The sequence below is a fragment of the Acinetobacter sp. TUM15071 genome, assembly GCF_008980925.1.
Classification (GTDB): Bacteria; Pseudomonadota; Gammaproteobacteria; order Pseudomonadales; family Moraxellaceae; genus Acinetobacter; species Acinetobacter dispersus.
Window position 1 is genome coordinate 230687 of the sequence record NZ_BKGB01000001.1, and the last position, 115343, is coordinate 346029.

95 protein-coding genes and 1 pseudogene (1 of these 96 cut by a window edge) are annotated in these 115343 nt (G+C 42.3%); 38 read left to right on the top strand and 58 right to left on the bottom strand.

Annotated features, from left to right (window positions below; translation table 11 throughout):
- The 5 genes in view from tgnC to GBI66_RS01080 are tightly spaced (at most 24 nt apart) and all read right to left on the bottom strand, a layout consistent with a single transcriptional unit that may run on beyond the window.
- A protein-coding gene (gene tgnC / locus GBI66_RS01060; protein WP_151714841.1) for a (Z)-2-((N-methylformamido)methylene)-5-hydroxybutyrolactone dehydrogenase crosses the window boundary here: on the bottom strand, positions 1-412 show its start. The gene continues 1058 nt to the left of window position 1, outside the view; 412 of the gene's 1470 nt are visible here — the first part of the coding sequence; its start codon is at positions 410-412; the stop codon falls past the left edge of the window.
- Between the two features lie 11 nt (positions 413-423).
- Positions 424-1461 (bottom strand): flavin-dependent trigonelline monooxygenase oxygenase component, encoded by a 1038-nt coding sequence (gene tgnB, locus GBI66_RS01065; RefSeq protein WP_151714842.1) that lies wholly within the window; start codon positions 1459-1461, stop codon positions 424-426.
- A 2-nt stretch (positions 1462-1463) separates the two neighbouring features.
- Entirely contained in the window at positions 1464-2396 is a 933-nt protein-coding gene (tgnA, locus tag GBI66_RS01070) for a flavin-dependent trigonelline monooxygenase reductase component (RefSeq protein WP_151714843.1), read from the bottom strand.
- A gap of 24 nt (positions 2397-2420) precedes the next feature.
- Positions 2421-3212 (bottom strand): alpha/beta fold hydrolase, encoded by a 792-nt coding sequence (locus tag GBI66_RS01075; protein ID WP_151714844.1) that lies wholly within the window; start codon positions 3210-3212, stop codon positions 2421-2423.
- Positions 3181-3783 (bottom strand): amino acid synthesis family protein, encoded by a 603-nt coding sequence (locus tag GBI66_RS01080; RefSeq protein WP_004771151.1) that lies wholly within the window; start codon positions 3781-3783, stop codon positions 3181-3183. Before GBI66_RS01080 ends, GBI66_RS01075 begins: the two co-directional genes overlap by 32 nt.
- A gap of 152 nt (positions 3784-3935) precedes the next feature.
- Between GBI66_RS01080 and GBI66_RS01085 the strand changes: the two genes are divergently transcribed.
- Positions 3936-4598, top strand: coding sequence for a GntR family transcriptional regulator (locus tag GBI66_RS01085; RefSeq protein WP_151714845.1), 663 nt, complete (start codon positions 3936-3938; stop codon positions 4596-4598).
- A gap of 56 nt (positions 4599-4654) precedes the next feature.
- A complete protein-coding gene (locus GBI66_RS01090) occupies positions 4655-4942 on the top strand; it encodes a DUF1330 domain-containing protein (RefSeq protein ID WP_151714846.1) in 288 nt (95 codons plus the stop codon).
- Between the two features lie 114 nt (positions 4943-5056).
- Here GBI66_RS01090 and GBI66_RS01095 read toward each other — a convergent pair whose 3' ends face one another.
- On the bottom strand, positions 5057-5899 hold the full coding sequence (locus tag GBI66_RS01095; RefSeq protein WP_151714847.1) for an SDR family oxidoreductase: 843 nt from the start codon (positions 5897-5899) through the stop codon (positions 5057-5059).
- Between the two features lies 1 nt (position 5900).
- Positions 5901-6977: an amidohydrolase gene (locus GBI66_RS01100; protein WP_151714848.1), complete on the bottom strand. Its 1077-nt coding sequence runs from the start codon at positions 6975-6977 to the stop codon at positions 5901-5903.
- Between the two features lie 448 nt (positions 6978-7425).
- On the opposite strand from GBI66_RS01100, the gene GBI66_RS01105 reads away from it, so the two are divergent.
- Both GBI66_RS01105 and GBI66_RS01110 read left to right on the top strand, forming a co-directional pair.
- Complete coding sequence (locus GBI66_RS01105) at positions 7426-9597, top strand: TonB-dependent siderophore receptor (protein ID WP_151714849.1); 2172 nt, start codon at positions 7426-7428, stop codon at positions 9595-9597.
- A gap of 46 nt (positions 9598-9643) precedes the next feature.
- Entirely contained in the window at positions 9644-10321 is a 678-nt protein-coding gene (locus tag GBI66_RS01110; protein ID WP_151714850.1) for a hypothetical protein, read from the top strand.
- An 82-nt stretch (positions 10322-10403) separates the two neighbouring features.
- Here GBI66_RS01110 and GBI66_RS01115 read toward each other — a convergent pair whose 3' ends face one another.
- Positions 10404-11288, bottom strand: a complete 885-nt coding sequence (locus GBI66_RS01115) for an AraC family transcriptional regulator (RefSeq protein WP_151714851.1) — start codon at positions 11286-11288, stop codon at positions 10404-10406.
- 202 nt (positions 11289-11490) lie between these two features.
- On the opposite strand from GBI66_RS01115, the gene GBI66_RS01120 reads away from it, so the two are divergent.
- Positions 11491-12186 carry an alpha/beta hydrolase gene (locus GBI66_RS01120; RefSeq protein WP_151714852.1) on the top strand — a complete coding sequence of 232 codons (696 nt, stop codon included), beginning with the start codon at positions 11491-11493 and terminating at the stop codon, positions 12184-12186.
- Between the two features lie 85 nt (positions 12187-12271).
- Here GBI66_RS01120 and GBI66_RS19395 read toward each other — a convergent pair whose 3' ends face one another.
- From GBI66_RS19395 to GBI66_RS01145, 6 genes are all read right to left on the bottom strand, one after another.
- Entirely contained in the window at positions 12272-12382 is a 111-nt protein-coding gene (locus GBI66_RS19395) for a hypothetical protein (protein ID WP_085942822.1), read from the bottom strand.
- Between the two features lie 215 nt (positions 12383-12597).
- The gene (locus GBI66_RS01125) at positions 12598-15063 is read right to left on the bottom strand and encodes an acyl-CoA dehydrogenase (RefSeq protein ID WP_151714853.1); all 2466 of its coding nucleotides are present in this window, start codon (positions 15061-15063) and stop codon (positions 12598-12600) included.
- A 393-nt stretch (positions 15064-15456) separates the two neighbouring features.
- Complete coding sequence (locus tag GBI66_RS01130; RefSeq protein WP_151714854.1) at positions 15457-16860, bottom strand: efflux transporter outer membrane subunit; 1404 nt, start codon at positions 16858-16860, stop codon at positions 15457-15459.
- Between the two features lie 9 nt (positions 16861-16869).
- Entirely contained in the window at positions 16870-19977 is a 3108-nt protein-coding gene (locus GBI66_RS01135; RefSeq protein ID WP_151714855.1) for an efflux RND transporter permease subunit, read from the bottom strand.
- On the bottom strand, positions 19974-23063 hold the full coding sequence (locus GBI66_RS01140; RefSeq protein ID WP_151714856.1) for a multidrug efflux RND transporter permease subunit: 3090 nt from the start codon (positions 23061-23063) through the stop codon (positions 19974-19976). The genes GBI66_RS01135 and GBI66_RS01140 overlap by 4 nt, the downstream gene beginning before the upstream one ends.
- A 4-nt stretch (positions 23064-23067) precedes the next feature.
- Positions 23068-24279, bottom strand: coding sequence for an efflux RND transporter periplasmic adaptor subunit (locus GBI66_RS01145; protein ID WP_151714857.1), 1212 nt, complete (start codon positions 24277-24279; stop codon positions 23068-23070).
- Between the two features lie 234 nt (positions 24280-24513).
- Between GBI66_RS01145 and GBI66_RS01150 the strand changes: the two genes are divergently transcribed.
- The 3 genes from GBI66_RS01150 to GBI66_RS01160 all read left to right on the top strand — a co-directional run bounded on the left by GBI66_RS01150 (position 24514) and on the right by GBI66_RS01160 (position 28567).
- Positions 24514-25029 carry a sigma-70 family RNA polymerase sigma factor gene (locus GBI66_RS01150; RefSeq protein WP_151714858.1) on the top strand — a complete coding sequence of 172 codons (516 nt, stop codon included), beginning with the start codon at positions 24514-24516 and terminating at the stop codon, positions 25027-25029.
- Between the two features lie 22 nt (positions 25030-25051).
- A complete protein-coding gene (locus tag GBI66_RS01155) occupies positions 25052-26008 on the top strand; it encodes a FecR family protein (protein WP_151714859.1) in 957 nt (318 codons plus the stop codon).
- Positions 26009-26074: 66 nt separating this feature from the next.
- Entirely contained in the window at positions 26075-28567 is a 2493-nt protein-coding gene (locus GBI66_RS01160) for a TonB-dependent receptor (RefSeq protein ID WP_151714860.1), read from the top strand.
- Between the two features lie 83 nt (positions 28568-28650).
- Here the strand turns inward: GBI66_RS01160 and GBI66_RS01165 are convergent, their stop codons facing one another.
- The 5 genes from GBI66_RS01165 to catM all read right to left on the bottom strand — a co-directional run bounded on the left by GBI66_RS01165 (position 28651) and on the right by catM (position 34011).
- Positions 28651-28986: a DUF3325 domain-containing protein gene (locus tag GBI66_RS01165; RefSeq protein WP_151714861.1), complete on the bottom strand. Its 336-nt coding sequence runs from the start codon at positions 28984-28986 to the stop codon at positions 28651-28653.
- The gene (locus GBI66_RS01170; protein ID WP_151714862.1) at positions 28986-30683 is read right to left on the bottom strand and encodes a PepSY domain-containing protein; all 1698 of its coding nucleotides are present in this window, start codon (positions 30681-30683) and stop codon (positions 28986-28988) included. The genes GBI66_RS01165 and GBI66_RS01170 overlap by 1 nt, the downstream gene beginning before the upstream one ends.
- A 4-nt stretch (positions 30684-30687) precedes the next feature.
- Positions 30688-31035, bottom strand: coding sequence for a DUF3649 domain-containing protein (locus GBI66_RS01175; protein WP_151714863.1), 348 nt, complete (start codon positions 31033-31035; stop codon positions 30688-30690).
- 502 nt (positions 31036-31537) lie between these two features.
- On the bottom strand, positions 31538-32803 hold the full coding sequence (locus GBI66_RS01180) for an OprD family outer membrane porin (protein ID WP_151714864.1): 1266 nt from the start codon (positions 32801-32803) through the stop codon (positions 31538-31540).
- 290 nt (positions 32804-33093) lie between these two features.
- Positions 33094-34011: a cis,cis-muconate-binding transcription regulator CatM gene (gene catM / locus GBI66_RS01185; RefSeq protein WP_151714865.1), complete on the bottom strand. Its 918-nt coding sequence runs from the start codon at positions 34009-34011 to the stop codon at positions 33094-33096.
- Between the two features lie 104 nt (positions 34012-34115).
- On the opposite strand from catM, the gene GBI66_RS01190 reads away from it, so the two are divergent.
- The 9 genes from GBI66_RS01190 (at position 34116) to GBI66_RS01230 (ending at position 45760) form a co-directional block, all read left to right on the top strand.
- Complete coding sequence (locus GBI66_RS01190; protein ID WP_151714866.1) at positions 34116-35225, top strand: muconate/chloromuconate family cycloisomerase; 1110 nt, start codon at positions 34116-34118, stop codon at positions 35223-35225.
- 14 nt (positions 35226-35239) lie between these two features.
- Positions 35240-35530, top strand: coding sequence for a muconolactone Delta-isomerase (gene catC / locus GBI66_RS01195; protein ID WP_004654828.1), 291 nt, complete (start codon positions 35240-35242; stop codon positions 35528-35530).
- A 119-nt stretch (positions 35531-35649) separates the two neighbouring features.
- Positions 35650-36570 carry a catechol 1,2-dioxygenase gene (gene catA, locus GBI66_RS01200; RefSeq protein WP_151714867.1) on the top strand — a complete coding sequence of 307 codons (921 nt, stop codon included), beginning with the start codon at positions 35650-35652 and terminating at the stop codon, positions 36568-36570.
- 119 nt (positions 36571-36689) lie between these two features.
- Positions 36690-37373, top strand: coding sequence for a 3-oxoacid CoA-transferase subunit A (locus GBI66_RS01205; RefSeq protein ID WP_151714868.1), 684 nt, complete (start codon positions 36690-36692; stop codon positions 37371-37373).
- Positions 37374-37375: 2 nt separating this feature from the next.
- Positions 37376-38029 carry a 3-oxoacid CoA-transferase subunit B gene (locus GBI66_RS01210; RefSeq protein WP_151714869.1) on the top strand — a complete coding sequence of 218 codons (654 nt, stop codon included), beginning with the start codon at positions 37376-37378 and terminating at the stop codon, positions 38027-38029.
- Between the two features lie 479 nt (positions 38030-38508).
- The gene (gene pcaF / locus GBI66_RS01215) at positions 38509-39717 is read left to right on the top strand and encodes a 3-oxoadipyl-CoA thiolase (protein ID WP_151714870.1); all 1209 of its coding nucleotides are present in this window, start codon (positions 38509-38511) and stop codon (positions 39715-39717) included.
- Positions 39718-39733: 16 nt separating this feature from the next.
- Positions 39734-40513 carry a 3-oxoadipate enol-lactonase gene (pcaD, locus tag GBI66_RS01220; protein WP_151714871.1) on the top strand — a complete coding sequence of 260 codons (780 nt, stop codon included), beginning with the start codon at positions 39734-39736 and terminating at the stop codon, positions 40511-40513.
- 300 nt (positions 40514-40813) lie between these two features.
- The gene (locus GBI66_RS01225; RefSeq protein WP_151714872.1) at positions 40814-43015 is read left to right on the top strand and encodes a TonB-dependent siderophore receptor; all 2202 of its coding nucleotides are present in this window, start codon (positions 40814-40816) and stop codon (positions 43013-43015) included.
- 279 nt (positions 43016-43294) lie between these two features.
- A complete protein-coding gene (locus tag GBI66_RS01230) occupies positions 43295-45760 on the top strand; it encodes a penicillin acylase family protein (RefSeq protein ID WP_151714873.1) in 2466 nt (821 codons plus the stop codon).
- 68 nt (positions 45761-45828) lie between these two features.
- On the opposite strand, the gene GBI66_RS01235 is transcribed toward GBI66_RS01230, so the two are convergent.
- The 12 genes from GBI66_RS01235 to GBI66_RS01290 form a co-directional block, all read right to left on the bottom strand.
- Positions 45829-47316, bottom strand: a complete 1488-nt coding sequence (locus GBI66_RS01235; protein WP_151714874.1) for an NAD-dependent phenylacetaldehyde dehydrogenase — start codon at positions 47314-47316, stop codon at positions 45829-45831.
- A 30-nt stretch (positions 47317-47346) separates the two neighbouring features.
- On the bottom strand, positions 47347-48564 hold the full coding sequence (locus tag GBI66_RS01240) for a hypothetical protein (RefSeq protein WP_151715000.1): 1218 nt from the start codon (positions 48562-48564) through the stop codon (positions 47347-47349).
- Between the two features lie 142 nt (positions 48565-48706).
- Complete coding sequence (gene tynA / locus GBI66_RS01245; RefSeq protein WP_171494246.1) at positions 48707-51013, bottom strand: primary-amine oxidase; 2307 nt, start codon at positions 51011-51013, stop codon at positions 48707-48709.
- A 203-nt stretch (positions 51014-51216) separates the two neighbouring features.
- A complete protein-coding gene (gene feaR, locus GBI66_RS01250; protein ID WP_004805411.1) occupies positions 51217-52134 on the bottom strand; it encodes a transcriptional regulator FeaR in 918 nt (305 codons plus the stop codon).
- A 199-nt stretch (positions 52135-52333) separates the two neighbouring features.
- The gene (locus GBI66_RS01255; RefSeq protein WP_171494247.1) at positions 52334-53293 is read right to left on the bottom strand and encodes a p-hydroxyphenylacetate 3-hydroxylase reductase component; all 960 of its coding nucleotides are present in this window, start codon (positions 53291-53293) and stop codon (positions 52334-52336) included.
- A gap of 53 nt (positions 53294-53346) precedes the next feature.
- The gene (locus GBI66_RS01260; protein WP_151714877.1) at positions 53347-54300 is read right to left on the bottom strand and encodes a PDR/VanB family oxidoreductase; all 954 of its coding nucleotides are present in this window, start codon (positions 54298-54300) and stop codon (positions 53347-53349) included.
- Between the two features lie 34 nt (positions 54301-54334).
- Entirely contained in the window at positions 54335-55072 is a 738-nt protein-coding gene (locus GBI66_RS01265) for an SDR family NAD(P)-dependent oxidoreductase (protein ID WP_151714878.1), read from the bottom strand.
- A 10-nt stretch (positions 55073-55082) separates the two neighbouring features.
- On the bottom strand, positions 55083-55568 hold the full coding sequence (locus tag GBI66_RS01270; protein ID WP_005190574.1) for an aromatic-ring-hydroxylating dioxygenase subunit beta: 486 nt from the start codon (positions 55566-55568) through the stop codon (positions 55083-55085).
- A gap of 10 nt (positions 55569-55578) precedes the next feature.
- A complete protein-coding gene (locus GBI66_RS01275; RefSeq protein WP_151714879.1) occupies positions 55579-56856 on the bottom strand; it encodes a Rieske 2Fe-2S domain-containing protein in 1278 nt (425 codons plus the stop codon).
- A gap of 30 nt (positions 56857-56886) precedes the next feature.
- Complete coding sequence (locus GBI66_RS01280) at positions 56887-57414, bottom strand: nuclear transport factor 2 family protein (protein WP_151714880.1); 528 nt, start codon at positions 57412-57414, stop codon at positions 56887-56889.
- 41 nt (positions 57415-57455) lie between these two features.
- Positions 57456-58622, bottom strand: coding sequence for an acyl-CoA dehydrogenase family protein (locus tag GBI66_RS01285; RefSeq protein ID WP_151714881.1), 1167 nt, complete (start codon positions 58620-58622; stop codon positions 57456-57458).
- Between the two features lie 18 nt (positions 58623-58640).
- Positions 58641-59753 (bottom strand): amidase, encoded by a 1113-nt coding sequence (locus tag GBI66_RS01290; protein WP_151714882.1) that lies wholly within the window; start codon positions 59751-59753, stop codon positions 58641-58643.
- A 148-nt stretch (positions 59754-59901) separates the two neighbouring features.
- On the opposite strand from GBI66_RS01290, the gene GBI66_RS01295 reads away from it, so the two are divergent.
- Complete coding sequence (locus GBI66_RS01295; RefSeq protein ID WP_032811936.1) at positions 59902-60369, top strand: MarR family winged helix-turn-helix transcriptional regulator; 468 nt, start codon at positions 59902-59904, stop codon at positions 60367-60369.
- 48 nt (positions 60370-60417) lie between these two features.
- On the opposite strand, the gene GBI66_RS01300 is transcribed toward GBI66_RS01295, so the two are convergent.
- From GBI66_RS01300 to GBI66_RS01315, 4 genes are all read right to left on the bottom strand, one after another.
- Positions 60418-61407, bottom strand: a complete 990-nt coding sequence (locus GBI66_RS01300) for a 3-hydroxybutyryl-CoA dehydrogenase (RefSeq protein ID WP_151714883.1) — start codon at positions 61405-61407, stop codon at positions 60418-60420.
- A 1-nt stretch (position 61408) separates the two neighbouring features.
- Positions 61409-62515: an NAD/NADP-dependent octopine/nopaline dehydrogenase family protein gene (locus tag GBI66_RS01305; protein WP_151714884.1), complete on the bottom strand. Its 1107-nt coding sequence runs from the start codon at positions 62513-62515 to the stop codon at positions 61409-61411.
- A gap of 84 nt (positions 62516-62599) precedes the next feature.
- Positions 62600-63610 (bottom strand): AraC family transcriptional regulator, encoded by a 1011-nt coding sequence (locus GBI66_RS01310; RefSeq protein ID WP_151714885.1) that lies wholly within the window; start codon positions 63608-63610, stop codon positions 62600-62602.
- Positions 63611-63697: 87 nt separating this feature from the next.
- Positions 63698-65041 carry an MFS transporter gene (locus tag GBI66_RS01315; protein ID WP_151714886.1) on the bottom strand — a complete coding sequence of 448 codons (1344 nt, stop codon included), beginning with the start codon at positions 65039-65041 and terminating at the stop codon, positions 63698-63700.
- 381 nt (positions 65042-65422) lie between these two features.
- Here GBI66_RS01315 and GBI66_RS01320 point away from each other — a divergent pair, with 381 nt between their 5' ends.
- Together GBI66_RS01320 and GBI66_RS01325 are read left to right on the top strand one after the other, a co-directional pair.
- Positions 65423-65815 carry a DUF4440 domain-containing protein gene (locus GBI66_RS01320; protein WP_151714887.1) on the top strand — a complete coding sequence of 131 codons (393 nt, stop codon included), beginning with the start codon at positions 65423-65425 and terminating at the stop codon, positions 65813-65815.
- A 367-nt stretch (positions 65816-66182) separates the two neighbouring features.
- Positions 66183-66542: a hypothetical protein gene (locus GBI66_RS01325; protein ID WP_005190609.1), complete on the top strand. Its 360-nt coding sequence runs from the start codon at positions 66183-66185 to the stop codon at positions 66540-66542.
- Between the two features lie 353 nt (positions 66543-66895).
- On the opposite strand, the gene GBI66_RS01330 is transcribed toward GBI66_RS01325, so the two are convergent.
- A complete protein-coding gene (locus tag GBI66_RS01330) occupies positions 66896-68242 on the bottom strand; it encodes a sorbosone dehydrogenase family protein (protein ID WP_151714888.1) in 1347 nt (448 codons plus the stop codon).
- 160 nt (positions 68243-68402) lie between these two features.
- Here GBI66_RS01330 and GBI66_RS01335 point away from each other — a divergent pair, with 160 nt between their 5' ends.
- Positions 68403-68927 (top strand): GNAT family N-acetyltransferase, encoded by a 525-nt coding sequence (locus GBI66_RS01335; protein ID WP_151714889.1) that lies wholly within the window; start codon positions 68403-68405, stop codon positions 68925-68927.
- Positions 68928-68979: 52 nt separating this feature from the next.
- Here GBI66_RS01335 and GBI66_RS01340 read toward each other — a convergent pair whose 3' ends face one another.
- Entirely contained in the window at positions 68980-70011 is a 1032-nt protein-coding gene (locus tag GBI66_RS01340) for a LysR family transcriptional regulator (RefSeq protein WP_005190617.1), read from the bottom strand.
- A gap of 195 nt (positions 70012-70206) precedes the next feature.
- Here GBI66_RS01340 and GBI66_RS01345 point away from each other — a divergent pair, with 195 nt between their 5' ends.
- From GBI66_RS01345 to GBI66_RS01355, 3 genes are read left to right on the top strand one after another with little or no spacing between them, the layout of a single operon-like run.
- Positions 70207-71430 (top strand): efflux RND transporter periplasmic adaptor subunit, encoded by a 1224-nt coding sequence (locus GBI66_RS01345; protein ID WP_151714890.1) that lies wholly within the window; start codon positions 70207-70209, stop codon positions 71428-71430.
- A 5-nt stretch (positions 71431-71435) separates the two neighbouring features.
- A complete protein-coding gene (adeG, locus tag GBI66_RS01350) occupies positions 71436-74615 on the top strand; it encodes a multidrug efflux RND transporter permease subunit AdeG (protein WP_151714891.1) in 3180 nt (1059 codons plus the stop codon).
- A gap of 10 nt (positions 74616-74625) precedes the next feature.
- On the top strand, positions 74626-76098 hold the full coding sequence (locus GBI66_RS01355; protein WP_151714892.1) for an efflux transporter outer membrane subunit: 1473 nt from the start codon (positions 74626-74628) through the stop codon (positions 76096-76098).
- A 92-nt stretch (positions 76099-76190) separates the two neighbouring features.
- Here GBI66_RS01355 and GBI66_RS01360 read toward each other — a convergent pair whose 3' ends face one another.
- From GBI66_RS01360 to GBI66_RS01395, 8 genes are all read right to left on the bottom strand, one after another.
- Positions 76191-77081: a hypothetical protein gene (locus tag GBI66_RS01360; protein WP_151714893.1), complete on the bottom strand. Its 891-nt coding sequence runs from the start codon at positions 77079-77081 to the stop codon at positions 76191-76193.
- Complete coding sequence (locus tag GBI66_RS01365) at positions 77065-78210, bottom strand: DUF2515 family protein (RefSeq protein ID WP_151714894.1); 1146 nt, start codon at positions 78208-78210, stop codon at positions 77065-77067. The genes GBI66_RS01360 and GBI66_RS01365 overlap by 17 nt, the downstream gene beginning before the upstream one ends.
- A 3-nt stretch (positions 78211-78213) precedes the next feature.
- Positions 78214-80991 (bottom strand): type VI secretion system Vgr family protein, encoded by a 2778-nt coding sequence (locus tag GBI66_RS01370; protein ID WP_151714895.1) that lies wholly within the window; start codon positions 80989-80991, stop codon positions 78214-78216.
- 367 nt (positions 80992-81358) lie between these two features.
- Positions 81359-83599 carry a TonB-dependent siderophore receptor gene (locus GBI66_RS01375; protein WP_151714896.1) on the bottom strand — a complete coding sequence of 747 codons (2241 nt, stop codon included), beginning with the start codon at positions 83597-83599 and terminating at the stop codon, positions 81359-81361.
- A gap of 280 nt (positions 83600-83879) precedes the next feature.
- A complete protein-coding gene (soxR, locus tag GBI66_RS01380) occupies positions 83880-84362 on the bottom strand; it encodes a redox-sensitive transcriptional activator SoxR (protein ID WP_151714897.1) in 483 nt (160 codons plus the stop codon).
- Positions 84363-84722: 360 nt separating this feature from the next.
- Positions 84723-85652 (bottom strand): alpha/beta hydrolase, encoded by a 930-nt coding sequence (locus GBI66_RS01385; protein WP_151715001.1) that lies wholly within the window; start codon positions 85650-85652, stop codon positions 84723-84725.
- Positions 85653-85688: 36 nt separating this feature from the next.
- Positions 85689-87176 (bottom strand): NAD(P)/FAD-dependent oxidoreductase, encoded by a 1488-nt coding sequence (locus tag GBI66_RS01390; protein WP_151714898.1) that lies wholly within the window; start codon positions 87174-87176, stop codon positions 85689-85691.
- Positions 87177-87188: 12 nt separating this feature from the next.
- Positions 87189-88028, bottom strand: a complete 840-nt coding sequence (locus tag GBI66_RS01395; RefSeq protein ID WP_151714899.1) for an SDR family oxidoreductase — start codon at positions 88026-88028, stop codon at positions 87189-87191.
- A 127-nt stretch (positions 88029-88155) separates the two neighbouring features.
- On the opposite strand from GBI66_RS01395, the gene GBI66_RS01400 reads away from it, so the two are divergent.
- Positions 88156-88782: a TetR/AcrR family transcriptional regulator gene (locus tag GBI66_RS01400; protein WP_151714900.1), complete on the top strand. Its 627-nt coding sequence runs from the start codon at positions 88156-88158 to the stop codon at positions 88780-88782.
- Positions 88783-88803: 21 nt separating this feature from the next.
- Here GBI66_RS01400 and GBI66_RS01405 read toward each other — a convergent pair whose 3' ends face one another.
- The 5 genes from GBI66_RS01405 to GBI66_RS01425 form a co-directional block, all read right to left on the bottom strand.
- Entirely contained in the window at positions 88804-89679 is an 876-nt protein-coding gene (locus GBI66_RS01405; protein WP_151714901.1) for a metal-dependent hydrolase, read from the bottom strand.
- Between the two features lie 32 nt (positions 89680-89711).
- A complete protein-coding gene (locus GBI66_RS01410; protein WP_151714902.1) occupies positions 89712-90941 on the bottom strand; it encodes an NADH:flavin oxidoreductase/NADH oxidase family protein in 1230 nt (409 codons plus the stop codon).
- A 74-nt stretch (positions 90942-91015) separates the two neighbouring features.
- A complete protein-coding gene (locus GBI66_RS01415; RefSeq protein ID WP_005211172.1) occupies positions 91016-91876 on the bottom strand; it encodes a metal-dependent hydrolase in 861 nt (286 codons plus the stop codon).
- A 13-nt stretch (positions 91877-91889) separates the two neighbouring features.
- The gene (locus tag GBI66_RS01420) at positions 91890-92636 is read right to left on the bottom strand and encodes an acetoacetate decarboxylase family protein (RefSeq protein ID WP_151714903.1); all 747 of its coding nucleotides are present in this window, start codon (positions 92634-92636) and stop codon (positions 91890-91892) included.
- Positions 92633-93436 carry an SDR family oxidoreductase gene (locus tag GBI66_RS01425; protein WP_151714904.1) on the bottom strand — a complete coding sequence of 268 codons (804 nt, stop codon included), beginning with the start codon at positions 93434-93436 and terminating at the stop codon, positions 92633-92635. The genes GBI66_RS01420 and GBI66_RS01425 overlap by 4 nt, the downstream gene beginning before the upstream one ends.
- 110 nt (positions 93437-93546) lie before the next feature.
- Between GBI66_RS01425 and GBI66_RS01430 the strand changes: the two genes are divergently transcribed.
- On the top strand, positions 93547-94596 hold the full coding sequence (locus tag GBI66_RS01430; protein WP_151714905.1) for an AraC family transcriptional regulator: 1050 nt from the start codon (positions 93547-93549) through the stop codon (positions 94594-94596).
- Between the two features lie 55 nt (positions 94597-94651).
- Here the strand turns inward: GBI66_RS01430 and GBI66_RS01435 are convergent, their stop codons facing one another.
- On the bottom strand, positions 94652-95533 hold the full coding sequence (locus tag GBI66_RS01435) for a dihydrodipicolinate synthase family protein (RefSeq protein WP_151714906.1): 882 nt from the start codon (positions 95531-95533) through the stop codon (positions 94652-94654).
- Between the two features lie 5 nt (positions 95534-95538).
- A complete protein-coding gene (locus tag GBI66_RS01440) occupies positions 95539-96318 on the bottom strand; it encodes an aldolase (RefSeq protein ID WP_151714907.1) in 780 nt (259 codons plus the stop codon).
- 38 nt (positions 96319-96356) lie between these two features.
- Between GBI66_RS01440 and GBI66_RS01445 the strand changes: the two genes are divergently transcribed.
- The gene (locus tag GBI66_RS01445) at positions 96357-97862 is read left to right on the top strand and encodes a PLP-dependent aminotransferase family protein (RefSeq protein WP_151714908.1); all 1506 of its coding nucleotides are present in this window, start codon (positions 96357-96359) and stop codon (positions 97860-97862) included.
- Positions 97863-97874: 12 nt separating this feature from the next.
- On the opposite strand, the gene GBI66_RS01450 is transcribed toward GBI66_RS01445, so the two are convergent.
- The 4 genes from GBI66_RS01450 to GBI66_RS01465 form a co-directional block, all read right to left on the bottom strand.
- Positions 97875-98558: an SDR family NAD(P)-dependent oxidoreductase gene (locus GBI66_RS01450; RefSeq protein ID WP_151714909.1), complete on the bottom strand. Its 684-nt coding sequence runs from the start codon at positions 98556-98558 to the stop codon at positions 97875-97877.
- 1 nt (position 98559) lies between these two features.
- The gene (locus GBI66_RS01455; protein WP_151714910.1) at positions 98560-99327 is read right to left on the bottom strand and encodes an SDR family NAD(P)-dependent oxidoreductase; all 768 of its coding nucleotides are present in this window, start codon (positions 99325-99327) and stop codon (positions 98560-98562) included.
- On the bottom strand, positions 99324-100004 hold the full coding sequence (locus tag GBI66_RS01460) for a glutathione S-transferase family protein (RefSeq protein ID WP_151714911.1): 681 nt from the start codon (positions 100002-100004) through the stop codon (positions 99324-99326). The genes GBI66_RS01455 and GBI66_RS01460 overlap by 4 nt, the downstream gene beginning before the upstream one ends.
- A 129-nt stretch (positions 100005-100133) precedes the next feature.
- Positions 100134-101000: a metal-dependent hydrolase gene (locus GBI66_RS01465; protein ID WP_005211154.1), complete on the bottom strand. Its 867-nt coding sequence runs from the start codon at positions 100998-101000 to the stop codon at positions 100134-100136.
- A 163-nt stretch (positions 101001-101163) separates the two neighbouring features.
- On the opposite strand from GBI66_RS01465, the gene GBI66_RS01470 reads away from it, so the two are divergent.
- The 3 genes from GBI66_RS01470 (at position 101164) to chrA (ending at position 104955) form a co-directional block, all read left to right on the top strand.
- Entirely contained in the window at positions 101164-101625 is a 462-nt protein-coding gene (locus tag GBI66_RS01470) for a helix-turn-helix domain-containing protein (RefSeq protein ID WP_151714912.1), read from the top strand.
- A 1054-nt stretch (positions 101626-102679) separates the two neighbouring features.
- Positions 102680-103600 (top strand): chromate resistance protein ChrB domain-containing protein, encoded by a 921-nt coding sequence (locus tag GBI66_RS01475; protein WP_151714913.1) that lies wholly within the window; start codon positions 102680-102682, stop codon positions 103598-103600.
- Between the two features lie 2 nt (positions 103601-103602).
- Positions 103603-104955 (top strand): chromate efflux transporter, encoded by a 1353-nt coding sequence (chrA, locus tag GBI66_RS01480; protein WP_151714914.1) that lies wholly within the window; start codon positions 103603-103605, stop codon positions 104953-104955.
- A gap of 56 nt (positions 104956-105011) precedes the next feature.
- On the opposite strand, the pseudogene GBI66_RS19835 reads toward chrA, so the two are convergent.
- Positions 105012-105138, bottom strand: a pseudogene (locus tag GBI66_RS19835) (YHYH domain-containing protein).
- A gap of 1 nt (position 105139) precedes the next feature.
- The gene (locus tag GBI66_RS01490; protein WP_151714915.1) at positions 105140-105709 is read right to left on the bottom strand and encodes a TetR/AcrR family transcriptional regulator; all 570 of its coding nucleotides are present in this window, start codon (positions 105707-105709) and stop codon (positions 105140-105142) included.
- A gap of 106 nt (positions 105710-105815) precedes the next feature.
- Between GBI66_RS01490 and GBI66_RS01495 the strand changes: the two genes are divergently transcribed.
- The 8 genes from GBI66_RS01495 (at position 105816) to tcuB (ending at position 115039) form a co-directional block, all read left to right on the top strand.
- Positions 105816-106601: an SDR family oxidoreductase gene (locus GBI66_RS01495; protein WP_151715003.1), complete on the top strand. Its 786-nt coding sequence runs from the start codon at positions 105816-105818 to the stop codon at positions 106599-106601.
- Positions 106602-106630: 29 nt separating this feature from the next.
- Positions 106631-107236, top strand: a complete 606-nt coding sequence (locus GBI66_RS01500; protein WP_004805232.1) for a nitroreductase family protein — start codon at positions 106631-106633, stop codon at positions 107234-107236.
- A gap of 713 nt (positions 107237-107949) precedes the next feature.
- Positions 107950-108879: a LysR family transcriptional regulator gene (locus GBI66_RS01505; protein WP_151714916.1), complete on the top strand. Its 930-nt coding sequence runs from the start codon at positions 107950-107952 to the stop codon at positions 108877-108879.
- 278 nt (positions 108880-109157) lie between these two features.
- On the top strand, positions 109158-110468 hold the full coding sequence (locus GBI66_RS01510) for an MFS transporter (protein WP_070076330.1): 1311 nt from the start codon (positions 109158-109160) through the stop codon (positions 110466-110468).
- Positions 110469-110556: 88 nt separating this feature from the next.
- On the top strand, positions 110557-111351 hold the full coding sequence (locus tag GBI66_RS01515; protein WP_215901022.1) for a substrate-binding domain-containing protein: 795 nt from the start codon (positions 110557-110559) through the stop codon (positions 111349-111351).
- Between the two features lie 131 nt (positions 111352-111482).
- Positions 111483-112412, top strand: a complete 930-nt coding sequence (locus GBI66_RS01520) for a LysR family transcriptional regulator (RefSeq protein WP_151714917.1) — start codon at positions 111483-111485, stop codon at positions 112410-112412.
- A gap of 103 nt (positions 112413-112515) precedes the next feature.
- Positions 112516-113928 carry an FAD-dependent tricarballylate dehydrogenase TcuA gene (gene tcuA, locus GBI66_RS01525; protein ID WP_151714918.1) on the top strand — a complete coding sequence of 471 codons (1413 nt, stop codon included), beginning with the start codon at positions 112516-112518 and terminating at the stop codon, positions 113926-113928.
- Entirely contained in the window at positions 113912-115039 is a 1128-nt protein-coding gene (gene tcuB / locus GBI66_RS01530) for a tricarballylate utilization 4Fe-4S protein TcuB (RefSeq protein ID WP_151714919.1), read from the top strand. The genes tcuA and tcuB overlap by 17 nt, the downstream gene beginning before the upstream one ends.
- The last annotated feature ends 304 nt before the right edge of the window (positions 115040-115343 follow it).

A 115343-nucleotide genomic window follows, 5' to 3' on the forward strand; every position in this document is an offset into this window, starting at 1 on the left:
GGATCGTCCATGCCTGCATATCCTGCTTATCAATCGGTAAATAACTGCCTTCAAGCTTGTCGGCTATCCCTGCGTAATAACGATAATATTCAGCTACATAGGCAATCTGACTTGAAGTTTCGCGAATGATTTTTCCTGTATCGCTGGTTTCATATTGAGCCAGTTGTGGTGCCGCTTGTTCAATCAGCTCTGCCAGTTTATAAAGCAGTTTACCTCGTTGAGAAGCCGTTAACCCCACCCAGGCACTATCCTGTAAAGCATGGGTGGCGGCTGCCACAGCACGGTTCACTTCATCACGGCGTGCTTCCGGCATTTTTGCCCAAACTTGTCCTGTTGCAGGATTAATACTGTCGAATTGAGCAGCACCATCCTCAAACTGACCATTGATGTACAACTGAAATTGAGAAGTCATCGTCTTCTCTCCTATGCAAATGCAGGCATCACGTCATTGATCATACGCAGTAACGAGGCTTTTTTACGTTCAAAGTTCATTCCAGTATCAATCCAGAATGAATACTCGTTATATCCCATCGCCTCATAGGCTTTTAAACGGTCAATCACTTCTTGTGCTTGACCAATCACGTTATTTTGACGCATTGCTTCTGGGGTGTAGAAAGGATGTTGGGCCATTTCTTCTTTACTGATTGGTGCGATGAGACCTTGATTAATTTCACGCTCATTTTTAAACCATGCACCAAAATAATTATAGAAGGCATTAATTTCTTCTGCTGCAACTTGTGCATCAACCTCACTCTCTGCCACATAAGTATGGCGGAGTAACATAATTTCTGGACGTGGAATATCAGCAAACTTTTCACAAGCGGCATTGAAATGTCCCATCAGTTTCTCAACTTCATCATCCCCAAAATGCAACGGTGTGACCTGTACATTACAACCATTTTGTACTGCAAATTCATGGCTATTTGGATCACGTGCCGCCACCCAGATTGGAGGGAATGGCTGTTGTAAAGGCTGTGGTGCGGAGGTGGTTTTTGGGAACTGCCAAAATTCTCCCTTATGTTCGTAGTCACCTTTCCAGAGATTTTTGATGGCAGGAATCATTTCACGCAGACGTTGCCCTGCACTCCATGCATCCATCCCAGGGACCATCCGCTCATATTCAAATGAGTAAGCGCCTCGTGCAATCCCGATATCTAAACGACCATTGGTAATAATATCAGTCATGGCCGCTTCACCTGCCAACTTGATCGGATGCCAGAAAGGAGCAACTACTGTGCCTGTACCCAAGCGCACATTTTTGGTCTTATTGGCCAAATCAGCCAAATTAATAAACGGATTCGGTGCAATGGTAAAATTCATGGCGTGATGCTCACCCGTCCAGATCGCATGCATGCCTCCCTGATCCGCAATCTGGCACAGTTCAATCATCTCATCATAAAGCTGTTTCTGCGTTTGCTGATCAGAAACACGTTCCATGTGTACAAATAATGAAAAACGCATAGTTAAACTTCCTCTTTAACAATTTGACGAACTGTACCACTGGTTTGATTACCGTAATAAACACCATAGGTTTTGAGATGATTTTCTTTACGGTAGCGCATCAACATACTTTGCAAAGCACTATCTACAAAACTAAGTTGATCTAAATCATTCAAATCAACAAACTGACCTTTGGTCGCATTGGCGGTGGGGGTATTACATAAAAATGAGATGTACTGTTGCTGATTCTCTATATTTTCATAAACTGAATAGATAAAGCTGGCAGAAGCATCTGGTTGATAAGCAGCAAAGATTTTTTCAAGTGCTTTATCTGCACCATCCTTCTCAACCAAGAGATGAGGAATCGTCCATTTTTGATCGGCCGTTTGTTCCAATAAAATTTTATTTTCATGTCCAATAATGGAACTAATTACAACTTTTGGCCCTGAAATAACTTCTGCCGAAAGTTTTGCTGGTGTGAAATAACCACCACGGTAATACCCCAAACCTGCAAAACCTGCCGAAGCAAAGTTTTCCACTTTACCAATTAGAATTGCATGATCACCAGCATCAACGATTTGATAGGTGGTGCAATCAAACCAAGCGCTGACATGATCAATCAAAGGGTTTTGGAAAGCACTTTTGCTCCATGCCAAATTAGCAAAACGGTCATCACTTGGACGAGCAAATGTATTTGAAACATCCTTTTGCTCTTCTGCCAAAATATTGATCGCGAAGTGTGAAGCATCTGCAAAGTTATGATAATTGCTCGATGTCTTGGCAATGCTAACGAGCAGCAAAGCTGGGTCCAAAGACACCGAAGCAAAAGAGTTTGCTGTAAAGCCCAATGGAGTTCCATCTGCTTTACAAGTGGTGACTACTGTTACGCCTGTCATAAATGACCCAAAGGCATCACGTAGTTCACGTATTTTATTTATCGTATCCATTTCACTCATTGCCCTATTCCTTTATCAAGCAACTTAGATGCTGGTTTCCAACCATGCTTGCATTGCATTATTTACTTTATCTGGTGCGGTCAAATTCACCATATGTCGTTCATTTTCAATTACGATGGCTTTGCCATTTTGTGCTTGGCTAGCCATTTGTACTGCCATTTCGGCAGTAGAGTTGGGATCACCAGTACCTGTTAAAATCAAGACTGGACACCTAATGTTGGGCCATTGATCCGCATAAACTGCATCACCTCGTGCAAAAGCAGCATAAGCAGTGGCATAACCCGACATATCCACTTCCTGTAACCAGGATTTCACTTTTGAGGCAGCCTGACGTTCAACATCACTCTGACCAAACCAGCGTTGTAATGGGGTCTCGATATCGATATGACCGGTTTTTAATTCTTCGGCACGTTGAATCACTGCATCTTTAGCTTCCGCTGAACGCTTATAGACTCCATTGAGCACAGCCATACGCTTCACTAAATCAGGACGAGTTGCGCTGACGCCTGTGGTGATTAAAGATCCCATAGAATGTCCAGCCAAATTCACAGCGCCAACATCCAAAGCGATAATCAATTCGATGGTCCAGTCCACAAAATCCTGTAGCTGGGCATCATCTGCTAATTTTGTACTTTGTCCATGGCCTGGCATATCCACTGAAATCACCCGATAATGTTTCGAGAAGAATTCGATTTGTGGATACCATGCTGCTGCTTGCATCCCAACACCATGAATCAGAACCAGCGGTTCTCCTTCGCCCTGCTCAAAATAATGAGCAATGCGGTTATTTGACAGCTGCAGGGTTTTTGAGATCATGACCTAACTCTTCCAAATCTTGATAACGATCTCCAATGCGATGATGTGGTCGACCACCTGTCGCAGCACCAATCACTACCACCAGCTCATCAGCAGCAGGTGCATCTGGAATTGCAAATTGTAAAGTCAAATAATGGGAACGACGTCCTTCATCATTCTTGTCCATCATTGGAATCAAGATCGGCGCATTGGCTGGGCCACGGGTATTATTAAATGCCAGATATGATTTTGCTCCCACTGCACTGCGATAAGTATTGCCAAAATGCAAGGTATGAATCAGTGCAGAGGCATGTTCAAGTTCACCCTCCAGCCCGACTACAGCACTTTTACCAAAGGCTTGTACTGCTTCGCCAGAACCAACTTCGTCAAGAATCAATTGGGTCAAATGTTCACTTAGGATAGGTGCAATACGGCGGATTTCAGGTGCAAGGTTTTCGACATAGCCCTGACCTGCCCAAGGATTTTTGATCACAGCTGCTGCTGCCACCATTTTTAAAGGTGTTGGTGCTTCTTTGCCACCATCAATATAGGTGGTTTCCACATGGAGCACAGTTTTACGGATTAGATTCATTGTTCTTCCTTGCGTGTGAATTTATCTTGTCATTCGTATTATGGTATACCATAATACATAATGAAAAAAAAGCAAGAGTTTGCTATGCTAATTTTTAGCAAAGAACATGTAACAAAATTCTGCATTATTAAAATCGGGAAAGATGAATTTCTATGAATCTTAAAATTGAAAATCCACCTGTGACGTTGCGTGAGCTCTGTCTGGATAAAGTGCGTAATGCCATTATTACAGGTTATTTTCCCTCTGGAAAAAGACTGGTTGAACGGACACTTTGTGAAGAACTAGGTGTAAGCCGTTCTGTGGTGCGGGAAGTGATTCGCTATCTTGAAGCAGAAGGCTTGGTTGAAATCTTGCCCAATAAAGGTCCAATTGTTTCATTACTGGACTGGGAAATTGCCTCACAAATCTATGAGATTCGTCTTTTACTCGAGCAAAGTGCGGTTGCAGATTGCACCCAAAATCTTACTGAACAAACCACTCAGCAATTGCAGCACTTATTAGCTGAGCTTGAACAGGCATTTGCTGCGGATGATATCAATTTAATTATTGCTACCTCTGCAAAGCTTTATGAAACTATTTTTACCACAGCAAAACATTATATTGCCTGGGAGGTGGTGCAACGCTTGAATGGTCGTATTAGCCGTCTGCGTGCCATGACCATGAAATCTACCAAACGTGAAATTTCAGGTTACCAACGTATCAAAAATATGTGTGAAGCCATCTACTTACATAAAGATGCTGACAAAGCCAAGCAAGCTGTTGCGGAACATATTGCAGAAGCAGCATCTGTGGCAAAAAAAATTTTGAATAGTTAATCACGAAAACGGAAACATAAGGCTGATGAAGCCTTAACTAACATAAGGATATAAGAATGTCTGCTTACTGGATTGCTCAAGTGACCATCCATGATCTGGAGCAATATAAACAATATATGGCCTTGGCACCGCATGCTTTTGAAAAATATGGAGCAAAATTTCTTGCAAGAGGTGGTAACTCGACTTGTCTGGAAGGCACAGCATATCAGCGTCATGTCATTATTCAGTTTTCTGACTTAGAAACAGCGCAGGCTTGTTACCATTCAGAAGAATATTTGAAAGCACGACTGGCTCGTAAAGATTGTGCTGATGTGATGATCAGTATTGTAGAAAGTCTGGATTAAGCTGGAGCGGCATAAAAGAGCATTCTTTAAACCTTCTTTTATGCCATTTCCAACACCAAAGTTACCTGACTCCAATTGGATATCAGTCTAACTTTAGTCATATCATTCTAATTTTTAAGCCCGCTTTTTCTTGGATTTCTTGGTAAAGAAACTCAATGCATGTGAATAATGGGTCGGCGTAATACGCTGAATCAGATCAATGATTTTTGCATCATTCCCAATCAGAATACGCGCTTTATCCGCTTTAACTGCATTCAGAATAATTTTAGCCGCCTGTTCTGGTGGCGTCTTTAAAACCTTATTAAATGCCTGACTCGCCTTAGCTGGGTTCATTCCTAAACTGCGAATACTGTCACTCATTCTTGCACTATTGGCAATATTGGTGCGAATTCCGCCTGGATGCACACAAGTTGCACTTAAACCATTATTCTGAATTTTTAACTCTTGGCGTAAAGCCTCTGTGAAACCACGGACTGCAAATTTTGTGGCGTTGTAAGCGCTTTGTGTCGGCTGTGCGGTTAGGCCAAACAGACTGGAAATATTAATAATATGTCCTTCATCACTTTGTTTTAAATACGGTAAAAATTCTTTAGTACCATAGACCACACCCCAAAAATTAATATTTAAAATCCATTCCAGCTCATCATAGTTCATTCCTTCGACGGTACTCGCCAAAGCCACACCTGCATTATTAAAAATCAGGTTGATCTTGCCATGTGCTTTAAAACTCTCTGCCGCCCATTCACGTACTGCACTCTGATCTGATACATCTAGTTTTGTCAGTGTAACCTTGACAGGGTATTGCTGAAGCAAAGCCTGTGTTTCCATCAACCCTTGTTCATTGATATCACTTAAGGCTAAATGTGCGCCTTGTTGTGCCAATAAAATTGCGAGCTGTTGACCTATACCCGACCCTGCACCTGTAATTGCAGCGACTTTTTGATTAAAACTTTTCATATTATGGCTCTAAAGGAAGTTGATAAAAATTAGCGGCATTTTGTCTAAATATGGCATGCAAAGCCTGATCACCATAAGGACTCAACATTTGAATATAGGCATGGATTAGGTCATTTAAACGAGTGTTTGACTTATCCATCGGAAAATTGGATGCGAACATGATCCGCTCTGTACCAAATACTGAGATTGCGTGTTGAATCATAGGTGTCAGTAAACTCACCATCTCAGTAATACTTGCGGTTCGACCCTGTTTATAGAATGTGTGTCCAAGTACTGGCATCATCAAGCCTGAGATTTTGGCATGGACATTTTTCTGTTCCGCCAAAACTGCAATATCTTGCTGCCATTGCTTAAAAATGGCATCACGCTGCAATTTTGTCATTCCCGTTTTCTTACCCACGGCTCCAAATAAACCGACAGGTGTCGCCAGATGATCAACTACAATACGTGTTGCAGGAAAATACTGTGCGAGAGTTGTAATTTCACTTAATTGGGTAGAATAGCCCCAAGCATCAAAAGACAAATCCATTTTTGCAAGTTGTTCAAAACCTTTTAAGAATTTCTTGTCACAATAGAGATGGGGCCGATCACACCAACGATAAACACCGCTATCCTGATGCCAAGCCGCCATTTTACGAATGCCACGGAATAGCGGACTCGCATCCTGATGTGCTTTAAGAATATCTTTAAATTTTCGATCTCTTGGGTCAGCTGTTGCAACAATTGCGCCTAATTTTAGACCTTGTGCTTTAAAATCTAATTGCTGAATCCAATCCGTTTCTTCAACCACGCCAAAGCCTTTGTGGTGATGCCAGTTGGCTTCGACATGAACCACACTCTCGACTGAAAATGGCGAAGTGTCTGCCTGATAATGCTTTAGTAAATAGGGCTTCAATGCATATTCAGTTAAACCTAAACTATCTAACAAGGGTTTGGGTTTAACCAACCGCACAACCCGATCCATGACAGTAGGATATTTTCCCAAAGCTTTGACCAACAGTGTTGCGGAATGCGGTGTATGGTAAGGATCCCATTGATGGATATGTGGGTCGATGATTGCAAAATCTAATCTTGTCATTGTTATACTCAAAATAAGATAAAGACATAAAGTGTTAAATACTGCTCATCCATAGCGATCTCTAATTGTTCTAAATAGCTTTGTTGTTTTAGCCTACTGAACAAATCATTATGAATAAAATGATTTATTTAAATATTCAGATATGAATATGATTCATTGCATATCAGAAATGGTTGGCCTATATTCATACAATAACTATTAATTTCATAGCTTTATTAAAAATTTAAAAGAAACTATCGTTCTCAACTTATAAAAATAATGTGCATTTTTTAAAAATAATAAATGCATTATCAACTGCTTAATTTTTATTGATCTTTTCTCGCCGACCAACTTCTTGTAAATAATTCTCATTTAAATATACTTTACAGCCTTATTGCCGTCCTAGCCTACCTTCAGGTTAGTTAAAACTACCTCTCTCTTGCTCCAACAGCACTCATCAGGTATCTATATGTCTGCTTTTTCCTCGCGCAAAAACCTTATTACTGTTGAAATTTTAAAACAAAGCAGCCCATTACTTTTATCTTTAATACCTGTGCTGTCATGGGCAGAAACAACATCAGAACACCCCACTCAACTCGCAACCATCAATGTTCAAGCTGAACAATCCTCAAGCTATATCGCTGCACAAACAGCATCAACCTTACGTGGCAATCAAAACAATCTAGAAAGCCCACAAACGGTAAATGTGGTGTCTAAACAATATATGAAAGATTATTTGCCAGCAAACTTGGATAATGCACTAACCCAAGTTAGTGGTATTACTCAGGGTAATACTTTGGGGGGTACTCAAGATACCGTCATGAAACGGGGCTTTGGGGATAATCGTGATGGCTCGATTACCGTGAATGGCATGCCAATTGTGCAAGGTCGCACCATGAATGCTGCAGTTGAGCAGGTTGAAGTATTAAAAGGTCCTGCGTCTTTACTTTACGGCATTATGGACCCAGGCGGTGTGGTCAATGTCATTACCAAAAAACCTGAAACGACGCAAAAAACTGAATTTTCAGTTTATGGTTCAAGCTTCGCCGCAGGTAAAAATGGTTTAGGTGCAAGTCTAGATACTACGGGTGCAATCAGTGACAGTAACTTTGCCTATCGTTTTATTGCCGATCATTCCGATGCAGACTACTGGCGTAATTTCGGGAATCTTAAACAGACTTTAATTGCACCCTCATTGGGTTGGGATAATGGTCAGACCAAAGTCAATTTAAGTTATCAATATCGTGACTTTGACGTCCCTTTTGATCGTTCCACTATTTTTGATCCCAACACCCAAAAAGCTTTACCGATCTCTAAATATCAACGCTTAGATGAAACCTTTAACCAAATGAAAGGTGAATCTCATTTGGCACAACTATTGGTTGATCATCAGCTTAATGATAACTGGTCTGCTCACTTAGGCTATAGCTATAACTATGAAACCTATGATGCCAACCAGTTACGTGTCACGTCGTTAAATAGCAAGAACCACACCGTGAAGCGTCGTACCGATGCCACCTTAAATGCAGAAAGTGTAGACAGTAATGCCCAAGCCTATCTCAATGGTTCGGTCAATTTACTTGGTTTGAAACATGATATTCAAATTGGTTCAGACATTGAATATCGTAAATATTTCCGTCCAGATATGGTTCGTGGTGATAGCTCAACCTTAGATTATTTAAATCCAAAGTTTGGAATGGTTGAAGCGTCTAAAAATATCGTTGCATCCGATAGCGACCAAACCGATAAATTGCATACTTATGGTTTTTATATGCAAGATGCAATTCACTTAAATGAAAATTGGATTGCCGTACTCGGTGGGCGTTACTTACATTATCAACAGACTGCTGGGCGTAGCAGACCATTTAAAGAAAATACCAATACCAATGATGATGCTTGGCTCCCACATGCAGGTTTAGTCTATCAATGGAATGATCAGCTGTCTTTCTATGGTAGCTATACCGAATCTCTCAAACCATCATCTTCAATTGCACCTTTAGGCAGCAATGCAGTCATTGATGCAGACGTTAAACCTGAACAAGCCAAATCTTATGAAGTCGGTGCGAAATACGAATTCAATGACCGTATTAAAGCCAACTTTGCACTTTACAATATTAAAAAGCGTAATGTTTTAGCCAAAGTAACCAACCCATCGAGCAATGAAGTTGAACTGCATACCACAGGCGCAGTCCGTTCCAAAGGCGCAGAACTCGATCTCACAGGACGACTCACTGATCAGCTTGATGCGACCCTAACCTATGCCTATACCGATGCCAAAGTCACCGAAGATGAGCTCGGTTTGCAAGGTAATCGCCTGAACAATGTGGCACGAGATACAGCTTCACTCGCATTGGCCTATAACTATGGCGAACTTTATCATGGCAATTTACGTTTAGGGCTAAGCGGTAATTATGTCGGAAAACGTGCTGGAAATTCAGAGAATACCTTTGACCTGCCTGAATATGCATTGGCCAATGCCTTTGTCAGTTATGACACCACCATTGCCAAACAAGCGGTTAATTTTCAATTTAATTTAAATAATATCTTTGATAAAACCTACTATACGGCCAGCGTTAATAATCTGGCGGTGTCTCAAGGGGATTCTCGTCAAGCGGTATTACGTGCCACTTTTAAATTCTAATAGAGGATCAGCGCAGTAAGTTCATTACTGCGCTTTTGAGATCAATATGAAAAAAATTCTTACGATCATGACGATGATCCTTAGTACATGGACATCCTCTGTTTACGCCCAAACACAGATTGCCCTGATTTCGCAGCTTAAAGGGACTTCCTTTGCCACCGATGTTGCGATTCAAAATTACTTGCAACGCAAGGGCTATCAGGTTGAGCTACTCGATCAGTCTGCTTCCCCCAGCAGTTTAAAAAACACGGATCTCGTGATTATCTCTTCAACAGTAGCATCCAAAAATCTGCAATCGGGTTGGCGACAACTGCCGATTCCGCTGATGACATGGGAAAATGATTATCTCGATGATCTGGCCATGACTGGTAAACGGATTGACACTGATTTTGGTGAAGTGGAGAAAGAACGTTACTTATGGCTAGTAAATGCACCGCATCCCCTATCTGCACATCTTTCTGCGGGGACTCACAACGTCTATAAAGCACAAGCACCAATGAGTTGGGGCAAACCAGGACTCGGTGCAACCATCATTGCAACCATTTATGGGCAACCTGAAAAAGTCGCAATCTGGGGCTATGAAAAAGGTGCAACTATGGATTATGAGTCGCTAGCACCTGCAAAACGACTGATGTTTTTTCTCAATAATGAGACCTTTAGCAATCTGTCTGAGGATGGCTTGAAACTATTTGATGCTGCGATTCAATGGTCTCTAAATAAGTAAAATCCCAACTTAGATTTCAATGCACTGATGCAGTTCACTCTGCATCAGTGCAAATTCCCATCTATGCATTTGCTCGAATACTCTAAAATACTTCCTGACTTACCGCAGCCCTAAACGTTTTTGGTGCACAACCAAAACTTTGCACAAAAGCACGACTAAAAGCAGCTTGGGATGAATAACCCACTAATTCAGCAATTTGTGCAATATTTTTATCAGTCTCTTTAAGTAACTGAAAGGCCAATTTCATCCGCCAATTTTTTAAATATAACATCGGCGATATACCCACCAATTCAACAAACTTCTTGGAAAAACTAGATCTAGACTGTTTAGTGAGTTGGGCAAGCGAATTTACATCCCATTCATAAGCAGGTTGCGCATGCATCAATGATAATGCCTTACTCATGATTGGATCGCGTAATGCAGAAATCCAACTTTGATGTTCAATCTTCTCCGTTGCTAACCAAAACCGTATCGACCAGACCAACAATAAATCAATGATTCGAGACAACATGACTCGACTGCCAAGTGCGGGGTGTTCAAGTTCAAGCTTGATTGCAGCAACGGTCATGGGTACCCATTCTGCAATTTTTTCGGCCTCGTGATGTGAAAGTACATGAATATAAGTTGGTAATCCTTCCGCAATCGCCTCTCCATAGATTCCTTTCAGCTGAAAAATACAGCTAATCACAGATACTTCCGTTGTTTGTCCACTTACGATTTCAATCGAATGCTCAAGCTTCGTTGGCAAGACAACAATGTCTCCAGCTTTTAAGATCCGGTCAAGATGAAGCCGTTTAATTTTAAGTCTGCAACTCGCATTTTGAATAATATGGATATAGGCATGTTGGGCATGAAAATTGATTTTTTTCTGCTGTGAAAAGTTTTCTAAACCATAGATTTCACCCGATATATCAGCAAATCGATAAATATCAAAAAAGATATCTGTTAAAGCATGCTCATCACTCATTTTGCTCGTCTGTCCTCAAAAGTGTTTCTGCAAAAACATTGGCGTTTCAGTTATTGTACAAGCCGAACAAATCACCAATAATCTTTTTTAGAAGATTCCGATAGTATAAAAATCGACCAACCCTTTCTCATTCTTATACAGTCAACCTTCCCTTCTTAAGCTTATAAAATTCAACACAATAGCGTTCAGCTAGGAGATAAATATGAGTACTCAACCCACAATTATTCTCGTACACGGTTTTTGGGGCGGTGCAGCCCATTGGACTAAAGTGATTACTGAACTCTCTCATCAGGGTTATAGTGCCTTACGTGCGGTCGAACTCCCATTGACCTCTCTCGCAGATGACGTTGAACGAACCAAAAAAATGATTGCCCAAGTTGATGGTGATGTACTTTTGGTGGGTCATTCTTACGGCGGAGCAGTGATTACCGAAGCAGGCAACCATCCAAATGTCGTAGGTTTGGTTTATATTGCCGCCTTTGCGCCAGATAGCAGTGAAAGCCCAGGGGCAATTACCCAACAACATTTACCTGTGGCAGCGCCGAACCTAGAACCAGATAGTGATGGTTATCTTTGGTTAAAAGTAGATAAATTTCACGAAAGTTTCTGCCAAGACCTGAGTAAAGATGAAGGCTTTGCCATGGGCGTTACCCAAAAAGCACCTTTAGCCAGTACTTTTGGCGACAATATTTCTACCCCAGCTTGGAAAACCAAACCTTCTTGGTATCAAATTTCAACTCAAGACCGAATGATCAGCCCAGAAAACCAAGCGGTGATGTCAGATCGTTTAAATGCTAAAAAAGTCATTTCTTTAAACGCAAGCCATGCTTCATTGGCCTCACAACCGAAAGAAGTGACTGCCTTAATTACTGAAGCTGCTACATTTTTGGCAAAATAAATATAATCCTCTAGCAAATAGGGAATAATATTATTCCCTATTTGCCTGTCTTAACTCTGCTTGAACAAAACACAGAAGTTGCTGCTTATAAAACATATTCCCAGATAATGTAGCCTAGACCGAATCCGAGGAATGCATACAGTGTAATGATGAAGAATACAAAACTGGCATTATTCTTTTTTTTCAAAAAACTCATATCGGCACCTTTGGCTTTGCTCAACTCATGCTGCTATAGTGCAATAAGATACAGACAAAAAAAAGACACAGAATTTTCTAAAAAAAATATAACAGATAAGCATGGAAAAATTGGAACTGTTATGAAAACAGTCCTAAATATTATTAAAACGTGGACAATACCATCATCAATATATTCAGGACTGTTCGATCTTAATGCCAATATGCTAAAAACGATCAGGTTTTAAGATGCGGATTATCCAGTGGCAGTTCCTTGTCTAAATGTGCATCAAAAATATCGGTTAGCATACTGTCATAACGTTTAGCGTTATATTGTACAAGTGACTCTGCTTCAGCAGTGGTAATGAAACCTGTCTCAATCGCATCAGCAATATGTTCTTCAAAGGTCAAACCTCTAAACTGATCTTTCGATTCTGCCTTTTTAAACTTATTCCACAACGGTTGTAGTGGTAATAATGCCTGAAAAGTAGATTCCATACGCCCCATCACATCGTTAGCATCGGTGTTGTAATAAACATGTTGCTTCAACTGATCTCGGAATGCATGTTCTTGCATGATTAGCTGAGCCACCTCTTGCTTCAACTGATCCGATGGTGCTGCAATTGGACGTCCAAATGGGAAGCACAGCAACTTGACCATACACGCAGCAGGCTTCATTGGGAAATTATCATAGAAGCCAAAGAACGCTTCTTGCACTTGATATAAAGCTTTATTGAGGGCCAATTCTGCATGTTTCTGTTCGGCCTCAGTTCTTTGACCATGCTCATAGTATTTCAAAATTGCCGTAGCAATAAATAAGTTGGAATGGATATCAGCCAACCGACCAGACAGCATTTCTTTACGTTTTAAATCACCTGCTAAAATTCCAAGTGCCATATCCGCAGTCAATGCAAAATCAGCGCTGAAACGGTTGATTTTGCTGTAATACGCTTTGGAAAAATCGTCTGCTTGTTGAGAGCCTTTATCCGAACCACCAGTAATCGAATATGCTGCTGCTCTCGCCGCTCGATTAAAGGTATAAGCCAAATGTTTAAATAGTAAAGGAGAAAAAGTTTTGAAAGCAGATTCCTTATCTTCCGATTGCAATAACTGTAATTCTTCGAATAAATAAGGGTGACAACGCATTGAGCCTTGACCAAAAATCATCAATGAGCGGGTCAGAATATTGGCCCCTTCTACGGTAATCGCCACAGGAATGGATTGATAAGTCAGCGCAAGGAAGTTACGTGGTCCCAATTGAATCGCTCGACCACCGACCACATCCATACCGTGATTGACCACTTTACGCATGGTTTCAGTGGCATAGTATTTGGCCATTGCAGTCATTACCGCAGGCGTTCCACCTTGGATTAAACCACAGGTCACGAGATAACGAAATGATTCCAACATATAGGCATCGCTGGCGATATCACTGGTCGCCTCTTGTACGCCTTCAAAATGCCCAACCGAGATTTTGAATTGTTGGCGAACACTGGCAAATGCACCGACCAACAGATAGCTCATTTCTCCTCCGGCAGTTGCCAAAGCAGGCAGTGAAATACCGCGCCCCACGCCTAGGCACTCCATCAGCATACGCCAACCTTTACCTGCATTTTGCTGCCCACCAATAATCCAGTCCAATGGAATAAAGACATCACTGCCCTCAACCGTACCATTCATAAACGGTGCGCCTGGATTATGTCGAGGGCCGATCTGAATCCCTTCATGGTCAGCAGGAATCAAGGCACAGGTAATGCCATATTCCACTTTATTTTTATCACCAAGTAAGCCATCTGGATCATAGAGCTTAAACGCCAAACCAATCACGGTCGCAATCGGTGCCAGCGTAATCCAGCGCTTAGAGAAATTCATTTTTAGACCCAGAACTTCCTGACCTTGGTACTGCCCATAACAAACCACACCCGTATCAGGAATCGCCCCTGCATCTGACCCAGCTTCAGGGCTGGTCAAACCAAAACAAGGCACTTCTGTCCCTTTTGCCAATCCGGGTAAATAGCGTTGCTTTTGCTCTTCGGTACCATAGTGCAGCAGTAACTCACCTGGCCCAAGCGAATTCGGTACCATACAACTGACTGCAGCAGTTAAGGAACGAGACGCAATTTTGCTCATAATTCGACTTTGTGCAAACGGTGTAAATTGCTTGCCCCCGAATGATTTAGGAATAATCAAACCTAAAAAGCCGTTATCTTTAATAAATTGCCAAACCTCTGGCGGTAGGTCTTTTTCTTGATGATGAATCTGCCATTCATCTAACATGGAACAGAGCTGTTGTACTTCATGATCTAAAAATGCCTGTTCTTCTGCGGATAAAGTTGGATAAGGATATTGATCAAACTTTTCCCAATCAGGCACCCCCATAAATAGTTCTTTTTCCCACCAGCTGGTCCCTGCTTCCAAAGCTTCTCTTTCGGTGATACTCATACTCGGCATTGCTTTTGAGAGAATATTAAACGCAGGTCGACTCACCAAAGCATCACGCAAAGGTGCAATCAAAACAATCACACTCGCGAGAATAATCGGTAGGCCTAGTAACAGACTCCACGGTGTGATCAACACACTACACAGAATGGCGGCGACAATGGAAACAAGACAGCCAACAGTTCGATTGGCTTCAAAATAAAAAACAGCCCATACCACAACTAACTGAATCAATAGGCCAAGCAATATCAATAATACAATCATATTTGCTCCGTTATCTCAGATTGGGATGAAGATGAAATAAGAAAGATCTAAATTAATTTATGATGAACGTCTTTCTCTAATAAAATGGCTATTTTTTATTCTACATATCGAAGCGCTATTTGCTTGATTAACTACTAAAATTTACACAAAGGCATTCAGATGATACTGAAAAATAAAAATCATGAGCTGAATAGAATACCGCTCTAAAAAATTGGAATCCTTCCCCTCAAAAATCCAAAAATAAAATCATCAATCATGATTCTTTTTAATGTTACAAAGCAAAAAAATAATAATCCAAGCAATATCTTTCGAATTTAATAAATAAATTGCAGCGATCTAAACACCATTCAAACTGAATATAAATAGCTGCAATGATTGATAATACCACTCTATTTAAGATGAAGAATTCATCCCACCACCCAATGCAGCCACCAATTGCGCTGAATTTTTGAGATGTAATTGCTGTAATTCCAATAAACGTTCTTCTGCGCTCAAACGCAAATTCTGTGCTGTCGCGACTTCTAGATAGCTGACCAAACCTGCTTGATAACGCTGCGTAGCAACCCGTTCATTTTCAATCGACAGCTTAAGCAGTTGCTGTTGCGCTACGATTTGTTGCTGGAAATGACCTACTTGCAGCAAACCATCCTCCACCTCTTTCCAGCCTGTTAAAACTGAATGCTTATAAGCAGCAAGCTTTTCATCGTAATTGGCTTGAGCCTGTTGAATATCAGCCTGTCGTTTTCCTCCATCAAACAATGTGCCTAAGACTTTTGCCCCCATTGACCATGCGGTATTGGGTGACTGCAATAAACTATGAAAGACCTGACTATTGGCAGTACTATCCAAGCTGATGGTCAAATCAGGTAACCAAGCAGTTTGCGCTAGGCCTAATTGCGCATGTGTCATTGCCAATTCACGTTCGCTACGAATCACATCGGGGCGTTGTGCCAGAAGACGACTTGGAATTTGGGTCGGGATTTGAGGGGTACTAAATTGATAGCGATTTTTATTTAAATTAAAGTCCGCCACATTACGTCCAACTAAGACCGCCAACACATTTTCTTGTAAGTCACGATTACGTTTTAGCTCTAATAGTTGCAACCCGACTTGTTTAAGTTGGGTCTCAGCCTGAATCACATCAGCCCGTGCAATCATGCCTGCTTGGTATTGCTGCTGTAAAATACGCACAGATCGTTGATCACTTTGCTGGGTCTGATTTAACACATCCAGCTTGGCATCGAACAAACGTATGCTCCAATAGGCCTCTGCTGCGAGCAGTTGCTGACTCAGCTTAATAGCAGCCAAATCTGCAGCAGATGCTTGCAAGTTGGCCTGTTGCCCTTCCACCGCTTTTGCAACTCTCCCCCAAAGATCAGGAATCCAACTCACTGCGACATTCGCACCGAATTGACGACTCTTGCCAGCATTTTTAGTTTCGGTCTGATTAGCATTGCCGCCCATGCTGATGCTCGGAAGCGCATTGGCCCGTTGCCCATCCAACAGTGCCATGGCATGGCGATACTTGGCTTGGGCCTGTTGGATGCTCAGGTTATCCTGATCCAATTGCTGTATCAGTTTAGATAAGATCGGATCCTGATAAATCCCCCACCATTGCTGTGTTGTCGCTGCTATCTTAGAAGCTTCAATCCACTGCAAATCTTCATATTTATATTGTGCAGCACTCTGAATCACAGGCTGCTGATAGGCTGCGGGCTTAAAGGTACTGGACTGACATGCCGTGAGCAGCATCATCGCTGTGATACCCATAGAAAGTGTAAAAACTGTTTTTTTCATAGCGACTTCCTATTTACTCCAACGCAAGATATTCAATCGCAGTTTGAAGCGATTCAGGAATTGAGCGAATTTTTCAAATATGAGATACATCACAGGGGTGGTATATAAGGTTAACAATTGACCCAGCGCCAATCCGCCAACAATGGCAATTCCAAGCGGTTGCCGCATTTCCGAGCCTTCGCCCCAACCGAGTGCCAAAGGAATCGCACCCAATAAAGCTGCGGTATTGGTCATTAAAATCGGTCTAAAACGCAATGTTGCCGCAGCGATAATGCTGTCTAAATCGGTGTGACCTTGACGCCGTTGCTGCAAAGTAAAATCAATCAGCAAGATCGCATTTTTCACCACAATCCCGATTAGCAAAAAGATGCCTAACAAGGCTATCAGGCTAAACGGAATCTGAAACAACCATAAGCTGAGTAAAGCGCCCAGAGCTGCTGTCGGAATGGTCGATAAAATGGTAAAAGGATGCACAATACTTTCATAAGTGATCCCTAAGACAATAAAAATCAGCACGATCACAGCCGCAATCAAAGCAGGTGTACTCAAACCTGCCTGTAGGCTTTCAGTTTCGACATCACGATCTGTCATCACAAAGATTTCTTTTGGCAGCATGATCTTTGGCAAAACCTGACGGATCGCAGCATCTGCCTGTTCATAGCTATAGCCTTTCTTCACCACGTACCCCACCCCCATAGCGGCAAATTGATTACGGCGATAAACCCGATCATTGCTAATGCCATAACTCCACGTAGCAAAATTGCTTAAGGGCACATAGATGCCTTGTTGATTTGGCACTTTCACATCCGCCAAGGCTTCTGGATGTTCGGTAAAACGTTGGTCAACTTCCATCACCACATAGAACTGATCATTGCGATCATAAATCGTGGAAATCTGCCGTTGCGAAAAGGAGTTATTGAGAACACTGGAAATACTTTCAATATCAATACCCAATCGTTTCGCCGCTTCACGGTCGATGTCTAACGTGACATGTTGCGCCCCTTCATCACCCTGTGTTTCCACCTCTTCAAATTCAGGCAGTTTACGCATAGCCTCGGCAACTTTGGGTGCCCATTCACGCAGTAAGCTCACATTGTCAGATTGCAATAACAATAAATATTCTTGGGCATTGCCACTGGAAAAAGGATCATCCAATTCCAAATCTTGTTCGACATCTGCGGAGAATACTGCCCCCGCCTGCCAAGGTGCATTTTTCTTTAAACGCTCGACCACTTGTTTGGAGCTTAAACCGTCCCGTTCAGCTTTTGGTTTGAGACTGACCATTAAAAATGAGTTGGTCATGCCACCACCACCGCCTGAGGTGCCCACCACATCCTGCACCGCAGGATCTTTGAGTAAGGCTTGGTTAAATGCAGCAATCTTCGGCTGCATAATCTGAAAAGAAAAGCCATCATCGCCACGAATAAAAGCACCAACTCGCCCCGTGTCTTGTTCAGGCAAAACGCGTTTAGGCAATAAATTGTAGAGATAAACTGAAGCAATGATTGCGACTATCCACAGCACTACAATCAGATAAGCATGTTTGAGTACCCAATGAAGAGAGCGAATATAAGATTGGGTCAAGCCCTGAATCAGATCATGGCTATAACGATACAGTCGTGGAGGGTGATTAAGAGATAGAGGTTTTAAACAGCGTGCTGATAAGCTTGGGGTAAAGATCAAGGAAACAAAGACTGATAACACCACCACAAACACCAGTGTGAGTGAAAACTCCCTGAATAAACGTTCTATCACACCGCCCATAAACAAGACCGAGAGGAAAATCACCATCAATGCCAGATTCATGGCAATCAAGGTAAAACCAACCTCTTGGATGCCTTTTACCGCTGCTTGTGCAGGCGAATCGCCTTGTTCGATATAGCGTTCAATATTTTCGAGTACCACAATGGCATCATCCACCACCAAGCCAATCGCCACGATGATCGCCATAATCGACAGGTTATTCAGGGAAAATCCAGCCAAATAAATCAGACTGCATACGCCAATTAAAGTGACCAACAGTGCCATTGCGGGAATCACCGCACTTTGCAGTCGCCCCAACATCAGCACCACAACGATGACCACCAGCAATATGGATACAAACAAGGTATCCCTTGCTTCCTCTAGGCTGTTACGGACAATAGTTGAGCCATCCATCACCACAGTTAATTGCGCATCACGCGGCATCAATTCTCTTAGAACGGGCAATTTGGCTTTAATCAGGTCAATGGTCGCCACGGTATTGGCATTAGGTTGTCTGCTAATCTTTAAAATCACAGCAGGCTGTCCATTGTGAAAACCACTGACATAGCGGTTTTCAACCGAATCACGCACTTCTGCAATATCTTTTAAGCGAACAACGCCTTGATCGGTGTGTCGGATGACCAGATCGGCAAAATCTTGGGCAGTCTTCAATTCTGTAGAAAGTGCCACTTGCCAGCGTAATTGCTGTTGCTCCACCACGCCCAATGCCTGCACCACATTACTTTTCGCAACAGCCTGTCGTACTTGCTCGAGAGAAATGCCAGTTGAAACTAAAGTAGTTGGATTGATGGTGATACGCACGGCAGGCATAGAAGCCCCGTCAATCGATACTTCACCGACACCACTGATCTGGGCCAAATTGGGCTGTAATTGATTAGACGCAATTTCGTATAGCTTTGCCGCTGAAAGTTGTTTTGAGCTAAGTGCCAAATAAAAAATCGGACTTTGACTCGGGTTGATTTTGAAATATTCAGGCGGACTCGGCATGCCTGCAGGTAGCTGTGACATTGCCGCATTGATCGCAGCCTGAACTTCACGCGCGGCCTCATTAATATCGGTATTCAAATCAAAGTGTAACACCACCTGTGTCGAACTTTGATTACTGGATGAATTAATCGCCTTAACCCCGGATACCCCCATCATGGCACGTTCTAAGGGGGTGGCGACGGTTGCAGACATACTTTCTGGACTGGCACCGGGCAGATTGGCACGCACCACAATGGTAGGAATATCCGCTTGTGGCAATGCCGCAACAGGCAAACGCAAATAGGTCAATATACCGAGTAAAACAATCGCAATCCCCAACAGCACACTGGCCACTGGACGTTGTACAAACACCGACAACAACGTCATTGCGATGCTCCTGTCTGATCTGAAAGCAGATTTGTATCTGTTTGCTTGGCTTGCAGACGATCAAAAAACAGATACACCACAGGTGTGGTAAATAAGGTGAGAACCTGACTGACCAATAGGCCACCGACCATCACCAAACCTAAAGGTTGTCGCAATTCAGCCCCAGAACCCGAAGCCAGCATCAGCGGAATTGCACCCACTACCGCTGCAAGTGTGGTCATCAGAATTGGACGGAAACGCAACAAAGCAGCCTGATAAATGGCTTGCTCAGCCGTCAAGCCTTCATTACGTTGTGCCGCAAGTGCAAAATCCACCATCATGATGCCGTTTTTCTTGACTAAACCGATCAATAAAATAATCCCGATCAGTGCAATCATGTCCAAAGGTTGCCCCACCATGAACAAAGCCAGTAATGCCCCTATCGCAGCTGAAGGTAAGGTTGAAAGAATAGTCACGGGATGAATAAAACTTTCATACAGCATGCCAAGCACAATATACATAGTCACAATTGCTGCAATCACCAACCAAAATGTATGTTGCTGTGAATTTTCAAAAGCTGCAGCTGCGCCTTGCAGTTGAACCTGTAGCTCTGGCGGTAGCTCAAGACTTTGTTTAACCTGCTCAATCGCAGTAAGCGCTTCACCTAAAGACACCCCCTTGGCTAAATTAAAAGAAATGCCAACGGCAGGAAATTGCGACTGTTGCTGTAAAAGAATCGGCGCATGTTTTTCGACAATCGTAGCGACAGAGCTCAATAAAATCGGCTGTCCTTGATTGTTGTGTATATAGGTTTGGTTTAAAGCCTCAATGCCTTGGGTGAGTTTTGGATCTAATTCTAAAACAATGCGGTACTGATTTGATTGCGTGTATAAAGTTGCAATTTGCCGCTGCGCAAATAGATTCTGCAAAGCCAAACTAATGTCTTCAACACTCAAACCTAAACGTGCTGCCGCATCACGGTTAACCTCGATATAGGCTTGTAAACCTTGCCCTGCATCCTCACTGGTTACTTCTGCAAATGCAGCCTGCTGACGCAAGGCCTGAACCAGTTTAGGCGTCCATTCCTCAACCAATTGATTTTTCGGTGCTGTCACACTCAGCTGATATTGGGTGCGGCTAATTTTGTCTTCTATACTGAGTTCTTGTACGGGTTGCATCCAACCTTTAATGCCATGTACCTGTGCAAAATTTTCATTCAGTCGTGCCATCACTTCCGCAGCTGGTGCACGTTCGGCATGCGCTTTTAAATTCACCAAAATACGCCCATTGCTTAACTTCGGATTATTGGCATCCACACCAATAAAGGAAGATAAGCTGGCAACCGCAGGATCTTTTAAAATCACTTCCGCCAAAGCCTGTTGCCGTTCACTCATGGCTTGAAATGAAATCTGGTCAGGGGCCTCAGTCACCACCTGAATCACACCATTGTCCTGTACTGGGAAAAAGCCTTTAGGAATAGACCAATACAGCAGCCCTGCCAGTAGCACAGTTGCCAACATCACCATCAAGGTCAGTACTTGGTGTCGAAGTACCCATTGCAACAACTTGGCATAATGCTGAATCACACGATCCAGACTCCATCGACTCGGCTGCTCTGCATGCTTCGGTGCATCTTTGAGTAAATAGGCACACATCATTGGAGTTAAAGTCAGCGAAACGAGCAATGAAAGTGCAATCGCAGCTGCCAGTGTCACCGCAAACTCATGGAATAAGCGTCCGACCACATCGCCCATGAAGAGCAAGGGGATCAAAACAGCAATCAAAGAAATCGTTAAAGAAATCAAGGTAAAGCCAATTTCTTTTGATCCTTTCAGGGCTGCTTGCAACATGCTTTCACCTGATTCACGGTGTCGTGCAATATTTTCGAGCATGACAATGGCATCATCCACCACAAATCCTGTGGCAATAGTTAATGCCATTAAAGTCAGGTTATTGACCGAGAATCCAAGGAAATACATCAGTACAAAAGTACCAATAATCGACAGCGGTACGGCAATACTTGGAATCAGGGTCGCAGCAAAGTTACGCAAAAACAGGAAGGTGACCAACACCACCAAACACACGGCGAAGACCAGTTCTTTTTGTACATCTTTAATCGAGCTACGAATACTTTCCGTTCGGTCTGTCAGGACGCGAATATGAACATTGTCGGGTAGGTTTTGTTGTAATTCAGGTAGGATTTTTTTGATCTGATCGGCCACATCAATCACATTGGCATTGGGCTGACGCTGGATATTCACCAAAATAGCCGATTGACTGTCTGCCCATGCAGCCATATAGCGATCTTCACTGCCCTCAAGCACCTGTGCAACATCTTTTAAGCGAATCGGTGCGCCATTATTCCAACGTAAAATCAGGTTTTCATAATCAGCAATCGAACGCATCTGATCATTGGCATCGAGCATGGTCGATCGAAAAGGCCCATCAAAACTCCCTTTCGGCTGATTGGCATTGGCGGCAGAAATAGCTGCACGCACATCTTCAGCACTGAGCTTAAACGCTGCCAAAGCAGCTGGATTCATCTGCACACGGATCGCAGGACGTTGCCCGCCAGCAAGACTGACCATCCCCACCCCAGAGAGCTGCGACAGCTTTTGTGCCACTCGGGTATCGACCATGTCATAGACCGTGGTTAGTGGCAAACTGTCAGAGCTAATTGCAAGCGTAATCACAGGTACATCGGCAGGGTTCACTTTGCGATAAATCGGTGGAGTGGGTAAATCATTGGGCAATTTACTACTTGCGGTACTTAAGGCCGACTGTACTTCTTGCTCGACAATGCCCAGCTCAGCAGTTAACTCAAATTGCAGGGTGATCACTGATGCGCCCACCGAACTATTCGAAGACATTTGCTTCAAACCAGCAATCTTGCCCATCTCCCGCTCTAAAGGTGAACTGATGGTTCGCTGTACTGTGTCTGGATTTGCGCCTGGCTGAAAGGTGTATATCTGAATAATCGGATAATCGACTTGTGGCAATGCCGATACGGGTAATAAACGCCAAACCAGTAGACCACTAAAAAACAGTGCCAACATCAATAAAGTGGTGGCAACGGGTCGTAAAATAAAGAATCTGGAAATATTCATACACTTATCCAGCGACAGTTTTTGCTGGTAGTGACTTAGAAACATCATCTTGAATGATTTGTACTTCTTGCCCTTCTGAAAGTCGATCTATCCCCTCTAGCACCACCCGTTCATTGCCTTGTAAGCCTTCAATGATCTCGGTCTGTCCTTGTGAAACCACACCCAGTTTTAACAGACGCACTTCGGCTTTCTGCGCTTTATTGACAATATAAACATAAGTTCCTTTGGCGCCATGTTGGATGGCATCACTCGGCAGATGCACCGCATTTTGCAAGGTCTTGGCATTTAAACGAACATTGACAAATTGATTGGGAAATAAAGCATCATCGAGATTGGCAAAAACGGCTTTTACTTTGAGTGTGCCAGTATTCAGATCAATCTGATTATCCAGTGCCTGTACTGAACCTGTGGCCAATTGCTTTTGCTCTGCACGATCCCAAGCACTGACTTGAATGCTTTGCTTATTTTTTGTGGCTTGGCGAACCGTGTCTAAATAATTTTCCGCAATCGCAAACTGAATATACACAGGATGTATTTGGGTAATACTCAATAAACCTGTTGCTTCATTGGCTTGGATTAAATTACCTGCATCTTTTAAGCGAAAACCAACACGCCCCTCAATCGGTGCATATATCTTGGTATAAGACAATTGTAACTTTGCCGCTTCGACCAGTGCTTGATTGGCTTGCATCTGTCCCTTGAGCTGATTGACCAAGGCCTGTTGTTGATCAACCTGTTGCTTGGCAATCGAATCTTGCTTATACAACAGCTGATAACGATTCAATTCAGTTTGTGCATTTTGCAACTGCGCTAAATTTTGTTGCTGTGTCCCCTGTGCTTGTGCCAATGCTACCTGAAATGGGGTCGGGTCAATTTGTGCTAACAATTGCCCTTTCTTGATGTATTGCCCTTCTTGGAAATATAATTTTTGCAATACACCTGACACCTGACTCTGCACATTCACGGTATTAGCTGGAACCACTGTACCAATGGCCTTAATTTGTAATTGCAAATCGCCACGTTGTACCCCGACCACACGCACAGGCACAGGTTTACTCCATTGGCTAAACGATTCCTGTTTATTGGCTTGGGATTTTTTCCAATAATTCCAACCCCATACCATCAGCAATAAAAGCACTGTCAATGCAATCAACCATTTGATTTTATTTGATCGAGAATGCTGTTGTGGTTTTAAATCAATCTGTTGTTCACTCATGGCATGCTCTACTTAATCAAACAAAATTCATTAGAAATATGGGAGACGAAGAAAACAAAAAATGTTCCCCTACATTGGTTTAGTCGAACGAAAATCAAAATCAGCTCAATTTTTTCTGTAAAAGTATGTATACAATTTTATTGATATTAATAACAATTATCATTACTATTTGAAAATATTTTTTCCATCCGCCTTTAATTGTGCATCTCCCTGCTCATTTGTGGACTCCTTGCTATGAACCTGAATGTAGAAAAACAGTTATGGTTTAGCCACGTTTATCAATCACAACAAAGCTCGCTGTTGTCTTGGTTTAAGCACAAACTACAGCATCACCATCAATCGGAAGACTTGAGTCAGGAAGTGTTCTATCGTGCCTTAAAAAGCGACTTTTGCTTTGAAAAGATTAAAGAACCTCAGGCATGGTTAATGGGCATCGCCAAGCATGTGATTATTGATTATTGGCGGCATCAGCATGTAGAACACCTGTATTTAGATGCCCTTGCACAGCTACCAGAAGAATACTATCCCTCAGCTGAATACGAAGTCTGTATTCGTGAAACACTTTATCAAGTGCATTTGATGCTGGAAAAGCTACCTCAACGTACAGCACAGGTGTTTTTATTATCGCAATTGGATGGGCTGACCTATCGTGCGATTAGTGAAAAACTGGAGATTTCAGAAGCAACGGTCAAAAGAGAAATGAAACAGGCTTTCTTGGCCTGCATAAGTCTTTATAATCAGACCGATTAATTGCTGAATTTGCTTTGCTGCTATGTCTCAAGCCCCTAAAATCCCTGATCATGTATTGGACCAAGCCGCAGATTGGCTGGTGCTATTACATTCAGGTGAAATGACTAAGTTACAGCAGCAACAATTTGAACATTGGCAAGCAGAAAAGCAAGAACACGCCCTAGCCATTCAGCAAATCAATAAATTTACCCATGGCTTAACAGGTTTATCCAACCACTTTCCCTCAGATTCTTTAGTCCAGTCCAAGCAAAAATTTAATCTGACTGCAAAACGAAATATGCTGTTGAGCCTTTCAGGATTGTTGGTTATCGGCTACGGAATGTATTTGTTACCTTGGGCAAAATGGCAATCTGATGATCATACTGAGGTCGGTGAAATTAAAACCATTGCACTGCAGGATGGTTCAACCTTGATCTTGGCCAGTGATAGTTATATCAACGTGAATTTCTCCGAACAGACTCGACAAATTCAACTGATCGAAGGTGAAATTTATTTCCAGACCGCCAAAGATCCGCAACACCGTCCATTTATGGTGAAGACCAAAGATGGTGCAATTGAGGCCTTGGGTACTCAGTTTACGGTACGACAAGAGCATCATGATCAAACTCGGGTCAAAGTGTATCAACATGCTGTTGCTTTACAGCCGCAGGATTCTGGGCAACGGCAAATTTTACAGCAAGGTCAACGTGCATATTTCGACAGTCAACAGATCTCTAAACCTTTACCATTGAATAACGAGCAACCCTACTGGACTCAGCACTTATTGGTGGTAGAACAATGGCCACTCGAAAAAGTCATTGGTGAACTATATCGTTATAAAAAAGGCACTTATTTTATCGAGCCAGCGTTAAAAGACCTTCGTATTTCAGGCGTTTTTTCATTAAAGAATCCTCAACAAAGCCTAGAAACACTGGCCTATACCCATCAACTTGAGTTGAGTTATTACAGTCCATATGTATTAAAAATAAAAAAAAGATAAAAAGATGATCCTTTTTTTGATCTTGTTCGACTTATAGAGAAATACACTCCCAATCGAGAAGACCACATGAAGGATTATCAGGCGAAAACTACCTTGGCGTTGGCTGTACGCGCCATTTTATGGGGCATGCCACTCAGCGTTATCAGTATTGCAACGACTTCTGCCTATGCTGCCAATGTTTATCAGATTTCGATTAGCTCAACCACACTCGATCAAGCACTTAAACAGCTCGCGATTCAAACAGGCACCACCATTAGCTATGATTCGACCACACTCTCTAAAATAAAAAGCGCTTCACTCAAAGGGAATTATTCAGTAGAAACTGCTTTGGAGACTTTGCTTAAACCACATGCATTTGAAGCCATCAAAGTTGCCAATACGGGATACAGTATTCAACCCAAAGCAACTGTAGCAGCGGTTGAACCTAAAGTCGTTAAATTAGAAGCGATTCACACACGAGCAGATCAAACTCGAAATAGCAACGCTCAGCAAGAAAGCAATTCAACACAGCTTCCAACAATTTCGATCAAAGCCGCTAGCCAAAATATGACAAATGTTGGCAAGCAAGCTCAGAATATTAAAGACGTACCACAATCTGTAACAGTTATGTCTCGTCAGCGTCTTGATGAACAAGGCCTAAAAACCCTTGATGATGTCATGGTACAAACAACAGGGGTAACACGCGAACAGCTCTGGTTAAATAATAACTATAGTGCACGTGGTCTAAAGATTGAAAATATCCGTTATGACGGCGGCAGTACTTCAAGTCTAGAAGATCGAAGTAACAGTGCTGATATGGCACAATATGACGCAGTTGAGGTGTTGCGTGGTGCAGATGGTTTATTCGGTGCTGGTGAAGCTGGCGGTGTGATTAATCTCACCTCTAAACGACCAAAAGCAGAAACCGAAATCAATGGATCAATTTCAGCAGGTAGCTGGAATAATTATCGTGGTGAATTTGATGCGACTGGTTCTTTAACAGAAGATCAAAGTGTTAAGGGACGTTTGGTCACTGTTTTTCAAGATCGAGACTTCTTCTACAAACCAACACAAAGCCGCCGTGAAATGGTCTACGGTGCATTAAGCTTTGACTTGCTACCCGAAACAACATTGTTTACGGGTGTGAGTTATCAAAAAGATAAAGTAGATGCTTTTAATGCCAGCTTACCTCGTTGGGAAGATGGCGCAGATCTGCATTTACCGCGCAGTACGACAATGGGAGCACCTTGGGGTTGGATCGAACGTAAAAACACATCCTTCTTCGCCAATCTCCAACACCAAATTAATGATGACTGGAAAACACAACTGAATGTGCGTCACAACATCGGGAATGACGCGATTAACAGTGCTGAAATGGAAGGTGCTGTCAGTTATGACACTCACCAAAGCCAATGGTGGCGCTATCAGGATGATACGCGCTTTAAAGAAACAACAATGGATTTAAACCTACAAGGCAGCTTTAATTTATTTGAACAAAAGCATGATCTGATTTTAGGTATTGATCATAGTAACAACCAAAAAGATTATCGACTAAATTGGACCTATTATGCTGATGGCGATGCATTTAATCGCGTTGCACCACCAGAATGGGACTACCCTGCGCTCTCTTGGGCAACCAATACGACCAACAAGAATAATAAATCTGCACTTTATGGTTCTTTAAAATTACGCCCTGTTGATGATTTAGCCCTCATTCTTGGTGGACGCTACACCTTTAAAGATGAGTTAACCATCAATAACCACAATAGCAATATTGAAAACACCTATACAGAAGACAAAAAATTTGTTCCTTATTATGGGATTACCTATGATATTTTGCCTTCTACTACAGCCTATGCAAGCTTTGCAGAAATTTATAAAAATCAGCGTAACTATTTAACAGCAGCCGATGGCCCAGGACTCGAACCATTAACAGGGCGAAATATTGAATTTGGTATCAAGCATCAAATTAATACAAACTTGCTTGCATCCATTGCTTATTTCGATATCAAAAAAGAAAAGGAAAAAGTGTATAACGCCTATACCAGCATTCCAAACAGCAACTCACTATGCTGTTATATCGGTACAGGTTCTATGGAAAGTAAAGGTGTTGATGTTGAACTCAATGGCAATATTAGCCCTGACTGGAATTTATCTGTAGGTTATACCTACAATAAAAACGAGAAAAAGGATAATACTGAAAATCCATATAATAGCTACACCCCTAAAAATCTGTTAAAAATTTGGACAACCTATCAGCTTGATCAAATTGTCGATGGGTTAGAAATAGGCGGCGGTGTAATTGCTCAAAGTAAAAACTATGCAGCAGGATCAGTCAGAGAGTTTAATCCAGTAACACAAAAGTTTGATGGTGCTTGGAAAAGTATTGAGCTGGTTCAACCCAATTATGCTATTTGGTCAGCGCGTGTCGCTTATGACATTAATCCGCAATGGAATATCGCACTTAACTTAAACAATATTTTTGACAAAACCTATTACAGTACAATCGGCTATCCAGGTTATGGTAATTTTTATGGCGAACCACGTAACTTCCTTTTGACTTTAAAAGCAAGTTACTAAAGCTCTAAAAATCAATTCATAACCAAAATAAAAAGAGGAAACATTCGTTTCCTCTTTTTATGTCACTTCAATACAAGCAAATCTTAAATCAAGGTCACAATCAGCAGTAGCCCAAATACAACAGTCACAATCACATTGGCCTGCAACAGTTTTTTAGGTTGATAGGTTAATAATAATCCCACTGCCAAAGCAGCAAAGGTGATACAACCCAACCACTCAGACAAACCGACCGAAGCCCCTTTCAAATAAATCATGACCAACGCAGAGAGAAGTAACATCACCCAGCCTACAATTTCAAAACGTCGACTATTTTGCGCTGAAATCTGAACACTAAAAATATCGCGCTGATGCTTACTCATCCCACAGGCAAGTGCTGATAACGCCACCACAGCAACACACCACAACATCAATGCTGCCATTATGCTTGCTCCTGTCCAGCTTGAACTTTAGGCTGTTTTTTCTGCTTTACCGCCAAGCCTTGGTAACGCTTTAACTTGTAATAAGAATAGATAAAAATCAGACCCAAAATAATGCACACCAGATCAAAACTGGCGATCATCCACTGCCCATGATAGATACTCATCCACAGTGCCTGCCCGCCTGTAAGGAAATTCAGAATCGGCATAAACAGGAACAGTACAGCTGCTAAAGCCAGTTGTTCCAGCCACGCAGGGCGATGTGCCCGAATAGCCGCATGAATTAAACACACAAGCCATGCAATAAAGAACACATTAATCTCTAGCGGAGAACGTTCTGCCAGTTGAGCGGGGATAAAACGATTGGCAATGAAATAGGCTGCACAGGCAATTGGTAGACCTGTGATTGCGGTAATATTTAGGACTTCAACCACTCGATGACCAAAAGGCTTATACCCTAATTTCTGTACATCTGGAATGCGTTTTACCACCCATAAGATCAGACCTGAAGCCACCATCATTGTGCCTAACACACCTGATAAAAATAGCAACCAACGCAACGCCGAATCCACACCATGTGCCATATGCAACCATGTCACCAAGGTATAAATTGCTTTTGAAGTTGAGTTAACCGGCTTGGCTTCATCAATCAATTGCCCTGTCACCGCATTAAACTTCATTGAAGGAATGCTTTCTCGATCCAGCAATGTGGTGGTACGGGTTGCATTAAATTGGACATCCGCTTCAACCGTATTCGGCTTATTCACTCGAATTGAAGCAATCGGGTTATCTTCCCAACCTTGTTGAACGTAATGACTTAATGTGACTAAATTCACCATTGGTGCTGCTGCAAGTACAGGTGCTGCCTGTTCGGCCTCACCACGACGGCCACCACCTCGATTACCACGCCCTTCCTCTGCTGCTTCTTTTTGTTTTTGCTCTGCCAATAAACGTGCTTGCTCAGGTGTTTTAGCAACAGGTTCATTCAACATCTGATAGAAATTTTGCCCATTTCCATAATGGCTGTTCATCGCCCAAGGCATAAACATGAACATCAACAGCAACAAGCCACTAAAGGTGATCATGATATGAAAAGGTAAGGCAAAAACAGCCGTTGCATTATGAGCATCGAGCCACGAACGCTGGCCTTTGGCTGGACGAAAGGTAAAGAAATCCTTGAAAATCTTTTTATGGGTGATAATACCGCTGATAATCGCTACGAACATGAATAAGGTTGCGATACCAACAATCCAACGCCCCCAAATACGTGGCATGCCATAAAGTTCAAAATGGAAGCGATACAAGAAACCACCACCCCGAGTTTCACGTGCTTTAATCTCTTGGCCCGTTTGAGCATCTAGATAGATTTCACCCCCACGACGACGACCTTCACCCGGCTTACGGATATTCAGCATAATGGCGGGTTGGCGTTCATTGGCAAAACGGATATTCCAGCTTTCAGCAGGCTGCCCGTTTTGCTGTAAATACTGTAGTGCATAACTCAATTGTTGCTGCTGTGAAGTATTATTCACAGACTGATGCAATTCAGGTTTCATCCACACCGTAATTTCATTTTGGAAAAAACTGAGCGTACCCGTAAGAAAAACTGCGTAAAGCAGCCATCCCAAGAGCAGGCTTGTCCATGTATGTAACCATGACATCGACTGGCGAGGGCCTTCATTTTTACCATCAACACGCATTACATTACCCTTTTAAAAACCAATAGATCAACGTCATCAATACACTGGGAACAATGACCCCCAACCAGACTTTCACGGTTGAGTTGACCAGAAATACCCAAATGAACACCGCACAATGAATCACAAATGCCAGCATGGTCGCCCCAAACACGGCATTGGCTTTTAAAGGCTCAGTTGTAAACAGAACCCCCATTAACATTGCAGCAATCGCAGCAAAGTAATAACCACCAAAAATGGCCAAGACAAAACGTGAAAAAATCATCAATCGATATTTAATCAATGATGATTGTTCAACCTTCTTTTTTGTGACCCTTTTGGCGGAGGCCAAGGGCACAGACGCTTCAATATTCATAAAAGACACCCAGTCAGGTGACGATCATGCAAAATAATCGCCACCACCATTTCAGGAAGATTAGAAACAAAACTTAAGATTTAGATAATATTGGCGGCCACGGACATCACTATATTTGCTGAGGTAATATTGGGTTCCAGACATGTCGACCGTGTAATCGTTGAGTCCGCTTGTTTTTGACAAGCAAGAACCTTAATTCATTCTTAAAAATTTCGTGAATAATACGCAAAATAAAAAAAATAACAACAATAATGATAATTATTATCAACAATAGCATTAGCTCCAAATATTCTCCAAAATTTATAGAATAGACAATGACAACAAAAGCTTATGAGATAGAAAGTTGATCCATGAATCTTAACAATCGATATAGCACTCAACTTTAGACAAGATTGGGAGCTAAGTATTCTCAGGTTTTAGTGATTGCGATTAAAAAAACAAGCCCATCTTATTCGCGAATTCAAATAAGATGGGCTGTTCAATTCTTGTATTGAATCGACAATTAAAACTTATGTGTATACGTGGTCATGATTCGATTTTCGACAAAATCTGTACCTGGGTTATTACCAGCGCCATATTTAATATCAGCTCGAATATGCCGCCATTCAAAGCCGAGACCTTTCAGTTTGCCTTCTGGTACGGTGTAATTGATGATGACATTTTTTTCAGTTTCCTTATTATCCTTAAACCCTTCCCGATAGATTTCACTGCCATTTAAATAACGTAATGTCAGTTTTAACCCGGGGATACCCTGCTCTTTAAAGTCATAACTATATAAAACATGCCAAGTGAACTCTTTGGCTTTGTAGAAAGCAATTGCAGACCAGCTCTGTAAATAGGCTTGTGGAACATAACCATTTAATAAGGGAATATTGTCCTCACCCATATGCTTTTGCAGACCTGTCAAAATGGTATGTGGTCCATTTTGCACACTGGCTTGCAGACCGATTGACTGGACATCAATATCGCCAAAATAAGCATCACCATCTTCTTTATAGTTAAAATAGCGGGCGTCCACTTTAAGCTTGCTTTTGTTGACTGTTTCGGTAAAGGTCGCATTCAAATATTGTTGTTGATAGATATCTTCAAGCTGCCCAAACCAATAAGAACCCGTCAACTGAGGAGTAAAATTATAATCGAGACCCAGAAAATTCAGCCCGTCGCTTCTTTTGTTTGGATCTGTCGAGTTGCCTAAAGTAAATTTTCGATACTCATCATCATCTCGAGCATTCACATGGGTAAAACGCCCTGCAGATACTTTTAAATTTTTAATGTCTTTGCTTTCCAGCATTGCACCTGCATAAGTGGTGACCAACTGCCGAGAATCATCAATAAACAGTACCGGTGTTTTTGGGAAAAGCTCACCGACTTTCAGTTCAGTATTGTGATATTTAAATTTTAAAGTTGCGCCTAATTTTAAATAATCACGCTCCTGTCGCCCTTCGTGCTGATCATATTTAAATACGGTATCTAGGCGTTCATCATAACGATCCGTTAAACGCAAGGCATATTGAAAGCCCATATCCAAACCGACTTGAATCGGTGTATCGGTATAACCAGATTCAAAGCGTCCTGTCATCGCCTGAGACCAACTGCCTAAATCTTTATTGGTATTTTCAAAATCCCGTTCCAAGTAAAAATTACGCAGATAAATGCTTTTTTCACTGTCTTTAAAAAAATCTGCATAAGCCACATTAATATTAAGACAACCAAAGAATGTAAATAGGGCTACGCGCTGTGCTCGATACAGCGTATCTGGTTTTAACATGGGAAATCCTTTCCTAAGTTTTGAAATTATTGTTGCTATAAGAGATGAATTGATAGCTAATCCATTCGATAGACCATGCTTTCCGATTGCTTTAAAACCGACATAAATTCAGAAAGATATATTTGGATCAAATATTGGTCATGCTTTATTATTTGAATTATTAATGTAATTTTCCATAGATAATGAAGTATATAGTTATACCTTTTAAGTCTAGTTTTAGGTTATTTTCGCCACAATTAAAAAAGCGATCATGATGATCGCTTGTAAATAAACTTGCTGCCTAGAGTGGCTTAATCACCCTCTAGTTGGATCGGAATGCCTTCTTCTTCAAATACCTGCTTAATGCATTCTAAAATCTGAGGCAAATACGGACTCTGATCCATATTGCGCACTGCCAATGAAATTGGGGTATAGGCCTCCAAATCTAGGATTGGGATATACACCAGATTCTTCATACCAATGTCACTGGCACTTTCTGGAATAAGACAAATCCCCTCACCTGATGACACCAAACCAAGCGCCATATGAATTTCACGTACTTCAACGATGTCTTTAGGCACTAGTCCCAAGTCGGTAAAAATCGACTGAATCAAAGTGGAAAAATTCGGTTTTTGGGTGGCAGGATAAGAAAAAATAGGTTCATCAATAATCTGAGACAGATAAATGCCCTGATCGATAAAGCGAGTTAAATGATGGTTTTTATGAATGGCTAATTTGAGTTTTTCTTTACGCAATAAAATCCGTTTAATTGCAGGATCACTAATTCTTAAACGTCCAAAGCCTAGATCGATTTTACCCAGCTTTAATGCTTCAATCTGATCCTTGGTGCCGTGTTCAATCAACTCCACCTGAATATCAGGATGGTTTTGACGGAATAAATAAATCACTTGGGGTAACAACGCATAAAGTAATGAACTTACATAGCCAATACGTACGATCTTATTCACCGTGCTAATACGTTTTGCCATAGAAGCAGCTTGGGCGGTATGGGTCAAAATCTGCACCGCATGCTGATAAAAGAACTGCCCCGCCTCTGTAGTTTTTACAGGTCGTGAACCACGTTCAAATAGCAGGATTCCAAGTTCCTCTTCCAATTTTTGGATCTGTCGGCTTAATGGCGGTTGTGCAATGCATAACTTTTCTGCGGCTTTGGTAATGCTCTGTTCCTCGACCACCGTCACGAAATAACGAAGATGTCTTAATTCCATTTAATATACCTTTTAAGTATCTAAAAATACCAAATTCAGCCTAGTTATAGATATTACATTAATTTAGGGTATGTAAATAGCTTAGGACGAAAGAAATACCAAAGATGTATAAATCCATTGAAACCCTACTTGTCGAGATTCCAACCATCCGCCCGCATAAGATGGCGGTTGCAACCATGCAAACCCAAACCTTAGTCATCATTAAAGTGACAACAGAAGATGGTTTGATTGGTTGGGGTGAAGCAACGACCATTGGTGGCTTGGGTTATGGAGATGAAAGTCCTGAAAGTGTCAAAACCAATATCGAGCACTACTTTTCGCCATTGTTAAAAAGCTTGGACAGTTTTAATGTGGCTCAGACATTACAGGCCATTCAACACAACATCAATGGGAACCGTTTTGCTAAATGTGCCATTCAAACGGCGTTATTAGATATTCAGGCACAACGTTTAGGTCTACCGCTCAGTGAAGTCTTAGGTGGACGCCTACGTGATAGCGTCCCTGTACTTTGGGTTTTAGCCTCAGGCAATACTGAAAAGGACATTGCTGAAGCAGAAAAAATGGTTGCGTTAAAACGCCACAATGTGTTCAAGCTCAAGATCGGCTCTCGCCCAGTTGAACAGGATGTTGAACATGTACTGGCAATTAAACAAGCCTTGGGTGCAGAGGTTTCGATTCGTGTCGATGTCAATCGTGCATGGTCTGAGTTGAATGCGATTAAAGGGATTCAAATGCTGCAGGATGGCGGTGTTGATCTGATTGAGCAACCGTGTGCGATTCATAATATTGATGCCATGCAACGTCTGACCCGTAAATTCGATATTGCCATTATGGCGGATGAATCTTTAACCGGTCCGCAAAGTGCTTATCAACTGGCAAAAAGCAATGCAGCCTCAGTGTTTGCGGTAAAAATTGCACAGTCAGGTGGTCTGATTGAAGCTTGCGAAGTCGGCAAAATTGCCAATCTGGCAGGTATCGATCTTTACGGCGGCACCATGTTGGAAGGCCCTGTTGGTACAATCGCTTCCGCACATGCCTTCTCTACTTTTAGCAATTTAGCCGCTGGCACAGAACTGTTTGGTCCACTGTTGCTCACGGAAGAAATTTTAAAAACACCGCTTCAATATGGCAATTTTGAACTCAAAATTCCAACTGGCCCGGGTCTCGGTATTGAACTGGATGAAGACAAAATCGACAACTTACGTCGTCAATAATTCAAGGAGTTGCCATGCTTTTTCATGTACGAATGGATGTAAATATCCCACTCGATATGCCAGTTGAACAAGCCAATCAAATTAAAGCTGTTGAAAAGGCCTATTCACAAGATTTACAGCGTCAAGGCAAATGGCGTCATATCTGGCGTATTACGGGACAATACTCAAATATCAGTATCTTTGATGTGGACAGCAATGAAGAGCTACACAATATTTTACAGGGGCTGCCATTGTATCCCTACATGAATATTGAAGTGATGGCGATGAATCGTCACCCATCAGCCATTCGTGAAGATGACAGCTAAACGCGCATAGTAGATAAAGTTAAAAACAGAATTTGAACAAGGAATGTGGCAAGCCAAGCAAGCAGCAAAACAGCAAGTCCGCGAGCCACCAAAAACTATCATACTTCAGGAGAATATGTATGAACCGTCAAGAAATCGATGCACTGGTTAAAAAAATGAATGTGGATACCGCGACAGGTGAAGTTAATCCACGTGTACAACAAATTGTGGTTCGTCTGCTCGGTGATCTTTTTCAAGCGATTGAAGATTTAGATATCTCACAAAGCGAGCTGTGGAAAGGTCTGGAATACTTTACCGATGCAGGTCAGGCCAATGAACTCGGCTTATTGGCAGCAGGTTTAGGTCTTGAGCATTATCTGGATTTGCGTGCCGATGAAGCAGATGCCAAAGCAGGCATTACGGGTGGAACTCCACGTACCATCGAAGGTCCATTGTATGTGGCAGGTGCGCCTGAATCTGTTGGTTTTGCTCGTATGGATGACGGTTCTGAATCGGACAAAGTCGATACCTTATTCATTGAGGGTACAGTGACTGATCCTGAAGGTAATATTATCGAAGGCGCTAAAGTCGAAGTTTGGCATGCCAACAGCCTAGGTAACTATTCGTTCTTTGATAAGTCACAATCTGACTTTAACTTACGCCGTACCATTTTATCTGATGCCGATGGTCACTATGTGGCACAAACCACTATGCCTGTCGGTTATGGCTGCCCACCAGAAGGGACCACTCAAGCAGTACTAAACTTGCTTGGCCGTCACGGTAACCGCCCTTCTCATGTGCACTATTTTGTGTCTGCACCGGGTTATCGCAAATTAACCACGCAGTTCAATATTGAAGGTGATCAATACCTTTGGGATGACTTTGCATTTGCAACACGTGAAGGTCTTATCGCAACTGCAGTGGATGTAACAGATGAAGCAGAAATTGCTCGTCGTGGTCTCAACAAACCATTCAAGCACATTACCTTTAATGTTGAATTGGTGGCAGAAAAAACAGGTGCGCCAACTACCGAAGTTGACCGTCGTCGTGTCAGTGCTTAACACCACAAATTTACTGTGAGCTAGACCTTAGCTCACAGTTTTTAAATTTCTATGCATACCCGTTTATACAGCAATTCGTATGTATAGAAATTTGAAAACATGGATAAAAGGTTGGCCTTATGATTGATAAAAGTACCCTCACATTGACTGAGGCACTGTCACAGATCAAGGATGGCGCAACCATCATGATTGGTGGCTTTGGCACCGCAGGACAACCCGCTGAACTGATTGATGGATTGATCGAACTTGGTATTAAAGACCTTGTCATCGTCAATAACAATGCTGGCAATGGTGATTATGGCTTGGCCAAACTGCTTAAAACAGGGGCAGTACGTAAAATCATTTGTTCTTTCCCACGTCAGTCTGATTCATGGGTATTCGATGAACTGTATCGTGCAGGCAAGATTGAGCTTGAACTGGTGCCACAAGGTAATCTGGCATGCCGTATTCAAGCTGCAGGCATGGGGCTCGGTGCAGTATTTACCCCAACTGGCTTTGGTACTCTGTTGGCTGAAGGTAAAGAAACCCGTCATATCGACGGTAAAGACTATGTACTTGAATATCCAATCAAAGCTGACTTTGCTTTAATCAAAGCCCATCAAGGCGACCGTTGGGGCAATCTGGTCTATAACAAATCTGCGCGTAACTTTGGTCCAATCATGGCGATGGCTGCTGATGTCACCATTGCACAAGTCTCTGAACTGGTCGAACTCGGTCAACTTGATCCTGAACATATTATTACCCCTGGGATTTTTGTACAGCATGTGGTTGCAGTTGATGCGACGACTGGCGCAGGAGCATAAACATGAGCTATCAAAAACTAAGCCGTGACCAGATCGCTGAACGTGTCGCACAAGATATTCCAGATGGTGCTTATGTCAATCTCGGCATCGGCCTTCCAACCAAGATTTCAAACTATCTTCCAGCCGATAAAGATGTATTCCTGCATTCGGAAAATGGCCTACTCGCATTCGGTCCACCGCCTGCCAAAGGTGAGGAAGATCCTGAGCTGATCAATGCTGGTAAGGAATATGTGACCATGCTGACGGGTGGCAGCTTTTTCCATCATGGAGACTCCTTTGCCATGATGCGTGGCGGACATCTGGATATTGCGGTACTCGGTGCCTTTCAGGTTGCAGCCAATGGTGATCTAGCCAACTGGCATACCGGTGCAGCAGATGCAATTCCTGCGGTGGGTGGGGCGATGGATCTCGCTGTCGGTGCCAAGAAAGTATTTATCACCACCGATCACAATACCAAGCAAGGTGAACCGAAGATTGTGGAAACGCTTTCCTATCCGGCAACGGGATTGAAATGTGTCGATCGGATTTATACCGACCTGTGTGTGATTGATGTGACAGTAGACGGTTTAAAAGTGATTGAGAAAGTGGATGGTTTGAGCTTTGAGGAGTTACAGGTGTTGACAGGTGCTCAGTTGATTGATGCGACTCAGGGATAATGAATCCCTCCCAACCTCCCTTTTTAAAAGGGAGGAGTTCCCCTCTTTACAAAGAGGGGTTAGGGGAGATTTTTAAGGATAAAAAGTACCAAAAATCCTTTGTTAGACTGATGGTATATCCATATACCACAGTCTAACGGGCGGCATCCATGCCGCCGCCGCGAAATGCTTATGGTAAAGTCTCAGATCGAGATTTTCACATAGTCGAATATAAATTGAGAGTTGCTATCGTGATTGGCGACAAGGATGTCGCCCCGTTACTCAGCACAACAAGGAAGTTGTGTCTGAGTAACAAAGGTTTTTGGTCACTTTTTTTAAAAAGTGACAAGAATGAGCTACTGGCATTTGATTTAAGACGATAAGACTCCGTCGTGTTCACTCATAACTGAGTAATGACAATCAACTATCGATAAATGCTCAAAAAGACTTTAACGATATGGCAGTGATCACAACAGATTTAGAAATGGAAATGTAAGAATATGAAAAACGCTTATATCATCGATGCCATCCGTACCCCATTCGGTCGCTATGCAGGCGGTCTTGCACCTGTACGTGCTGATGACTTGGGAGCCATTCCAATTCAAGCCTTGATGCAACGTAACCCAAGTGTTGATTGGCAACAAGTCGATGATGTGATTTATGGTTGTGCCAATCAGGCGGGTGAAGACAATCGCAACGTTGGACGTATGTCGGCACTATTGGCAGGCTTACCTTATCAAGTACCAGCAACCACAGTGAACCGTTTATGTGGTTCATCACTGGATGCCATTGCCATAGCTGCCCGTGCGATTAAAGCCAATGAAGCTGACCTGATTATTGCAGGTGGCGTCGAAAGCATGAGCCGTGCCCCCTATGTGATGGGTAAATCTGACAGCGCCTTTGGGCGTAACCAAAAGATTGAAGACACCACCATGGGCTGGCGTTTTATCAATCCAAAGCTCAAAGAAATGTATGGCGTGGACAGCATGCCGCAAACCGCGGAAAACGTTGCAGAACAATTCAATATTAACCGTGCCGATCAAGATCAATTTGCCTTCAACAGCCAGCAACGTACTGCAACTGCACAAGCCAAAGGCTTCTTCGTCAATGAAATCGTACCCGTCAGCATTCCACAGCGTAAAGGTGATGCACTTGTGGTGAATACGGATGAGCATCCACGTGCATCAACCACGTTAGAAGCATTAACCAAACTCAAAGGTGTGGTTAAAGCCGACGGGACGGTCACGGCGGGCAATGCCTCTGGGATTAATGACGGCGCTGCTGCGGTGTTGATTGCTTCGGATGAAGCGGTGGAAAAATATCAGCTCAGGCCACGTGCCAAAATCATTGCAGCCACTACAGTTGGGGTTGAACCACGGATTATGGGCTTTGCGCCTGCACCTGCGATCAAGAAACTGCTGAAACAGGCCAATCTCACGCTAGAACAGATGGATGTGATTGAACTGAATGAAGCTTTTGCAGCACAGGCTTTGGCGGTAACCCGTGATTTGGGTTTGGCAGATGATGATGCACGGGTTAATCCGAATGGCGGTGCAATTGCATTGGGTCATCCTTTAGGTGCCTCTGGTGCGCGTTTGGTCACAACGGCCTTAAACCAGCTTGAACAGATCAAGGGACAATATGCCTTGTGTTCAATGTGTATTGGTGTCGGTCAAGGGATTGCCTTGATTATTCAACGTGTTGATTAAAATAAAGGAATAGTAGATGTCAGTTTTTCAGTCTGCCGATGCGCAAATTCACTATCAAACCTTTGGCGATCCCAACGCCCCGGCACTGGTGTTTTCCAACTCTTTGGGGACCAACTACGGGATGTGGCAACAGCAATTCAATTATTTTAAAGAACACTTTTATGTGATTTGTTATGACACACGTGGTCATGGTTCATCTTCGACGCCAACTGGCCCATATACCCTGCAACAACTCGGTGAAGATGTCGTTCGCCTACTCGATCATTTAAAAATTGAAAAAGCTCATTTCTGTGGTATTTCTATGGGCGGAATAACAGGTCAATGGCTTGCCATCCATTACCCAGAACGTTTTCAACGAGTCGTTGTGAGTAATACCGCTGCAAAAATTGGACAGGAACAAGCATGGCTCGATCGTGCCCAACTGGTTCGAAAGCAAGGTTTAGTTCCTATCGCCACGACAGCGGCTTCACGCTGGTTTACAGATCCCTTTATCCAAAGTCATCCTACAATCGTCAATAATCTGTGTAACGACTTAAGTGCTGGCAGCGCAAATGGTTATGCCAATTGTTGTGAGGCTTTGGCTAAGGCGGATGTCCGTGAACAGTTGAAGGATATTACCATTCCGGTCTTGGTCATCGCTGGTACACAAGACCCTGTGACTACCGTTGCCGATGGACAATTTATGCAACAGCATATTCCGGATGCCAAGTTGGTAGAAATCAATGCCTCACATATTTCAAATATTGAACAAGCAGAGCAGTTTAATCTAGCTTTATTGCATTTTATCCAAAGCTAGATTGGGAAAAATGTAATACGCCCTTTCCGTCACTTGAGTGAAAGCACTCGTAAAATTTCATGATACTTTTACGAGTGCCAACAAAACAGATTAGGTCATTAAATATAATTTAATAGGTTAATATTTATCTCATCGAATATACCAACTATTTGTAAATATTAATTTTTATAAAATCACAAAAATAATAACAATTACCATTATCAATAAAAAATCGTAACATTTATCCATGCTCAATACTGAAGTGGTTGCTAGCCACGATGCTAAAAGCAGCTATTTAATCATTGGACAGGATATCGGTATATGTTGTTTCTCAGCTCACGAACAATCCATAAAAATAAAAAGGTAAGCATCAAACAGCTCAGCTTTTTTCTAGTTATTGCTCATAGTACGACCAGCTCGCTCGCCAATGATATTGCAGCAACCATAAAACCCAGTCATATCAATGAGGCCCAAGTTACCCTCCCCACAATTCAAGTTGCAGCAATACAAGATTCCTTATATTTACCTAATCTTTATGCGGGTGGGCAAATTGCACGCATTACACAAATGGGGATTTTGGGCAATAAAGACTATATGGACTCACCTTTTAGTCAGGTCGGTTATAGTTCCAATGCCATCCGTCATCAACACGCTCTCAGCGTAGCTGAAACGTTGACCACTGCAGATGCCTCAGTACGTACAACCACAGGCAGTACCAATCGCTATGATGCACTGACAATTCGGGGCTTCCGTATTGAAAATGATGATATGGCCTTGAATGGCTTATTTGGTCTCGTCCCTGCTTATCGTGTAGGTGTCGATCCCGTTGAACGGATAGAATTGACTCGTGGTGCAGGTGCATTTTTATATGGCATGTCACCCTTCGGTGCGATTGGTGGCAATGTTAATGTTGTAACTAAACGAGCAGATAAACAACCACTTAGACAACTCACAACAGCGTACAGCACTGATCAACATCTTGGTATCCATGCCGATATCGGACAACGCTTTGGAGACAATCAAGAATATGGTCTAAGGCTCAATACCGCATATCGTGATGGAGATACAAGCATTGATCATCAAAACTCAAGAAACAGTTCACATTCTTTTGGCTTAGACTATCACGCGGATCGTTTGAATCTTTCTGCAGATATCATCTACCAAAAGGATATGATGAGCCGAGCAGTAAGAGGCCTGACTGCAATAGCAGGAATTGATATACCCAAAGCACCAAATCCCAAAACCAATCTATCTGCTTTATCTGATTATTCTCAGGCAGAGAGTTTAACTTTTTTGAGTCGTGCCGAGTATCAACTCAATGATGCAGCCCTCGTCTATGGTACGGTTGGACATAATCACTTTAACTATGACAAACAAGAAGTTCCAGGATTAACAATCTTAAATCCTAATGGTGATACTCGTGCGGACACCAACTTACAACAGGGTCATAATGGCACTGTTTCAGCAGAAGTTGGCACTCGCATTAAATTATCTACAGGCAATATTCAGCATCAATTCGTTTTAGCTGCTAATCATTTTCGTCAACAAGGCTGGTTTGGACAATCACGATATGAAAGTTACTTAACCAATATTTATCATCCGACTTATGTTGATGACTTAGGTCAGCCCATTGCAGTGGTACCCAAGGCAAAAAGCAATGAAACAATGCTAAGAAGTGTGGTATTTGCAGACACCTTATCCACAGCACAAGACAAGCTACAATTCACCCTTGGACTACGTCACCAACAAGTTGAGACCAGTAACTTTTCGGCCAATGGTGAGCGAAGCAATCATTATAATGAAAGTACCACGACGCCTTCATTTGCTTTGGTCTATAAACCATTTAAACAACTTTCTTTTTATGCAAACTATATTGAGGCCCTGACCGTTGGAGCAACACCACCAAATGATGCTGTAAATTTTAATCAGGTATTTGCACCCTACAAATCCAAACAATATGAGCTTGGAACTAAATTTGATTTAGGTAACTTTGGTGGGACAGTCGCAATTTTTCAGATTCGTAAACCCACAGGTATCGTCGATCCAGAAAGTAAAATATATAGCCTTGACGGCGAACAACAGAATCAGGGAATTGAACTCAATGGCTTTGGAAATATTACACCGACACTGCGCTTTCTAGGAGGTTTAAGCTTCGTAGATGCCAAACTACGTCGCACACAAGATGGACTCAATGACAATCATCATGCTGTTGGAGTACCACAATTTCTAAGCAACTTGGGCCTAGAATGGGATACACCATTTAACCCACGAATCACACTTACAGGGCGGATGATACATAATGCACAAGCTTACGTGAGTGCAGATAATAGTCAGTCTGTACCAGACTGGACACGTTTTGATTTTGGCGGACGCTATCAAACTAAAATAGGGAAAATCCCTGTTACCTTACAAGCCAATTTAAATAATGTATTTAATAAAGCATATTGGGAAGCCAATCCGAGTAGCTATATGACTATCAGTACGCCCAGAACGCTATTACTCTCCACCACTTTCGATTTCTAAAGTCAGTACAATCATTTTCCTTCATATAAAGTCTTGTTGATACAAGACTTTATATTATCGACAGCATAAAAGCACGACCATTCCACTGACGATGACTATAAGTAAAACGCTCATAAAGTATAAAGATATACCCACAAGGTAATGGAAAATTACATAGATAAATCATCATAATTTCAAATAATGAACAAGGCATGTTCACGCGTGAATCATTTTAGTATCAGAAAGAAGATTTTCAAATTATTCACACTTAAATCATAGTAAAAATAAGGATATCTACAATTGAAAAATCATGAACCCATCTATCAACATACGCTGTTTAAAAATGGAATTTTAGGACTAAGTTGTGCCTTACTTATCGGATGTAATTCATCTTCAAGTGTAGAAACACCCCCTATCTCAAAACAGATCACCATTAAAAGAGATAGTTTTGGTACACCACATGTTTATGCAAATGACACCTTTGGTCTTTTTTATGGCTATGGGTATGCAGTGGCAACAGATCGCTTATTTCAAATGGAGATGTCAAAACGTACAGGCCAAGGTACGGTCGCCGAAGTGCTGGGACCAGACTATTTACAGTATGACATTGCAACACATAGTCGTTTTGATCCAGAAAATATCAGACAACAAATTGCGCGACTCTCTCCTGAAGACCGTGCAATTTTTGAAGGTTATGCGGCAGGTTTCAATAAACGCATCAAAGAAGTTTTAGCCAATCCAGCACTCATGCCAAAAGAATTTGTTGATTATGGATTTAAACCCTCAAGCTGGGAAACAGAAGACATAGCAATGGTTTGGGTCGGCCTCATTCTCAATCGCTTCTTTTCAGCAAGTTTAGAAGTTTCAAACTTAGACTTGCTCACTCAACTACAAAAAGAAAAAGGTCAAGCTGAGGGTCTTAAAGTCTATCAACAATTACGTTGGCTAGATGATCCCAAAGCGCCAACAATTATTCAGTCCGAACAAGCAGCACAACTTTCAGCACGACAGCACGCGATTTCAAAAAAGATGTTGCCTATCTCCAATCAGGCAGCAGAAAAATATTTGGCACAAGCACGTATTGCACTGGGTAAAAGCGTGATTTATGGTGTTCCAACAGCCAGCAATGCTTGGGTAGTAAAAGGAGATAAGACCATTGAGGGCCAGACTGTTTTATATAATGGCCCCCAACAAGGCTGGTATACCCCTGCCATCACCTATGCAATTTGCCTGCACGGCGCTGGCTATGACCTAACAGGTATTACTCCTGTCGGTTTACCTGCAATTTTATTTGGCACCAATGGCAAAATCGCATGGGGTTCTACGGTAGGCTCACTCGATACTAACGATGTTTACCAACTCAATCTAAACCCAAGTAATTCAAAAGAATATTTATACAAAGGCACTTATATTCCATTTGAGCACAAGCAAGTAAAAATAAAAGTTAAGAATCAGGCGGACCATATTTTAGATGTTTATAAGAGCAAACAAGGCTTTGTCAGCACATGGGATGAAAAAAATCACACCGCCTATGCTCAAAAACGTAGCTGGGAAGGTGTAGAAATTGAAACCTTGTTAGGCTGGGCCAATGCAGCCAAGGCCAGCAATTGGGAAGAGTTCCTTGCTCAAGCCAAACGTGTCGCAGCCTCTATTACTTGGTTCTATGCCGATACCAAGAATAATATCGGGGTCGCTGCGTTGGGTCGTTTACCTATTCGCCCTGAAAACCAGCATATTCAACTTCCTGCACTTGGCGATGGTTCAATGGAATGGCAAGGTTTCTACGATTTCTCGCAGAATCCAAAACAATATAATCCTGAAAAAGGTTATATCAGCAGTTGGAACAATAAAGCGTATGCAGGGTTACGTTCTGACTCTTCGAATTTCTCATATGTTGATCGTGTCAATGAACTGATCGAACCATTGGAAAGCAAACCAAAGTTAAGCCAACAAGAGATTTGGGACATCAATAAAACAGGTGCTTGGTCAGATCTAAATGCGCGCTATTTTATTCCCTCTATGATCAAAGCCGCACAAAGTGATAAAGCTTCGGCCCAAACTAAAAAAGTCGCACTGCTATTGGCAGAATGGGATCTAAAATTACGCCCAGATCGTGAAGGGAAATATTATCAGGGTGCAGCGCCAGCGATTATGCGTGCATGGCTGAATCAGATGATTATCTTGGTATTAAAACCGAACTTATCAGAAAGTATTTATCAGCGTTATACCGATACGCTTTATCCAGTCAATAATGATCCACGTAGTGCCCAGCCAGCCAGCGCCTCAAAATTAATCTGGAATGCTCTTCAAGGTAAACAGGCAAGTGTTCCACAAAATATTGATTTCTTAAAAGGACAAACAGCAGATGAGGTTGTTTTAAAAGCTTTAGAAAATGCACTGACTGAACTTTCAAAACAGTATCGCTCTACTGACCCGAATGACTGGAAAATTCCGGTAGCAACGATGGGCTTTTCCAGCAAAAATTCAGTCGGTATTCCATGGGCTGATCCATCACATGAACAACAGCTCAGTACTTATGGCAATACAGGAAGTGCTACGTTTAGAGTGGTGTTAAATCCAAATCAAGTCACCATGTGTTCGATTTTGGCACCAGGACAAAGTGGCTTTATCAACCAAAATGGAAAAACTGATGCTCATTTTGCAGATCAACTGCCTTTATTTGAAAGTTATAAATGTAAAGATGATGCGGTGAGCCCAAAGCAAATCGATCAAGCAACACAACGAAGTATCACTTTAACTTACTAACTTTTAGTCCAATTTATCTTTTAAAAACGAGGTTTATTATGTCTCAAATAACAAACCTCGTTCATCACTTAATATCGAATCATGACCGATTTTAATTCAGTGTAATCTTCAATAAATGCATCTGAAAATTCTCTGCCAATTCCTGACGCTTTCACCCCACCGAATGGAACAGATGGATCTAAGAATGTATGCATATTGACCCATAAAGTCCCTGCTTCAATTTTCGGAATTAACCGCAAAGCTTTAGATAAATCATTTGTCCAAATACTTGCGGTTAAACCAAAGCGTGACTGATTCATCAACTGAATAAGTTCTTCATCAGTGTCGAATGGCATTACGCCAACCACAGGTCCAAAAGTTTCTTCTGAAAATAAAGGATCATCCGTATTTTTAAAGGAAATTAAAGTCGGCTGTACAAAATATCCTGTCTGATCTAAAGCCTCTCCCCCTGCAATAATCTGGTTGTTGGCTTTTGCCATTTCTAAATAATGTTTTACTTTATGAAAATGTGGCTGATTAGAGAGCGGACCAAACATACTTCCTTCATCCATAGCCGATCCAATTTTGAAACTAGCAAGTGCTTTAGAGAGTTTCTCGACCAGTTCATCATATTTTGTACGGTGTACAAAAAAACGCTCTGGGGATGCACAAACTTGACCTTGATGCACAAAAGTTGCTTGCATCAAAGTTGGTAAAATCTCATCAATATTTGCATCGGCCAAAACAGCAATGGCATTTTTACCGCCCAACTCCAGACTGACACGGGTTAAATCGCTGCTCATCGCAAGTTTACCAATCGCAATGCCAGTCGGAACTGAACCTGTAAATGAGACTTTCTTAACCAGCGGAGACTCAATTAAATATTGACCTGTATCGCCCTTACCAGTCACCACATTAATCACACCAGCTGGAATCCCTGCTTCAATGGCAAGTTCAGCTAAACGTAATAAAGATAAGCTGGCAAACTCACTTGGTTTAAGCACAATGCTGCAACCAGTTGTTAACGCTGAACCAATTTTCCACACACCAATCATCAGTGAAAAATTCCAAGGCACAATCCCTGCAACCACACCAATCGGTTGTCTTAAAGTAAAGGCCGTATATTTTTCACCTTGCATAGAAGGAATAGAAGGTTGCATGGTTTGACCATTAATTTTGGTTGCCCAACCCGCAAAATATCTTAAGAAAATAACAGATTGTGCGACTTCAAGATGGCGGGAAATATTAATGAGTTTTCCGGTAGACAACGACTCGAGCTGTGCTAGTTCCTCAGCATGTTGCTCAATTAAATCTGCCAGTTTATTCAGTTTAACGCCACGCTGATACGGTGTCGTTTCAGCCCAAGCATTTTGAAAAGCATGTTCCGCACTTTTCACCGCATTTTCGACATCTTGTTGACTACCTATACTAATTTGAGCAACAACTTGTTCCGTCGATGGATTTACAATATCCACTTTATCTAAATGCTCGGCAGCAACTAATTTTCCATCAATAAAATGTCCATGTTGACGTGCCATAAATTGCTGTACGCTTTGTAAAATCTGAACTTCACTCATTTTCTTTTCCTTAAATCACTTTAGAACCAATTAATAGATGTATTGCAGAATCAACTGGGCATACACATTGGTCTTATCATCGTAATTTTGAGTACCACCACTATGGATATCGTGCTTTGGCTTATACAGTCCGATCAGCGGAATAACGGTGAGATTGTTATTGACTGACCAAACTGAAAATACATCCAGCTCATGCCCATCGACATTTGCCAATGCCTTATTTACGGTTTGAAACTTATAAGCCAAAGCACCCAACATAAAATTTTCTTTTAAATTCATCATGTAAGAGACTTGATGAATATCGGCATTTTTATTGAAGGGTCCTGCATAGTTTCCAGCAACTTCTCCCTGAAACCATGTCCCAAATCCCACCGTATTGCCGTAAAACATGGGGTCGTATTGGTCGGAAAAATGGCTAAAACGGTAGCCTAATGAGGGCGTATATTTTGAAGATAAAAAGTTATAGTTCAGTGCTAAATAGCCGGCATTTTCTTGACCATCTTTTTTATCTTGCACCACAAACTCAGTTTTAACTTGTAGCTCTGGTAAAGGTTGATAATTCAAGCGTAAAGCATAATTTTTAAGATCTTCGCGCCCTGAAACTTGCTCAGCATCATCAAGGTCTAATACATCTAAATAAGTAAAACCGATGCCTTTATCTTTGAGTTGATAAATCAGATCCGTCACAAACAGTTCTGATGAAAATTGTGCTTTGTTATTCGACTTTAAATACGCCAGTTTTAGCGTTGTATCTTGTTGCGGTTTGTATTGAAGCAGACTGCTAAAATCAAAGCTGCGTCGTGCTGCCAGATAGTAAGCCCCACCTCGATCGAGTGCCCCATCCGCAGGTGCTTTACCCAGATTTAATGCATCTCCGGCAATGAAAAAACCATCACCAATCATGATATTTTGTCGACCAATACTTAAATCATAGGTCGTTAATTCATCTTTATTAGTGCCGTCTTTAAAACCAATGATCCATTCATTCACATCTGTTTTGCGCTCTTTGCCATTACTATTTTGGCCTGCGTCACCATCGCCAAATGTTGCCGAGCTAATACCGCTCAAACTTGCATAGAGCTGATTGTTTTTGAAGGTATATTGCCCCTTAGCGCCATATTTAAGGTGACCTTCTTGCCAATTGATTCTTTCATCCTCTAGGTTTTCGCCGTTATAGCTTTTACCGCTACTAAAAGCCCCAAAAGTTGCTTCAAAAGTCGGTTTAATTTCTAGCTCACTTGCATGCACAGTTGAAAAAAATGAGACAAAGAGAGTCCCTCTCATAACTTGAGAAAGTAGGGTTTTCATACAAAATTCCTTTTTTGTCAGCGGACTGCTGGACGCTCAGATCTGGGTAATCTTGGATTACCCATGTCACTTGATCTGCGTTTTAGTGTTGGGCGTGTTCCTGTTCATCACCCAAATTCAAGGTCGGGGTGTTATCAAAGAAGTTCCAAGGCTTGATCAAGGTATAGACCCACTCCGTCGGCATGATTGGCCATTCTTCGGCACGTGCCACATGGGTGGTTCCTGTGGTCATCCACACCACAAGGTCTTTATTTTCAATATTTTCATTGTTCTGAATAAACTGACCTAAACCCGTATCATGGGTTGAACGGTTCGAATATTTCCCTTCAGGATAACGTTCATCTGGCTTGTATTGTGTCACCCAAATTTGTTTATCCATAAAATTAAGGCGTTTGAATAGCCATTCATCTGGGGCAAAATTGGCTCCTTTCGCCACAGGGTGTGTTCCACCTGCAAATGGAATCAATTGGTAAGAAACAGGATTACCTAATTTATTTTCCTTGTTGAAATTGGTGAGTAAACGAATAGTAGAAGGATCAAATTTTTCAGCCGCGTTTTGCTCATTGCTAATCACTTTACTGTCAATTTGCATCGTGCTTGTACGCACGCCCCCTCGATCATTAGCCTTGACCACAGGGTCCATGTGCATAAAGCTGTTGTTTTCCCCATCTACATCCATGTCTAAGCGGAAGTTATAGATGTGTTGGTGGGTTGTACCCACAATATTATGGTCAATCAAGGTGCCATATTTAGTGTCTTCTTTGGCGGTACTGTCATGCATAGTGCGTGATTTAACGCCTTTAACCGCTTCAATTCCTGTCGCACCCGCATTAATGCCAATCACGCCATTTTGGGCAAATACCCAGTCGAACATATAATCGTAGTTACCCACCGTACTAATCCAGCGCACCACAAGTTCACGACGCGCTTCGCTAGCATCCTGATCACCAAAAATTTCTTGGTGTTTGTACTCAGGTCCTGCATAACGCTCAAAGATGGCGATTGCATTTGGAATCACTTGTGGCTGGCCTTTATAGTCAGCAATGACCGCATCCAGTAAGACTGCATTTTCTGGTGCATCAGTCCCCAGTTGAATGGCTGATGTGAGTGTTCCCATCCCATACTCACCTGAGTCTAGATAAGATTTAAAGTACCAACCCATATCTGGATCACCATACGGAACTACCATCCCGCCCAGATTACCTTCATACATAACCTTGCGTTTTACGCCTTTATCTTTGTATGTCACGGTTGAAAGTTGCAGGCCCACACGAGAGTCTAGTGCGACATGGAAACACCAATTCCCCCAATGTATGGTTTGTCCTGTAATGGTAAAGTTTTTGCCTTCAGGCTCACTTATATTGAGCGGCTTAATTTTAGGTGGTTTGGTATTTTTGGTGGCATAAGGACGATCTACCATTGGAACAGGAATCATTGCCCCTTCTTCAATTTTAATAATTTTTTCTTTGTCTAAATCCACTACTGCGACAAGGTTTTCAATCGGATGCGCCCAATAGTTACCGTCTCCCGTATCCAGATAAGACACCACTTTTAAGACGTTAAGCTGTTTATCCAAGCCATCTTTCCCACCAAAATAGCCGACAGTTAGAGGATTGGTAATCACTTTTTTGACATCAGTAATGCCACGTTTGCGTAAAGCGTCCTGATATTCTTTGCTGGCCTCAATCACACGCTGAACCGTCTCAAAGTTATCCAGTAACACCATGCCATGCATGTCTTTCAATACATTCCATTTGCTAACCTGTTGCGTCGTCAGGTTCACTTCACCTTCAATCGCCTGATTGCCTTTCAATAAAATGAATGACGCCACACGGTCATCTTTATACTCTTTATGATTAATAAAGAAATCCCATACTTTGGCCTTTTCTGGCTCTTTCAGCTTCAACTCGGCAAAACGCATATTTTTATAGGCATATTTTGAGCGATTAATGACGTCAAAGGTCTTTTTAATTTCTGCCGTATTTAAGCTATTGAGGGGATGAAAGGTATTTTCAATTTTAAAGGTCTGGTCTAATCCCGACTGAAACACTTCATTGAAAAAGTCTTTCCCAATAACAGGTTTACCGTCTTTGATTAATACAGGAACACTCAGCTTTAATGGTTTTCCATTCACCAAAACCTGATCTGAATTGGGCTTGGCTCTGACCACAATAGAACCTTTGGAGATGGTATAGCTATTGGTGAAATCATCTTTAACTACTTTGGCACCCTGCTCAGTCATGTTTTGATACAGTGGCACCAATTCGGCAGCCTCACCATGTGCATAAGCGGTGCTGTGAACAGCACACAAACTCGCAGCGATGGATAGGTTAAGCGCCAGTATTTTTTGTATCTCTTTGAATAATCTTTGTTTACGCATCACGTTGATCCTTTTTCATCTATCCCTGAGCGATCTGTATCAGATCGTTAAAATGCTCTTTGCTCTGTGTGTAGCGGCTAAAATCAACTTCATATTTCAAGTCTATTGAAGCGCTTTAATCTTCCCTTATTGGTTTAATTTCAACACAGTTACATGGGTCTAGCTTGTCCAAGAATGACGCGGAACTTGTCTAAAAATGACATCTAAAATGTTTAAGCCAACATCGTTTCTCTAAATTCTTTCGGAGAGATGCCATAGGTTTTTTTGAAGATCTTTGAAAAATGAGCACCATCCCAAAAGCCCCATTTCAGCGCGATTTGAGTGATCGAACTCTGCTTGTTTCTTTTATCCAGCAGATCTGTTTTGACCTTCTCTAGTCGTTTGATCTGTATGTATTTATTAATCGATAAATTTTCTTGCACAAATAATCGATACAAATGCCGTAACGATACCCCGATATGTGCGGCAATCAACTTGGGAGAGAGATCAGGTTTTGTCAGATTTTCAATAATATAGCGCTCTGCTTTTTCCAAAAGATGATTCTGATTATTATTGATATTTTTATAATTAATGGTCGGTTTGATGAGGGCAATCAACGCATCTTCAAAGGCATTGCCATCTTCCGATGCATACCAAAGCTTGATATTTTCAGGCGACATATTTTTCAAAATATTCTTCAGCAGAAAACCACTCATATTTTGGGTGATCAACTTACCAAAATATTCAGAACTAATATTCTCTTTCAGCAACTTTTCCCGTGACAGATGCACTGAAATTTGACTGACTAAACCTTGTGGAAACATCGAAATGGTTTCGACGGGATCAACCAAGACAATATCACCCTCATTTAAGGTCAAAGTTTCATTTTTATATTGCAGCAGCATTTTGCCCGAATTCTGCAAAATCAAAAAACAGAAACGATTATTAACTCGATCGATTTCATCCGCCTTTCGGACGATTTTATTGGCATTATTTTTAATAAAGGCAATCTCGGTATCACCCAGTAAAAAGCATTGCACTTCACCAATAAATAAATGTCGTGTCCCATCAAAATCTGTTTCAAAATTACCGCACACATTCTTGATATGATGCGTCCACGTTAACAGTGCATCACTCACATATTGGTTCATCCCTTCGCTCCCTGTGCTGCACAATTGCTAAAGTTTGTTCTTTAGCACTGGTGCTCTGTTTTGGCTTATATGCAATCATGTTTGATCAATAAACAAGTTGCGTGCCAAAAATTCCTCATCCTTGGAATTCTTTTTTGATTATAATCAACGAGCAATAAAGCAGCTGATAAATCAATTTAATTTATCAGCTTCACCCAGCTTATGCTACACCAGCAAAGTCTCTTAGCATGGTGATAAAGGTCTCCTTTTGCTCATCCGAATATTTTTCAAACACCTCATTTTGATGGCTATCCGCGATATCAAATAGGTAATGCGCAGTTTTCTTGCCTTTTTCGGTGAGTTTAAAAAAGCCATCACTCTCAATCAGCAAACCATCTTTTTTCAGAATGGTCGCTGCCTGCTCCACTTCACGCATCGGCATGGCAATATCACGCGGCAAATCTGATTTATTCGACGCAGTACCACTGCCCAATACCAACAATAAACGTGCTTCACTGGTGCGGAATCCTGTCACTAGCTGCTTAGGAATATAATCAGTTTGATAAAATTTAAAAGCCCGACTCATGAGATAACAGACATTGCTATATAAATGCCCTTGATGCATTTCACCAATATCTTCAGCTTCAACGGTGTCTTTTAACTGCAATAACGGATGTGGAATCACGCCCGAATAAGCCCCTTGGTGATACACCAGCGGACTGCGTCCTTCATCACGGAAACGTACCACTTTACCAATAATAATCCAATGATCCCCACCTTCAATAATGTCATGGCGTTCACATTCAAACACTGCAGAACAATGGTCTAAAATGGGTGCTTGACCCGAACCCGTCTGATAACTGGTACCTTCATATTTATCGATATTACGGCGTGAAAATTTATTGGATAACTCGATCTGCGAACCCGATAGAATATTCACGGCAAAATGTGAAGCCTGCTCAAATACAGGGAAACTGGATGAGTTTTTATCAATACTCCATAAAATCAGCGGTGGATCTAGCGACACTGAATTAAAACTATTGGCAGTCACGCCCACCTTTTCACCTTGTTCATTTTGCGCGGTCACAATAGTGACACCAGTTGCAAAATTTCCCAAAGCACGTCTGAACTGCATTGGATCTATTGTGATTTCATCCATTGATTTTAGTGAATTCATTATTCTCTCCTGAATCTTTTATCCTGTTTCTGGCCAATTTATCCTGATTAAATCGCTTAAATATCCAATACCAATCGTGCTGACTTAGAACGTGAACAGCACACCAATATCTGCTCATTACTGGCTTTTTCTTCATCGGTAAAATACACGTCGCGATGATCAGGTTCACCCTCGATCACATCGCACATACAGGTCCCGCAAACACCCTGTTCACATGACATTTCGATCTCAATACCTTCACGTGCCAAGGCCTGCAAAATGGTTTCTTCTGCATTGACCATAATGATCTTGCCACTTTGCTGTGCCACGACTTCAAATGCATCACCACCTGTTTCAACTTCAACCTGAAAGTATTCCTTATGAATCTGCTGTTCAGGGAAATTCTGTGTCAGAGCTAAATTGATCACCCAATCCATAAATCCATTCGGGCCACAGGTATAAATATGGCTGTCTTGATCAATGTCTTGAATGGCGGATTGGAAAAACTCTCGGTGACTCGCCCCTTCCGATTTAAAATGAAAGGTCGTGAAAGGTGCCAAGATGCCATGTTTAATTTCATCGACAAAAGCACAGCGTTCTGGGCTTGCGCCGCAGTAATGCAATTCAAAAGAAGTACCTTCCTGTGCCAACTGATAAGCCATGGTAATTAGGGGGGTAATTCCGATCCCCCCACCCACCAGTACCGCATGTTTGGATTTCACTAAAGGAAACAGGTTCTTCGGTTCACTGACCTGAATCTGCATGCCATCCTTTAACTCATCAAAGGCCGACACTGAACCGCCACGTGATTCGGGATCACGTAGAATGCCGAGTCTAAACTTCCCCACATCATTCGGGTTCTGACACAATGAGTACTGACGCACCATGCCATTCGGCAGGTGCACATCAATATGCGCACCTGCTTCAATTTTGGGTAATACGGTCGAATTTGCAGATTCAAACTCCATGACTGCAACATTCCCACCTTCGACATGACGGTTTTTTACCACCACGTTATACAGTATCGTCATGATTTCTCTCCCTGATATGCATCTTGCCGAAGGCTTAACGCATAAATAATCCACCGTTAATATCCCATGTTGCCCCTGTCACAAAAGCTGCACTTGGACTGGCTAGTAGCGCACAGGTCTCGGCAATAAATTCCATGCTGCCTAATGCCTTGACGGGGATATTTTGAATAAATTGCGCCATTTTTTCGTCAGACACCACGCTATGCACAATCGGTGATTCCATTGGCCCAGGTGCAATCGCATTCACCGTCACCCCTTTGGCTGCAAACTCTTTAGCAAAGATTTTGGTTAGGGTAATAATGGCGCCTTTGGTAGACGCATAATGTGCGCCAGTGGCAGTACCGCCATTTTGCCCTGCCAACGATGCCATATTGACGATACGGCCATAACCTTGCGCTGCCATATATTTGCCAATGATCTGGCAAGACTGGAACGTGCCGCGCTGATTCACTTGCGTGATCATGTCAAAATCCGCCGCGCTAATCTCTAAAACAGGCGTTGCTTTGGTCATGGTGGCATTGTTGATTAACACATCCAGTTTTGAGAATGTCTGCTGAATCCACTGCACTGCAGCATGAAAATCGGCTTCAACCGAAATATCCAGTTTCAGTGGAAATAGATTCTGTGCATGCGGACTACGTGCTTTGGCTTGCTCTGCTTTCTCTAAAGTACTGGCAGAAAGAATCACCTGATGCCCTTGCGCTGCAAAATATTCGGCAATGACATTCCCTAAACCAGAAGCGGCACCTGTGACTAAAACAACCTGTTTCATTTTTTCACTCCTAGAGAATGTAGCTGATACCTGCCAAGGTATCGGTTGAGTTAACTAAATTGATAATTTTGCGATTGATCTTAAAGCCTTGTTCCGCATCACGAACCAAATGAAAAGTCACATCAGCGGTATAATGTTTCAGATTTTCTTTACGGAATTCACGCAAGTTCTGTGCACAACGCAAAATGATTTCACCCTCTTGATCTTTGACGATGCGGATACGCGAAACACTACGCACGGTATTGGCTTTGGGTGCAGTTGAAATCGCCTCACCATTTTCCAGACGCTGTACCCGTAACTTACGCATATGATGATCGTCATATGCATAGTTCAAATTATTTTCATAATCGGTCAATTTCGGATCGATCGGGATGATATACACGCCTTTTTCATTCCACAGATCTAGCCACGTATCATGCTCAGAATGGTCCAGCATATCGGCTTCTGCCCAGATAAAAGCAGTCACTTCATTCAATAAATTTAAATCAATTTTCATGGTGCTCTCCTTAAGCCGTCATCATCTTTTTCCACTGCTGATAGGCAGCGCGCATCCCTGTTTCAGCACTGACATCACTCTTTAAGCCATCTTCAGTTTTAACTTCGCCTGGCAGACCACGATTCAGCATGATCCACAGGTCATTGCCTGCATTGGCACCATGCTGTACACGCTCCCACGCTTCCGAATCATCTGGCGTACCGAAGCCAAATGGACCTTGGAAATGTTCATGCAAACGTAAACGATACTGGTTGGCAATTTGTGGGCCACCATCCATGGTAATTACGGAATGGTGAATTTCAGTTTCATTGACAGAAATTGGTTGCATCACGCGGAAGAACGCCATTGAACAGGCAATGTTCGGGAACAGATTCAGGTTAAATCCAGAACCACCCACCGCACGCACAATACGGCGCACTTCCAGTTCTTCATGTCCTTCATCACGTAAAGCTTGCGCCAACTCTTCAAAACGTTCCTGAATCGGACGCTCCATCAACTCTTCATCCAGATCAACCAGTTCAGGAATCATCACCATGACACTGTGACCATTACCTAGGTCTTCGACATAACCCGGCTGATTTTCAAAGTTAAACAGTTCTTCAGTTTTTTCATCGACTGAACTTAAGAATGACTTGTGCACCAATGGGAAGTGGTAAGCATCGGTCGTATTTTCCAATTGGATTTTCCAGTTACCCGGAAAACGGAAACGATGCTCGCCCAAGACTTTAATTGGGTAACCTGCACCTTGTTTCATAAACAAGTCGATCCATTTTTTCGCAGCACCCAAGAAATCTTCTAAAGGTTCAATGTCCTGTTTAAAAGTGGCGAAAATCATGCCGTTGTATTCTTCAACGCGCAGGCTAATCAATGGAAACTCTGATTTATCCAAACATTCGCCATAGCTTTCAGGTGAAGGCACACCACGTAATGAACCATCTAATGCATAGCTCCAACCATGGTATGGACAAACAAAACTGTTAGTTTTACCTTTTTTATGTTCACAGACTGTTGCAGCACGATGACGACAACGATTGAGTAAGACATGGACTTTTTTCTTACGATCCCGCACCACTACAACAGGTTGTTTACCAATATTGATGGTTTTATAGCTGCCTGCATCTGGGATTTCACTGGCATGCGCCACCCAGACCCAAGTGCTGTAATAAATCTTTTCCATCTCATCTTCAAAGATTTTTTCGTCTTTATACAATGAGGTATGGGCACGATCACTTTGCACCAATTCGTTGTAATCCATTTCAATATTCTGCATTGGAATAATACTGTTCATATCCACGATCCTTTTCGGTCTATCCATTGGTTATTGCTGAGACGGCACTGGCAATGTGGCTGTGCTGTCCCAGTGAGATACGGGGCGACTGAAAATATTTTCAGTCTGAAAATGTTTAATCTTCCAACGTCCATCCTGTTGCTGTTTAAACTGCACCGTGAGTTTGGCGGCATTTAAATGGCTACGCCCATCACGAAAAGTTGAAGTCTGCAACATCAACCAACTGGCATTGGCTTGATCCGCTTCGATATAAATTTGTTCTGAACTGACAAAATGCGCATTCATGACAAAATGCGACTGCTTTTGGGTATAGCTTTTGAACATGTCATAAATGGCTTGCCAAGACGCATAGCGACCAAAAGACTGAGCATATTTCTCGCCAATCCCTTCCCAAATGCTATCCTGATCAAATAAATCCATTAATTCATTCAGGTCAGTATCGGCATTCAAGGCATCACAAATTTCCATATAACGATTGATACAGTTACGGATCGTATTTTGGGCTTCAAGCTGTTGTAGACGTTGTAATACCGCCTTTAAATCCATTTGCGCATTCATGTCACTCATCCTTGCCATTCCAATTTTTAATCCAATCAGACTTATAAATAACCGGGTGCTGGTTTCATGCCAAAGCTGACCAAACCTGCATTTTGCAAAGTGGCATCACCCATAAAGGCATGCTGTGTCACCACATTGGTGTCATTGACAAAGCGGCTAAACGGGTTATGGGTATAAATCGCGGTCATGCCTGCCAGCATCTGGATTTTGCGAGTGACACGGGCACAAACTCGTGCCACATGGGTACAAGACAAACGCATGTCACTGATTTGTTCTGCAGTTGGCGTACGCCCTGCAACCACTTCATTCCAGACAATCTGCATGGTGTCGTAGAACCACACACGTGCAGCCTTAAACTCAGCTTCGACTTGGGCAAATTCATATTGGGTTACAGGTCGGCTGGCAATTTCCGCACCACCAGTAATTGAAGACTTGCCCGGTGCCAGTTTTTGAAATTCTTCGATCGCTGCGGCAGCAACACCAATCCCTACCACGGTTAAGACTTGAGTGGCTAAAGATAAAGATGGATATTTAAAAAATGGCTCAGGTAGTTTTGAAGGTTCACCACGGACAAAAGTCCATTCCTTCGCAACCAGCACATCTTTTACCACCAAATCGTGGCTGCCTGTACCTTTCAGACCGACCGTGTCCCACGTCATATCAATTTGAGCTTTGTTGGCTGGCATCACCGCCATGCGCGGTAAACCTTGGGCTTCGTTGTCCTTTTGTGGTGAAATCCCGACACCGACAATATCTGCGCCCATACAACCACTGGAAAACTTCCAGCGTCCACTCACCACCACGCCTGCATCGGTAATTTCAGCGGGTTGTGGAGGGAAAATGCCACCTGCAAACACGATGTCTGGACTGTCTTTATACAGTTGCTCAAGCGTTGCTTCTGGCAAACTGCCCAAATATGCTGGACTCATACCAAAACTTGCCACCCAACCAACTGAGCCATCAGCCTTAGACAATTGCTCGATCAATTCGCAAAACTGTTTCGGTGACCATTCATTGCCGCCAAAACGTTTCGGCACCAAAGCACGGTAAACACCAATCTGTTTGAGTTTGTCGATGATGTCCTGACTGACATAGGCCTGATTATCGAACTCCCCTGTGCAGGCACGTTCACGAATTTCTTGACACAAGCGCTCTAATTCCGTTGTCTTGCTATCCATTACAAATTCCTTTGTCGCTAAATGATTCATTCCCTAATTCCTTGTCATTTATTGCGCAGCTTTCACGATATATTTCGCAATCGCACACAAATATTCATCCGCATTCCGTTTCGCCACAATTTGCAAACCCACTGGCAGACCTTGTTCAGTTTCTAGTGGTACTGAAATCGCAGGATGCCCAGAAAGATTAAATGGTCGAACCAGACCAGTAAGATTTAAAAAAGCCACGGTATTCTCAGCATCAGCAACCTTAGGCGGTAGCTGCGGTAAAGTCGGTAAAATCAAGGCATCGTATTGGGTCAGCAAAGCATCAATCTCAGCGGTAAAATCTGCTTTAACCTGTTCTGCCTGTTTGACTTGGGCTAAGGTGGTGTCAGCGGCTTTTAATAAACGCCCATTGACGTCAGCACCGAGCAAGCCTGTTTGGGTCAACTCACCGTAAGCTTGCCAGTTTTCATAATTAATAATCTGCATGCCCGCATCAAAGGCCGCTGCAAAGCCTTCCACCGTTACAGTTGTTACTGTCAAATTGGCTTGGGTCAGATAATGCTGGATCGTCTCAATCACGGCTGAATCAGCAGAGACATTGAGCCACGCCAGTTTCGGTGCCTGTGCTAATTCAGCCTGTGCATGAAAGGTTGGATCAATGATTTGCATGGCGCTTTCAAGCATTTCAACTGAATTTGCAAAAGGGCCAACACAATCTAGTGAACTGCTTGCGGGATGTACGCCAGCACGGCTGACACGGCCAAAGGTGGGTTTTAAACCATACACACCGCAACATGCTGCTGGCATACGAATGGAACCACCAGTGTCTGTACCCAAGCTGAAATCTGCCAGACCAGCCGCAATCGCTGCCGCAGAACCACTCGAAGAACCACCCGGAATCAGTTCAGGATATTTCGGATTAATCGCCGTACCAAAAGTATGGTTAATCCCTGTGATGCCAAACGCCAGTTCATGCAAATTGGTTTTCGCGATAATTTGACAATCTGCAGCGAGAATACGGTTTACCACTTCTGCGTTTGTACTTGCAGGTTGGCTGTGCATTAAGGCTTTACTACCTGCCATGGTTTGCATACCTTGAATATCAATGGAATCTTTCACCATGACTTTCAAAACACCTGCTCCTTTTTGTACCTCTTGTACAATAATATTCATTCACTTTTCCATGTATTTTTATACTTATTACAAATATCGGAAAAAGTAATGTAATTGTCAAGTATTTTTCATGATGAAGAACAAAGAAAATGTTTCTAATTTTTGTATAATGCTGAATGTCCATTTTTATAAAAGTAATGACTTGGCTATGCTTACTCATTTAGAACAATTTCTACCCAACAATGAACCGAGCAGCTTACAGAGCTATCCTTTTTTCTGGATCTCTCAAGTGAATGGTAAATACACACAACTTATTGAAAAATCAATTAAAAAACTAGGTATCGACAATACACGTCGTAAAATTATTTTAAGCACCAATGCGCTTGAACAAGCCAGTATTACCGAGATTGCCAACCTCTCTACCCTCAAGCTGACCACGGCAACCAAAGCCGTTTATCGCTTGGTTGAAGATGATATTGTGCAGGTGTTTTCATCCGAATCGGATGAACGTATCTCCATGGTGAAACTGACCGATAAAGGTAAAGAAATGGTTGAACAAATTAACCAGATCAGTCAGGTCACCCTATCTGGGATTCTGAATGCCTTTGATGATGCTGAACTGCATCAGTTGAATGGTCAATTAAAAAAACTGTTTGATTTAATGCCCTCAAGCTAAAGCAACGACAAAAGCCCATCATTATCAGCAGATGGGCTAAAATTCGGATCACTGATTTAGAATATTAAAGGGTGGTTTAATCTGATTTGCGGCGATTCGGTCTGAAAAAGTATGCAGCACTTGCTGTTTATAAGCTGCAATATCAACTTGCTGATAATTATAAAACCCCTGCTTTTCTCTCAAGCCATTACGTTGCTGTCGCATATTCTCGGCAATAATTTCAGGCGTGCGATAACGTTCGCCTAGCTCCTTTTGTAAATATTGTGAAGCATAATACAGAATATCGCCACCACCCCAGTCAATAAATTCCAGCAAGCCCAATACAGAAAAGCGCAGGCCAAAACCCGTCCGAATCGCGATATCAATATCTTCTGCGGAAGCCACACCTTCTTCTACCATCCGTGCCGCTTCGTTCATGGCCAAGGCCTGAATCCGTGGCACGATATAGCCCGCTTTGGCATGACACACCACAGGCACTTTGCCAATTGCCTGCAAGAAGCTTTTCAAAGTATTTACCGCCTCATCTGAAGTTTGCTCAGAACGACTTAACTCAACCAGCGGAATCAGATAGGCAGGATTGAGCCAATGCGCATTCACCACCCGTTCTGGATGAGAAATCATGTGCGCAATATCAGTGACCAGAAAGGTTGACGTCGTCGATGCAACAATACAAGTCGGCGTAATATATTGATCCAGCCAAGTAAAAATATCTTCTTTGGTTTGTCTGACCTCGGGTACACCTTCCATCACCAGATCACAGCGCGCTAAGACCGATATTGAAGCCTCGCGACTTAAAATCTTAATCTGATCCAGAATAAATACGGTTTGTTCAGATTGAATAAACTGGATACTTTCCAGCAACTGCAATTCTTGTTTTAAGTCGGTTTGGATTTGAGCCTGATATTGCTCAAACTCAGCCTCCGTGCGTTGTCGAGCATCGATTAAAGCCACGTTTAATCCCGCATAGGCAAAGGCAATTGCAATGGCTTTGCCCATTCGCCCAGCGCCGAGTACGGCAACCTGTTGAATTGGGTTCATCCTAGACTCCTTGCTGCAAAGTCGCTTGCAACTCAGCTTTGCTTTTATTTGCCAGCCCCAGATTCTCAAACGTCCGTCCGTCCTGATACAAATCCTTGCCTGTCACCGCAGAAGCAATATTCAGTAGTCCTTCTGCCACTGGGGTAGCGACACCCGCCCAACGTCCCACCGAAACCAGAAAGGATAGCCCGAGACGCGTATCTTCCAGCATATAACGATGTGTCTGTAAGTTGATGTCCTCACGCCAGTCACCACTATCGGTTAATTTGCCATGTGCCCCACGGCCATACATCCATTCATCGCCTTCACCGTCTTTATTATAGTGGTCTGCTAGTGGAAAATGCGGTGCAGCATAGCCCAATGCTTCCCTTACACGCATACGCTCTGCGTCAAGCTGATTGGTGACACGGCGAATCGACGGTTGTGTCCCTTCATTATGAATATCCCACGCTTCGAAATGTTCGAGTGGTCCCGCATTCATCAAAATCAACGGTGGATGAATAATCGGTCCCGCATTCATTAATGCACCACTTAAACTGTCCTCAATTGGTTCAACACTTGGATACGCCTGTTTCAAAATTTGGAATGCATGCTCGAACAAGCTGCTTGGGAATACCCCCGTTGGTAAACGGGTTGCATAGCCACTTATCACGATCTGATTGACGCCGTGCTTACGTACCAGATACGGTAAGGTTCCAGTTTCGGCAAAGGCCACTTGAGCACTGTTACCTGCTTCACTCATGGCTTTGGCAAAGATAAAACTACCAAAGGTTGCAGGCGGTAAATACACCACCTGTCCCGTTTGAAAGAACGGCGCGGCCTGCTGCGCTAAATCCAGATGTGTGGTTGCGGGCAAAGGAATAATAATCAGCTCGGCATGCTGGATGGCATGTTGTAAATCATCCGACAGATTAATCTGACTCCGCTCAAAACCGACTGTGACACTACGATCGCCCTGATAATCTTTAATCTTGAGTTCGCCTGTTGCCGCCAATTGTTGCAATGCGTCGCGGTCACGACGCCATAACACCACGTCGTGGCCTTTTTCTGCCATCTCTACCGCTGCTGCATAACATCCGTGTCCGCCACCGAGTACTGTAATTTTCATTTGCTTTCCTGCTGATTGATTTTCAATTCAGCATAAAAGAGAGCACGACCTGTGGCTTATCCAAATACGCAAGCGTTATTCCATTTACGCACGCATTTGATGAACTGGCACGGCATCTTTTTTTAAAGTATGCGAAGGCAAGCAGCCATAACGTTTTTTATATAGGCTGGAAAAATGCCCAAAACTTTGAATGCCATGATCCAGTAAAATATCGGTCACAGTTTGATGTTCCACTGCTTGCTGTAAAGCGGAATGTACCCGTTCCAGACGTTGCTCACGGATATATTCGACGGGTGTCTGCTGTAGATATTGGCTAAAGCCCTTTTGTAAGCTTCGGATCGATACCTCACAATATTGACTCAACGTCGCTAGCGAAATCGCTTGATGCAGATTGTCCTGAATATACTGCTGCGCTTTTTTGATATAGCCTGGTACAAGCTGCTGACGCTGTGCATTCAACCGTTCGGTATAGTTATTCGGAATTTTCAGCAAAATGAGCTCAATCAAATACTGGCTAAAACTGGCTGAAATAAAGCTCCAGTTGCGAATATTATAATAGGCATGACACAGATAATTCAGCGTTTCAATAATCGCATCGATCCCTTCCAAACTACAGGATAAAGAGGAATTAAAGCGTAATGGTTCTTGGCTACGACATCCCAACATGTTGAATAATTGAGTTTCGATATCCTGTTGCGCCAATTTTAAAATGATATTACGGCAATGCTGATTGGTGATGATCTGCTGTCGTGTATGTGGATGAGTGACTGACATAATCCCCACTGATTGTACGATGTGTTGCTGATCAAATCCCACCTGACATTGCCCCTCCAGCGTAATTCGAAATAAATAAAAGTCAGCAGTATCTTCAATACTAATCATCACAGGTGCACTATATTTCAGATCGTACAGCGCGCCATTACCAAAGCTAAAGCCATTCAAACGTGTATTTAGAGGTTCTCGTACTTCGACATCAAAACGATGCGGGCAGAGATAGTGACTGATTTGATCTTTAATGGTTTGATAATCATTGGACTGAAATAATAAAAACTCATCCAGATAATGCAAATGATCCAGTTTAAAACTCGCTTGCATCACGTCACTCCCTTGCTAAAGATTTCACTGGCAAAGCATAAAGCCCATTACAAAGAATGGGCCTTACCTACTCAGTACAGCATCAAATCAAGATCCATGTTCCTGCTGCATACTGTCACTAAATGCCTGACAGCCTTTTTTCAGTAAGATAAAGGCCAATACACAGGAAATCGTACCCACAATCGACAGGGACATCCCGACCATGAGTGGATTTTCAAACACCTTATCGGTAATCAAAGCCACCAATGTGGTGCCAATCCCGACCGCAACCAGATTACTGATCAATAGGAATACCGCTGAGATTTGTGCGCGTAACTGGTTTGGTGCCAACATTTGCATAGCCGTGGTTGAAATCGGCATCGGGAATGAAGCAAAGAACATCGCAGGTACTAAAAACACCACCGATAACCATAACTCATTCACTTGAGTAAAAATCATCATCGGGATGATCAAACCCACAATACCAATCACACCTGTAATCATCGGCGCATCTTTACGACCTTTTTGAATAAACCAGTCGTTCAGCCATCCCGCACAAAATACACCTAGGATATTCGCCACCAGTAACACACTGCCCAGCATATAGCCCGCTTCAGTTGGGGTGAGGCCGAATTTACGCATATAGAACGCAGGTGACCAACTGATCAGGCAATACAAAGCCATCGCATAAAAAGTAAAACCTAAATAATGACATTTGAAGGTGCGACCATGCTTTTTAATAAACTTGAATGCATCCTTCATACTGGTTTTTTCTACTTGCCCCTGTGCATTTAGACGCTGACCTTTACGCTGCGGCTCTCTCACGGTGAGTAAAACCAATAGACCAATAAAGACACCAGGCAGGCCAACAATAATAAATGCGGCTTGCCAAGCCTTAAGCGCACCAAAGACAGGCACCATGATGCTATCCATATTTTTGAGTAAGCCAATCACATAGCCACCGACCAGAAAAGCAATCCCGCCACCGACAAAAGAACCAATCGAATAAACGGCGACAGCGCGTCCAAGCTTATCCTTGCTAAACATATCGCTAAACATTGAATAAGCTGCTGGAGACAAAGCAGCTTCACCAACACCCACCCCCATACGACTTAAAAACAGTTGAATAAAGTTTTTACTTAGACCACAAAATGCCGTTGCAATACTCCAGAACACCACCCCGATGGCAATAATTTTTGGACGAGAAAAACGATCTGCCAGATATGCCAAGGGTAGACCCATAAAGGCATAAAACAGAGAAAAGGCTAAACCGTGTAATAAACTAAACTGTGTGTCTGAAATTCCTAGATCAGCCTTAATGGGCTCGATCATGAGTGCAAGTATTTGCCGATCAATAAATGAGAAGATATAAGCCAACATGCACAGTAATACCACATACCATGCATAGAGATTTGATTGAGCTTGTTTCGGCTCAGTAGATTGCGTATCCATTTTGCTTCCTTGTCCATGCCATTTTTCTAATGCGTCTTCTTATTGGCGACAACATGACCAGAATCCGTTTCTGCTCTGTCTTCAATAAGGTAAATCATCCCTCTCCATATTTATTATTTTTACATGGAATTTTCCATAATATTTCAGGTATAAAGTTATACCTTTTTTACGATCTCCGCGACTTAAACATTTAGATAAATGATTAAAGAATCACTTTTACGATTTAAATATTTGATATGATATAATTTTTAAAATATTGCATCAAAGTTTCCTGAATCGTGAAAAATCCTGATGCTTATTTTATTTTAAAATTATATTGAATTTTACATTTATTTTTGGTTTAAAATAAAGTGAGATACTCAATTTTCAATGGAAATGAATATGGCACTTATCAAAGAACAAGCAATCGAAAGCATTCATAGTATGCACGTCTTGATTGAAAAAATTTTTAATGGAAAACATGCTGAACAAGACCTTCCCCTGCTGATTGATTATTTTGCTGATCATTTTGAAATGGTTGGTGCAGCGGGAAAACGTTTTTCACTTGAAGATGTCAAAGGCTTGTTTAGCAACAATCAAGGGAAAATGCCTGATATCAAAATTGAAATCTATGACGAACAAATCTTAATGCAGAAACAAGATGCAATTGTTCTGACCTATACCGAAAAGCATACCAAAGACACGGGTATTTTGATCCGACGCTCATGCGCTTTAATTGAAGAAATTAATGGAAAAATGGTCTGGAGTTATTTGCAAGAAACATTTTTAGCCTAAATAAATCATGTAAAAATTCTTGTAAAAACAAGAGTTTTTACATACCAAACAGATCTAAAATCGACTTTAACAATTCTCTCCTTCAGATTTAACGCTTAGCTTAAAACCAATGAATCAGGTACGCAGCAAATGCTACTCTGCCCTGATACCCTGACTTCGATATTTGGATAATTATTAAAGTACAAGTATTTACATGAACGATAAATACTTATGCCCTTGTTTCGCTAAAATCAGAACTGAAAAAGTGATGTCGCTGATTTCTCTCATCGGCAATATAGCTTCTTCCAAAGTATGATATTGACTCACTCATTTGATTGAGCAAAATCGACTGGGCGACTCAATAAAGAAATACAGGATAAATTGTTTTATGGAAAAACCTATCGAATGCCCTAAATGTGGTTCGACTGAAATTGAAGCACGTAATCATGACAAATTATTGAGAACTACGGGCGGTGTATTACTGACGGCCGCAGGTACGACTGCAGGTACAGTCGGTGGTGCTGCAGGTGGTGCATCCATCGGTGCTGCAATTGGTACGGTTGCTGGACCTTTAGGTGTGATTGTCGGGGGTACGGTAGGCACTTTTGTCGGTGCAATCAGTGCAGGTGTTACGGGTGGCGTTATTGGTAATATTTTTGGAAAAAAAGCGGGTGTGATGGTCGATAAGAATATTTTTCAGGATTACCGTTGCTTAAAGTGCAAATATCGTTTTAAACAAAAGAAATAAGACCTCATTTATTCCAAATCAATTGGGGGGCAGATTTTTTAAATCAGTTCTCCAAATACTTCCCGTTTTATTCCCTGTTCAGTAACCCCTATCTGCAGTTTTCTGCATCAATTTTATGTCTAAATATAATTGATCTAAATTTTTCAAACAAAAAAAATCTCAAACTCTTGGGGAAGAGAATGAGATTACGATATAGACATTCCACAGAGAAGCTTATCGCTAATGTGTTATTTATATCACAATAATATTAATTAATGATTGATTTATCACAAAAACAATACATAACTGTCTATCCAAGCTTTACTGTGATCAGGTTCAAAAGAAAAAATGATTCAAGTTGCTAAGCTGCCATTTTACTCTCGCATTGGCGTTTCATAGGTCGTTTGAGCGGTAGGCGATACACGCCAAATCACATCACCAACATCATCTGCCACTAAAAGTGCACCAGAAAAATCAATCGCAACGCCGACTGGTCTTCCATATGCCTCACCTTTGTCATTTAAGAAGCCAGTCAATACATCTTGTGGTTGTCCATACGGCTGACCACCTCTAAATGGGACAAAAATCACTTTATAACCACTATGCGGTTTACGATTCCATGAGCCATGCTGACCAATAAATGCCCCACCGCGATATTGTGGCATTAATTCCGTCGCATAAAAGGCCAACCCTAAAGATGCAGTATGATTTCCCAAAGCATAATCAGGTTTACGTGCACGAGCCACCATCTCTGGATTTTGTGGTTTTACCCGAGTATCGACGTGCTGACCATAATAGCTATACGGCCAACCATAAAATGCTCCTTCTTTAACCGAGGTCATATAATCAGGAACTAAATTATTGCCCAGTTCATCACGCTCATTCACCACGGTCCATAACTGACCACCCTGCGGCTGCCATCCCATGCCATTCGGATTACGCAGCCCTGTTGCAAATGGTCTTGCTTTGCCAGTGGCAATATCAAACTCTAAAATCTGTGCTCGACCAGCTTCCTTGTCCAGCCCATTTTCAGCCACATTGCTGTTCGATCCAACCGAGATATATAGTTTGGTACCCTCTGGATTCGCAATCACATTTTTTGTCCAATGATGATTAAGTTTCCCTGCGGGTAAATCCAGCACCTTGGTACCTGATGTCGTAATCTTTGTTGCACCTTCTTGATAGGGAAACCGTATCAATGCATCGGTATTGGCGACATAAAGTGTGTTCCCCACCAAAGTCATACCAAACGGCGAATTTAAGTTTTCAAGAAAAACTGTGTTCTTATCAGCAATACCATCACCATTGGTATCACGTAGCAAACGGATACGGTTCGCGCTAGGAAATGAAGAACCCGCACGTTGCATTACCTTCTTCGCAATTTTTCCACGAATTCCTTTACTATCATCGGGCTTAGGCGGTGCATCGGTTTCAGCTACCAAGACATCACCATTTGGTAATACATAGAGCCATCTTGGATGGTCTAGCCCCTGTGCAAAAGGTTGAACTTTTAAACCTTCTGCTGGCGTAGGCATCACACCTTTTGGCCAGCCTGTGGCTGGTGCAATATTAATTGTTGGCAATAAACTTGACTGTGGTTTAGGTAATACGGGTTGTGGACCATAACTGGCTGTAATTGGCTCCTGAGATGATGCAGTACACCCTGAAAAAGTCAAAACAACACTTGAAGCTAAAATAGAGTGGATAAACCGAGCCAGCATGATGGATCTCCTTTTATTTTTATCACTAGCACAAGGATAATCCGATGTATGATTGAGAAATAGTTGATTTGCTTAACAGATTGTCTCTCATGTAAATCAATCGCTTTAAAATAGCCCTGCTCACGCGCCTATTGCCCCCATAAAGGAAAACTGTATCAATATTATTTTAAGACCACTGCAATATTCAGAAATTGATCTGATCTGGCAACAGATTAGTCGACGTGAGCTGATCACACAAAACTACATAAGACAGTCTTTGCAATTAGAAGACTGCTTCTATGACGTACAGCAATGGGACGATTACCATCTACAATATGATCCCCCAAAACTAAAACAGCTTTATCAGCACAAGGCTGAAATGATTGGAGCTTTCAGCTCTAAGGGGAAATTACTTGGCGTATCGGTCGTATCCAATCAATTGATTCACGATTATCCAGACGCTAAACTTTTGCATTATTTTTATGTCGATGCAGACCATCAAGGTCAAGGAATCGGTGCAAAGTTAATGCAAACTGCAATAACTTCTGCACGTAAGCTCGGAGCTAAATATCTCTATATTTCAGCGACACCGAGCAAAAGAACCGTCGATTTTTATATGAAACATGGTGCTAAGCTACTTGATCATCCAGACCAACAGCTATGGCAATTAGAGCCTGAAGATATCCATCTGCTATGTGAATTGTAATTTCTTAAGCGTCGATCATAGAGATATCTATTTATCGACGCTTGTCATTCACTTAAGTCTTCAACGCGCGTGCTTCAGCAATATTATGCTGCTCCACCAAAGTGCGAATGGTATATTCATGATTGGTTTTCTGATCGCATGCAAATTCACATTTCTGATCCAACGGTAGCACACTCCCCCCAAGTAGTGGACAGCCTGCAAACAACTCCGCCACCCAATCAACAAAGACTCTAACTTTGTGGGATAAATGCCGACTTTGCAAATACACCACCGAAATTGGCATCGGTGCAGGTGTCCATTGTGGTAAGACTTCTTTTAGAGTTCCCGCTTCAAAATGGTTGGTCAGCATATAGCGTGGACCTTGGATCAGGCCAAAACCTTGTAAAGCCAAATCAATATAGGCATCCCCATCATTGACAGAAACATGCCCATTGACACTGACACTTTGGATCAGGTCATCGACCACAAAATCCCAGTCAAAATTGCGCCCTGTACGGCTGGAAAAGAAATGAATAGCCTGATGGTTTTTTTGCAGATCATGTAATGTCTTAGGTTCGCCATATTTTTCCAAATAGCACGCTGATGCTGCTGTTGCGCACTGAAATGTACCGATACGGCGTGCGATTAAACTGGAATCTTGTAGCTCTCCCACCCGAATTGCACAGTCTACAGCTTCACCCACCAAATCGACTGGGCGATCATTCAAGCCAATCACCAGATCAATATCAGGATAACGATGATGAAACTCTCTCAATCGTGGAATTAGAATCAAGCGACCAATCGAGACAGGTACATCAATACGCAACCGTCCCCGCGGTCCTCGTTCCTCATCATGGAAGGATGCCTCTATATCTTCAACATCGGCCAGAATTCTTAATGTACGGTCATAATACACAGCACCATCTGGTGTTAGGCTGAGCTTACGTGTGGTTCGATTCAATAAACGAACTTGTAAATGTTTTTCTAATCCCTGAATGGTCGTAGTCACAGAAGCACGTGGTAGTCCCAGACTGTCTGCAGCCAAACTAAAGCTATTAGTTTCAACCACTTTATTAAAGACTTTCATTGCATGAAATAGATCCACTGGCCCACTCCCATTGATGCATTTTCAAGTTTCACACATCAATTATTATAAAAATACGAATAGTGTTATCAAATTTAGTATATTTATTCGTAATTGACAAACTTTTATGCTCCTTTCATTCCATAAACCTGTTTCTCCCCTACAGACCAAAACAAAAAGTCTGAAAACAGGGATTCAAATAACCAGGAGCATCCCATGTCACTTTCCCGCAAACAGCTGACGCTGTCTGCTGTCATTATTGCCATTTTTGCAACAGGTGGCAGTTTTATTCTCTTCCAAGAAAATGCAGATGCGAAAGCTACCCCCACAGCAAGTGCACCACCTGCTGCAACTGTAGATGTTGCGAATGTACTCAGTAAAACCATTACCGACTGGCAAGAATATTCGGGACGTCTCGAAGCCATTGATCAAGTTGATATACGTCCACAAGTCTCAGGCAAACTAATTGCCGTGCATTTTAAAGATGGCAGTTTAGTGAATAAGGGCGACTTACTCTTCACCATTGACCCACGGCCTTTTGAAGCAGAACTAAATCGTGCCAAAGCTCAACTGGCTTCTGCTGAAGCACAAGTGACGTACTCTTCAGCTAACTTAGGCCGCAACCAGCGTTTAATCCAAAGTAATGCGATTGCCCATCAAGAGCTTGATCAAGCAGAAAACGAAGCTCGCTCGGCCAATGCCAACTTGCAGGCTGCCAAAGCAGCAGTCGAAACTGCCCGTCTAAATCTGGAATATACCCGTATTACCGCACCTGTCAGTGGACGTATTTCCCGTGCAGAAGTCACGGTTGGAAATGTAGTTTCCGCAGGCAATGGCGCACAAGTCCTCACCAGCTTGGTATCCGTTTCTCGTCTTTATGCATCTTTTGATGTCGATGAACAAACCTATCTGAAATATATCAGTAATCAACGTAATTCAGCCCAAGTCCCCGTTTATCTTGGTCTTGCCAATGAATCTGGTTTTAGCCGTGAAGGTTATATCAGTTCGATCGACAATAATTTAAATACCACATCAGGCACCATTCGTGTGCGTGCCACCTTCGATAATCCTAAAGGTGTGATGCTTCCTGGACTGTATGCCCGTATTCGTCTGGGCGGTGGACAACCTCGCTCAGCCATTCTGATTAGCCCAACTGCGATTGGTGTCGATCAGGACAAACGTTTTGTGGTGGTGGTCGATGCGAAAAACCAAACCGCATATCGTGAAGTTAAATTGGGTGCACAACAAGATGGTCTGCAAATCATCAATAGTGGTCTGCAAATCGGTGACCGTATCGTGGTGAATGGTTTACAACGTATCCGCCCGGGTGATCCTGTAAAACCTCAACTCATTGCTATGCCGAATCCTCAAATTACTGTCGATAACACTGCACAACAACCTCAGCCTACAGAAAAAACCCCAACTTCGGCAAAAGGTTAATCCTCATGAATATTTCCAAGTTTTTTATTGATCGTCCGATCTTTGCCGGGGTATTGTCCGTCCTGATTCTACTGGCGGGCCTTCTCTCCCTTTTCCAACTGCCCATTTCTGAATATCCAGAAGTGGTGCCACCCTCTGTGGTAGTGCGTGCCCAATATCCGGGTGCCAACCCTAAAGTAATCGCTGAAACCGTTGCTTCTCCGTTGGAGGAATCCATCAACGGTGTAGAGAACATGCTGTATATGCAGTCTCAGGCCAACAGCGATGGCAACCTGACCATTACCGTCAATTTCAAGCTCGGGATTGATCCAGACAAAGCCCAGCAACTGGTGCAGAATCGGGTTTCTCAAGCCCTACCACGTTTGCCTGAAGATGTACAGCGTCTCGGTGTGACCACGCTAAAAAGTTCACCAACCTTGACCATGGTGGTGCATCTCACCTCACCCGATAATCGCTATGACATGACCTACTTGCGCAACTATGCAGTACTCAATGTCAAAGACCGTCTGGCACGTTTACAAGGTGTGGGTGAGGTCGGTCTGTTTGGTTCAGGCGATTACGCCATGCGGGTATGGTTAGACCCACAAAAGGTGGCGCAACGTAATCTCACCGCCACTGAAATCGTCAATGCGATTCGTGAACAGAATATTCAGGTTGCCGCAGGGACTATTGGTGCTGCACCCAATAATTCTCCTTTACAGCTCTCGGTGAATGCGCAAGGTCGTTTAAGTACCGAACAGGAATTTGCCGATATTATTTTAAAAACGGCTGCGGATGGTGCAGTAACGCGTTTAGGTGATGTGGCCCGTGTTGAACTGGCTGCTTCGCAATATGGTTTGCGTTCATTGCTGGACAATAAACAGGCCGTGGCGATTCCAATTTTCCAAGCACCAGGTGCCAATGCCTTACAGGTCTCTGACCAAGTGCGTAGCACCATGGCGGAACTGTCCAAAGATTTTCCAGCCTCGATTAAATACGACATCGTTTACGACCCGACTCAATTTGTGCGTTCAAGTATCAAAGCGGTAATTCATACCCTGCTTGAAGCGATTGCACTGGTCGTTGTGGTGGTGATCCTGTTCTTACAAACATGGCGTGCCTCAATCATTCCGTTACTGGCAGTGCCTGTTTCAATCATTGGTACTTTCGCCTTGATGCTGGCCTTCGGTTATTCCATCAATGCGCTATCCCTGTTCGGAATGGTACTCGCCATCGGGATCGTGGTCGATGATGCCATCGTGGTGGTGGAGAATGTTGAGCGGAATATTGAAGCAGGACTCAGTCCAAGGGATGCGACCTATCGTGCCATGCGTGAAGTCAGTGGACCGATTATTGCCATCGCGCTAACTCTGGTTGCCGTGTTTGTCCCGCTGGCCTTTATGACCGGCTTAACAGGCCAATTCTATAAACAATTTGCCATGACCATTGCCATCTCCACTGTGATTTCGGCTTTCAACTCACTCACCCTATCTCCTGCTTTAGCAGCCATGTTGCTAAAAAGTCATGATGCCAAACCAGACGTGCTGACCCGTGTAATGAACCGTGTCTTTGGACGCTTCTTTGCCCTGTTTAACCGCGTATTCTCACGCGCATCGGATCAATATGGTCGTAGTGTCAGTCGGGTCATTTCCCATAAAGCCTCAGCAATGGGTGTTTATGCGGCTCTGCTTGGCCTGACCATCGGGATTTCTTATATTGTTCCGGGTGGCTTTGTTCCTGCGCAAGATAAGCAATATCTGATTAGCTTTGCCCAATTACCGAATGGCGCCTCATTGGATCGAACTGAAACCGTGATTCGTAAAATGAGTGATGCAGCACTGAAACAACCCGGCGTGGAAAGTGCAGTGGCTTTCCCCGGACTATCCATTAATGGCTTTACTAACAGCTCCAGCGCAGGGATTGTCTTTGTCACTTTGAAACCTTTTGCTGAACGCAAAGCAGCTGATCTTTCTGCCAATGCCATTGCGGGTGCCTTAAATCAGAAATACTCAGCGATTCAAGATGCTTATATTGCAGTATTCCCGCCACCGCCCGTGATGGGTCTCGGCACCATGGGTGGCTTTAAACTCCAGCTGGAAGATCGTGGTGCTTTAGGCTATGCCGAGTTAAACAACGCAGCGCAATCCTTTATGAAGGCAGCACAATCTGCACCTGAATTGGGGCCAATGTTCTCTAGTTATCAAATCAATGTACCGCAATTGAATGTTGATCTGGATCGGGTTAAGGCCAAGCAACAAGGTGTTGCCGTGACCGATGTATTCAACACCATGCAGATTTACCTCGGTTCACAATACGTGAATGACTTTAACCGCTTTGGTCGTGTCTATCAGGTGCGTGCTCAAGCCGATGCGCCATTCCGTGCCAATCCTGAAGATATTTTACAGCTTAAAACCCGTAACAATGCAGGACAAATGGTGCCGCTGTCTTCACTGGTCAATGTGACTCAAACCTATGGTCCAGAAATGGTGGTGCGCTATAACGGCTATACCGCTGCCGATATTAATGGTGGTCCTGCACCGGGCTATTCATCTAGCCAAGCCGAAGCTGCGGTTGAGCGAATTGCCGCTGAAACCTTACCACGTGGGGTGAAATTTGAATGGACCGATCTGACCTATCAAAAGATCTTGGCAGGTAATGCTGGATTATGGGTCTTCCCAATCAGTGTGCTGTTAGTGTTCTTAGTCTTGGCGGCGCAATATGAAAGCCTCACCTTGCCATTGGCCGTGATTCTGATTGTCCCAATGGGTATCTTGGCTGCACTAACTGGGGTTTGGCTCACAGGCGGTGATAACAACATCTTTACCCAAGTCGGCTTGATGGTGTTGGTCGGGCTGGCCTGTAAGAATGCCATCTTGATCGTGGAATTTGCCCGAGAACTGGAAATGCAAGGAGCGACCGCATTCAATGCCGCGGTTGAAGCCAGCCGTTTACGTTTGCGTCCGATTCTGATGACCTCAATCGCCTTCATTATGGGTGTGGTTCCACTAGTCACATCAACAGGTGCAGGTGCTGAAATGCGTCATGCCATGGGTGTTGCGGTATTCTTTGGTATGATCGGGGTGACCTTCTTTGGTTTGTTCCTGACCCCTGCCTTCTATGTGTTGATTCGTACCCTGAACAGCAAACATAAACTGCACTCGGCAGCTGTGCATGAAGCACCACTGCACAGTTCACACGATCATTAAGGAGCAGGCCATGACAGGATTAAAACCACACTGGATACTCTCCTCACTCATGGGAAGCCTGCTGCTTGCAGGCTGCTCATTGGCACCTGAATATCAGCCTGCCAAGGTGGTGATTCCACTGCAATTTAAGGAAGCTGATGCTAAGTTGAACGATCCGAACTGGAGCATCGCGCAACCTGCCGATGCACAATCTCGCGGTGAGTGGTGGAAGATTTTTAATGATCCACAACTGAATGAGCTAGAACAACAGGCTATCGCAGGCAACCAGAATCTAAAAGCGGCAGCAGCCAATATTCAGGCATCTCGTGCCTTAAGATCTGCTGCACAAGCTGAACGTTTACCTAGTATTGGTGCAGGTTTTGGGCCAACCCGTCAAAAGCCCTCACCCGCTTCTTTAGGACTTGATTCGGATGCATCCACATCTGCACGTACCTTATGGCGGGCACAAGCCAATGTCTCCTATGAACTGGATCTATTTGGACGGGTTGCCAGCAGTATCAATGCAGCGACCGCAGATGTGCAGCAACAGGAAGCACTTTATCATTCGGCACTGTTAGCCTTGCAAGCTGATGTGGCGCAGGCATACTTTCTGATTCGTCAATTCGATGCTGAGCAAGCCATTTATGCGCAAAACATCAAGTTACTGACAGAGAATCAAAATTTGATCCAAGCACGTTATCGCAATGGCTTGGTCAGTGATCTGGATGTTTCTCGCGCACAAACTGAACTTTCGACCGCACAGACCAATGCACTCAGCATTGCACGGAGTCGAACCAATACCGAACATGCATTGGCGGTATTACTCGGGAAACCCCCCGCTGATTTCAGCTTAGCGATTCAACCATTGTCCGCTACAGCGATTCGCCTCCCTGCAGGTTTACCTTCGAGCTTGCTTGAACGTCGTCCTGATATCGCTGCCGCAGAACGCGCAATGGCCGCCGATAATGCACGCATTGGTATTGCCCGTGCTGCTTTTTTTCCCAAACTGGATCTCACTGGTGCGCTGGGTTATGAATCTGCGAGTTTAGGAGATTTAGGTAAATGGTCGAGTCGGACTTTTTTACTCGGTCCCGTTGCTGGCACAATTTTATCTTTACCGCTATTTGATGGCGGGCAACGTAAAGCAGGTGTTGCACAAGCACGGGCTGGCTATGAACAAAGTGTCGCCAATTATCGACAGACCGTGCTGAATGCTTTCCGTGAAGTTGAAAATGGTTTGTCCGATCAGCGTATTCTGGATCAGCAAATACAGGCACAAGGGCAAGCACTTGCTTCATCTCGACATGCCAATCAGCTCTCACATTTGCGTTATCGTGAAGGCAGCATTAGTTATCTGGATGTGATTGATTCGGATCGGAGTATTTTGCAGCAAGAGCAACTCGCTGCACAGCTTCGTGGCAGCCGAATGATTGCCAGTGTAGACCTCATCCGTGCTTTAGGTGGTGGTTGGCATACAGGACAAGCAGAGCTGGCACGGCAATAACGTACATTTAGAATAGATTAAAGCCCCATCATATATGGGGCTTTTTTAAACTTAAAATAGCTTAGTATTCCTACTTAAATTAAGCCTAATTATTATTTTACAAAGGACCAAACATCAGGATCTTGATAGTTTTCATCTATTTTATATCCCTTCTGTTTTGCTTCTCGCTCTTGTGAAAATCTCACTAATTTATTTTTTTCCACCATCTTTTGAAATGCCATTTCTAATTCTTGGCTATTCATTTGATCAAAATTACTTATACTATTTCTTTCATCATAACGTATAGTCTGAATCGTATAACGCAACATATATTGCTCTTGTTTTTTCTCATTAATGGCAGTTTGATCAATACTAAATTTTAATAAGATGCCATTGCTATAAAGCTGATATGAGAATACTTTTGTTGGTATTTTATTAAATACTTCCTGCCACTCCTTAAAACTTAAGATATGTGTCGGATCAATCACTTCTTTTCGATCTAAAATATATTTTAGGTTATCTTCTTTCGCAATTCTTGCATCAAATCGATAAAAATATTGCTTCCAACCTGCTTGATTAATCTTTTTAATCAATTCAACATAAGCTGTATAAGCCTGTTCTGGCGCTACAAACTCTTCACGTGTCAAACCCGCTTCAATATCAATAACTTGGATGCCATCTCTAAGGCTATCTGAAAATTGAGAACCCATTACTGAGAATATATTCTCTAACTCCAAACTGTTAATACCATGCTCAACTCTAACTTTACCTAAATTTGGTGGATTCCAATTCAGGGTCATAAAGTTTATCCCAGCGGGTTGGCTATCAACCTCTCCATCCGTATATTTTAAAAAATCCTGTACCCCTTGTAATCCTAAATGTAGGGTATAATTTTGCTGATTACTCATATATTGGCTCTCTCTAGCTTTGGAGCTAGGTTCACATGCGCTTAATAACAATCCAATGAGGAAGATAAAAAAAAGCTGATTATATTTTGCCATCATTACTATCTCTTCCTACCTTAAATTCAGCTTTACTATTGCCCCAAGTCGAAATGACAGATAGCTCTTTTTCTAAAAAAGCTCGACCTTTATCATGTAACATTAATCGATGGTACTTCTTAGCTGCCTCATTAATCCATTTCATTCGACTATCAAAGTCTTCTACTTTGGTCCCTTTTAATGGTTCACTGTAAACACTTTCAGGTAATTGAGGTAACTCAGTGGCATGTCTGCCAGTATATTTTCCCTGGGAATTTGGTTTTACTGCTGCTACATCATAATCACTAGATAGAACCAAAGTATCATCAATAATTTTTTTTAGTCGCTGTCCTGCAGCTTGTATACGAACTTTCCAACTACTCCAAACAATCTTTTGTAAAATATTAAATTGTTCTTGTGCGGCAATAGCCATTAAATGTTGAAATAAGAGCCCATCTGCTTTTTTAAATGTATCTTGTCTAGACCCTCCTGCTTTGAAAATACTTTCAATATCAGGAAGGAAACCAAATGCTTTTTCTATATCTGGCGTTACACCTAGATTGTTTACTTGAGTCAGACAACTAGACCACGGTATATTCATTACTGTTTGCTTAATATGAGTAAACTTAGCAACATTTCTTTGTTTTTTACAATTGTTAAAAGAATTTGAGGAAGCACTCCAAGCATAATGCCACGGTGCAATATCCATAAACAACCATAAATTACCTGTTGCAAAAGTATGAATTGGATCTCGAACAAATCCAAGAGTGCCTGGCGGTGTTAAAGGAGTCAACGAAGCTACAGGTACCCATTTATATCCAAATTTTACAAATCCATTATTAAATACAGTTGCTACTGTTTTTGATGCAAAAGCCCCTAAGCCCATCCAGTAGTAACGCCCTTTTAATTGTTTATTTCCTGAAATTTCCTGCTCTAAATATATTTTTGCATATACAGAAGCTATACGACGTGCTCGCGCTTCATAACCCGGTTCTAACTTATAGGTATTAGTTTTTTGATTCTGTAAATTTGACAACCGCATAATCGCTTGCTGTTGATAAATCTCCCAGAAAGTAAGGCAATCACACTGTACAGCTTTGCAACTGTTCTCAGTCGTATTGGTATTGCTTTGCCACTCTAAACTTCCAGTCATTTTTTACTCCTGATCTTCATTAGTGTCAGGATCAACTTGTAAATTCATCCAATTCAGCTCCAGCTTAAGCTCTTTTTCTTGTGGTGAATGGATACGCTTGGTCCATCCTTTCTTATTGGTCTGTGCCATAAAAGTCTCATCACCAGAACTAACTTTATAATCCATTTCTTTAAAAGGCTCTCCTGAGGGGAGTGTTAATGCAAACTGCTCATTAAACAACTCTAGGGCCGGCAATCCTTTGATATTTACGCCTAACGCCTGCCCAGTTTTAAACAAATGCTGCCCCGCTTTCACCTCAAACTTTCCACCTGTAGTAGGAAAAATCCCTGAGCCATTCAGCTTGAGTTGCGAACTCTGTGCGGTAAATACAATTTCTTTAGGACTGGTAATTTCAATGCGGTCTTCGGTCGAAATAATTTGAATCCCTTGCTTGGCAAGTAAATCCATTCCATCCGACTGGGCATGTACTTCATACTTACCTTTCGCAGCCACCTGCTTAATCCCATTCTGCGCAGCAAACAGGCTGATCCTGTTCTGAACATGGGCAACCAGATTCTTTTGCGTACTCAGATTAATACTATCACCCGCAATCTGATTAATTTGCCCATCTGCTGAGAGATGAATATCTTCATTGGTACTTAGACCTATCCCCGCAGGGGAATTTAACAGCAATAAAGCTTTTTCGAATTTTGCGATCTTGTCCTGAATCTGATCAGCAAACGCTTTTAACTGATCAAGTGATTCAATTTCATCGGTTTGCTGGTTCTTGGCAACTTCACTTAATGCTTTGGCATTGCTTTGGTTGCCTTCGAGCTGCTGCTTGGCAGGCTGTGCATCCAGATGCTCACCCTGTGCCTGATCCTGCTTTTGTGTGCTAACAAGTAAGCCTTGCCCTGCACGCACAGCTCCCCATTGATCAGTACGCAGTTCAAAGCCTTCTCCACGGTCTTCACTTTCAGCCTTGTCTTTGGGATTACTCAGTTTACCCAAGTTCAACTGACTGGCAGCATGACTACTTTGTAGTTGCGCGCTGATCTGACCCGTGGTGTCATCAAACCGCAGCTGGTTAAAGCCTTCGCCTTGGTATTCTTTGGACTTGATCCCTGCCAATTTCTTGGTATCAGGCAGCTTACCTGTATGATCGAATTTAGTTGGACTGCGTTGGGCTTCATGAATCCGTCCGACCACATAAGGACGATCAATATTGCCATCAAAGAAGTTGATCACCACGATCTCACCAATTCTTGGTAAGAAACGTGCACCGTAGCCTTCACCTGCCCACGGCGTTAATACATCCACCCATGCAGAATCGGTATCATTGTCATTGGCACCTGCACCACCATCATGACTGTGATCATCGGCTCGGGTAAACAGGAATCGAACTTTAATCCGTCCCCATTCATCCACATGAATTTCCTCACCGCTTGGCCCTACGACTTTAGCGCGTTGTGGATGGGTTGCAGGTCGATGCTGTAACGGGTTGTACTCAGGAACTAGACTAATATTACGTCGTTGCAATATCAGTTGATTGGCTTGACGTTCATCAGATGCAGCATGCTGAAAAGAACTACTTTGCCAATGACTTTGTTGTAGCAAAGCCATCACTTGATCATTTAAATCTTTAGGTAAGTTATTTTGGTTATAAAAGCTTTTTGAGCTGATCAAGAATTCTTTATCTGCACCATCATGTTGATCAATTTCTGGATGTTCATTCAGTTCAAACCAGTAGCCGACATGTGTATCGCGTACTGTAGATGTCGCAACAAATTGCTTAGCCTGCGAATCATAATATTGGCTTAAATTCTGATTCAGTTTCTCAATTTGAGCATTGCCTGCTTTTGTGGTGCCATCTTCACCGTTTAAATCTTGAATCCATGCAGGTGAAAAATGCCATGCCTGCTCTAAAGCAAGTTGTTGGTTATCGTGCTGATCACTATGGCTATGTTTACTTTGAACACTACCAGCACCTTCATCTTGTTCTAAATTATCGGCTTGCCAACGTTGCACGTGTACCGCGCTCGGTTGCAATGAGCGCTGTGCCACAAATGCGGTGATGCTATCCTGTGTTTCAGTGGCACTACTGCGATGAAAGCGAATGTTACGACGGTCTAAGGCTTTATATTGATTATTGTCATCGATTAATCGGAGTTTCTGTGGCTGGATTTGTTCGCTTGAACTGGATACCTTCAGTTGAGCTTCATCAATCAGCCAGTTAATCCCTTCACTTCGCAGCAAACGCGTCAGAAAATCATAATCTGTTTCATTGCCCTGCATAATAAATGGGCGGATATCATATTGTTTGCTTAAACCAGTTAAATCCAAGCTTAAACTAGCAGCAAATAATGGACTTTTGCTCTGCCATTCTTGAAAAATGGTCTGAATTACATCGACCACTGATTTCGCCATAAAAACACGGCTGTTACGACGATGTTTCCATAATGCGGTCGGATCTTGTACACCCAGCCGATAAATCGTCAGTGAACCATCACTTGCACCAATATCAGCTTGAGTAATGATACCTGTAATACGTGTAAGTTCAGCTTTATCGGTCACAATATCAATCGCAACCTGACTACCGATAAAACTTTTTAAAGGGATAACTGCATTGGTCGAAAGGCAAAGTAATTGTAGATCAATACCGTGATTCAGCTGATGTAGACCATCAATACGTTGCAAGAAAACTTGGCTATTCAAAGATGAATTTGAAAACTGAGCATGAATGGCACGTTTCTGTGCTGTAAGCCCCAAACGCTCTAAAGCTTGAAATATATTATTCGACATCTTTTTTATAGATTATCTGCTTAAATTTAGCGAATTTTAATCAAAATATAGATTTCATGTCCATACAGAACCGTCTATTTATGACAATTTACGTCACATTTTTGTTGGATTTATTTTACCGCCTCAGGCCAACCTAGCCTATGGCTTTGAGTCAATTCATTTTTTACTAAACACACCAATCGAACAATCTAAAGCTTGTTTCAATTTTTTCAGTCAATGCTATTTTTTATAAGAGGATTAATAAAGAATTGAATGAGCAAATAATATTTCGATTCAGCTAAAACTTAGTTTTTATTGAAATAAAGGCATACCGTTATAGATACACCTTTATTTTCAATTAATAGCTAAAAATCTATATTTCCCATTTTTAGAATCTAGCACGCAGCGATAAAGTTACATTACGTGGTTCGCCCCAATAAACACCATTATAGAAACCAACCTGTTGATAATATTTTTCATCAAATAAGTTATTCACTTGTAGGTTTGCGCTAAATGACTCACTGAAGGTATAACCCATATTGGCACTCGCCAAGAAGTATGCATCTTGTCGTACATAACCATCAGAATTTTTAGGCGCACTGGTCGATTTACTCACTACCTCACTTTGCCAATTCACCCCAAAGCCAATATTGAATTTATTGGCGCCGTCCCAAAGCTGTTCAGGCAGTTTGAAGTTGGTGTAAATTTTGACTTGATTCTGAGGAAGCGTGGTTGAAGCCTTCACGGTTTCTGAACTGATACTGTTCACATAGGTGTAGCCCGCGGTAACATTCCACGTCGGTGTGATTCGGCCAATGGCTTCTAACTCAAAACCTTCAATTTTTAGGCCCTCACCCGAAGCTTTCATTGGGTCACCACCATCGTCGGTTTTAATACCTGCTGCAATTGCTTCTTCATCTCGAACCGCAACATTCTCCTTTTTTGACCAGAATGCAGCAGCGGTTGCCAAAAGTTGATCATCCAATAAACTGGCTTTTAAGCCCGCCTCATAGCTTTTACCTGTTTCAGGTTCTAAGAAACTGTTATTACGGTCCTTTTGACTACTTGGATTAAACATATCAGTATAGCTTGCATAAGCAGTTACAATATCGTTAATCGCGTAAGTTGTACCGAAGTAAGGCGTGAAAGCATCGGTTTTCACATCACTCTTCGTGCCATTGGTGGCAGAATAATCACTATAGCGCCCCCCTACAATCAACTTTAGATCATCTGTCAGGTTTAGTTTTAAGGTACTGTATGCACCATAATTACGTTGTTTTGCGTCTTTGGTTGATGGAATAACACTATAGCCAGGTTTAGGCGTCGTATTACCATCCCATGTCCGCCAATCATTAATTACACAAGTATCACCAATATTATTAGAAGGTAGCGTTACCCCGTTCACTTTCTTGGTACAAGTCAATTGATTACTGGCAATTCCATCAATGAATCCACCCGGGCTGTCTGTAGAGCGATCAAAGCCATTTCCACCAATCACCAATTCATGCTCACGATTAAATAATTTAAATGGACCACTCGCGAACAACTCTAAACTTGTTTTTTTAGAGTCGGATGTTGGATATACCGTTGACCAAACCCCAACCCCTGTTCCATCATTCTGATTTGGAAAACCAGAACCACCATAAGACATTAACCAGAAACTTTTTGATAATGAATGAGAAGCAGCCGCTTTAATCATCCAGTTATTCTCAAATTTATAGGTCAAATCAGCAAATACAGTTTTGTCACTTTGGCTAATGGTATTCCAACGATTTGCCAAGCTGAAATTACGCGGTAAATTAGCCAGCGAACCATCTTGATTCCAGTACGGTACAGTTCCCCACGTTGAACCACGTGGTTGGTTGTCTTGATATTGAAAACCAATACTGCCTGTTAATTTATCCGTGATATCCGCTTCAACCATCGCCATCGCAGCCAAGGTTTCCAGAGAGTAATAATCCATATAGGATTCTCCCTCTCGACGTGCTGCCATCACACGGCTACGCACACTGCCATCAGCTGTTAAAGGGATAGAAACATCAGCTTCATTTCGAATGGTATTCCAGCGACTAAATGATGTAGCAACCGAGCCCGTCAGTTCTTTTGCAGGGCGTTTACGAATCATATTGATGGTTGCAGAAGGATTTCCTGTAGATCCTGTTAAACCTGTTGCCCCTTTTATCACTTCAATACGGTCAAAGAAAAAACTATCAACACGTGGGCTGTTCTCACCAATTGGCATGCCATCAATTTGACGATTACTAATCGCATAGCCTCGTGCGGAATAGTTTGAGCGTTCACTATCGTTTTTAGTGACCGTAACACCCGGTGTGGCTGCAAGTACATCATCAATAATATTCAGATTACGTTGCTCAATCTGTTCACGTGTAATGACACTGACGGATTGTGGTGTTTCTTTTAAGGAAAGTTTTAACTTGGAGGATGTCCGAGATGATTTCGCTTGAAAGCTTTCACTGCCTTCCGTTTTTTCATCATCGGCTGCAACTTTAATGGTTGGGAGTACGCTTGCGCTCTGTTCTTGCGCCCAAGCGTGATGTGAGAATGCCCCGAAAATAAGAATCGATTTTATCGCAATATTTAAAGCAGGTTGTCTAAGCTGATTGTTCATAATGCTGCAATTAATTAAATAAGAATCATTATTATTATCAATATCAATACAAAAATAAATGCAGAATTCACAATTTCTTAATATTTATTTGATTTTTTAGGCCAAAAAAGAAAACGAATCATCAATTGGACAAGATGGGAATTAAACCTGTCAAAGAATTAATGCAGATCGATTCAGGGACAGGAGCTTAGTTAAAGTGATACTTTTCAATTATACTTTCTGTAGTCGATATAAAGTATACCCCCAACCAAAACCATGTTAATTATTATTTTTCAATTAATTAGAAGTTTATTATTGAATCATCCTCGCGCTCTAAAATACGAGGACCTAAACCCAACTCTGCCAGAATATCTTCTGGATTACGCAAACGACATTGTTCCAAAGACAAACACCCGCAGCCAATACACCAGTCCATTTCGTCTCTTAAACGAGTGAGCTTTTGAATACGTTCATCCAAGTCTTTACGCCAACAAGTGGATAATTCTGCCCACTGCTCCGCTGTTAACTTGCTGCCTATTGGGTAAACACTCAACGCTTTTTTAATTTCATCCAATGAAATTCCAACTTTTTGCGCGACCTTAATAATTCCGATATAGCGCAGCACAGACAAAGGATAACGACGTTGATTACCATTGGTTCGAATACTTTTAATCAATCCTTTGGACTCATAAAAATGCAAGGTTGAAACAGCGACACCACTTCGTTTAGCCACTTCCCCAACTGTCAGCATCCGATTGATATCAATTTTTCGTTCGGGTGTCATGGTTCAATATCTCAAGATTACTTTAGGTTTTATAGTTTATGGCAAAGCAATTTGTCAATTTAACCCTATATGATGTAGTTCAAAAAATAGCTCAACAATCAGATTGAGCTCTACAAAGTATTGGGCGGAGGCTTAACACGATAATGATCACAAGGAGTTTTAAGAATGGCTACAGCTGTTCTTAAAACCACATCCAACCAAAGATAAGCTAGGCTAATAACCAGAACGCAAAAAAGCAGCCTATAAACGAATTGAGCTGATGTTTATTTTTTTATACTTGGATCATTGTCTATTTTAATGATCAATCAGCGATTTATATAAATATTAAAAAGAACCGTTTAAAAGTTGAATACCTGATACTTATTTCGTTGTCTTTGCCAATATCGCTTGAATAAAGTCACCAATCTCATCTAAGGCCTGTTCAGATTTTTGCACAAAGCGATTAAACATCTGAAAGTTATGCCACATATTTTCATAGACATGCAGATGAACCTCCACACCCGATTGTTGGGCACGCTTGGCCAGATTGATCGCATCATCCACGAGAATCTCTTCACTTCCGGCTTGAATCAATAACGGTGGAAGACCGATCAAATCAGCAAAAATAGGCGAAATACGTGGATCATTAGATCGTAATTGCCCACGATATCCATCCCCACCACGTTTTAAAGCATAGGCGCGAATCATTGGATCTCGTTTGGCATTTTTAAATACTGAAGCTGAACTCAAAGTAATATCCACATAAGGCGAGATCATGATCATACCCGCAGGCAAAATCTGCCCTGCCTCTCTTAATTCCACCGCGAATGCTAAGGCCAAAGCACATCCACCAGAATCTCCACCCAAAATAATTTGCTCAGGCGTCCAGCCATCACTCAATAAATGTTGATAGACCGACCTCACATCCTCCAGTGCTGCGGGATAAGGATGTTCAGGCGCACGTCGATAATCTAGCATATACACGTTGACCTTGGCTCGTGCAGCCAATTCAGTAGACAGTGCGCGATGGGTTCGTGATGAACCTGCAAAAAAAGCACCGCCATGACAATGCAATAATACCCCTTGCACCTCACCCGCAGGCCTTGCCACTTCGACAGGAACAATACGTTGATCCTGTGCATCTCTCAATTTAATCTTTTGTATAACAACATCGGCTCTGGGTTTAAAAATACGAGAGCCCACTTCCATTGCACCACGCAAGATCGGAAAAGGTAAAGCCAAACCACTGGCCAGCTTAAAACTCAGTCGCAAACTCATTTTTACGCCTGTTTCAATCATCTTTTGCTGCATCATGTGCTCCTGTTGAAGACTTCATCGAGTCATCATTTAACTGGCTTTTTTCTCAGATTCAGACTCAGCAAAACCAAGTACATAATCGTTCAGATCGCATTGTGCCAAGCGAGCACGCATCTCAAAGGTGGTCCACGGCCATAAGGTACTGTTACGACCATTCCGATCGATAAAGTAGCTGCTACATCCACCGCTATTCCAGACCGTATTTTTTAACGCCGCTTGGATTTCATCATTGTATTGTTCCAATACCTCAGCACGAATTTCAACGGTTTCAATCTGCTGTGCCTGTACTTTTTTCAGCATATCCAAGATATACGCCAATTGTGCTTCAATGATGATGAGTGCCGATGAGCTGACCGCAATATTAGGACCAAACATGACAAAGGCATTTGGGCAGCCTTCCACAACTGTACCGAGGTAGCCTTGGGCACTGCCTTGCCATACTTCGTCCATGCTTTTGCCATGTTTATTACGAATCTGTTTGGCAATTGGCGGATTACTGACTTCAAAGCCTGTGCCAAAAATAATCGCATCAACTTCATGCTCCGATCCATCACTGGCGATCAAAATATTGCCACGCACTTCTTCTACCCCACAGCGCAACACCTCTACATTCGGCTTTGCCAATGCTGGATACCATAGATTAGACTGTAATACCCGTTTGCAACCGATGGTAAAATCAGGCAATAGTTTTTCTCGTAGCTCGGGATCTTTCACCCCTAAGCGAATATTCAATTTGGCTAGGCGTTCAATCTGGCTGACCAGTTTTGGATGGTGCATACTGGAATTTAAGGATTCGAACACACCATAAACACCATAACGGGTTAAACGTTGTGTGATGGGAAGCACTTTAAACAGTGCCTGAGCAAGTTTTGGCAGGCTTTGATCCATTTTTGGCAATACCCATTGTGGGGTACGCTGTAACAAAGTGAGTTTCGCAACTTGAGCTTGAATCTCAGGTACAAATTGAATTGCAGACGCGCCTGCACCGACAACGGCAACTTTTTTTCCGTTTAAGTCAACATTATGATTCCATTCTGCCGAGTGGAACTGAGCCCCTTTAAATGTCTCTAAACCTTTAATTTTGGGCAATACAGGTTGATGCATTGGCCCACCCGCCATAATCGCAAAACGAGCATGGATCAAGCCTTGATTGGTTTTCACCACCCAATGCTTGGCCTGATCATCCCAAGCACTTTCCAGCATTTCATAGCCAAAGCGCACATACTTTTTCACATCGAATTGCTGCGCAACCTGTTGTATATAGGTCTTAATTTCTTGCTGCTGCGCAAACACCCGACTCCATTGTGGATTCGGTGCAAATGAATAGGAATATAACGCCGACGGCACATCACAAGCACACCCCGGATAGGTGTTGGCACGCCAGACACCGCCAATTTCATCGGCTTTTTCCAAAACCACAAAATCTGTAAAACCTGCTTGCTGTAATTTAATGGCTGCACCAATCCCTGCAAAGCCAGCCCCGATAATCACCACATGAAATTTTTCGATCTTCGCCATGAGTTTTAATCCTTATTTTGTCTGTGCCAATTGGCTTAAACGTTGGCTATATGCTTTTCGATCATTCTGATCCAAGCCTTTTAAAATACGATCATCCCCGATCAGTTTTCGGAAGCCGGTATTTAACCAATGCGGGACCAATCCATAGGCTTTCGGGGTATGGGTTAAATAATTCGGCACCGCAATTTCAGCAAGATTATGTGCGATGGCTTGAATAATCGCATTCGCCACATCTTGTGGCTCTACCGTCGGAATCGGCAAACTGTCTCCCGTTCCAGAGGACAACTCAGTCAAGACTTTGGATGGTAATACGGCAGATAAGCCAATCGGCGTGTCTCTAAGCTCTTGTTGCATCGATGCGGTTAAACCCACCACAGCAAATTTGGTCGCGCAATAAATACTGGCACCCGGAATCGGATATTTACCTGCCAGAGAAGCGACATTGACGATATGCCCCGTTTGTCGCGCCAGCATTTTGGGCAATACCGCTTTCATGCCATGAATCACTCCACGCAAGTTGATATCAATTTGCGCATCGGTAATGGCTTGGCTTTCCTCGACCATCGCCCCCATTGGCATAATGCCAGCGTTGTTGACCAAGATATCGATGGGGCCCAATTGCTTTTCAATCTGCGCAATGAGGTCATGAAATGAGTTCTGTGAACGTACATCCAAATAGCAGCCAAAGCCTTGCACTTTAGTGGCGGCTTGCTGAGCCAACTCCAGATCAATATCGCCAATTGCCACTTTGGCGCCGAGTTTTCTAAAGGCAACGGCAGTGGCTAAACCAATCCCTCGCCCACCACCTGTAATCAACACCACTTTGTTTAAAAAACTGTATTTTTTTTCCATGTCCAGTTCCTTTCGCCAGTCAAAAAACCATCAATTCGGAACATAATGTCACTTACGGAATGATGTGTCAATTTTAGTTAATTTTGTTTTATCGTATTTCCGATAAAGTTCTGATAAAATTTTTAGCATGAAAGATCAAACAACTCTCTCGCGTGCTGAACGCCAACGTATTCAATTACAAGCAGAAATTATTGAAGCTGCTTTTTTGGAGTTTTCTGAACGCGGTTATCATCAAACTGCGATCTCTGACATTGCCAAAAGACTGGGGATTGGTCATGGCACTTTCTATCGTCATTTTGAGAATAAAAGAGACATTCTGGATAAAGTCATTGTCGATACCATGTTCAAAATCACCGCCTTATTGGCCGATGAAAATGCACCAGATGCGGTATCCACACTGGAGGCTTACAGCATCCAATGCGAACGGATTTCCAGTAAATTTCAGGAATTTGCCAAGGATAATCCACGTGCAGTACGTTTGATTTTGCTTGAAGCGACCTCGATTGATAAAGAAATGACCGCTCAAGTGCATAACCTGCTGCACCTTGGGGGGCTACTCACCGCAGATTATTTAAAAAATGGAGTGAAATGCGGTTATTTAAAAGCGGATCTGGATACTGAAATGACTGGACATGCCATAGTCGGCATGATTATCGCCGGCGCATTTAAGTTCTTATCTGCACCTGAAGATGCCAATCTGTTAAAAAAATATAGCGATGCTGCAATTCAAATGATGATGGCAGGCATCGCTTAAAACTCAACTTTGGCTTGTGATTTATGCTGGCTTAAATGCTGGCATTTGATTTAAATAGGCCAATGCCTGTTGTGTTGACCCTTCATGTAATGGACTATGTTTGGGATTAAAATAGCGTAAGCAAGCAGCCAAGACATCACCCACACGCGGTACGCGATCCTGTCGGGCAGCACGCAAATAATCTTTAAAGCGAAAACGCTGTGGTAATTGCGGATCTTTTGCAACCAAGGTTTCCACAGCGATATAAGCCAATATAATAAATAAAGGAAAAGTAACAACAGCCGTCGCTGTTCGCAGCAGCATGTTATTGCTTAAATGCCGAAACATGGCATCGGCGACTTCACGATGTTCTACTTCTTCGGCACCATGCCATTGCAATAGGCGCAACATTTCCTCATCGACAGGTGCCTGCTGTAAACCGTCGGCATTGAGTACCCAATGTCCCAATACCCCCGTGAGGTGTTCCGCAGCGGCAACCATAGCAAGACGGGTATGTAACCATATCAATTTCAAAGCAGGGTGACGCAGCTCATAACCAAATGGCTTCTGCCCCAGCATGTCATGAAATATCCAGTTCATCAGCTTGCTATATTGATTCAGATCAATCCCCAAGGCCTCAATATGTCGCGTGACTAAGGTATGTCCATGACTGTGCGCCCCTTCCTGCTTAATAAAAGCAATCACCGCTACTTCTAATTGTTCATCCTGAATCAATGGCAATGCATCTCGAAAAGTCTGACAAAACCAACGTTCAGGTGCGGGGGTAATTGGGTTGATGACATTAAGAATCTGTGATGCCAAAGGATCATCATAAATCCAATGGCTCGATGTTTCTGTAAAATCAAATACAGGGCGTCGAGGAATAATGCGATGGTTCTGCTTGATTAAACCCTTCATAAAAACTCCTTGTGTTAATAAGACCTTGAGCATTAATCCTGCGTCAAAATGTTAAAACCCATCCGTGGTCCAAATGCCAGTAAAGTACGGACAAGACCCTTAATCGCCTTTGGTTTCTGACCATGACTAATGCGGCGGAATTGAGCGGCATGCCAAGCCAGTTGCAGATAAGCATCGATAGGCTTATAGCCAACTGCAGGAATTTTTGCAGGCGCTGTGACTGATTTTCCTGCCAAGAGCTGTTTGGCTAAATCGGGCTGTAAAGCAAAAGGACGGGCCAAACCGACGACATCCACCGTGCCATCACTGACTAAATGATTCATCACATCTATATTGCGTAATCCACCAGTCAACATCAGTGGCAATTGACTTTGTTGGCGCAATGCAGTGGCATAATCCAGAAAATAAGCATCGCGCTGAACCTGACGGTCAGGGGCATAGCCCAGTTGCGCTGGGGATTCGTAATTGCCCCCAGACACTTCCAATAAATCTATGCCCTCAGCTGCTAATGCCAAAGCAATGTGCAGTGACTCCTCCTGACTCAGCCCACCTTTTTGGAAATCGGCAGAATTCAATTTGACACTGAGGATTTTATTCTTGCCAATTGCCCGTCGCACAGCTCGAACCGTTTCAATCAAGATACGACGACGATTTTCTGGGTTGCCTCCCCATTGATCGGTACGGGTATTGGCCAAAGGTGATAAAAACTGGGATAACAAATAACCATGTGCCGCATGGACTTGTACGCCATTAAAGCCAGCCTGTACCGCCAATGCCGCGGTGCTGGCAAAACGTTGGATTTGTTCTAGGATTTCTGTTTCGGACATGGCTCGCGGAACACGAATCAGATTCATTGCGGGTAAATCTAAGCCGACTGCTGAAGGTGCAATTGGTTTTTTAAGTAAAGGCAGCACCGCAACTCGACCAGGATGGTTAATTTGCATAATGATCTTACTGCCATTGGTCTGCGCTGCTTGGGCCCAGAGTTTATGCGCTTGCAAGAATTTTTCGTCTTCCAACACTACATTTCTTGGCTCAACAAAGGCGCGATGGTCAACCATGACATTGCCTGTAATTAACAAACCAGCACCACCTCTGGCCCATGCCGCATAGAGCTGCTGTAAATCTGTGGTGGGCGAGCCATGTCGATCAGCCAATTGTTCACTCATGGCAGATTTTGCGATTCGGTTGGGAATGCTAATGCCACATGCCAAATGCAGTGCATGTTGTAAGGGTGAATTGCTAATATTCGATTGTGTCATTTTCATTATTCCTAAAATACTCGTGTGTTGATACGCAAAGTGATTAGGGGCTGTCCCTATGCACTACCAGAACGTCATGCTAAATATTGCTGTTTGAGTCGACTCACCTGATCACGATTGTCATGCTGCCAAGGATGGAAATCTGCTGAGAAAAAGTCGAAGTACGGCCTGCTAATCCTTCTGAGCAACCCTTTTGCGCCAAATAGATAATGCAGTCCTTGATACAGCCCTTTTAAATCACGTTGTTGGCCTGAATGTTGTAACAGCTCGAAGGTGCCACGAGTGGTGATCATCACAAAAGAAAGTGTTGTTTCCAACATCACCAACCTTAGAAAATAAGGCCGATTGACCAAGCTTTGATACACATCAAATGCCACTGCTTTGTGTTCGGTTTCTTCAATGGCATGCCACGCCCAGATTTTTCTCAAATCAGGATTAAATAAAGCCAAATCTTCAGGTGCAGTCGCAATAAAATAATCCGCTAAAATTGCGGTAAGATGTTCCATGCATACCGTACATGCCAGCTGATGCGCAGGAGAAAATTGCGTCTGCATGAGGCGGTTCATCTTTTTAAACCGCTTATAAATTCGATCGATTGGATAGCCCTTTTTCAACATCATGGCATTCAATCCATCATGTTCTTTACCGTGATGCGCTTCTTGACCAATAAAGGCACGCACTTGTTTCAGTAAAATAGGCGCTTTGATCTGCGATTGATAATGGCGCACGCTATGAATGAACTGCCGCTCTCCATCAGGAAATGCACTGGATAAGGCAGTCAGTAACATGGTGAGTAAGGGATTATGGCTAAACCAAAACTCTGGAATGTCATCAGGAAAAGAAAAATCCATGTTCCGTACTTGAATATCAATCGAAGCAGAAATTTGACGGTAGTCAGCGATCGTCAACGGTGAAGAAACTGCAATCCTATTCATCACATAGCCCTCTTTATAAAACACGCGGATTAAATTGGCGCAGTAAAAATAATGGGGTACGTAATCGAGGAATCTGAATCGGTGGGATCAAGCCACCCGATAAATCCACCCGATGTAAGCGCGCATCCACCACTTTGCCTAAGCCCATTTCATGCAAAGGATCATTCACTGTTCCCCTAAAGCATAATTCCATCTCCACACGACGCACTTCAACAACATGCTCTTTCGGCGTGAATCGAACTTCTCGAGGTAAGCCTAACCCCAAACCACCTGTGATATTACGATGCGGCAACCCTAAAATGGGCGGTGCATCCTGTATCACCTCACCTAGTTTGGCATTCATTTCAATCAGGACCGTACCACGGCGTGATGCTTGGCTGATAATCCGTGAACCATCATTGTTCCAACTGATTTCCCCGATTTTTTTCGGATACCCCAGCAACTCACGTCCGATAATCATGGCGCGATCATCATCCAGTATCATCCACGGACAGAAGATGCCTGTTTTATTGCCCACTTGGATATGCACAAATAATCCCGCTTCGTGATATGCCCCTGTATAAACATTTTCAGGGAAATAGGCACAAAACAAATCCGCTCTGGTGGGTTTCGTCAGCTTCATTCCAGCAGGCAGCCAACGTGCCATTCGCTTTTCATCGACTTCAACCACTGCAGTTAAATATTGGGCATTGTGATAGAGCTTATTGCCCAAGTTGGCGAGACCTATTGGTGTGCGTAAATCTTGGATCAACAGTCTCATGCTTTTAACCTCGAAAAGACGTGCTTTAAAATCGGCAATAAAATGATGCGTGGGGTATAGCGTCCCCCCAGCGTTTGTGCCTGAGCAATTAAACCGGGAATCACAACACGGCGATTGTAGGCTATGCCTTGAATGGCTTCTTTGGCGACGCGTTCCGCGGTCACCCAAACCAGACTGCCTCCGATTCCATCAATCTTGCTGATCCCTGCTACCGCATTAAAGCCTGTGATGGTAGGCCCGGGCGCCAATAAAGTGCAGCTCACCCCTGTACCGCTCAACTCACTGTGCAGTGATTCCGCAAAAGAATTGGCAAAGGCTTTACTCGCCGCATAAGTGGCATTGGCTGGCGTCGGTTGATGGCCCGAAGTAGAGCCGACAATCAGGATGGCACCCTGTTTTTTCTGAATCATGTTCGGCAATACCGCCAATGTCAGATCTTGCACCGCCACCACATTTAGCTCGGTCTGTTCACGTTCACGATCTGCATCTAAGTCCTGCAATCGACCAAAGGTGGCAAAGCCTGCGTTATTACACAAAATCGCGACATCCAGTTGCTCGAGTTCCTGACGGAATTGAGTTCTTGCCTCTCGGTCAGTCAGATCACAAGGACGTAGCAGTACTTCAACTTGGTATCTTTGAGTTAAGGTTGCCGCCAGAGATTCAAGCTTATCCACCCGCCGTGCCACCAAAATCAAAGAATAGCCAAGTGCTGCAAATTGTTTTGCCAGGGCTTCACCAATACCAGAGGAAGCACCTGTAATCACAACAGGGGAATCTTTAATAGGAAGAGGTAAACTCATTACCAATACTCAGATTAATAGAATAATCCTAGTATCTAAGAGCTAAAACTTGAGCGTGAGCGGTAATTCAGCCATACTGCTAATCATTTTCGGCCAAATTAAAACAAGAAATGAAAGATCCGTATGGCTTGTCCAAAGCCACTATCCCGATTTCTTATGCACATTTATTATTAGAAATCATGGTCGAAAAAGGCTGTTCTGCGGTGGAAATATTGCATCAAAGCAAAATTCCGCCCGCGCATCTGCATCAAGTCGATGCCCGTATTACCCCGATTCAGTGGTCTAAACTGGCGTGGGTCAGTTTGGGTTTGGCTCAGGATTGTGGGCTTGGATATGAATATGGTCTCAAACTCCGCCTGACCGCGCATGGTGCCATGGGCTTTGCACTAATGAGTAGCCCGACCTTGGGTCATGCCATTAGCCTAGCCACTCAGTTTTTCAATATGCGGCTCAAAGATTATCGTATTGATTGTTATGAACAAGCCCAACAGTCGATTATTGAAATTCAGCAGACCCATCCCGTGGTCAGTCAGCAGCCTGAACAGGCAGACATCTTAAGGCGTTTTTTTTATGAATGTTTGATGATTGGTATTATCCAAACAGGACGAAGCTTAATCGATCACCGTTTTGCCGATGTTGAACTGTGGGTAGATTGGCCTGAGCCACCCTATCATGCCAGATTTCAAGCACAACTTCCCCCGATCCACTTTAATCAATCACAAAATCAAGTACGCTATCCAAGCTCAGTGCTCAATCATGCCACCAAAATGGCAGATCCAACAGCTTTCCAACAAGCTTTGGCCCAATGTGAAGCTGAACAAATCCGTTTTTCTGAAACCATTCAAGATATTGGACTCAGGGTTAAAACCGAATTGCAGCTCACCCCACAAAAAGGCTATCCAAGCTTAGATGCAGTTGCCAAGCGCTTACATACCTCAAGCAGAACACTAAGAAGAAAGTTAGATGAAGCAGGTTATTCCTATCTAGGTTTATTAGATGAAGTCAGATACCAACAAGCCAAACAGCTTTTGCTCAATCCGCAGATGGAGATACAGGATATTGCACTGTACTTAGGCTATTTACAACCTGCCAACTTTGCCCGAGCCTTTAAAAAATGGAGTGGGCTTACCCCCAGCCAGTTTCGTCAAACTCAGATTTAAACTTCATAATATTAGTTAAGTCAGGCCAATCAATCTCGACCTGACTTGAACATGCTTATTTTACAGCCGCTTGTATCAAGCCTTTTAATTGCTCAATTTCAGCCCTTGTCGCAGCTTGCAAAGGCGATCTTGGCGAACCAACCGAGAAGCCCAGTAAGTTCAGTCCTGATTTCACTGTTTTCGGTAACCCCCCTTTGACAATAAAGCTCAGCACAGGTAATTGCTGATAAAATATCGCCTGCGCTTTTGACAGATCACCTTGTTGCATCGCTTGATACAATTGCTTGGGCAGATCACCGAGCAAATTCGGTGCAGCAGTACACCAACCTGTTGCCCCTGCACAAAAGGCTTCTAGCGCCAATGGATTAGAACCGTTATAAAATGGCAACTTTCCTCGGCTCAATGCATGAAATTTATGCATACGCTGAATATCACCAGTGCTGTCTTTGACCATACAAATATTGTCGATCTCATTAAACATCTTCACGATCAATTCAGGTGACATATCAATACCGCTTGTGGCAGGATTGTTATAAACCATGATCGGCAATTTTACCGATGTGGCAATCTGCTGATAATAATCATAAATTTCTTGATCGGTGAGTTTCCAATACGACACTGGAATCACCATAATCACATCTGCACCCAATTCTTCCGCTTTTTTGGCTTTTTGAATCGCCATTGCAGTGGTCAGTTCAGAAATCCCGACAATCACGGGAACACGCTGATTCACCACTGCAATTGTGGTCTGCGCCACCTGCTGCCATTCTTGCCAAGTTAAATAGGCACTTTCCCCTGCACTACCTAAAGGTGCAATCGCATCACATTGTGATTCAAGCAATGCATTTAGACTGATTGTCAAAGCCTCAAGATCAAGCTGTTGGCTGTCCGCTTTGAATGGCGTAACGGGATAAGCAATAATGCCTTCAATTTTCATGTGCTTTACTCCTCGATACAATCTTGATGGTTTTTCAATGCCTTACGTGCGTAATAGGCAAAATTGACTTTGTTACGCTTATCGGTAGACAGCCAGTCATGGGCTTCTTTTGCCAGTTCATGCGGAATCGGTTGAATCTGTCCTACCGACATCGCTAACAGTTGCAAACGTGCAGCACGTTCAATCAGCAGCGCTAAATTACAAGCTTCTTCAATCGTCTTGCCGGCCACCAATTGACCATGATGAGACAGCAATACCGCCCGATTTTTTCCTAAAGCTTCGGAAATAAAAATGCCTTCTTCATTACCAACAGGCACTCCCGGCCATTCACCGACAAAGGAGCAATCCTCATACAAGGCACAGGTATCCATTTGCGAGATAGCCAGTGGCACACGTAGCATCGACAAAGCTGCAATATGAGTGGGATGAGTATGGATAATGCAATTCACTTCAGGATGTTGCTGATAAATCCAGGTATGAAAACGATTGGCTGGGTTGGCCATACCTTGCTGATCTAAAGGTTTGAGATCTTGATCCACCAGCAATAAATTGGCTGCGGTAATTTCGTCAAAACCCAAACCAAAACGTTGCGTGATAAAGGTATTTTCTTGTTCAGCACGACAGGTAATTTGCCCCGCCAAGCCTGCATCATGACCATGATCAAATAAAATACGACAGGTCAAAGCCAACTTCTGTCGATCACTGTAATTGACCTCTTGGATCAAATTCATATTCTGCTGCGCAGTTTGCATCAATTGCTGTTTGCTGAGTAATGCGGTTTGCATAAGACCACCTCGCTACGGTTGATTTGTTGATGGGACAAATGCAGAATACGAAGTCAGTGGATGAGTTAAAATATCCAGTTTTTAAAACTTATATGGTCCAGATCAGCATGCAGCAGCCATGGAAGATTCGTCTTCATCTTGAAGACCGAGAAGAAAAAACCATCTTTCTGAAGTTGGCCAATCAGATTATTGAAGAGATTCTGTCTGTGCGGCTCAGTTCAGGTTCACGCTTGTCTGGCTCTCGCTCGCTAGCCGATGAATTAAAGATTAATCGTAAAACCGTACAGTCGGTTTATGAAGATTTAGAAGCACAAGGCTGGTTGATCTCAAAGCCAAGACAAGGCACTTTTGTGGCGGAGAATCTGCCCGAGTTAAAACATAAAAAAATCAAAGCGGTGGTAGAACCCGATGCGTTACCCAGTACAAGCAGTCCCGTACCCATCAAAAATGATGGCATTCCCGATACTCGCCTGATTCCCTATGAGTTATTTTCCCGTGCTTATCGACATGCCCTGATTCAAGTGACCCGTTCTCAGATCATGGGCTATGGCGATCCACAAGGCAGTATTGAGTTACGTCAGGCATTGCTGCAAATGCTGTCGATGGAACGTTTTATTAAAACCACAATTGACAATATCTGTGTGGTCCGTGGCAGCCAAATGGGGATTTTTTTAGCGGCTCGTGTCTTGGCTAAACAAAGCTCACCACGCAAAGTGATCGTGGTGGAACACTGGTCTTATCCACCTGCTGTCGAAACCTTCTTGTCGCATCATTATCAGGTCGTTCGGGTTCGACTGGATCAACACGGTCTTGATATTGAGCATCTGGAAGAAATATTAGAAAAACATGCTGTGGCTGCAGTCTACACCACGCCGCATCATCAATATCCCAGCACCGTGACCATGGCCATGGATCGACGCTTAAAACTGTTGGAACTATCGAAAGCTTTTGATTTTTATATTATTGAAGATGACTATGATCACGAATTTCATTATGACAGCCGCCCAATTCCGCCACTGATCAGCTTACCGCATGCAGAAAAGGTCATTCATATTGGTTCACTGTCCAAGGTGTTTGCCCCAAGTCTACGAATTGGTTATGTGGTCGCCAATCAAGACATCATCCACGCCATGAATCAGGATATTTTATTGATCGATAAACAAGGCAATATCATCACTGAATTGGCAATGGCGGAACTGATGCAACAGGGGGAAATCAAACGGCATATTCGCAAGATGCGCAAGGTTTATCAACAACGGCGTGACTTTGCACTGAATAGCTTCCAAACGGTATTTAAAGATCAGGTCGAAATCAACTTACCGTTAGGGGGTATGGCCTTATGGGTCAAATTTAAATTTCCCTATCGAGCTGAATATGCCGAGCTACTGAATCAACTGCATATTGATGCTGAAGCGCATTTTACGGAACAACGTCAGCAATCCAATGACCATTTTCATATCCGCTTTGGGTATGCCGCCATTAATGAAACGGAAATTTCAAACATTATTCGCTTGCTCTATGAGGCATTTCAACTCAATGATTGAATGCGCATGATTTTATAATCCTAAGCGCAGCTCCTGACTCCATGTCGATTTAGGTTGTTGGTACAAATGCCAGCAGGTCTGTTGCAGCGATTGCATCAATTCATGATTTTGCCCATGCGGTACCACACAATACACCACATGAATGCCCTTGGGGTGGAACTCTCGCGCCAAGGACTGTGCTAAGGCGCGAATACTGGCAGACATGCTTTGACTAAATAAATCCTGCTCCGATTCGACTGGTTGCTGAGTCCCTAGAAAAATCAAGGTGCCTTGCTGTTTAGGCAGCATCTGCCGAATCACGGCTTGGGCAATACTCACTCCCGTTAAGCCTGTATTTTGCCAATAGGACTCAAGCTGTTCAGCGGACAAGGAATGATTATTTTCAGGCAGCACAAAGTCAGGCTGAAAAATGCATAAATCGACAAAATGCCCAGCTTTCTGAATCTGTTGTATAAAGCTTTTTAGTGCAGCAGCATCAAGCAAATTCAGGCGAACAGCGATCAGCCCTTTAGCCTGAGCCTCAAGCTGTGGCTGTGTTTTTGTCACATCATGCTGCAGTTGATAAACAGACATAGCACCGCTATCAGCTTGCCCAACAAAAAGTTGGCTCAATTGCTGAACATGATTGCCCACGATCACAATACAGCCTTGTATTTTTTGTTTGGATTTAAACCATTGTGGCAGTAGCTTGCTCATCTTAGAATTTCTCCTGATAAGGACGTAGATCCAATTCATGCGTCCATAAGTCAGCATTCTGCTGATAGAGCATCCAATAATTTTCGGCAATTGCCTCAATATTTAAACCACCCGTACCACGGGTTAACCGTGCCAACCGACCCAAACCCCACAAGGCTTTATTGACACGATCACCATCGACCATGCCATCCACCACCACATGCGCTACATGGATATTTTGAGGGCGATATAGCGCTGCCAAATTTAAGGCGTAGCTTCTGAGCGCAGACTTACCCATGGTAAATGCAGCAAAAAAAGGTTTCCCTCGCAATGAGGCACTGGCACCGGTAAAAATCAAGGTGCCCTGCTGCTGTTTTTGAAAAATGGGCAAACTATGCTGCGCCACGAGTACTGCAGATAAAAAGGTCGAACGCCACATTTGGCTAAAAAACTTTAAACTGCTCTGTAAAAAGATCGAAGGAATATTACCGCCCACATTATGAATCACCGCTGCCAGAGCTTCTGGCTGATCGCTTAAATGCTCAAACAAAGCCTGCACCTGTTGCTCATTTTCAGCATCCAGTGCATAAGCCACTGCCTGCCCACCTTGACCATTAATTGTTGCAGCCACCTTTTCAACTTTATTGAGCGTCCGCCCCACCACATAAACTTTAAATTGCTCATGGGCAAAACGGCGACACACCGCAGCACCAATGCCTTGTTCAGCCCCAACACCAATCACGACGACAATACCTGTTGGCTGGGTCGGAGCTTGATTGACCTGATTCATAATTGTTGTATCCAATGCTGAATATGCGGATAGCTGTTAATTTTTGGCCCCCAGATTTTACTGGTGCGTATTACCTCTAATAGTTGGGAACCAACTGCAATATCGGCAATGGTTTTGGCTTCGCCGACCAACCAACCCGTTTGACCTAATACCAATTCAATGCGTTCTAAGTGCCGTGTAAATTCTGCCTCGATATCGGCCTTTGCCATCCGCCCTGTACCTTGCATCTTCACTTGCAGATTCAACGCGGCTTTGAGCAAAGGTTTCATCAATACAATTTCATGCTTAGGACGACCTTCCGCACTAATCGCCACTGCATGATTCAAGGCATCGGCATCACTAACACGGAAATACACTTCATAGAAATATAACAACTCGTCAGACCAGTCTTCCCACAATTCGACATAAGCTTTTTGTAGTGGATCTACAGGATATAAAAGTGGCAAATCTGGATATGCTTCATCCAGATAACGGGCAATGCGAGTACTGTCCTGAATACGTTGTCCATTGATATCCAGCACAGGGACTTTGCCCACTTTACTCAACATTGGGACTTTGGCCCCCAATACCCCGTTATAATTCACGGTTTCAAATGGAATGCCTTTAAACGCTAACATCCGTGCGACTTTTTTGCAGAATGGTGAAATTTCCCATTGATGTAAGACCACTGTACTCATTGTTATCTATCCATTTTTTATTGAATTCATCTCGGCGATAAGTGAGCAGCTTAGCGCTCGCTCAACTTATCTTACAGATATTTGGCCCTTTGGCGATGCATTCATGAAGATGATTTTCTCTACAATTTATTAATGCACGAAAGTCGACTGCTCAGGAGACAAACCAATTTTGATTTTGGTTTTTGCCACGATGTCAGACTCATCGGTATCATTGGGATGGAAGTCACGACGATAATAAGAAAAAAATTGTGGCACCAATTTTCGATAGGCCTGCACAGTAAAGCCTGCAAATTTGGCCCACGATTTTAAATTCAGTAATTGCTTATCTCTGGACATCAATACCACTTGGTAGACATTCGAGAAGGTGGTGATGAGGACCAAACTCAGGCTAAAAATCGCAACGCGTGGGATATAGGCATCGAGACCTTTGCCATAGAGATATTCATACATGTCATAGGCAACTGCCTTGTGTTCGGTTTCTTCCACACTGTGCCACAGCCAGAGATTTCGAATGGTAGTATCGGTCATTAATTCATTGACGTTTTTCATCATTTCCACCACCAGTACCGCGGTGTAATGTTCCAATCCCACTGTGACCAATAAGTTCCACTTTTTCGGAAAAGTTCGTTCAATCGCTTTAAGGATAATACCTGTCACTTTTTCCAATGATTCAGGATCTAGCCCATATTGTTGTGCACTAACATGAAAGGCATGATGTTCTTTGGAATGCATGGCTTCCTGACCAATAAATGCGCCAATATCGCGATCCAGTTGCGGGTTGCTTTTGACTTGATCTCGTAAAGCCCTGACTGAACGGACAAAGTAAGACTCTCCTTCAGGAAATAGAGTGGAAAGTCCCGTGAAATAATGGGTAAAGGTTGGCTCATTATTACACCAGTATTTGGGCATATCCTGAAATTCATAATCCATACGGCGGACTGGAAATGATGCAGGTATCTTTTGCTTTGATTTTTCTTTTAACGCTGACGCAGACATAACTCACCTCAAGAATAGATCTCAAAACATTAAGTTCTAAAAAAGAACTTATATGAAAAATATAGCTGCCTTGATAAGTTGTCAATAAAGCGGATATCTTAATCGTTCAAGTTGTCCTAAAATGACAGCCTGCTTCCTGTAAAGACATATAGATGGTATTGCGATGAAATGGCATGAACTCGGTGAAATGAATTGTCCAATTGCACGGACTTTGTCGATTTTTGGCGACCGTTGGACCCTGCTGATTATTCGTAATGCTTTTATGAAAACGCGTCGTTTTGATGATTTTCAAAAGCAACTCGGCATCACCCGTCATTTGCTGACCGAACGTATTAACCGTTTAGTGGAGCACAAGATTTTTGAGAAAGTCCTTTATCACGAAGCACCGAAGCGTTATGAATATAAGCTGACGGAAAAAGGCTTAGCACTCTACCCGATTATTATGACCATGAGTACATGGGGCAATATCTGGCAGAATGAAAATAAGCAATTCCCCGAATTGCGTTATCTGCATAAAAGCTGTGGGCATGTGACCAGCCCAAGCCTAACTTGTGATTGTTGCAAGCAGCCTCTTGATGCGAGACAGATGTCACCTGTTTATGTGGCGGGTGAGGATAAGGAATAACATATTCCCTCCTCACCTTATATTTAAACTCAACTCAGATAAGCTATTATTTCGATTAAATCTATAATTTATTATGAACCCTTTATTGAATATTTCCTAAAACCAATCAATTTGAAAATTTCGAATCTAGACTCTTACAACGCGAGAAGCTAAGACTTGTTTTATTTCATATAAAAATAGCACTCTCTTTTATTTATCTCCATAATTATCAACAACGTAAAATTATAAAAATTTAATTTAAAAAAATCTTAAGGATTCTAATAAAAATATATAGAAAGCCACCTCTGAAAGTAGTTTTTAAATAATGCATTTAAAAAATGACTGATTTATATAAAGAATTTTGGTGGAGATGGCGTCAATTGAACCAGATCAATAACATTATGTTTTATCTATATTTTATTTTCATACAACTTTAATTTACCCAATCTTGACCCTGTGGCCTTCTGAATATTCTTTGCATGGGGCAAGTCGAGGGTACCTCAATTATACTCTTATCTTCTCTCATCTATATAGAGCTACTCAATAATATCCAAGCCCCCCACTCAAAGTTGGTATTGCCATATACTTTGTCGTGCTGACAAAGCGTGAATGCTGTTAAGACTTATGGGTATAAAGATGAATAGCCAAATTCATCTAGCTCATTCAAGTTGATGCAAGGCCAACCATAAGGCATAAAAGCCCTCCTTTCTTCTGCCAATAGACACAGATTAGCAGCTGATAATAGATGTTGTTCAATGCTCTTTTATCCGACGGCAAATTTCTCTATTGCCTAGGCAGATTAATCTGCCTGTTTGTCGGTCAAAATAGACTGTACTCTGCCCATAAATTTAGTTCAGGATCATTAAAAATGAGTATTCGTGCTACTGAGTCTTCTTGCAGTACAACAGACGAGTAACGTTAACACATCAAATAGTTCTCAACTTTAACTCTGCTTTCATCAAAACTTATCTACTATTCATCTTAATATCTATTCTAATATAAGAAATCGGTTCTTCATATTTGTACTAGAATAAAATAAATGTAATATATTAAACAAATAAGTTGAGTATATTACATGAAAATATCTTTACTCATATCCTCATTGCCAACGCAGAACACAACAACTCGTATGAGAGTCTGGCGATCTCTCAAAGCAAGCGGCGCAGCAATTCTAAGAGATGGCGTCTATTTGCTCCCTATTACTCATAGTGCAAAGTTTGAACCTATTGCTAATGATGTTATTTCAGAACAAGGAACTGCTTATATCTTTCATGCAGAGCAACCCTTAAATCTTGAGCTTGCTCCTTTTTTCAGTCGGAAAGAAGAATACGATGCGCTCTATAAACAACTGTCTGAATTAAGAGATCGGCAGACCAAAGATGAAAAGAAAGAGCTGCTCAAGCAAATCCGGAAATTAAGAAAAAGTATCGATGCGCTTGTAGAAATTGACTATTACCCCGATGAGACTCAAGCACAGGTTTTAAATGAGCTTTCCTTTTTAGAACTTTCAATTGCACGTCTTGGTGAAGTGAATGAGCCTCAAGCAATACAAGCTCACATTCAACTTCTAGATAAAGCTAGTTATCAAAATAGAATTTGGGCAACTCGTAAAAGACCTTGGATTGATCGCTTAGCCTCTGCATGGCTAATAAAGACATTTATTGATACCTCACCTACATTCATTTGGTTAGAAACACCAAGTGACTGCCCAAAAGAAGCATTTGGATTCGATTTTGATGGTGCAACTTTCAGTCATATCAATCATTGGGTGACCTTCGAAGTTCTTTTACATAGTTTTGATCTAGAAACACCCGCATTAAAGAAAATCGCTGAAATTGTTCATTACCTAGATGTAGGTGGAATTGAGCCTCCCGAAGCGATCGGTATTGAAAAAGTTATTCAAGGAATTCGAAGTCAGATAAGTGACGATGATCAATTATTTGCATTATCGAATCACATTTTCGATGGCTTATATGCCAACCTATCAAGAGAATAATTATGGAACAAGAACAAGCCGCTGCACCCGATGAGCCAGCACAGCCAGTTCATTTTTGGCAAGCCTTCTTATTTTGGCTTAAATTGGGATTTATTAGTTTTGGTGGACCAGCGGGGCAAATCGCTGTCATGCACCAAGAGCTTGTTGAACAAAAACGTTGGATTTCTGAAAAACGTTTCTTACATGCTCTCAACTACTGCATGTTATTACCCGGACCTGAAGCTCAACAATTAGCAACCTACATAGGTTGGTTAATGCATAGGACTATAGGTGGTATTGTTGCGGGTGTCTTATTCGTTTTACCCTCTTTATTTATCCTGATCGCGCTCTCATGGGTCTATGTAAAGTTTGGTGATGTTCCTATTATTGCTGGGCTCTTTTATGGAATTAAACCTGCTGTAGTTGCTATTGTCTTTCATGCAACTTACCGAATTGGCAGCCGATCATTAAAGAATAAATTTTTATGGGCAATTGCTGCACTTGCATTCGTTGCTATCTTTTTCTTTAACCTTCCGTTTCCCTTAATTGTTCTAAGCGCTGCAATCATTGGATACTTGGCAAGTAAAAAATATCCAAGCTTTTTTACGGGTGGAGGTTCACATCAGCAAGGTAAAAAAGATTATGGCCCAGCACTAATTGATGATGATACTCCAACCCCAGAACATGCCATATTTAGTTGGAAGCACTTTGGAAAAATTTTATTTATCGGTGCAATTTTATGGTTTACACCCATTATAGGTTTGACTCTTACCTTCGGATGGGATCATGCCTATACACAAATGGCTTGGTTCTTCACGAAGGCTGCACTGTTAACATTTGGTGGGGCTTATGCAGTATTACCTTACGTGTATCAAGGTGCTGTAAATTTTTATGGTTGGTTGAGTCCAACACAAATGATCGATGGTTTAGCACTAGGTGAAAGTACCCCTGGCCCACTGATTATGGTGGTTGCATTTGTCGGATTTCTAGGTGGCTTTAATCATGCATTATTAGGAAGTGATCATGTATTTTTAGCAGGCGCCTTAGGTGCTGTCATTGTTACTTGGTTTACGTTTCTATTCTCTTTCATTTTCATTCTAGCTGGTGCCCCAGTGATTGAATCAACTCATAATGAGTTGAAATTTACTGCACCATTAACAGCAATCACTGCAGCTGTAGTGGGGGTAATTTTAAATCTTGCACTTTTCTTCAGCTATCATGTTTTATGGCCAAATGGATTCAATCATCCTTTCAACTTTGAAGCTGCATTCATTGCAATTGGAGCATTTGTTGCCTTATTCCATTTTGAAGTCAAAGTCATGTATGTGATTTTTGCTTCTGCATTCTGTGGCTTGATTTTATATATAGGTGCATAAGCTCAGTGTTTTAGCGTTCAAAAGAAAAGGAAGCTTAGCTTCCTTTTCTTATACCATTAGTGGCAGTGACGATCCCCTGTCTTGCTGTTCGTATGGCAGCCTGAAGAATCAGTACCACCTGAATGAGCAAAAGCATTTGTTACCGAAATGTCCCATTAAACATACTAAAATTAGTTTCTTCATATTATTCAGCTATAAGTTTTATTAAATCTTCTTTACAGTCTAACAATATTTCATCTGACAAACTCGAATTATCAGGGCATGCCCGAGACAATACGACTGCCCCAACCGACGTAGATAAGATATAAATCGCTTTTTTCCGCAGCTCAGCATTTTCATCAGTAGAATGTTTAGCAAGTTCAGCCATAATAAATTGCAGTAAATGTTCGATACCACTTTCAAACTCTTGTTTAACTTGCTTAGGTTGCCTTGCCGCATCACAGGATAAAGCAGCCAAAGTACAGCCCTGATCAGCATGATCTCGATGCTGCTTAGAAACATATAGTTGAATAAATTGTTTCAAGCTTAGCCCATCAACTTGTTTTAAAACTTGTTCAACACCATTTTTTACACTAATTTGAATTAGGTCTAGTTTAGAACTGAAATGCTTATAAAAACCGCCATGTGTGAAACCTGCACTGGACATCAATTCAGCAATTCCAATGCCATCATAACCTTTGCTTTTAAATAGCTCAGTCGCCTTAGTCACAATCTTCTCACGATTTTCTTTAACCTGAGTCTTGGTCACTTTCATTGGCAATGCTCAACATGGATAGCAATAATTCGATTATACATTGATTATGATTGACATCAAAAAAATACAGGTTTAGATTATGATCATAATCTAAATGGAAGCAATTATGAATAAACATTCTAAAGCACTGGTAACGGGCGCATCTTCAGGTATTGGTGCAGTCTATGCAGATCGTCTGGCAAAACGCGGGTATGATTTAATTCTAGTAGCAAGAGATCAAAGCCGATTGAAACAAATCGCGCAAAAAATCCAACAACAATATGGCGTCCAAGTTGAAGTGATGGCCGTCGATTTATCTAAAAATGAAGATGTAATATCAATTGAAAACCGACTCAAATCCGATCCTCAAATTAATCTACTGGTCAATAATGCAGGAATTAGCGTTAGTGGTCAGTTTTTAGAACAGGATTTAGAACAAATTGAGAAACTGATTTCTTTAAATATCTCAGCGTTAGTCCGCTTATCTCACGCAATTCTACAAAGATTAATCCCTCAAAACACGGGTGCTATTATTAATCTTGGATCAGTAGTTGGTCTTGCCCCAGAGTTTGGTCTGACTGTCTACGGGGCAAGTAAATCATTTGTTGAATTTTTTAGTCAAAGCCTGAGCTTAGAACTCAAAGAAACCAATGTTTATATTCAGGCTGTGCTCCCCTCTGCGACAAAAACCGCAATATGGGAACGTTCAGGTGCCGATATCAGTCAAATGCCTCCAATGATGGATGTGGATCAACTTGTTGATGCAGCGTTGATTGGCTTTGATAAACGAGAAACAATAACAATACCTGTTTTAAAAGATGAAAATTTGTGGAAAACTTATCAAAATTCACGTTTAAAACTTTTACCTAACTTTTCCTCAAGCGGAGTCGCACTTCGTTATCAATCCCAATAATTTTTCCAAAAAATTCAAGGATATAATTTATGAATGTAATCGATGCAATTCAACAACGCCGTGCCATTAAACGCTTTGATCCAGATTTCAAAATCTTGGATGAAGATAAAAAGAAATTATTAAGCAGTGTCATGGAAAATGCACCGAGTGCCTTTAACCTTCAGCACTGGCGACCCGTGCTGGTTGAGAATGTTGAATTAAGAAAGCAGATAAGAGCAATTGCCTGGGATCAGCCACAAGTTACAGAATCATCATTATTGATTGTTTTATGTGCAAAAGTCAGTACATGGGAAGTTGATGCGAAGCATGTATGGGATGGGGCTTCACCAGAAGTTCAAAATATTATGGTTGGCGCAATTGACCAATATTACCGTGACCGCCCGCAAACCCAACGTGACGAAGTTATGCGTAGTGCGGGTATCTTTGCTCAAACTTTGATGTTACTTGCTCAAGAACATGGTTTAGACAGTTGCCCTATGGATGGTTTTGACTTTGATGCGATGGCAAAGCTCATTAACTTACCTGAAGATCATGTAGTGTGTTTAATGATTGCTGTTGGTAAATCAGCATCGCAACCTTACCCGAGAGTTGGAAAATTGCCTTATGATAATCTTATTACGATTGATTCATTCTAGTCTGTTTTAATGATCTTTAGATTATCATTCTGTCTTCAGATTGATCAGATGGTGTTATCAATAAACTCAAATTCTAAAGGATTTGAGTTTATATCTTAATCAAGATATGGATACTAAAAGTCAAAATTTCCAATTCTGCCCCTTAAAAAGCAAAAATTAGGTCAGATCATATCGAATAAACAAGAAAATAAAATCTAAATAATTGAAATTAAATTATTTTTATTAGCTATAAACGTATGTGATTCAGCTTGATTTAAGTATTTGGTGGGATGACGACAGTTGAATCAAACCCATAACGACATGTTTTGTTTAAATTTTATTTTTATACAACTCAAATTTACTCAATCTTGTCCCATTAGCTTTGCGTACATTTTTCAACCAGATAAAAACTCTTACTGTAAAAGAGTTAGTGGAACTACTTGTATATCGTTAAATTATAAGAGTGAGTACAAAATCTTTATGAGCAATTGGATTACTCTATTGTGATTTGCTTGTAGCGTGAAATCAACGGCCTTGGTCTATTCTCTCCTGTTAAAGTTTGGCCTGTATAATAAACACTTGTATGATTATTCTACGGAGTATTTTTTAAATATCATTTTGTCAATTTTCAACATCACTTAAACATTTTTCTAGCAACACTGATAACATCTACTTTATTGATTAATTTGCTTTATAGAACCATCTAAGGCATAGGACGAAAAGAATACATTTTAATGGAAATCAAGCAAATAAAGTATTTTCTGGCTGTGGTTGAAGCCGGCAGCATAGGTAAAGCAGCTCAGAAACTTGATGTCGGTGCTTCCGCAATTAGCCAGCAAATGAGTAAGCTCGAACAGGAATTAAGTATTCGTCTATTACAGCGTAATGCCTTTGGGGTCACGCCTACTCCGGCTGGCCTTGCATTTCTAAAGCACTCTCAACTTATTTTGCGTCAAATAAACTTTGCTGTTGACGCTGCTCATTCAGCCCGACTTTCAGGCCATGTTAGTTTAGGTTTCCCACCGACTATTACTGCTTTGATTGGTATACCTTTGATGAAATTAATGTCTGAACGTTATCCAGACATTCGTCTGGAAATTGTGGAGACACTTTCAGGGAATCTAATTCAGTCGATTAATTCACGCCAACTTGATATCGCCATAATTTTTACCAACGAAGTTGATAAACAATGGTCAATACAACCTTTGGTACGTGAACAAATGTATTTAATGGCGCGTACAGAAGTATTCGAAAAATATGGTCTTTCTGAATGCATTAATAACAGCATTATCCAATCCCAACAAATTGGTAACATTCCGTTGGTGCTGCCACGTCAGCGTCACAGTTTAAGAAAATTCCTTGAGCACAAGATTGGACAGCTCAATGTCGTCTATGAAATTGATGGCTTACATTTGCTTATGGATAGCCTTATTCACCTTGACCTCGCAAGTATTCGTCCTGGAAGCGCCTGCTTACAAGAGTATAAGCACAAGATAAAATTACTAAAATTGATTGACCCAGAAGTTGAACGAATCAATTACTTGGTCAGCCTTGCTGAAGAAGAATTATCACCTGCTGCACTCGCCGCCAAAGCCGCAATTAAAGCTTGTGTCAAAGACTTGATCCAAAATCAAATTTGGCCATGTTCAGAGATTATTTTTTAAAGGGTCATTAATTTTATTAAATACCTCATTAATTTTGCCCTCTCACTCCTTTTCCCTTTTTAGGATTACATTTCTTTTCGAATGATAAGTAGATTTCTGTTTATCAGAATATTGACGTGTAGTTTGAACTGGAAACAAGGCAGCACATTTTCTACAAAGGATAGTTCAATATCTCATCTCTCACCCATTTCATATTAGGGTCTATGGGGTAGATCAATTTATATCCAAAAACTGAAAATTGTGAACGTTTCCATTTTATCAGGCCAAGGAGGTCTTTAATGGATGTCGCAAATAATCGCACAGCTACTTTTAAAAAAATATTAAATGTAACCAGTGGCAATTTTTTAGAACAATATGATTTTTTTCTTTTTGGCTTCTACGCTACTTATATTGCAGCAAAGTTTTTCCACTCTGAGAACGAATATGTCTCTTTAATGATGACATTTACCGTGTTTGCTGCGGGTTTTCTAATGCGACCACTTGGCGCTATTTTCTTAGGTGCCTATGTTGACAGAGTCGGGCGACGTAAAGGTTTGATTGTTACCTTAAGCCTTATGGCCATTGGCACCATTCTGATTACCTTTGTGCCAGGCTATGAAACTATTGGTATTATTGCACCGATATTAGTGGTAATTGGCCGCCTGTTACAGGGTTTCTCCGCGGGTGTGGAATCTGGCGGTGTATCGATTTATCTGGCTGAAATTGCAACTGATAAAAACCGTGGATTTATTACCAGCTGGCAGTCTGGCAGCCAACAAATTGCGGTTGTATTCGCAGCATTACTAGGTTATTGGCTAAATACCGTCTTAACTCACGCTCAGGTCGGCGAATGGGGCTGGCGTATTCCATTCCTGATTGGTTGCTTGATTATTCCTCTAATCTTTTTGTTCCGCCGTACTTTAGAGGAAACAGAGGACTTTAAAGCACAAAAGACTCATCCCTCTTCAAAAGAAATTTTCAGCACATTAGCAAGCAACTGGCGCATCGTACTTGCAGGTATGATGATGAGTGCGATGACCACAACCACGTTCTATTTCATTACGGTTTACACCACAGTGTACGCAAAGCGTACTTTAGAAATGTCGGTAACAGATAGCCTCTTAGCTACCGTATTTGTGGGATTATCAAATTTCTTTTGGTTACCTATGGGTGGCTTGCTTTCAGACAAAATTGGTCGTCGTCCAGTTCTCGTCGGCATTACTTCCCTTGCCATCTTGACCACTTATCCAGTTTTAAGCTGGTTGGTCAGTGACATCAGTTTCTCAAACCTACTGATTACGCTTGCTTACTTCTCGTTCTTCTTTGGTATGTACAACGGCACCATGGTCGCAACACTTGCCGAAGTAATGCCAAAACGTGTTCGTACCGTTGGCTTCTCTTTGGCATTCAGCCTTGCAGCCGCGATTTTTGGTGGCATGACCCCAATGGCCTGTACTTTCCTAGTCGAAAACACAGGTAACGCAAGTACCCCTGCGTTCTGGCTGATGCTCGCTGCGGTATGTAGCTTAGTCTCAAGCTTGTATTTATGCCGTGGTTCTCAACAGAAAAATACGGATCCAATTGCTGAACCAGCCAAGGTTAGCGCTTAAAACAACGACTTAACCTGAAATTTTAATGAACAGTACGGCAGCCCATAAATCTCCGTACTTTTCTTGTTTGTACTTAAAGTGAGGCACTATGAAAACGTCCCCTATCTTGATGACCATTTGTCTGGCTGGTGCAGGCTTAGGCTCAAGGCTTGCTTACGCAGATACCCTCGAAGTGATTAGCTCAGGCGGTTTCTATTCATCTATGGAAAAACTCATTCCAATATTTGAAAAGCAGACAGGCCATACCGTACATCTTTCGTCTGGTTCATCCATGGGTGCGTCACCAACCGCAATTCCCAATCGACTCGATCGCGGTGAACGTTTTGATGTGGTGGTGTTGGCGGCTCCTGAACTCAATAAGCTCGCAGAAAAGGGGTATGTCGACCCAGATTCACAACGTGCTTTAGTCAATTCAAGCATTGGAATGGCTGTGCCTAAAGGCGCCCCAAAACCAGATATTAGCTCTGCGGCAAAATTCGAAAAAGTTTTACTCAATGCTAAGCATATCGGCTATTCAGCAAGTGCAAGCGGCACCCATCTTGAAAAAGATGTTTTTCCAAGCTTCCCACCTGTCGAGTACAAAGTGATTGCTGGTAAAGCAGAAAAAGTGGTCGGTGATCGCGTTGCCAAACGTATTGCCGAAGGACAGTTTGATATTGGGTTCCAGCAAATCAGTGAAATCAAACCGTTTACTGGCCAATATGGTCAAGTTGATTTAGTCGGCCCAATTCCTGCGCCTTATCAAAAAGTCACTGTGTTTGCGGCGGGCATTGGTAAAAACTCTGAACATGAAAAAGTCGCAAAAGAACTCATCAAATTTGTGAAATCGCCTAAAGCAACACAAATTATTGAAGAACAGGGTCTTGAGCAGGTTAAACAATAAAAGCGCTAAAAGGCAACATCTTGAGCTGATGTTGCCTTTACTCTGTTAGTGGTTTACACAACGTAATAGAACAAAATGTATAGCAATAAACCAGTGTAGAATAACCAATAAAGGACAATGTAGTATTTGCCGTGGAACTCAAACAACTCAAGTATTTTATTGCGGTGATCGAGTCAGGAAGCTTGGGTAAAGCTGCAAAAAATCTCGATATTGGAACTTCTGCATTAAGTCAGCAAATCTCAAAATTAGAAAGTGAGCTTTCTATTCGCCTGTTACAACGCACTGCTTTGGGTACGGTTCCCACCCCAGCGGGTTTAGCTTTTTTTCAACAGGTTCAACTTGCACTTAGGCACTTAGACCATGCCGTAGACTCTGCGCATTCTTCACGTTTAAGTGGTCATGTCACCGTCGGTTTTTCGCCAAGTGTCGCGTCGGTTATAGGCACGCACTTTTTAAAACTTATGAGAAACCGTTATCCCGACATTAAAGTCCGTTTAATTGAAGGCTTATCGGGTGACCTGAAGGCATTAGTTAATGCAAGGCAGCTCGATGTTGCCATCATCTTTAGTGACGATGTCGATCCACAGTGGGCCATACAGTCTTTAGTCAAAGAACAGATGTTTTTAATTTCACCTAAAGAAGTACTGAGTCAGTACCATCTTGAAAGCTGTATAGACACTCAAACCATTACTCATTCAGAGCTTAAAGAGCTTCCGCTAATTTTACCGAGTCAAAGACATGGACTACGTTTGTTGCTCGAACAGAAAATTCATCAACTTAAAGTGGCCTATGAAATTGATGGGTTGCATTTGTTAATGCAAAGCATTAGCCAACTCGAAATGGCAACCATCCAACCTGCGGGTGCCTCATTAAACTCACGACAAGACCTATGTTTACTGCGTATTGTAGAACCTGCCATTGAACGCATTAACTATTTGATTAGTCTGTCTGAAGAAGAGCTCTCACCTGCTACTCTAGCCACCAAAGTGGTGATTCGTGCTTGTGTGACCAACCTGATTAATGAAAAGCGTTGGCCCGGTGCGAAACTTATAAACACTTAAGCCATTAGTGTTTATTTTTACTAAACACCCATTCAAGCTTAGCCTCTCACTTCATCTTCCCTTTTAAAGCTACATTAGCCCTAGCTGAAAAAGGGAGAAATCCATGCATGATGTGATTGTAATTGGGGGTGGGAATGCCGCACTGTGTGCCGCGCTCACGGCAAAAGAAAGTGGCGCGTCTGTGCTTGTCATAGAAGCAGCACCTAAAGAATGGCGTGGTGGTAACTCACAACACACTCGTAACCTTCGCTGCATGCATGATGCGCCTCAAGATGTATTGGTTGATGCCTACCCCGAAGAAGAATATTGGCAAGATCTACTTAAAGTCACTGCCGGAAAAACCAATGAGCACTTAGCTCGTCTGGTGATTCGTAGCACGGCGACCTGTCGCGACTGGATGCGTAAACATGGTGTCAATTTTCAGCCGCCACTATCGGGTGCTTTACATGTTGCGCGTACCAATGCCTTTTTTATGGGTGGTGGTAAAGCCCTCATAAATGCCTATTACCGTAGTGCCCAAGAACTTGGCATCGAAATTTTATATAACACAAGAATTAAAGATCTAAAGTTAGACCAAGGACATTTTGAAGCCGCAATTGCAGAAGATGACCGTGTATTTAAAGCGAAAAGCTGTGTACTGGCAGCAGGTGGTTTTGAGTCAAATTTGGAATGGTTAAGAGAAGCATGGGGACAAAATGAAAACGGCGAATGGCCTGCCGATAATTTCATTATTCGCGGAACCCGCTTTAATCAAGGCAACTTACTCAAATTTATGAGAGATCAAGGTGCAGATATTATTGGTGACCCATCGCAATCGCATTGCGTCGCTGTAGATGCAAGAGCACCGATATATGATGGCGGCATCTGCACCCGTATTGACTGCGTTTCACTGGGAATTGTGGTCAATAACCAAGCCGAACGTTTTTACGATGAAGGCGAAGACTTTTGGCCAAAACGTTATGCGATTTGGGGCCGCCTTGTTGCCAAACAACCCCAGCAAATTGCCTATTCCATTATTGACTCAAAAGCCATTGGTCGCTTTATGCCACCTGTATTTGCTGGTGTAAAAGCAAATAGCATTCAAGAGTTAGCTGAAAAAATCGGGCTGGATGCAAAAACCTTATGCCATACCGTAGAAGAATTTAATCAAGCCTGTGTGCAAGGCACCTTTAACCATACCGTTTTAGATGATTGCAGCACCGAAAATATTGTTCCCAACAAGACCCACTGGGCCGTTCCTCTCGATCAACCACCATTCTATGCCTATGCGCTTAAACCTGGCATTACCTTTACCTATTTAGGTTTAAAAGTCGAAGATGATGCTGCTGTGCGTTTTAACAATAAAGCCAGCCGCAACCTGTTTGTCGCAGGTGAAATGATGGCAGGTAACGTACTCGGTCAGGGTTATACCGCAGGCGTTGGCATGTCGATCGGCACAACCTTTGGACGCATTGCCGGAAAAAATGCAGCCCACTATGCACTTTCAAAAGGATTTGAACATGATTGCTCGTACTAAAACCCTCATTCCAGTTGTACAGCTCTCGGGCCATGAGCAGGAAGTTCAAAGAGCATTACAGATTTGTAATGCTTGTCGATACTGTGAGTCATTTTGTGCTGTTTTTGCAGCCATGACCAAACGCCTTGAGTTTAATCAAGCCGACATTCATTACCTCGCGAATCTGTGCCATAACTGTGGTGCCTGCTTACATGCTTGCCAATATGCCCCACCACACGAGTTTGGTGTAAATATTCCAAAAGCGATGGCGCAAGTTCGTTTAGAAACTTATCAAGAATTTGCGACGCCACAACCTTTAGGTCGACTTTATAAATCTGTAGGTATTCCTTTTGTCTCGGCGTTAACACTCATTTTCTTTTTTTGCATGTTAGCTGTGGTGTGGTACAAAGGTACCGATCTGTTTGCTAGCTACCAAGGTAATTTCTATGCAATTTTCCCGCATAACTTTTTAGCACTATTGTTTGGAGCAACCTTTACAGTTGCGATTGTGCTGCTTGGCATTGGAATTAGCAAATTCTGGCGACAAACGTCTAAAGTCATTCATGGCAAAGTTGAGAAACCCGATCTGGTTCAAGCCACCCAAAATGTATTAACGCTTAAATATTTAGATGGTGGACATGGCAAAGGCTGTAATGAGCAAGATGACCGTTACACACAAATCCGCCGTGTGTTCCATCACCTAACTTTTTACGGCTTTATGCTTTGTTTTGTGGCCACAGGTGTAGCGACTTTATATCACTATTTCCTTGACCTACATGCACCTTATCCTTACCTAAGCTTGCCAGTATTTTTAGGCACTTTAGGTGGCATTGGCTTAGTTGTCGGACCATTTGGTTTGCTCTATTTAAATCTTAAGCGTCATCCGTTGCATGGTGACCTTGAACAAAAACCTGTAGATCGAGGCTTTATATTCCTTCTACTTATCGTTAGCGCTTCAGGGCTAGCACTCATGGCATTGCGTGATACGCCTTATATGGCACTTTTACTGATTTTCCATTTAGCCACGGTTATGACCTTCTTTATTACCATGCCATTTGGAAAATTCGCACATGGTTTTTATCGTAGTTCAGCGTTACTCAAGTTTGCTATCGAAAATAGAATAAAAAAATAATATATCTACGAGTTGAATATAAAGAGTTACAAACTCTTTATATTCAATAAAAATGCCACTCAGAGAGGTACGTTAGTTTCTTTAAAGAGCTTGTTTAAAGTAGAACAAATAGAGCAGCCCTAACTATTCCATCATTCTGTAAAATCTAAATGAACATTTCACTAGATATTTTAAACAGCTAGCTAAAGATTTTAAAAGATAACTCATCACCTAATATAATAATTTCCAGACCGACTATCATGACTAGCGGTAAAATGAGTTCTAGATAATAAATTGGACTTCAATTGCTCCCAACAGTCCCAAA

What these genes read in the sequence shown, in the direction of transcription:
- tgnB (WP_151714842.1), bottom strand. Translation starts at nt 1,461, where the DNA reads ATGCGTTTTTCATTATTTGTACACATGGAACGTGTTTCTGATCAGCAA.
- tgnA (WP_151714843.1), bottom strand. Translation starts at nt 2,396, where the DNA reads ATGAGTGAAATGGATACGATAAATAAAATACGTGAACTACGTGATGCC.
- GBI66_RS01075 (WP_151714844.1), bottom strand. Translation starts at nt 3,212, where the DNA reads ATGATCTCAAAAACCCTGCAGCTGTCAAATAACCGCATTGCTCATTAT.
- GBI66_RS01080 (WP_004771151.1), bottom strand. Translation starts at nt 3,783, where the DNA reads ATGAATCTAATCCGTAAAACTGTGCTCCATGTGGAAACCACCTATATT.
- GBI66_RS01085 (WP_151714845.1), top strand. Translation starts at nt 3,936, where the DNA reads ATGAATCTTAAAATTGAAAATCCACCTGTGACGTTGCGTGAGCTCTGT.
- GBI66_RS01090 (WP_151714846.1), top strand. Translation starts at nt 4,655, where the DNA reads ATGTCTGCTTACTGGATTGCTCAAGTGACCATCCATGATCTGGAGCAA.
- GBI66_RS01095 (WP_151714847.1), bottom strand. Translation starts at nt 5,899, where the DNA reads ATGAAAAGTTTTAATCAAAAAGTCGCTGCAATTACAGGTGCAGGGTCG.
- GBI66_RS01100 (WP_151714848.1), bottom strand. Translation starts at nt 6,977, where the DNA reads ATGACAAGATTAGATTTTGCAATCATCGACCCACATATCCATCAATGG.
- GBI66_RS01105 (WP_151714849.1), top strand. Translation starts at nt 7,426, where the DNA reads ATGTCTGCTTTTTCCTCGCGCAAAAACCTTATTACTGTTGAAATTTTA.
- GBI66_RS01110 (WP_151714850.1), top strand. Translation starts at nt 9,644, where the DNA reads ATGAAAAAAATTCTTACGATCATGACGATGATCCTTAGTACATGGACA.
- GBI66_RS01115 (WP_151714851.1), bottom strand. Translation starts at nt 11,288, where the DNA reads ATGAGTGATGAGCATGCTTTAACAGATATCTTTTTTGATATTTATCGA.
- GBI66_RS01120 (WP_151714852.1), top strand. Translation starts at nt 11,491, where the DNA reads ATGAGTACTCAACCCACAATTATTCTCGTACACGGTTTTTGGGGCGGT.
- GBI66_RS19395 (WP_085942822.1), bottom strand. Translation starts at nt 12,382, where the DNA reads ATGAGTTTTTTGAAAAAAAAGAATAATGCCAGTTTTGTATTCTTCATC.
- GBI66_RS01125 (WP_151714853.1), bottom strand. Translation starts at nt 15,063, where the DNA reads ATGATTGTATTATTGATATTGCTTGGCCTATTGATTCAGTTAGTTGTG.
- GBI66_RS01130 (WP_151714854.1), bottom strand. Translation starts at nt 16,860, where the DNA reads ATGAAAAAAACAGTTTTTACACTTTCTATGGGTATCACAGCGATGATG.
- GBI66_RS01135 (WP_151714855.1), bottom strand. Translation starts at nt 19,977, where the DNA reads ATGACGTTGTTGTCGGTGTTTGTACAACGTCCAGTGGCCAGTGTGCTG.
- GBI66_RS01140 (WP_151714856.1), bottom strand. Translation starts at nt 23,063, where the DNA reads ATGAATATTTCCAGATTCTTTATTTTACGACCCGTTGCCACCACTTTA.
- GBI66_RS01145 (WP_151714857.1), bottom strand. Translation starts at nt 24,279, where the DNA reads ATGAGTGAACAACAGATTGATTTAAAACCACAACAGCATTCTCGATCA.
- GBI66_RS01150 (WP_151714858.1), top strand. Translation starts at nt 24,514, where the DNA reads ATGAACCTGAATGTAGAAAAACAGTTATGGTTTAGCCACGTTTATCAA.
- GBI66_RS01155 (WP_151714859.1), top strand. Translation starts at nt 25,052, where the DNA reads ATGTCTCAAGCCCCTAAAATCCCTGATCATGTATTGGACCAAGCCGCA.
- GBI66_RS01160 (WP_151714860.1), top strand. Translation starts at nt 26,075, where the DNA reads ATGAAGGATTATCAGGCGAAAACTACCTTGGCGTTGGCTGTACGCGCC.
- GBI66_RS01165 (WP_151714861.1), bottom strand. Translation starts at nt 28,986, where the DNA reads ATGGCAGCATTGATGTTGTGGTGTGTTGCTGTGGTGGCGTTATCAGCA.
- GBI66_RS01170 (WP_151714862.1), bottom strand. Translation starts at nt 30,683, where the DNA reads ATGCGTGTTGATGGTAAAAATGAAGGCCCTCGCCAGTCGATGTCATGG.
- GBI66_RS01175 (WP_151714863.1), bottom strand. Translation starts at nt 31,035, where the DNA reads ATGAATATTGAAGCGTCTGTGCCCTTGGCCTCCGCCAAAAGGGTCACA.
- GBI66_RS01180 (WP_151714864.1), bottom strand. Translation starts at nt 32,803, where the DNA reads ATGTTAAAACCAGATACGCTGTATCGAGCACAGCGCGTAGCCCTATTT.
- catM (WP_151714865.1), bottom strand. Translation starts at nt 34,011, where the DNA reads ATGGAATTAAGACATCTTCGTTATTTCGTGACGGTGGTCGAGGAACAG.
- GBI66_RS01190 (WP_151714866.1), top strand. Translation starts at nt 34,116, where the DNA reads ATGTATAAATCCATTGAAACCCTACTTGTCGAGATTCCAACCATCCGC.
- catC (WP_004654828.1), top strand. Translation starts at nt 35,240, where the DNA reads ATGCTTTTTCATGTACGAATGGATGTAAATATCCCACTCGATATGCCA.
- catA (WP_151714867.1), top strand. Translation starts at nt 35,650, where the DNA reads ATGAACCGTCAAGAAATCGATGCACTGGTTAAAAAAATGAATGTGGAT.
- GBI66_RS01205 (WP_151714868.1), top strand. Translation starts at nt 36,690, where the DNA reads ATGATTGATAAAAGTACCCTCACATTGACTGAGGCACTGTCACAGATC.
- GBI66_RS01210 (WP_151714869.1), top strand. Translation starts at nt 37,376, where the DNA reads ATGAGCTATCAAAAACTAAGCCGTGACCAGATCGCTGAACGTGTCGCA.
- pcaF (WP_151714870.1), top strand. Translation starts at nt 38,509, where the DNA reads ATGAAAAACGCTTATATCATCGATGCCATCCGTACCCCATTCGGTCGC.
- pcaD (WP_151714871.1), top strand. Translation starts at nt 39,734, where the DNA reads ATGTCAGTTTTTCAGTCTGCCGATGCGCAAATTCACTATCAAACCTTT.
- GBI66_RS01225 (WP_151714872.1), top strand. Translation starts at nt 40,814, where the DNA reads ATGTTGTTTCTCAGCTCACGAACAATCCATAAAAATAAAAAGGTAAGC.
- GBI66_RS01235 (WP_151714874.1), bottom strand. Translation starts at nt 47,316, where the DNA reads ATGAGTGAAGTTCAGATTTTACAAAGCGTACAGCAATTTATGGCACGT.
- feaR (WP_004805411.1), bottom strand. Translation starts at nt 52,134, where the DNA reads ATGAACCAATATGTGAGTGATGCACTGTTAACGTGGACGCATCATATC.
- GBI66_RS01260 (WP_151714877.1), bottom strand. Translation starts at nt 54,300, where the DNA reads ATGACGATACTGTATAACGTGGTGGTAAAAAACCGTCATGTCGAAGGT.
- GBI66_RS01265 (WP_151714878.1), bottom strand. Translation starts at nt 55,072, where the DNA reads ATGAAACAGGTTGTTTTAGTCACAGGTGCCGCTTCTGGTTTAGGGAAT.
- GBI66_RS01270 (WP_005190574.1), bottom strand. Translation starts at nt 55,568, where the DNA reads ATGAAAATTGATTTAAATTTATTGAATGAAGTGACTGCTTTTATCTGG.
- GBI66_RS01275 (WP_151714879.1), bottom strand. Translation starts at nt 56,856, where the DNA reads ATGAACAGTATTATTCCAATGCAGAATATTGAAATGGATTACAACGAA.
- GBI66_RS01280 (WP_151714880.1), bottom strand. Translation starts at nt 57,414, where the DNA reads ATGAATGCGCAAATGGATTTAAAGGCGGTATTACAACGTCTACAACAG.
- GBI66_RS01285 (WP_151714881.1), bottom strand. Translation starts at nt 58,622, where the DNA reads ATGAATCATTTAGCGACAAAGGAATTTGTAATGGATAGCAAGACAACG.
- GBI66_RS01290 (WP_151714882.1), bottom strand. Translation starts at nt 59,753, where the DNA reads ATGAATATTATTGTACAAGAGGTACAAAAAGGAGCAGGTGTTTTGAAA.
- GBI66_RS01295 (WP_032811936.1), top strand. Translation starts at nt 59,902, where the DNA reads ATGCTTACTCATTTAGAACAATTTCTACCCAACAATGAACCGAGCAGC.
- GBI66_RS01300 (WP_151714883.1), bottom strand. Translation starts at nt 61,407, where the DNA reads ATGAACCCAATTCAACAGGTTGCCGTACTCGGCGCTGGGCGAATGGGC.
- GBI66_RS01305 (WP_151714884.1), bottom strand. Translation starts at nt 62,515, where the DNA reads ATGAAAATTACAGTACTCGGTGGCGGACACGGATGTTATGCAGCAGCG.
- GBI66_RS01310 (WP_151714885.1), bottom strand. Translation starts at nt 63,610, where the DNA reads ATGCAAGCGAGTTTTAAACTGGATCATTTGCATTATCTGGATGAGTTT.
- GBI66_RS01315 (WP_151714886.1), bottom strand. Translation starts at nt 65,041, where the DNA reads ATGGATACGCAATCTACTGAGCCGAAACAAGCTCAATCAAATCTCTAT.
- GBI66_RS01320 (WP_151714887.1), top strand. Translation starts at nt 65,423, where the DNA reads ATGGCACTTATCAAAGAACAAGCAATCGAAAGCATTCATAGTATGCAC.
- GBI66_RS01325 (WP_005190609.1), top strand. Translation starts at nt 66,183, where the DNA reads ATGGAAAAACCTATCGAATGCCCTAAATGTGGTTCGACTGAAATTGAA.
- GBI66_RS01330 (WP_151714888.1), bottom strand. Translation starts at nt 68,242, where the DNA reads ATGCTGGCTCGGTTTATCCACTCTATTTTAGCTTCAAGTGTTGTTTTG.
- GBI66_RS01345 (WP_151714890.1), top strand. Translation starts at nt 70,207, where the DNA reads ATGTCACTTTCCCGCAAACAGCTGACGCTGTCTGCTGTCATTATTGCC.
- adeG (WP_151714891.1), top strand. Translation starts at nt 71,436, where the DNA reads ATGAATATTTCCAAGTTTTTTATTGATCGTCCGATCTTTGCCGGGGTA.
- GBI66_RS01355 (WP_151714892.1), top strand. Translation starts at nt 74,626, where the DNA reads ATGACAGGATTAAAACCACACTGGATACTCTCCTCACTCATGGGAAGC.
- GBI66_RS01360 (WP_151714893.1), bottom strand. Translation starts at nt 77,081, where the DNA reads ATGATGGCAAAATATAATCAGCTTTTTTTTATCTTCCTCATTGGATTG.
- GBI66_RS01365 (WP_151714894.1), bottom strand. Translation starts at nt 78,210, where the DNA reads ATGACTGGAAGTTTAGAGTGGCAAAGCAATACCAATACGACTGAGAAC.
- GBI66_RS01370 (WP_151714895.1), bottom strand. Translation starts at nt 80,991, where the DNA reads ATGTCGAATAATATATTTCAAGCTTTAGAGCGTTTGGGGCTTACAGCA.
- GBI66_RS01375 (WP_151714896.1), bottom strand. Translation starts at nt 83,599, where the DNA reads ATGAACAATCAGCTTAGACAACCTGCTTTAAATATTGCGATAAAATCG.
- soxR (WP_151714897.1), bottom strand. Translation starts at nt 84,362, where the DNA reads ATGACACCCGAACGAAAAATTGATATCAATCGGATGCTGACAGTTGGG.
- GBI66_RS01385 (WP_151715001.1), bottom strand. Translation starts at nt 85,652, where the DNA reads ATGCAGCAAAAGATGATTGAAACAGGCGTAAAAATGAGTTTGCGACTG.
- GBI66_RS01390 (WP_151714898.1), bottom strand. Translation starts at nt 87,176, where the DNA reads ATGGCGAAGATCGAAAAATTTCATGTGGTGATTATCGGGGCTGGCTTT.
- GBI66_RS01395 (WP_151714899.1), bottom strand. Translation starts at nt 88,028, where the DNA reads ATGGAAAAAAAATACAGTTTTTTAAACAAAGTGGTGTTGATTACAGGT.
- GBI66_RS01400 (WP_151714900.1), top strand. Translation starts at nt 88,156, where the DNA reads ATGAAAGATCAAACAACTCTCTCGCGTGCTGAACGCCAACGTATTCAA.
- GBI66_RS01405 (WP_151714901.1), bottom strand. Translation starts at nt 89,679, where the DNA reads ATGAAGGGTTTAATCAAGCAGAACCATCGCATTATTCCTCGACGCCCT.
- GBI66_RS01410 (WP_151714902.1), bottom strand. Translation starts at nt 90,941, where the DNA reads ATGACACAATCGAATATTAGCAATTCACCCTTACAACATGCACTGCAT.
- GBI66_RS01415 (WP_005211172.1), bottom strand. Translation starts at nt 91,876, where the DNA reads ATGAATAGGATTGCAGTTTCTTCACCGTTGACGATCGCTGACTACCGT.
- GBI66_RS01420 (WP_151714903.1), bottom strand. Translation starts at nt 92,636, where the DNA reads ATGAGACTGTTGATCCAAGATTTACGCACACCAATAGGTCTCGCCAAC.
- GBI66_RS01425 (WP_151714904.1), bottom strand. Translation starts at nt 93,436, where the DNA reads ATGAGTTTACCTCTTCCTATTAAAGATTCCCCTGTTGTGATTACAGGT.
- GBI66_RS01430 (WP_151714905.1), top strand. Translation starts at nt 93,547, where the DNA reads ATGAAAGATCCGTATGGCTTGTCCAAAGCCACTATCCCGATTTCTTAT.
- GBI66_RS01435 (WP_151714906.1), bottom strand. Translation starts at nt 95,533, where the DNA reads ATGAAAATTGAAGGCATTATTGCTTATCCCGTTACGCCATTCAAAGCG.
- GBI66_RS01440 (WP_151714907.1), bottom strand. Translation starts at nt 96,318, where the DNA reads ATGCAAACCGCATTACTCAGCAAACAGCAATTGATGCAAACTGCGCAG.
- GBI66_RS01445 (WP_151714908.1), top strand. Translation starts at nt 96,357, where the DNA reads ATGCAGAATACGAAGTCAGTGGATGAGTTAAAATATCCAGTTTTTAAA.
- GBI66_RS01450 (WP_151714909.1), bottom strand. Translation starts at nt 98,558, where the DNA reads ATGAGCAAGCTACTGCCACAATGGTTTAAATCCAAACAAAAAATACAA.
- GBI66_RS01455 (WP_151714910.1), bottom strand. Translation starts at nt 99,327, where the DNA reads ATGAATCAGGTCAATCAAGCTCCGACCCAGCCAACAGGTATTGTCGTC.
- GBI66_RS01460 (WP_151714911.1), bottom strand. Translation starts at nt 100,004, where the DNA reads ATGAGTACAGTGGTCTTACATCAATGGGAAATTTCACCATTCTGCAAA.
- GBI66_RS01465 (WP_005211154.1), bottom strand. Translation starts at nt 101,000, where the DNA reads ATGTCTGCGTCAGCGTTAAAAGAAAAATCAAAGCAAAAGATACCTGCA.
- GBI66_RS01470 (WP_151714912.1), top strand. Translation starts at nt 101,164, where the DNA reads ATGAAATGGCATGAACTCGGTGAAATGAATTGTCCAATTGCACGGACT.
- GBI66_RS01475 (WP_151714913.1), top strand. Translation starts at nt 102,680, where the DNA reads ATGAAAATATCTTTACTCATATCCTCATTGCCAACGCAGAACACAACA.
- chrA (WP_151714914.1), top strand. Translation starts at nt 103,603, where the DNA reads ATGGAACAAGAACAAGCCGCTGCACCCGATGAGCCAGCACAGCCAGTT.
- GBI66_RS01490 (WP_151714915.1), bottom strand. Translation starts at nt 105,709, where the DNA reads ATGAAAGTGACCAAGACTCAGGTTAAAGAAAATCGTGAGAAGATTGTG.
- GBI66_RS01495 (WP_151715003.1), top strand. Translation starts at nt 105,816, where the DNA reads ATGAATAAACATTCTAAAGCACTGGTAACGGGCGCATCTTCAGGTATT.
- GBI66_RS01500 (WP_004805232.1), top strand. Translation starts at nt 106,631, where the DNA reads ATGAATGTAATCGATGCAATTCAACAACGCCGTGCCATTAAACGCTTT.
- GBI66_RS01505 (WP_151714916.1), top strand. Translation starts at nt 107,950, where the DNA reads ATGGAAATCAAGCAAATAAAGTATTTTCTGGCTGTGGTTGAAGCCGGC.
- GBI66_RS01510 (WP_070076330.1), top strand. Translation starts at nt 109,158, where the DNA reads ATGGATGTCGCAAATAATCGCACAGCTACTTTTAAAAAAATATTAAAT.
- GBI66_RS01515 (WP_215901022.1), top strand. Translation starts at nt 110,557, where the DNA reads ATGAAAACGTCCCCTATCTTGATGACCATTTGTCTGGCTGGTGCAGGC.
- tcuA (WP_151714918.1), top strand. Translation starts at nt 112,516, where the DNA reads ATGCATGATGTGATTGTAATTGGGGGTGGGAATGCCGCACTGTGTGCC.
- tcuB (WP_151714919.1), top strand. Translation starts at nt 113,912, where the DNA reads ATGATTGCTCGTACTAAAACCCTCATTCCAGTTGTACAGCTCTCGGGC.